At 74.9% G+C, this 97480-nt stretch carries 85 protein-coding genes and 5 pseudogenes; 45 read left to right on the forward strand and 45 right to left on the reverse strand.

Going from position 1 to position 97480, the window contains the following annotated elements; all coding sequences use genetic code 11:
- Positions 1 to 266, forward strand: a pseudogene (locus LPU43_RS25165) (TetR/AcrR family transcriptional regulator); the annotation flags it as partial.
- Between the two features lie 67 nt (positions 267 to 333).
- Positions 334 to 2544, forward strand: a complete 2211-nt coding sequence (locus LPU43_RS25170; RefSeq protein WP_229403002.1) for an MMPL family transporter — start codon at positions 334 to 336, stop codon at positions 2542 to 2544.
- Between the two features lie 91 nt (positions 2545 to 2635).
- On the opposite strand, the gene LPU43_RS25175 is transcribed toward LPU43_RS25170, so the two are convergent.
- Positions 2636 to 3892, reverse strand: a complete 1257-nt coding sequence (locus LPU43_RS25175) for an erythromycin esterase family protein (RefSeq protein ID WP_229403003.1) — start codon at positions 3890 to 3892, stop codon at positions 2636 to 2638.
- A gap of 68 nt (positions 3893 to 3960) precedes the next feature.
- Between LPU43_RS25175 and LPU43_RS25180 the strand changes: the two genes are divergently transcribed.
- On the forward strand, positions 3961 to 4152 hold the full coding sequence (locus LPU43_RS25180) for a DUF2795 domain-containing protein (RefSeq protein ID WP_229403004.1): 192 nt from the start codon (positions 3961 to 3963) through the stop codon (positions 4150 to 4152).
- A 135-nt stretch (positions 4153 to 4287) separates the two neighbouring features.
- The gene (locus LPU43_RS25185; protein WP_229403005.1) at positions 4288 to 4557 is read left to right on the forward strand and encodes a type II toxin-antitoxin system prevent-host-death family antitoxin; all 270 of its coding nucleotides are present in this window, start codon (positions 4288 to 4290) and stop codon (positions 4555 to 4557) included.
- Between the two features lie 143 nt (positions 4558 to 4700).
- Here the strand turns inward: LPU43_RS25185 and LPU43_RS25190 are convergent, their stop codons facing one another.
- A complete protein-coding gene (locus tag LPU43_RS25190) occupies positions 4701 to 5606 on the reverse strand; it encodes a Gfo/Idh/MocA family protein (protein WP_229403006.1) in 906 nt (301 codons plus the stop codon).
- Positions 5607 to 5772: 166 nt separating this feature from the next.
- Here LPU43_RS25190 and LPU43_RS25195 point away from each other — a divergent pair, with 166 nt between their 5' ends.
- From LPU43_RS25195 to LPU43_RS25210, 4 genes are all read left to right on the forward strand, one after another.
- A complete protein-coding gene (locus LPU43_RS25195) occupies positions 5773 to 6183 on the forward strand; it encodes a hypothetical protein (RefSeq protein WP_373321821.1) in 411 nt (136 codons plus the stop codon).
- Positions 6176 to 6592 (forward strand): hypothetical protein, encoded by a 417-nt coding sequence (locus LPU43_RS25200; RefSeq protein WP_229403008.1) that lies wholly within the window; start codon positions 6176 to 6178, stop codon positions 6590 to 6592. The genes LPU43_RS25195 and LPU43_RS25200 overlap by 8 nt, the downstream gene beginning before the upstream one ends.
- Before the next feature lie 231 nt (positions 6593 to 6823).
- Entirely contained in the window at positions 6824 to 7843 is a 1020-nt protein-coding gene (locus LPU43_RS25205) for a helix-turn-helix domain-containing protein (protein ID WP_229403009.1), read from the forward strand.
- A complete protein-coding gene (locus LPU43_RS25210; protein ID WP_229403010.1) occupies positions 7821 to 8645 on the forward strand; it encodes a GSU2403 family nucleotidyltransferase fold protein in 825 nt (274 codons plus the stop codon). The genes LPU43_RS25205 and LPU43_RS25210 overlap by 23 nt, the downstream gene beginning before the upstream one ends.
- A gap of 221 nt (positions 8646 to 8866) precedes the next feature.
- Here LPU43_RS25210 and fabG read toward each other — a convergent pair whose 3' ends face one another.
- Together fabG and LPU43_RS25220 are read right to left on the reverse strand one after the other, a co-directional pair.
- Positions 8867 to 9625: a 3-oxoacyl-ACP reductase FabG gene (gene fabG, locus LPU43_RS25215; RefSeq protein ID WP_229403011.1), complete on the reverse strand. Its 759-nt coding sequence runs from the start codon at positions 9623 to 9625 to the stop codon at positions 8867 to 8869.
- 118 nt (positions 9626 to 9743) lie between these two features.
- The gene (locus LPU43_RS25220) at positions 9744 to 11396 is read right to left on the reverse strand and encodes an alpha-amylase family protein (protein WP_229403012.1); all 1653 of its coding nucleotides are present in this window, start codon (positions 11394 to 11396) and stop codon (positions 9744 to 9746) included.
- 175 nt (positions 11397 to 11571) lie between these two features.
- Between LPU43_RS25220 and LPU43_RS25225 the strand changes: the two genes are divergently transcribed.
- Positions 11572 to 12234 carry a DedA family protein gene (locus tag LPU43_RS25225; RefSeq protein ID WP_229403013.1) on the forward strand — a complete coding sequence of 221 codons (663 nt, stop codon included), beginning with the start codon at positions 11572 to 11574 and terminating at the stop codon, positions 12232 to 12234.
- A gap of 76 nt (positions 12235 to 12310) precedes the next feature.
- Here the strand turns inward: LPU43_RS25225 and LPU43_RS25230 are convergent, their stop codons facing one another.
- From LPU43_RS25230 to LPU43_RS25245, 4 genes are all read right to left on the reverse strand, one after another.
- The gene (locus LPU43_RS25230; RefSeq protein WP_229403014.1) at positions 12311 to 13864 is read right to left on the reverse strand and encodes a cellulose binding domain-containing protein; all 1554 of its coding nucleotides are present in this window, start codon (positions 13862 to 13864) and stop codon (positions 12311 to 12313) included.
- Positions 13865 to 13984: 120 nt separating this feature from the next.
- Complete coding sequence (locus LPU43_RS25235) at positions 13985 to 15397, reverse strand: chitinase (RefSeq protein WP_229403015.1); 1413 nt, start codon at positions 15395 to 15397, stop codon at positions 13985 to 13987.
- Between the two features lie 193 nt (positions 15398 to 15590).
- Positions 15591 to 16325, reverse strand: coding sequence for a YidC/Oxa1 family membrane protein insertase (locus LPU43_RS25240; RefSeq protein ID WP_229403016.1), 735 nt, complete (start codon positions 16323 to 16325; stop codon positions 15591 to 15593).
- A gap of 265 nt (positions 16326 to 16590) precedes the next feature.
- Positions 16591 to 16890: a DUF6412 domain-containing protein gene (locus LPU43_RS25245; protein WP_306416173.1), complete on the reverse strand. Its 300-nt coding sequence runs from the start codon at positions 16888 to 16890 to the stop codon at positions 16591 to 16593.
- A 199-nt stretch (positions 16891 to 17089) separates the two neighbouring features.
- Here LPU43_RS25245 and LPU43_RS25250 point away from each other — a divergent pair, with 199 nt between their 5' ends.
- From LPU43_RS25250 to LPU43_RS25260, 3 genes are all read left to right on the forward strand, one after another.
- The gene (locus tag LPU43_RS25250; RefSeq protein WP_229403017.1) at positions 17090 to 18238 is read left to right on the forward strand and encodes a carboxylate-amine ligase; all 1149 of its coding nucleotides are present in this window, start codon (positions 17090 to 17092) and stop codon (positions 18236 to 18238) included.
- Between the two features lie 150 nt (positions 18239 to 18388).
- Positions 18389 to 19762, forward strand: a complete 1374-nt coding sequence (locus LPU43_RS25255) for an FAD-dependent oxidoreductase (protein WP_229403018.1) — start codon at positions 18389 to 18391, stop codon at positions 19760 to 19762.
- Positions 19763 to 19903: 141 nt separating this feature from the next.
- The gene (locus tag LPU43_RS25260) at positions 19904 to 21325 is read left to right on the forward strand and encodes a WGR domain-containing protein (RefSeq protein ID WP_229403019.1); all 1422 of its coding nucleotides are present in this window, start codon (positions 19904 to 19906) and stop codon (positions 21323 to 21325) included.
- Positions 21326 to 21535: 210 nt separating this feature from the next.
- Here the strand turns inward: LPU43_RS25260 and LPU43_RS25265 are convergent, their stop codons facing one another.
- Positions 21536 to 22753 carry a Cmx/CmrA family chloramphenicol efflux MFS transporter gene (locus LPU43_RS25265; protein ID WP_229403020.1) on the reverse strand — a complete coding sequence of 406 codons (1218 nt, stop codon included), beginning with the start codon at positions 22751 to 22753 and terminating at the stop codon, positions 21536 to 21538.
- Between the two features lie 253 nt (positions 22754 to 23006).
- Between LPU43_RS25265 and LPU43_RS25270 the strand changes: the two genes are divergently transcribed.
- A complete protein-coding gene (locus tag LPU43_RS25270) occupies positions 23007 to 23879 on the forward strand; it encodes an aminoglycoside phosphotransferase family protein (protein ID WP_229403021.1) in 873 nt (290 codons plus the stop codon).
- Positions 23880 to 24066: 187 nt separating this feature from the next.
- Here LPU43_RS25270 and LPU43_RS25275 read toward each other — a convergent pair whose 3' ends face one another.
- Positions 24067 to 24873, reverse strand: a complete 807-nt coding sequence (locus tag LPU43_RS25275; protein WP_229403022.1) for an Fpg/Nei family DNA glycosylase — start codon at positions 24871 to 24873, stop codon at positions 24067 to 24069.
- A gap of 145 nt (positions 24874 to 25018) precedes the next feature.
- Positions 25019 to 25753: pseudogene (locus LPU43_RS25280) on the reverse strand (class I SAM-dependent methyltransferase); the annotation flags it as partial.
- A gap of 252 nt (positions 25754 to 26005) precedes the next feature.
- Here LPU43_RS25280 and LPU43_RS25285 point away from each other — a divergent pair.
- The 3 genes from LPU43_RS25285 to rocD all read left to right on the forward strand — a co-directional run bounded on the left by LPU43_RS25285 (position 26006) and on the right by rocD (position 29335).
- Complete coding sequence (locus tag LPU43_RS25285; protein ID WP_229403023.1) at positions 26006 to 26779, forward strand: thrombospondin; 774 nt, start codon at positions 26006 to 26008, stop codon at positions 26777 to 26779.
- Between the two features lie 529 nt (positions 26780 to 27308).
- Positions 27309 to 28124 (forward strand): dimethylargininase, encoded by an 816-nt coding sequence (ddaH, locus tag LPU43_RS25290; RefSeq protein WP_229403083.1) that lies wholly within the window; start codon positions 27309 to 27311, stop codon positions 28122 to 28124.
- Positions 28121 to 29335 carry an ornithine--oxo-acid transaminase gene (rocD, locus tag LPU43_RS25295; protein ID WP_229403024.1) on the forward strand — a complete coding sequence of 405 codons (1215 nt, stop codon included), beginning with the start codon at positions 28121 to 28123 and terminating at the stop codon, positions 29333 to 29335. The genes ddaH and rocD overlap by 4 nt, the downstream gene beginning before the upstream one ends.
- Before the next feature lie 68 nt (positions 29336 to 29403).
- On the opposite strand, the gene LPU43_RS25300 is transcribed toward rocD, so the two are convergent.
- Positions 29404 to 30549, reverse strand: coding sequence for an FHA domain-containing protein (locus LPU43_RS25300; RefSeq protein ID WP_229403025.1), 1146 nt, complete (start codon positions 30547 to 30549; stop codon positions 29404 to 29406).
- Between the two features lie 205 nt (positions 30550 to 30754).
- On the opposite strand from LPU43_RS25300, the gene LPU43_RS25305 reads away from it, so the two are divergent.
- Complete coding sequence (locus LPU43_RS25305; protein ID WP_229403026.1) at positions 30755 to 31525, forward strand: hypothetical protein; 771 nt, start codon at positions 30755 to 30757, stop codon at positions 31523 to 31525.
- A 56-nt stretch (positions 31526 to 31581) separates the two neighbouring features.
- Here the strand turns inward: LPU43_RS25305 and LPU43_RS25310 are convergent, their stop codons facing one another.
- The 5 genes from LPU43_RS25310 to LPU43_RS25330 form a co-directional block, all read right to left on the reverse strand.
- Positions 31582 to 32631 (reverse strand): fatty acid desaturase family protein, encoded by a 1050-nt coding sequence (locus LPU43_RS25310; protein ID WP_229403027.1) that lies wholly within the window; start codon positions 32629 to 32631, stop codon positions 31582 to 31584.
- Positions 32632 to 32843: 212 nt separating this feature from the next.
- Positions 32844 to 36638 carry an SCO7613 C-terminal domain-containing membrane protein gene (locus tag LPU43_RS28730; protein WP_373321818.1) on the reverse strand — a complete coding sequence of 1265 codons (3795 nt, stop codon included), beginning with the start codon at positions 36636 to 36638 and terminating at the stop codon, positions 32844 to 32846.
- A gap of 47 nt (positions 36639 to 36685) precedes the next feature.
- Complete coding sequence (cutA, locus tag LPU43_RS25320) at positions 36686 to 37006, reverse strand: divalent-cation tolerance protein CutA (RefSeq protein ID WP_229403028.1); 321 nt, start codon at positions 37004 to 37006, stop codon at positions 36686 to 36688.
- Between the two features lie 9 nt (positions 37007 to 37015).
- Entirely contained in the window at positions 37016 to 38032 is a 1017-nt protein-coding gene (locus tag LPU43_RS25325) for a 1-acyl-sn-glycerol-3-phosphate acyltransferase (RefSeq protein WP_229403029.1), read from the reverse strand.
- Complete coding sequence (locus tag LPU43_RS25330) at positions 38032 to 38865, reverse strand: patatin-like phospholipase family protein (protein ID WP_229403030.1); 834 nt, start codon at positions 38863 to 38865, stop codon at positions 38032 to 38034. The genes LPU43_RS25325 and LPU43_RS25330 overlap by 1 nt, the downstream gene beginning before the upstream one ends.
- A gap of 156 nt (positions 38866 to 39021) precedes the next feature.
- Between LPU43_RS25330 and LPU43_RS25335 the strand changes: the two genes are divergently transcribed.
- Complete coding sequence (locus LPU43_RS25335) at positions 39022 to 40509, forward strand: serine/threonine-protein kinase (protein WP_229403031.1); 1488 nt, start codon at positions 39022 to 39024, stop codon at positions 40507 to 40509.
- Between the two features lie 24 nt (positions 40510 to 40533).
- Here the strand turns inward: LPU43_RS25335 and LPU43_RS25340 are convergent, their stop codons facing one another.
- From LPU43_RS25340 to LPU43_RS25360, 5 genes are all read right to left on the reverse strand, one after another.
- Positions 40534 to 41592 (reverse strand): glycosyltransferase family 4 protein, encoded by a 1059-nt coding sequence (locus LPU43_RS25340; RefSeq protein WP_229403084.1) that lies wholly within the window; start codon positions 41590 to 41592, stop codon positions 40534 to 40536.
- A gap of 188 nt (positions 41593 to 41780) precedes the next feature.
- Complete coding sequence (locus tag LPU43_RS25345) at positions 41781 to 42449, reverse strand: BON domain-containing protein (protein WP_229403032.1); 669 nt, start codon at positions 42447 to 42449, stop codon at positions 41781 to 41783.
- 254 nt (positions 42450 to 42703) lie between these two features.
- On the reverse strand, positions 42704 to 44260 hold the full coding sequence (locus LPU43_RS25350; protein WP_229403033.1) for a trypsin-like peptidase domain-containing protein: 1557 nt from the start codon (positions 44258 to 44260) through the stop codon (positions 42704 to 42706).
- A 62-nt stretch (positions 44261 to 44322) separates the two neighbouring features.
- A complete protein-coding gene (locus tag LPU43_RS25355; protein ID WP_229403034.1) occupies positions 44323 to 45873 on the reverse strand; it encodes a sensor histidine kinase in 1551 nt (516 codons plus the stop codon).
- A complete protein-coding gene (locus LPU43_RS25360; RefSeq protein ID WP_229403035.1) occupies positions 45870 to 46571 on the reverse strand; it encodes a response regulator transcription factor in 702 nt (233 codons plus the stop codon). The genes LPU43_RS25355 and LPU43_RS25360 overlap by 4 nt, the downstream gene beginning before the upstream one ends.
- A 123-nt stretch (positions 46572 to 46694) precedes the next feature.
- On the opposite strand from LPU43_RS25360, the gene LPU43_RS25365 reads away from it, so the two are divergent.
- The 7 genes from LPU43_RS25365 to LPU43_RS25395 all read left to right on the forward strand — a co-directional run bounded on the left by LPU43_RS25365 (position 46695) and on the right by LPU43_RS25395 (position 55324).
- Entirely contained in the window at positions 46695 to 47186 is a 492-nt protein-coding gene (locus tag LPU43_RS25365; protein ID WP_229403036.1) for an SRPBCC family protein, read from the forward strand.
- 106 nt (positions 47187 to 47292) lie between these two features.
- Positions 47293 to 47949, forward strand: coding sequence for a hotdog fold domain-containing protein (locus LPU43_RS25370; protein ID WP_229403037.1), 657 nt, complete (start codon positions 47293 to 47295; stop codon positions 47947 to 47949).
- Positions 47950 to 48145: 196 nt separating this feature from the next.
- On the forward strand, positions 48146 to 49081 hold the full coding sequence (locus LPU43_RS25375) for an ABC transporter ATP-binding protein (RefSeq protein ID WP_229403038.1): 936 nt from the start codon (positions 48146 to 48148) through the stop codon (positions 49079 to 49081).
- A complete protein-coding gene (locus tag LPU43_RS25380) occupies positions 49078 to 49902 on the forward strand; it encodes a DUF2705 family protein (RefSeq protein WP_229403039.1) in 825 nt (274 codons plus the stop codon). The genes LPU43_RS25375 and LPU43_RS25380 overlap by 4 nt, the downstream gene beginning before the upstream one ends.
- 364 nt (positions 49903 to 50266) lie before the next feature.
- Positions 50267 to 54016 (forward strand): multifunctional oxoglutarate decarboxylase/oxoglutarate dehydrogenase thiamine pyrophosphate-binding subunit/dihydrolipoyllysine-residue succinyltransferase subunit, encoded by a 3750-nt coding sequence (locus LPU43_RS25385; RefSeq protein WP_229403040.1) that lies wholly within the window; start codon positions 50267 to 50269, stop codon positions 54014 to 54016.
- Positions 54017 to 54134: 118 nt separating this feature from the next.
- Entirely contained in the window at positions 54135 to 54314 is a 180-nt protein-coding gene (locus LPU43_RS25390; RefSeq protein ID WP_229403041.1) for a DUF6104 family protein, read from the forward strand.
- 119 nt (positions 54315 to 54433) lie between these two features.
- Positions 54434 to 55324 (forward strand): glycoside hydrolase family 6 protein, encoded by an 891-nt coding sequence (locus LPU43_RS25395; RefSeq protein WP_229403085.1) that lies wholly within the window; start codon positions 54434 to 54436, stop codon positions 55322 to 55324.
- A gap of 3 nt (positions 55325 to 55327) precedes the next feature.
- Here the strand turns inward: LPU43_RS25395 and LPU43_RS25400 are convergent, their stop codons facing one another.
- On the reverse strand, positions 55328 to 57529 hold the full coding sequence (locus tag LPU43_RS25400) for a bifunctional polysaccharide deacetylase/glycosyltransferase family 2 protein (RefSeq protein WP_229403042.1): 2202 nt from the start codon (positions 57527 to 57529) through the stop codon (positions 55328 to 55330).
- 1 nt (position 57530) lies between these two features.
- Complete coding sequence (locus tag LPU43_RS25405; protein ID WP_229403043.1) at positions 57531 to 58202, reverse strand: hypothetical protein; 672 nt, start codon at positions 58200 to 58202, stop codon at positions 57531 to 57533.
- 124 nt (positions 58203 to 58326) lie between these two features.
- Here LPU43_RS25405 and pta point away from each other — a divergent pair, with 124 nt between their 5' ends.
- The 4 genes from pta (at position 58327) to LPU43_RS25425 (ending at position 63705) form a co-directional block, all read left to right on the forward strand.
- On the forward strand, positions 58327 to 60393 hold the full coding sequence (gene pta / locus LPU43_RS25410; protein ID WP_229403044.1) for a phosphate acetyltransferase: 2067 nt from the start codon (positions 58327 to 58329) through the stop codon (positions 60391 to 60393).
- Positions 60390 to 61508: an acetate/propionate family kinase gene (locus tag LPU43_RS25415; protein WP_229403045.1), complete on the forward strand. Its 1119-nt coding sequence runs from the start codon at positions 60390 to 60392 to the stop codon at positions 61506 to 61508. The genes pta and LPU43_RS25415 overlap by 4 nt, the downstream gene beginning before the upstream one ends.
- A 117-nt stretch (positions 61509 to 61625) precedes the next feature.
- A complete protein-coding gene (locus LPU43_RS25420) occupies positions 61626 to 62615 on the forward strand; it encodes an alpha/beta hydrolase family protein (protein WP_444543576.1) in 990 nt (329 codons plus the stop codon).
- A 91-nt stretch (positions 62616 to 62706) separates the two neighbouring features.
- Entirely contained in the window at positions 62707 to 63705 is a 999-nt protein-coding gene (locus LPU43_RS25425) for an alpha/beta hydrolase family protein (protein ID WP_229403047.1), read from the forward strand.
- A gap of 85 nt (positions 63706 to 63790) precedes the next feature.
- On the opposite strand, the gene LPU43_RS25430 is transcribed toward LPU43_RS25425, so the two are convergent.
- The 3 genes from LPU43_RS25430 to LPU43_RS25440 form a co-directional block, all read right to left on the reverse strand.
- Positions 63791 to 64753, reverse strand: coding sequence for a zinc-binding dehydrogenase (locus tag LPU43_RS25430; RefSeq protein WP_229403048.1), 963 nt, complete (start codon positions 64751 to 64753; stop codon positions 63791 to 63793).
- A gap of 76 nt (positions 64754 to 64829) precedes the next feature.
- On the reverse strand, positions 64830 to 66011 hold the full coding sequence (locus tag LPU43_RS25435) for an NAD(P)-dependent malic enzyme (RefSeq protein ID WP_229403049.1): 1182 nt from the start codon (positions 66009 to 66011) through the stop codon (positions 64830 to 64832).
- Between the two features lie 161 nt (positions 66012 to 66172).
- The gene (locus LPU43_RS25440; RefSeq protein WP_373321819.1) at positions 66173 to 66517 is read right to left on the reverse strand and encodes a S24/S26 family peptidase; all 345 of its coding nucleotides are present in this window, start codon (positions 66515 to 66517) and stop codon (positions 66173 to 66175) included.
- Between the two features lie 89 nt (positions 66518 to 66606).
- Between LPU43_RS25440 and sodN the strand changes: the two genes are divergently transcribed.
- Together sodN and LPU43_RS25450 are read left to right on the forward strand one after the other, a co-directional pair.
- Positions 66607 to 67011: a superoxide dismutase, Ni gene (sodN, locus tag LPU43_RS25445; protein WP_229403051.1), complete on the forward strand. Its 405-nt coding sequence runs from the start codon at positions 66607 to 66609 to the stop codon at positions 67009 to 67011.
- A 193-nt stretch (positions 67012 to 67204) separates the two neighbouring features.
- Positions 67205 to 67609: an ATP-binding protein gene (locus tag LPU43_RS25450; RefSeq protein WP_229403052.1), complete on the forward strand. Its 405-nt coding sequence runs from the start codon at positions 67205 to 67207 to the stop codon at positions 67607 to 67609.
- A 192-nt stretch (positions 67610 to 67801) separates the two neighbouring features.
- Here the strand turns inward: LPU43_RS25450 and LPU43_RS25455 are convergent, their stop codons facing one another.
- Positions 67802 to 68191 (reverse strand): hypothetical protein, encoded by a 390-nt coding sequence (locus LPU43_RS25455; protein WP_229403053.1) that lies wholly within the window; start codon positions 68189 to 68191, stop codon positions 67802 to 67804.
- Between the two features lie 43 nt (positions 68192 to 68234).
- Here LPU43_RS25455 and LPU43_RS25460 point away from each other — a divergent pair, with 43 nt between their 5' ends.
- The gene (locus LPU43_RS25460) at positions 68235 to 69185 is read left to right on the forward strand and encodes a diacylglycerol/lipid kinase family protein (RefSeq protein ID WP_229403054.1); all 951 of its coding nucleotides are present in this window, start codon (positions 68235 to 68237) and stop codon (positions 69183 to 69185) included.
- A gap of 451 nt (positions 69186 to 69636) precedes the next feature.
- Complete coding sequence (locus tag LPU43_RS25465; protein WP_007072794.1) at positions 69637 to 69894, forward strand: WhiB family transcriptional regulator; 258 nt, start codon at positions 69637 to 69639, stop codon at positions 69892 to 69894.
- A gap of 143 nt (positions 69895 to 70037) precedes the next feature.
- Here LPU43_RS25465 and LPU43_RS25470 read toward each other — a convergent pair whose 3' ends face one another.
- From LPU43_RS25470 to LPU43_RS25485, 4 genes are read right to left on the reverse strand one after another with little or no spacing between them, the layout of a single operon-like run.
- Positions 70038 to 70820 carry a sirohydrochlorin chelatase gene (locus LPU43_RS25470; RefSeq protein ID WP_229403055.1) on the reverse strand — a complete coding sequence of 261 codons (783 nt, stop codon included), beginning with the start codon at positions 70818 to 70820 and terminating at the stop codon, positions 70038 to 70040.
- Positions 70802 to 71641: a phosphoadenylyl-sulfate reductase gene (locus tag LPU43_RS25475; protein ID WP_229403056.1), complete on the reverse strand. Its 840-nt coding sequence runs from the start codon at positions 71639 to 71641 to the stop codon at positions 70802 to 70804. The genes LPU43_RS25470 and LPU43_RS25475 overlap by 19 nt, the downstream gene beginning before the upstream one ends.
- Positions 71638 to 71796, reverse strand: coding sequence for a hypothetical protein (locus LPU43_RS25480; RefSeq protein WP_229403057.1), 159 nt, complete (start codon positions 71794 to 71796; stop codon positions 71638 to 71640). The genes LPU43_RS25475 and LPU43_RS25480 overlap by 4 nt, the downstream gene beginning before the upstream one ends.
- Positions 71793 to 73505 carry a nitrite/sulfite reductase gene (locus tag LPU43_RS25485; RefSeq protein WP_229403058.1) on the reverse strand — a complete coding sequence of 571 codons (1713 nt, stop codon included), beginning with the start codon at positions 73503 to 73505 and terminating at the stop codon, positions 71793 to 71795. Before LPU43_RS25485 ends, LPU43_RS25480 begins: the two co-directional genes overlap by 4 nt.
- Positions 73506 to 73891: 386 nt before the next feature.
- Here LPU43_RS25485 and LPU43_RS25490 point away from each other — a divergent pair, with 386 nt between their 5' ends.
- Positions 73892 to 75544, forward strand: coding sequence for a glycosyltransferase family 39 protein (locus LPU43_RS25490; protein ID WP_373321820.1), 1653 nt, complete (start codon positions 73892 to 73894; stop codon positions 75542 to 75544).
- 181 nt (positions 75545 to 75725) lie between these two features.
- Here LPU43_RS25490 and LPU43_RS28995 read toward each other — a convergent pair.
- From LPU43_RS28995 to LPU43_RS25500, 3 genes and pseudogenes are all read right to left on the reverse strand, one after another.
- Positions 75726 to 75953: pseudogene (locus tag LPU43_RS28995) on the reverse strand (ATP-binding protein); the annotation flags it as partial.
- 144 nt (positions 75954 to 76097) lie between these two features.
- A pseudogene (locus LPU43_RS28845) lies at positions 76098 to 77414 on the reverse strand (histidine kinase N-terminal domain-containing protein); the annotation flags it as partial.
- Positions 77415 to 77497: 83 nt separating this feature from the next.
- Entirely contained in the window at positions 77498 to 78529 is a 1032-nt protein-coding gene (locus LPU43_RS25500; protein WP_229403086.1) for an SIS domain-containing protein, read from the reverse strand.
- Between the two features lie 223 nt (positions 78530 to 78752).
- Between LPU43_RS25500 and LPU43_RS25505 the strand changes: the two genes are divergently transcribed.
- On the forward strand, positions 78753 to 80579 hold the full coding sequence (locus LPU43_RS25505) for a tetratricopeptide repeat protein (RefSeq protein WP_229403061.1): 1827 nt from the start codon (positions 78753 to 78755) through the stop codon (positions 80577 to 80579).
- Between the two features lie 108 nt (positions 80580 to 80687).
- Here LPU43_RS25505 and LPU43_RS25510 read toward each other — a convergent pair whose 3' ends face one another.
- Entirely contained in the window at positions 80688 to 81203 is a 516-nt protein-coding gene (locus tag LPU43_RS25510; RefSeq protein ID WP_229403062.1) for a GNAT family N-acetyltransferase, read from the reverse strand.
- Positions 81200 to 81415 carry a biotin/lipoyl-binding carrier protein gene (locus tag LPU43_RS25515; protein ID WP_229403063.1) on the reverse strand — a complete coding sequence of 72 codons (216 nt, stop codon included), beginning with the start codon at positions 81413 to 81415 and terminating at the stop codon, positions 81200 to 81202. Before LPU43_RS25515 ends, LPU43_RS25510 begins: the two co-directional genes overlap by 4 nt.
- A gap of 227 nt (positions 81416 to 81642) precedes the next feature.
- Between LPU43_RS25515 and LPU43_RS29000 the strand changes: the two genes are divergently transcribed.
- Positions 81643 to 81717 (forward strand): 50S ribosomal protein bL37, encoded by a 75-nt coding sequence (locus LPU43_RS29000; RefSeq protein WP_369700219.1) that lies wholly within the window; start codon positions 81643 to 81645, stop codon positions 81715 to 81717.
- A gap of 127 nt (positions 81718 to 81844) precedes the next feature.
- Here LPU43_RS29000 and rsrA read toward each other — a convergent pair whose 3' ends face one another.
- The 5 genes from rsrA to LPU43_RS25540 all read right to left on the reverse strand — a co-directional run bounded on the left by rsrA (position 81845) and on the right by LPU43_RS25540 (position 85267).
- Complete coding sequence (gene rsrA, locus LPU43_RS25520; protein WP_229403064.1) at positions 81845 to 82132, reverse strand: mycothiol system anti-sigma-R factor; 288 nt, start codon at positions 82130 to 82132, stop codon at positions 81845 to 81847.
- Between the two features lies 1 nt (position 82133).
- Positions 82134 to 82946, reverse strand: coding sequence for a sigma-70 family RNA polymerase sigma factor (locus tag LPU43_RS25525; RefSeq protein WP_305075092.1), 813 nt, complete (start codon positions 82944 to 82946; stop codon positions 82134 to 82136).
- Positions 82947 to 83207: 261 nt separating this feature from the next.
- A complete protein-coding gene (locus LPU43_RS25530; protein WP_229403066.1) occupies positions 83208 to 83822 on the reverse strand; it encodes an alpha/beta hydrolase family protein in 615 nt (204 codons plus the stop codon).
- A gap of 141 nt (positions 83823 to 83963) precedes the next feature.
- Positions 83964 to 84356 (reverse strand): WhiB family transcriptional regulator, encoded by a 393-nt coding sequence (locus LPU43_RS25535; protein WP_229403067.1) that lies wholly within the window; start codon positions 84354 to 84356, stop codon positions 83964 to 83966.
- 200 nt (positions 84357 to 84556) lie between these two features.
- On the reverse strand, positions 84557 to 85267 hold the full coding sequence (locus LPU43_RS25540) for an SOS response-associated peptidase (RefSeq protein ID WP_229403068.1): 711 nt from the start codon (positions 85265 to 85267) through the stop codon (positions 84557 to 84559).
- A 102-nt stretch (positions 85268 to 85369) separates the two neighbouring features.
- On the opposite strand from LPU43_RS25540, the gene aroA reads away from it, so the two are divergent.
- From aroA to LPU43_RS25560, 4 genes and pseudogenes are all read left to right on the forward strand, one after another.
- A complete protein-coding gene (aroA, locus tag LPU43_RS25545; protein ID WP_229403069.1) occupies positions 85370 to 86671 on the forward strand; it encodes a 3-phosphoshikimate 1-carboxyvinyltransferase in 1302 nt (433 codons plus the stop codon).
- Entirely contained in the window at positions 86641 to 87774 is a 1134-nt protein-coding gene (gene rsgA, locus LPU43_RS25550; RefSeq protein WP_229403070.1) for a ribosome small subunit-dependent GTPase A, read from the forward strand. Before aroA ends, rsgA begins: the two co-directional genes overlap by 31 nt.
- Before the next feature lie 58 nt (positions 87775 to 87832).
- The gene (gene hisN / locus LPU43_RS25555) at positions 87833 to 88651 is read left to right on the forward strand and encodes a histidinol-phosphatase (RefSeq protein WP_229403071.1); all 819 of its coding nucleotides are present in this window, start codon (positions 87833 to 87835) and stop codon (positions 88649 to 88651) included.
- A gap of 59 nt (positions 88652 to 88710) precedes the next feature.
- Positions 88711 to 89646 (forward strand): annotated as a pseudogene (locus LPU43_RS25560) (hypothetical protein).
- Here LPU43_RS25560 and LPU43_RS25565 read toward each other — a convergent pair.
- Entirely contained in the window at positions 89601 to 90803 is a 1203-nt protein-coding gene (locus LPU43_RS25565) for a glycosyltransferase (RefSeq protein ID WP_229403072.1), read from the reverse strand. The pseudogene LPU43_RS25560 and the gene LPU43_RS25565 sit on opposite strands and share 46 nt — an antisense overlap.
- A 182-nt stretch (positions 90804 to 90985) precedes the next feature.
- Here LPU43_RS25565 and LPU43_RS25570 point away from each other — a divergent pair, with 182 nt between their 5' ends.
- Genes LPU43_RS25570 through LPU43_RS25580 form a run of 3 tightly spaced genes read left to right on the forward strand, consistent with a single transcriptional unit; the run spans position 90986 to position 93405 of the window.
- The gene (locus LPU43_RS25570) at positions 90986 to 91984 is read left to right on the forward strand and encodes an SDR family oxidoreductase (protein ID WP_229403073.1); all 999 of its coding nucleotides are present in this window, start codon (positions 90986 to 90988) and stop codon (positions 91982 to 91984) included.
- 59 nt (positions 91985 to 92043) lie between these two features.
- Entirely contained in the window at positions 92044 to 92775 is a 732-nt protein-coding gene (locus LPU43_RS25575) for an ATP-binding protein (protein ID WP_229403074.1), read from the forward strand.
- A gap of 57 nt (positions 92776 to 92832) precedes the next feature.
- Positions 92833 to 93405, forward strand: a complete 573-nt coding sequence (locus tag LPU43_RS25580; RefSeq protein WP_229403075.1) for a DUF5709 domain-containing protein — start codon at positions 92833 to 92835, stop codon at positions 93403 to 93405.
- A 70-nt stretch (positions 93406 to 93475) separates the two neighbouring features.
- Here LPU43_RS25580 and LPU43_RS25585 read toward each other — a convergent pair whose 3' ends face one another.
- Both LPU43_RS25585 and macS read right to left on the reverse strand, forming a co-directional pair.
- Positions 93476 to 94108, reverse strand: a complete 633-nt coding sequence (locus LPU43_RS25585; RefSeq protein ID WP_229403088.1) for a response regulator — start codon at positions 94106 to 94108, stop codon at positions 93476 to 93478.
- A 17-nt stretch (positions 94109 to 94125) separates the two neighbouring features.
- Positions 94126 to 95253, reverse strand: coding sequence for a MacS family sensor histidine kinase (gene macS, locus LPU43_RS25590; RefSeq protein ID WP_229403076.1), 1128 nt, complete (start codon positions 95251 to 95253; stop codon positions 94126 to 94128).
- A 120-nt stretch (positions 95254 to 95373) separates the two neighbouring features.
- Here macS and LPU43_RS25595 point away from each other — a divergent pair, with 120 nt between their 5' ends.
- Positions 95374 to 95820 (forward strand): ATP-binding protein, encoded by a 447-nt coding sequence (locus tag LPU43_RS25595; RefSeq protein WP_229403077.1) that lies wholly within the window; start codon positions 95374 to 95376, stop codon positions 95818 to 95820.
- Positions 95821 to 95869: 49 nt separating this feature from the next.
- Positions 95870 to 97354: a glycerol kinase GlpK gene (gene glpK, locus LPU43_RS25600; RefSeq protein WP_229403078.1), complete on the forward strand. Its 1485-nt coding sequence runs from the start codon at positions 95870 to 95872 to the stop codon at positions 97352 to 97354.
- Positions 97355 to 97480: the final 126 nt, after the last annotated feature.

Here is a 97480-nt window from a genome sequence, read left to right on the forward strand (position 1 = left end):
TGCGCTACCGCCGGGAGATCGCGCTGCTGCGTGGCGAGTTCGCGCACCTGCTCCAGCACCCGGCCTTCGCCCACGTGCAGCAGATCTCCGAACGGCTGGTCGCGGCGCTGGCCGCCCACTCGGCGCGCCCGGCGGCCCGGATCGCCGCGCTCGTCGTCCTCGCCGGGATCGCCGAGACGTGCGGCGAGTACGACGACGTCGCCGACGACGAGCTGCGCGAGGCGCTGCTCGGCCTCGTCCGCCGCGCCCTGGTCCCTCCCGACTGACCCACCACCACCGTCCAGCCCACCACCACCGTCCAGTTCAACCCACACGACCGAGGACAAGGATCTGATGGCGACCCTGTTGTACCGGCTCGGCCGAGCCTCGTTACGCCACCGGCGGCTCGTCGCCGTCGTCTGGCTCGTCGTGCTCGTCGGCCTCGGCATCGCCGCGTTGACGCTGCGCGGCCCGACGGCGAGCAACTTCACCATGCCCGGCACCGAGTCGCAGAAGGCGATCGACCTGCTCGCCGAGCGGTTCCCGGCGGCCAGCGGGGCCACCGGCACCATCGCCGTGAAGGCCCCAACGGACGGCCAACTCGCCACCCCGGAGGGGCAGGCCCTGGTCCGGCAGGTGACCCAGGAGGCGGCCACCCTGCCCGGCGTCATCGGCGCGGTCGACCCGTACCAGGCCCAGGCGATCTCCCCGAACGGCCGGTACGCGCTCATCCAGGTGCAGTTCGCCGGCCGGGCGGACGAGGTGACCTCCGAGCAGCGCGACGCGTACGAGAAGGTGGGCGAGCAGGCCGAGAAGGAGGGCTGGCAGTTCGCCCCGGGCGGCGAGGTGCTGAGCGGCGAGCCGGAGGTCGGCTCGACCGAGGCGCTGGGCGTCCTGGTGGCGGCGATCGTCCTGATCATCACGTTCGGCTCGCTGGTCGCGGCCGGGATGACCATGCTCAACGCACTGATCGGCGTCGGCGTCGGCATGGCCGGCCTGTTCGCGCTCAGCGGTGCGGTCGAGCTGACCAGCGTCACGCCGGTCCTGGCCCTGATGCTCGGCCTGGCGGTCGGCATCGACTACTCGCTGTTCATCACCTCCCGCTACCGGCAGAACCTGCTGGAGGGGCTGTCCCGTGAGGAGGCCGTCGGCCGGGCCGTCGGCACCGCCGGGTCGGCGGTCGTCTTCGCCGGCGCCACCGTGGTCATCGCGCTCGCCGGCCTCGCGGTGGTGCGGATCCCGTTCCTGAGCGTGATGGGCCTGGCCGCCGCCGGCACGGTGACCGTCGCCGTGCTGGTCGCGATCACCCTCGCCCCGGCCCTGCTCGGCTTCGCCGGCACCCGGGTGCTCCCGCGCAAGCTGCGCAAGACCGAGGCGGCGGCCAACGGCGCGGACCCGACCGACACCCCCGAGGCGGCGGCAGCGGCCGAGGACCGCTCCGGCTTCGGCTTCCGGTGGGGGCGGCTGACCACCCGGCTGCGCGTACCGGTGATCCTGGTCGCCCTCGTCGGCCTGGGCCTGCTCGCGCTGCCCGCGCCCGACATGCGGCTGGCCCTGCCGGACCCCAGCACCGCCGCCGCCGGCACCGCGCCCCGGGTCAACAGCGACCTGATCCGGGAGGGCTTCGGGCCCGGCTTCACCGGCCGCCTCGCCGTGGTCGTCACGTCCGACTCGCCGCAGTCCACGGCCGCCGCCGCGCCGCAGGTCGCGCAGCTCATCCAGGGCACGGACGGGGTGCTCGCGGTGGCCCCGCCGCAGACCGACCCGACCGGGCGGACCGCGCTGCTCGGGGTGATCCCGAAGTCGGGCCCGACCGACGAGGCCACCGAGGACCTGGTGCACGACATCCGCCGCCAGGTCTCCTCCGTCCAGGGCGCGGACGTGCTGCTGACCGGCGTGACCGCGGTCGGCATCGACGTGTCGGAGAAGCTCTCCGACGCGATGCCGATCTACCTGGTGCTGGTCGTCGGCCTGTCGATCCTGCTGCTGATGCTGGTGTTCCGGTCGATCCTGGTGCCGATCAAGGCCGCCCTGGGCTTCCTGCTCACGGTCGCCGCCACGTTCGGCATCACGGTGGCGATCTTCCAGCAGGGGCACCTGGCCGACCTGGTCGGCCTGGACACCCCGGGCCCGCTGGTCAGCTTCCTGCCGATCCTGCTCATCGGCATCCTCTTCGGCCTGGCCATGGACTACGAGGTCTTCCTGGTCTCCCGGATGCGGGAGGACTTCGTGCACGGCGACACCGCGCAGCAGGCCACCATCAACGGCATGGGGCACGGCGCGCGGGTGGTCACGGCCGCCGCGCTGATCATGATCTCGGTCTTCGGGGGCTTCGTCGTCTTCCTCGACGACCCGATCATCAAGTCGATGGGCTTCGCGCTCGCCGTCGGCGTGGCCATCGACGCCTTCGTGGTGCGGATGACCGTCGTCCCGGCGGTGATGTCGCTGCTCGGCAAGGCCGCCTGGTGGATTCCCCGCTGGCTCGACAGGATCCTGCCGAACGTGGACGTCGAGGGCGAGGGCCTGCGCGCCCACCTCGCCGAGAAGGAGCCGGCCGGCCGCTGAGACCGGCCGGCCCCACCGGCCCCGCCCCGCCGCGCACCCGGCGGGGCGGGGCCGGTCCCTCTTCCAGGCCCGCCGGCGGGCCGCGCCTTCCTCAGACCCCCGCCGGGTACGTCTCCAACTCGCCGAACGCGCTGAGCGCGGGCAGCGGGTGCAGCGCCGTCGTGTCGTCGCACCAGACGAAGGCGTCGTAGCGCTCGCCCAGCCGGGTCGGCACGTAGTTGCCCCACGACTCGAAGCTCGGGTCGTAGACGACGCCGATCGCCCGGTGGTCGTGCTCGTCGGTGACCCAGCCGGGCTGGTCCGGGCCGCCGAAGACCAGCACCGCCCGCTCCGGCAGCAGCTCGTGCAGCCGCCGTTCCACCGAGCCCGGCCGGGCCGCCGGCACCACCATCGACTCGGCCGGCGAACCCCAGCGCGGCGCCGCCACCACCGTCCCCCGGTAGCCGCCGAAGCCCACCAGCACCACGTCGTCCGCCCCGTGCCGCTCCCGCGCGAGCTGGCCGACGTTGACCATCCCGCCGGCCGCCATGTCGGTGGCCCGGGCGTCGCCGACGTGGGTGTTGTGCGCCCAGACGATCCCCCGCGAGCCCGGGCCGTGGAAGTCCAGCAGCCGGTCCAGGGTGTCCGCCATGTGGATGTCCCGCACATTCCACGACTCCGGGCCGCCGGCCACCATCGCCCGGTAGTAGCGCTCCGCGCCGGCCACCACCGCCGCGTTCTGCCAGGCCGAGAAGCGGTCCGCGTCGCCCCCGGCGGCCCGTTCCCGGGTACGCGCCAGCAGCGCCACCACCTCCTCCTCGCAGCGGGCCGAGACGAATCGGCTGGCCGCGCCGTACTCCTCGACCCGCCGGCCGTACGGCTCGAAGCAGCGGTACGCCTCCTGTGCCGCCTCCAGCGAGGTCGGATCCTCCTCGCCGAGGTAGTCGAAGATCGCCTGCATCGACTCCCACAGGCTGTAGACGTCCAGCCCGTGGAAGCCGGTCCGCCCCTGCGGCGGGTGTTCCAGGTTCCACGCCCGCAGCCAGCGGCAGAACCGGGCCACCTCCTCGTTGGCCCACATCCACGTCGGCCAGCGCTCGAAGCGTTGCAGGGCGGCCTGCGGGTCGGCGAGGCCGCCGGGGGCGGCGGTGACCGAGCGGTGCACCCGCTCGCAGTCCGGCCAGTCCCCCTCCACGGCGACGAAGGAGAAGCCCTGCTCGGCGACGAGCCGCCGGGTGAGCTGCTCACGCAGCCGGTAGTAGTCGTGGGTGCCGTGCGACGCCTCGCCGATCATGACGATCCGGGCGTCCCGCGCCCGCTCCAGCAACGGGTCGAAGTCGCTCGGCGCGCCGAGCCGCTGTACCAGCATGCGAGCGGCTACCCGACCCCCGCCGGCACAAACCGGCATGCTCCGCTCCGCCCCGGGTAGTCGGCGGCATGACCGTGGGCGGTGCGGAGTTGCTGGAGTACCTGGGCGGGCTCGACTACCCGGTCTCGCGGGAGGACCTGGTCCGCTGGGGCCAGGAGAACGGGGCCAGCACGGAGCTGCTGCGGATGCTGCGCTCGCTGCCGGCGGAGGAGTTCGACTCCCCCACCGAGCTGAGCACCGCCCTGAACACCCTCGCCTGAGCCAACAGCCACGGAAAGGTGCGGACAGCAGCCACCAGCCCGACCGGTGGGCCCGGCGCGAAAGCCGGCGGCGGGGCGGGGTGCGGTTTTCCGATGGCTCTGCCGTACGAGTCGTACGATTCGTACGCTGGGGGCATGAGCGAGCCCGCAGCCGAGCTGCCGATCTCCGATGCCCGGGACAGCCTCGCGGACGTGGTGTCCCGCGCGCACTACGCGGGGCGGATCACCTACGTGACCCGCCGTGGGCAGCGCCTGGCGGCGATCGTCCCGGCCGAGGTGGCCGAGGCGATCGAGCGGGCCGAGGAGGCCACCGACGTGGCTGCCGCGCGGGACGCCCTGGCCCGCATCGAAGCCGGCGACCGGCCGATCCCGCTGACCGAGCTACGCACGGATCTCGGCCTGTGACCGTCCCCGTATACACCGTCCAGGTCGACCGGGCCGCCGTCCACCTCGGCCACCGGAGCGACGCGTGTACGACGCCCTCTGACAGCGCGGGCATAAGGCCTCGTCCACTCCGCCGGCGGGCGGCCTGGCACTCGGCCGCGTGCTCAGTCAGGCAGGGTGACGGTGCGGGCCTCGGCGCGGGCGGTCTCGGCGGCGTCGAGGACGGCCACCACCTCCCGGCCGAACCGGACGTCGCAGCGGTGGTCCCGGGTGCCCGCCTCGATCTCCTCGGCGAGCTGGTCGATCGCGGTGCCGAAGGCGGTAAGCGCGTTGCCGTCCCCCGGCGGGACGGTCTCCACGCCGTTCTCGCCGAAGAAGACGAAGTCGCGGGTGACCGCCGCCGCAGGCGCGTCGAGGCTCAGCGACATCGTGCTGGTCGCCCCGCCGTCGTGGGTGAGCAGCAGGTTGACCAGCCCGCTCGGCCCGTCGGTCGCCGCGACCCGGGTCACCCGGCCGAGCACCGGCAGGATGAGCGACAGGGCGTGCGGGCCGATGTCCCACAGCGCGCCCCGGTCCCGCCGCCACTGCGACCCGCCGTACGGGTTGCCGGGCTGGAAGATCGACGCGAGCATCGTCGCGCGGGCGTGCTGCCAGCCGCCGGCCGCCGCCGTGGCCGCGAGGAAGCCGGTGACGTTCGGGTGGAACCGCTGGGTGAAGAAGACCACGGAGGCGACCCCGGATTCCTGGGCGGCGGCGACCACCCGGTCGGCGTCGGCGAGGGTGAGCGCGAGCGGCTTGTCCAGCAGCAGGTGCCGACCGGCGGTGGCGGCCTGTACGGCGATGTCCGCCTGGACGTCCGGTGGGAGCGCCACGGCGACCGCGTCGCAGGCGTCGAGCAGCGCGTCGACCTCGGTGAAGGCGGGCACCCCGTGCCGGCCGGCCAACTCGGCGGCCCGCTCGGGGTTGCGGCCCCAGACCCCGGCCAGTTCCGCGCCCGGGTGCGCGCCGATCGCCGCCGCGTGCGTCTCCGCCGCCCAGTGGCCGGTGCCGAACAAGCCGAACCGCAGCACGTTGCACTCCCCGCGTCGTCGCCGGCCCCGGCGGTCCCGTGGCCGTGAACCACGCTAGCCGTCCGGCCCGGCCGACGCAGCCGCCAGGCCCGGAACCGCTGGTCGGCGGGCGGGTCGGGGCGAGTACTACACCGGTTAGTAGGCTGTGCCGGTGACCGAGACTCCGATGCCGGTGGCGTCGATGACCAGCGCCGCCGCGGCCGGCTCGCCGGTGGACGGGGCCCTCGCCACGGCGACGATCGTGCTGTCGCTCGTACTCGCGGTGTGGGCGCTGGTCGCGGCCGTGCGCAACCGGCCGCCGGACCGGGTGCAGCTCGCCGGCCTGGCCGTGCTGGAGGCGGGCCTGCTCGCGCTGACGGCGCTGGCTCTGGTCGCCCTCGGCGGCGGGGAGCGGCCGGGCGAGCCCGGCGCGTTCTTCGGCTACCTGGTGACGCTGGTCTGCCTGCCGGCGCTGGCCTGGGTGCTGGCCCGGATGGAGCCCACCCGGTGGGGCTCGGGGATCATCTGCGCGATCTGCCTGGTCGTCCCGGTCGTGGTGGTCCGCCTCCAGCAGACCTGGGAGGTGCTCGGTGGTTGAGACCGAGACGCCCCGGAGGGTGACCAACGCCGGGCCGGGCCGGCTGCTGATCGCCGTCTACCTCCTGTTCGCCATCGCCGCGACCTCGCGGGCGGGGTTGCAGATCGCCACGAAGTTCGACGAGGCTCCGGTGGCGTACCTGCTCTCGGCGGTGGCCGCGCTGATCTACGTCGTGGCCGCGGTGGGGCTGGCCCGCGCCGGCCACGCGGGCCGGCGGGTGGCGCTGGCCTGCTGCACCGTGGAGCTGGTCGGGGTGGTGGGCGTGGGCGTGCTCAGCCTGGTCGACCCCGAGCTGTTCCCGGACGAGACGGTCTGGTCGGAGTTCGGCAGCGGGTACGGCTACATCCCGCTGGTGCTGCCGGTCCTCGGCCTGCTCTGGCTCTGGCGCACCCGCACCGTCACCCGTTAATCCCTCGCCGCGTCCATCCGTCGCCCATCCTCGCGGAAAAACACGACACGCCGGGTCACCGATTGGTCGTCCACCGTGACGGGTTCTGGATATAGGCTTATTCCGTTCCAAGCGGAAGTAGCCGGTTACCCGAACCGAGCGATGGGAGCGGGCGTGCGGTCCTCACATAAGCCTCACCCTGGCATGCCGCCAGAGCGCCAGGTCGACATTTTGCGCCACGCTGTGGCGCTCGTGAGGGAACGCCTGCCGCCTGGATGGTCCATCGAGCTGGACGAAAAAGTGGATCAGCACCGAATCGACGGCATAGCCGACCTGAAGGCACCGGATGGGACGAAAGCGGCCCTCATCATCGAGGCAAAGCGCTCCGTCGTCACCGGCGATCTTGCCGGGGCCCTTGACCGGCTTCGCTCGCACAGCCTTCCCCACGTCGACAACCCGGTGCTCATGATCGCCGCACGGTATCTCGGATCCTCGGCCCGCGCCTGGCTAGAGGAGCGCGGCGTCTCCTACGCGGACGCCACTGGCAACATGCACGTACTGCTTGAACGTCCCGCGATGTATCTGCATGACAGGGGCGCCGATCGAGACCCTTGGCGTGGACCGGGGAGGCCGCGCGGGACGCTACAGGGCCAACCCGCCGCCTGTGTGGTCCGCGCCCTGGTTGACACAGCCAGACCTATGACCGTTCCGGAGCTGATACGGGCGTCAGGGGCGTCCACAGGGGCGACCTACCGTGTCGTCGAGTTCCTTGAGCGCGAAGCGCTTGTCAGGCGCGACCCCGGGGGGCCGCTGGTGGATGTCGAGTGGCGCCGGATCCTGGAAAGATGGAGCGAGGATTACGGATTCCAGCGCAGCAATAGCGTGGCTGCCTACCTGAATCCACGAGGCCTGGCGGCGTTTCAGGAAAGTCTACGCTATACCCAGGGGATACGTTATGCCCTAACCGGCTCTTTGGCTGCACACCGGCTAGCGCCATACGCGCCCGCAAAACTGGCAATGGTCTACGTAGACGATCTCGACGAAGCTGCGGAAAGACTCGGGCTACGGCAGGTCGACAGCGGCGCGAATGTGCTCGTCGCTCACGGCAAATACGATGTGGTGTTCGATCGAGTGGTCCAGGACGACGGCTTGACTTATGTCGCCCCGAGTCAGGCCGCTGTCGATCTGCTGACAGGTCCCGGACGAAGCCCTGCCGAGGGGCATGAACTCCTTGACTGGATGGAGAAACATGAGCGGGTATGGCGACGCTGACCTGCTGGTAGCCGTACGCAGCGCGTTACTGGACGCGCTACAGGCCCTGCGGGAGCATTCCGATGCTGTGATCGTGGTGGGAGCACAAGCAATCTACCTGCACACCGGGGCCGCCCCCGTCGCCTTGGCCGAAACGACCAAGGACTGCGACCTTGCACTGGACACGCGCGCACTGCCACAGGAGCCACTGCTTGAGGCGGCCATGAGCGCAGCAGGCTTTCACCTGGATCTACAGGCGCGTCAGCCGGGAGCATGGCGGAACCCTAAAGGAATTCCGGTCGACCTGATGGTTCCGGAAGCGCTTGCCGGTGGCTCGAGCCGGCGCGCGGCAAGGATTCCACCACACTCCAGGAGTGCCGCCAGGAGGGCCGTGGGGCTGGAAGCTGCAGTCGTCGACCACGCCGCTACGGAGATACATGGGCTCGCTCCGGGGGACGGGCGAATCTACGTAGCCAACGTAGCTGGGCCCGCCGCTTTGCTTGTGGCCAAGTTACACAAGATCGGCGAACGGCAGGAGACACCCCGGCGTCTTGTGGACAAGGACGCCCATGACATCTACCGCTTGTTGGTAGCCGTGCCTACCGAGCGGTTCACCGCCATGCTGCCGCAGTTGCGGGCCGATGATCTCGCTGGCCAGGTTACCGATCGGGCCCTGGAATTCCTTGCGGGCCTGTTCGCGGCAGGCCCCGACGCGCCAGGATCGATAATGGCGGGAAGGGCAGAGGAGGGCATCGGAGACCCGCCGGTTGTCGCGGCCGCCGTTTCTGCTCTGGCCGAGGACATCCTGGCTTCAGTGAGTTGACCACCTCGGCGATGCGCTAACGGGGGTACTCGTACGCCGGCTTGCGGCAGCGAGCAACGCCCGAACGCTCCCGCGTCTGCCGTCGGGCCGGGCCCCACTGCCGTCTGCCGGACAGCGGGCTGCCCGGCGGCTACCGCTGCCTACACCTCCTCCACGAGCCGACGGGGTGAGAAGGGCCCCCTTCTCTACCGTGGGCGTTAACAAGGTGCCCTTCCTTGCACTCAGGCCCTGGGGCCCCCGGCGACGTAGACGACCTGGCCGGAGACGAAGGACGCGCCCTCGCTGGCCAGGAACGAGATGGTGTGGGCGACGTCCTCCGGGCGGCCGACGCGGCGGACCGCGATCTCGGCCTCGGCGTGCTTCTGGAGGGTCTCGAAGTCCATCTTCATCCGGGCGGCGGTGGCGGCGGTCATGTCGGTGACGATGAAGCCGGGCGCGACCGCGTTGACGGTCACCCCGAACGGGCCCAGCTCGATGGCGAGGGTCTTGGTGAAGCCCTGCATCCCGGCCTTCGCGGCGGCGTAGTTGGCCTGCCCCCGGTTGCCCAGCGCCGAGGTGCTGGAGAGGTTGACGATCCGGCCCCACTTCCGCTCGACCATGTGCCGCTGGACGGCCTGGCTGAACAGGAACGCGCCGCGCAGGTGGACGCCCAGCACCGTGTCCCAGTCGGCGTCGGTCATCTTGAACAGCAGGTTGTCGCGGAGCACGCCGGCGTTGTTGACCAGCACGGTGGGCGCGCCCAGCTCGGCGGCGACCCGCTCGACGGCGGCCTCCACCTGGGCGCGGTCGGCCACGTCGGCACCGACGCCGAGCGCCCGGCCGCCGGCCGCGACGACGGCGTCCACCGTGTCCCTGGTGGCCGACTCGTCGATGTCGACGACGGCGACGGCCAGGCCGTCGGCGGCGAGCCGGCGGGCGGTGGCCGCCCCGATCCCCCGCGCGGCCCCGGTGACGATCGCTACCCGCTGCTCCTCGGACATGCCTACCTCCCGGTAACCTACGGCGATCCCCGGAGCCTAGCCGACCCCGGCCCCCGACCGGCGGCCCCGTTTCGCCCGGCGGCGGGCGGCGGGCGGCTGCCGGTCGGGCGGGCGGCGGTCAGAAGCCGGACCCCCGGCACAGCCGGATCCAGCGGTAGCCGTACCCGGAGAGCTTCAGGGCGTCGAGCTTGCCCACCTCGCCGTAGTTGCGGTCGGCGAGCACGTCGAGCGGCAGGTCCGCCTCGGCGGCGAGCGTGCCGAGGTCGACCTCCACGTCCTCGGTGCCGAGGTTGTGCAGGAAGACCATCGTCCCGGTCGGGCCGTCGGCCCGGTGGGCGAGCACCCCGGCCGGCATCGGCACGTCGATGTGGGTGGTGGAGCCGGAGCCGATCTCCGGGGCCTCGCGCAGCGTCCGGATCATCCGCTCGAACCAGGACAGCAGCGAGCGGTGGTCGCCGCGCTGGGCGGTGACGTTGACCTTCTCGTACGAGTAGTCGCCGGAGTCGATGACCGGGCGGACCAGCTTCTCCGCGTCGGCCGTGGAGAAGCCGGCGTTGGGCTTGAAGGACCACTGCATGGGGGTACGGATCGCCTCCCGGCCGGGCAGCGACAGGTCCTCGCCCATGCCGATCTCCTCCCCGTACCGCAGCACCGGGGTGCCGCGCAGCGAGAACTGGAGCGCGTACGCCAGCTCGACGCGGCGCCGGTCGTTGCCGAGCATCGGGGCGAGCCGGCGGCGGATGCCCCGGTCGTAGATGCGCATCTCCTCGTCGGGGCCGAACTCGGCGTACACCTGGTTGCGCTGCTCGGCGGTGAGCCGCGACAGGTCGATCTCGTCGTGGTTGCGCAGGAACGTGGCCCACTGCCCGCCGGTGGGCAGGGTGGGGGTGTCCCGCAGGGCCTCGATCACCGGCTCCGGGTCGCGGCGGGCCAGGGCGAGCATGAGCCGGCCGTTGAGCATGAAGTCGAAGAGCATGTGGATGCGGTTGCCGGAGCCGCCGCCGTCGCCGAAGAACTCGGGGAGCTGGTCGGGCTCCACGTTGGCCTCGGCGAGCAGGACGGCGTCGCCCCGCCGCCACTGCACGTGCTGGCGCAGCTCGGAGAGGAACTCGAAGTCCTTCGGGGAGTTCGGGTTGCCCGGCTCGGTCAGCTCGATGATGAACGGCACGGCGTCCATGCGGAACCCGGAGACGCCGAGCTGGAGCCAGAAGGAGACGATCTTCTTGACCTCCTCGCGTACCTGGGGGTTCGCGAAGTTGAGGTCCGGTTGGTACTTGTAGAAGCGGTGGTAGTACCACGCTTTGGCGGCCCGGTCGTAGCTCCACGTCTCGTTCTGCTCGCCGGGGAAGACCATGCCCTGGTGCCGGTCGGCCGGCTCGTGCTCGGACCAGACGAACCAGTCGCGGTACGGCGAGTCGGGCGACGAGCGGGCGGACTGGAACCACGGGTGCTCGTCGGAGGTGTGGTTGACCACCAGGTCGATGATCACGCGGATGCCCCGGTTCTGCGCCTGGTGCAGCAGCTCGGCGAAGTCGCCGAGGGTGCCGAAGCGCGGGTCCACGTTGTAGAAGTCGGTGACGTCGTAGCCGTCGTCCTTGTTCGGCGACGGGTGGATGGGGTGCAGCCACAGGCAGGTCACCCCCAGCCGGGCCAGGTAGTCGAGGCGGCCGATCAGGCCGCGGATGTCGCCGACCCCGTCGCCGTCCGAGTCTGCGTACGTGTCGATGTCGAGGCAGTAGACGACGGCCTCGGAGTACCACCTGTCACCCATGCGGGGGAAACTTCTCCGCTTCCACCTTTCGGCAAACGTGAGCGCCTCCCGCATCGGCGTCCGGGTGGGTTGGTGGCGGTGCGCGGCCGTGAGACGCCCGTCATCGGCGGGTGTGATCGGTCCGGGGGTGGGTACCACCTTCCGATCCCCCCGGCGCAGCAGCGGAAGGAACCCGATGGCCAACGCCCAGGACGTCGACCCGTCGCAGTTCACCGGCCTGACCGGCTGGGTGGCCGACGTCATCGACTCGCTGGGCGCGGTCGGCGTGGCCGCGCTGGTGGCGCTGGAGAGCATCATCCCGCCCATCCCCAGCGAGATCGTGCTGGCGATGGCCGGCTACCTCTCGTCGCAGGGCCGGTTCAACGTCGTGCTCATCGTGGTCGCCGCGACGGTCGGCTCGCTGGTCGGCGCGCTCGTCCTCTACTGGCTCGGCGCGGCGGTCGGCGAGGACCGCCTGAAGCGCTGGCTCGACCACATCCCCCTGGTGGACACCGACGACCTGGAGAAGGCCGACCGCTGGTTCGAGCGGCACGGCCGGTGGGCCGTGCTGATCGGCCGGTTGGTGCCGGTGGTCCGGAGCCTGGTCTCCGTCCCGGCCGGGGCGAACCGGATGCCGCTGGGCGAGTTCGTCCTGCTCACCACGCTGGGCAGCGGGGTGTGGAACGGGTTGATCGTCGGAGCCGGCTACGCGCTCGGCTCGCGCTGGCAGGAGGTCGACCGGTTCAGCAGTTGGTTCAACTACGCGATCTTCGCCGTCTTCGGGCTCATGATCGTGAGCTGGGTGGTGAAGAAGGTGCGCCGCCGCCGCGACCGGCGGTCCGTGACCGCCGGTCGCTGACGTGGTGCCGCCCGCGGTGGAGAGGGGAACCCCTCCCCACCGCGGGCGTCGACGGGGTGTCTCTCCTCGCGCCGACTCAGAAGCCGACGCTGATGGAGGTGAACTCCCAGTTGTTCTGGGCGATGCCGGAGCAGTTCTCCATCACGCCCCCGCCCGGGCACGGCCGGTCGCGGTTGACCGACCAGAAGGTGAAGCGGGACAGGCCCCGGGCCTTCGCCCAGTCACGGATCTGCGTCCAGGTCGCCGGCGAGGTCAGCTCCTGCTGGTCGGAGAGGCCGTTCATGCCGGAGATGCCCATGCGCGAGTACGCGGTGGCGTCGGACCAGCCGAAGGCGCTCTTCAGCGCGTTCTTCAGACCCTCGGCCGCGTTGATCGTGCTCTGGTACATGTTCGCGCCGCCGTTGAAGTCGAACGGCATGATCGTGTACGTGTCGATGTCCACCCCGAGGGCCGCGGCCTGGTTGATCAGCCGGATGCCGTGGGACGTCGGCCCGGTGGTCGCGGTGCCGAAGGTGATGATGGTCTTGATCCCCGGGTTCTTCTGCTTGACGATCTTCAGCGCGCCGAGGATGCGGTCCTGCACGACCGCGTTCTCGAACTCGTCGCTGTTCTCGATGTCGACGTCGATCGCCTTCAGCCCGTACGCGTCGATCACCTTCTGGTACGCCCCGGCCAACTCGGCGGCGGAGGAGCAGTTCGGGCCGAGCTTGTTGCCGCTCCACCCGCCGATGGACGGGATGATGTCGCCGCCGGCCGCCCGGATCGCGGCGATGGCGTTGGCGTGCGCGCCGCTGGTGAGCGACCCGGTGCCGTCCCAGGCCGGCGTGCAGCCGCCGCCGGAGAGGATGAACGCCATGGTGAACCACTTGACGCCGGTCGCGCTCATCACCGTCGCGGGCGCGGGCGGGTTGCCCCAACCCGGGTAGTAGTACGGTGCGACGGCCATCGACCCGGTGCCGCCGGTGCAGCCGGTGGTGGTGCCCGAGACGGCGGGCGACTTCGCCGACTCGCCGGAGGCGTTGTACGCCGCCACGGTGTAGCTGTGCGCGGAGCAGGTGGCCAGCCCGGAGACGGTGGCGGAGGTGGCGGTGACGGTGGCCTTGACGGCGTCGCCCTCGTACACCCGGTAGCCGGTCACACCGGTGACCGCGTTCCAGGCCAGGGAGATCGACGACGTCGCGGTGCCGGTGACCCGCAGCCCGCCCGGGGTGGCCGGGCCGGTCGGGGTGCCGCCGCCGGTGCAGGAGGCGCCGTTGACGGTGCAGTTGGTCGGGTCGCCGGAGCCGGTGACGATGAAGCCGAACGAGGCGCTGGCTCCCGGGGCGAGGGAGCCGTTCCAGGACCTGTTGACGGCGGTGACGCGCTGGCCCGACGTGGTGATCGTGGTGTCCCAGAAGGAGCTGACCGAGCTGCCCGTAGGCAGGTCGAACTGGACGTTCCAGGAGCTGATGCTGGTCGAGGCGTCGTTGGTGACGGTGAACCGCGCCTCGTACCCGCTGCTCCAGTTCGCCGTGCGGACGAAGGCGGCGGTCGCCGCCGACGCGGCCGATGGGGCGATGAGGGTGGCCGCGACGACGGCGGCGGCGATCCCGGCGGCGAATATCGCCGCGCGGGGGGAACGGAGTTTCACGGTGGCCTCCAGGGACCGGTGGTGGGGGTTTCCGCCCGAGGGGGTGGGCGGTCCGCCGGCCCGCGCGGGGCGGGCCGGCGGTCACGCGGTGTGGTGCGGGTCAGGGCAGGGTGGGGCGGGTCACGGCAGGGTGGCGAGGTGCGGCTTGACGGTGCGGGCGAAGTTGTTGCCGTTGCTGACGTCCCAGTTGATCGACCAGGTCATCGCGCCCCGGATGCCCGGGTAGGTGCGCGGCGGGCGGAAGCTGCCGCAGTTGGTGCCCTTGGCCAGGCAGTCGAGGGCCGCGTTGACGACGCTCGGGGAGACGATGCCGCCGCCGGCCGCGCCGGGGCCGGCGGGCAGGCCGAGGCCGACCTGGTCGGGACGCAGCCCGTTCTCGAGCTGGATGCAGGCGAGGGCGACGATGAAGTTGACCGTGCCCTGGCCGTACGCGGCGTTCTGGTCGCAGCCGAGCATCGCCCCGGAGTTGTAGAACTGGGTGTTGACGACGGTGAGGATGTCCTTGATGTCCAGCGCGAGCTTGAAGTAGCTGGAGGCCGGGTTCTGCATGTCGATGGTCTGCGGCGCCATGGCGATGATCAGGCTCGGCCCGACCTTCGCCCGCAGGGAACGCAGCGCCTGGGCCATGTACGTCGGGTTGAGCCCGTTCTCCAGGTCGATGTCGACGCCGTCGAAGCCGTACCGCTGGATGAGGGCGTAGGCGCTGTCGGCGAACGCGGTGGCCGAGGAGGCGCTGTTCACCGCGACCCGGCCGGTCTCGCCGCCGACCGAGAGGATGACCTTCTTGCCGCGCGCCCGCAGCGTCCGCACGTCGGCGGAGAAGTCGGCGTCGGTGTAGCCGCCGAGGGAGGCGGAGAGGCCGGGGTCGACGGCGAAGGTGACCGCGCCGGGGGTCGAGGTGGCCTCGGCGAAGGAGACCGCCACCACGTCGTACTCGGCGGGGACGTCGCGCAGCCGCAGCTCGACGGCCGGGTTGTCGAAGTTGTGCCAGTAGCCGGTGAGCAGGCGCTTGGGCAGGTCGCTGCTCGGCGGCGGCGAGGTGGTCGGCGGCGCGCTGGTCGTGGGCGGCGGGGTGGTGGGCGGCGCGCTGGTCACCGGCGGCGCGCTGGTCGTGGCCGGCGGGGTGGTGGGCACGGCGCCGCCGCAGGGGGCGTCGTTCACCCGGCAGTTCGTCGGGCTGCCGGTGCCGGTGGCGAGGAAGCCGAACGTCGCGGACGCGCCGGGGGCGAGGCTGCCGTTCCAGGAGCGGTTGGTGAAGGTGAACCGCTGGCCGGAGGAGGTCAGCAGGGCGTCCCAGTAGCTGCCGACGGTGGTGCCGGCGGGCAGGTCGAAGGCGAGCGTCCAGCTGGAGATGGCGGTGGACCCGCCGTTGGTGATCGTGTACCGACCCTCCCAGCCGCCTCCCCAGTCGGAGGCCTTCACAAAGGTCGCGGTGGGGCCGGCGGCGTACGCCGGCAGCGCCACCCAGGCCGCCCCGACGGTCGCGGCTACCGCCGTGACCATGCCGAGGACAAGGGATCTAGAACGCTTCATGCAACCCTCCGAGGGTGGGGCTGTATCCAAGCCCGTCTAAGTAGGGCTTATTATTAGGAGTGTTAACTGATTCTGTCCAGACCGTAAAGAAGGGCAGCTTGTCGACGCCTCCGGTGGAGAGGGGCTCCCCTCTCACCCTGCCGAGACGTGGGCGAGCCGCGCTCCCGGCGTCGAGACGGAGCGGGACCCCCGCTCAGCCGGCCGGCATCGGCCGGGGACGACGCAGCACCGCCTGCTCGGCGGCGGTCCAGGCCGTCGTGGCGACCAGGTAGAGCACCGCCGCCAGCGGCACCATCAGCGCCGCCACCACGGTCAGGTACGGCACCAGCGGGACCAGCCGGGCCAGGACGGCCGCGCCCGACCCGCCGGTCGGCGTACCCGCCTCGGCGTCGACGGCCGCCACCGCGCGGGCCCGCCGGGACGACCACCAGGCCAGCGCCACCAGCGCCGCGAGCAGCGCCCCGAACAGCGGCCCGGCCGCCCCGCCGAGGCCGTCGGAGACGTGCCAGCCCAGCGGCACCCCGGCGAGCCGCTCGTCGAGCAGCCCGGTGCCGCCCTCGTCGGTGCTGAACAGCCGGTACATGACGATGAGGAACGGGGCCTGGAGCAGCGCCGGCAGGCAGCCCGCGACCGGGTTCGCCCCGGCCGACCGGTAGAGGGCGAACAGCTCACCCTGCAACCGGGCCGGGTCGTCGGCATACCGGCGTCGCAGGTCGCGGACCTGCGGGGCGAGGGCCGCGCGGCGCCGCTCCCCGCGCACCTGGGCCAGGGTGAGCGGCGAGATCAGCAGCCGGACGACGACGGTGAAGCCGACGATGGCGGCGGCCGTGGCGGCCCCGCCGGCCAGCGGGTGCAGCGCGTCGGCGAGCCAGGTGACGGCGGTGGCGGCGACGCCGACCGGGCCGTGCAGCGGTGCGAAGGTGAGCATGGGTGACCCCTCGATGGCGATTCCGGGTGCCCCGGCCGGCCTCGTGGATGGGACGGCGGCCGACCCCGGACGGGCGTCGGCGGCCGCCCCGTGAGCGGGGACGTGGCCGGCCCTGGACGGGCGTCGGCGGCCGGCCGCGGGCGGCGTCGGCGGGGCGGATGACGGCGGAACCGGCCGGGCGGCGACGGCGACGCGGCGGGCGGGAGCCGCCCGCCGCGCCCCGGGTGACCGGCCCCGGCGCAGGGCCGGGCCGGCCCGGGAAGCGCTACCCGGCCGAGGGGCGCGGGCCCGGCGCGCGGGGGCGGGGGCGACCGGCCGCGTCCGGGTCGACCTGCCGGGGCACCCCTCGGCGGCGAGCGCGTTCCCGCAGGCCGACGCCCCGCCCGGCGGACCGGCCCGGCGGGCCGGCGACCGCGCCGGGGCGGCCGGCGAGCAGCACGGTGAGCAGCACGGCGGCGGCCACGGCCGCCCCGGCGAGCAACTCGGCCGGGCGGTCCGCGAGCACCGTCAGGTGGGTGAGCGCGTACGCCCACGTCCCCGTCACCGCCACCAGCAACCCGGCCACGCCAGCGAGCCTAGGCGGCGCTGTCCACTCGCGAGGGAGGGGCATTTCGTCGAGGGGGAACGCCCAGTCCCGCCCGCTCGGAAGGTGAGCGGCGTGGCGGCCGGCGACACACCTCGGAAGGCGTTTCCGCCACCGGACACCCTGGGTAATGGCCGGTCGACGTCGCGGCGCGGGGCCGCGGGCGGCACGGAAACGGACGGTGAGGGCGATGAGCGGTTCAGTGGCGCAGCGGGAACGGGATGCGGCCCCGGGCGGCACCGGCCTGCTGACCGTCGGCGTCGAGGAGGAGTTCCTGCTCGTCGACCCGCACACCGGCGCCGCCGTACCCGCCGTGGACCTGGTGATGGAGCAGGTCCCGGCCGAGCTGCGCGGGCAGGTGGAGCGCGAGTTCCAGACCAGCCAGATCGAGATCGGCAGCCCGCCCGGGCTGGAGCTCTCCTCGATCCGGCACTCCCTCGGGGTGCTGCGCGGGGCGCTGTCCGAGGCCGCCGAGCGCGCCGGCGTACGGCTGCTGGCCATCGGCACCGGCCCGGTCGCCGGCCCCGTCCCCCCGGTGGTCGACAAGCCCCGCTTCGACCGGATGATCGAGCGGTACCGGCTGCTGGTCCCCGGCCCCGGCAACAACGGCATGCACGTGCACGTCGGGGTGCCGGACCCGGAGACCGGCGTGCAGGTGCTCAACCACGTCCGGCCGTGGCTGCCGATCCTGCACGCGGTGACGGTCAACTCCCCGTTCTCCGGCGGCGAGGACACCGGCTACGCGAGCTGGCGCACGATCGAGTGGGAGCGCTGGCCGTCGGTGGCGCCGACGCCGTACCTGGAGTCGCACGAGCACTACGAGCGGCTGATCCGGCAGCTCATCGCCAGCGGCATGATGCTCGACGAGGGGATGCTCTACTGGTACGCCCGGCTGTCGGCGAAGTACCCGACGGTGGAGCTGCGCATCGGCGACGTCTGCCCGTCGGTGGACGACGCGGTGCTGGTCGCCGCCCTGGTCCGGGCCCTGGTGGCCACCGCGATCGCCGACGTCGCCGCCGGCCGGCAGCCGATCCGCACCGACCACCACCTGCTCGTCGGCGCGCACTGGCGGGCCGCCCACGACGGGCTGGAGGGCGACGGCGTGGACGTGACCGACGGCGAGCTGCGCCCCGCGTGGCAACTGCTGGACCGGCTCGTCGAGCGGCTCGGCCCGGAGCTGGAGCGGCACGGCGACCTCGCCGAGGTGACCGACCTGCTCGGCGGCCTGCGCCGGCACGGCACGGGGGCGGCCCGGCAGCGGGCGGTCTTCGCGCGCACCGGCAACCTCGTCGACGTGGTGCAGGACGTGGCGCGGCAGACCCGTGGCTGACCGCGTCGCCGGGCCCGACCCGGCCGGCCCGCCCGGGGCCGGACGCGTCGGCGAACCCGGGCGCGGGCCCGAGCGCGCCGGGACGTCGGCAGGGCGGGCACCCGAGCACATCGAACCGTGGAGCGGGGGCGGCGTGACAGGATGGTCGGCGTGACGCAGCGGCTGATCGTGGTCGGCGGGGACGCCGCCGGAATGGCGGCGGCCTCCCAGGCCCGACGCCGCCGGGGCCGCGCCGACCTGGAGATCGTGGCGTTCGAGCGGGGGCACCACACGTCGTACTCGGCGTGCGGCATCCCGTACTGGATCAGCGGGGCCGTGGAGGACCGGGACGAGCTGATCGCCCGCGACCCCGCCACCTTCCGCTCCGACTTCGACATCGACGTGCGGCTGCGGCACGAGGTCACCGCCATCGACCTGGGCCGCCGCGAGGTGGTCGCCCGCGACCTCGACGGCGGCGGCGAGGTCCGCGAGCGCTTCGACGACCTGGTGTACGCCACCGGCGCGGTGCCGACGAAGCCCGACTGGGCCGAGGACGGGGTGGCCGGCGTCTTCGGCGTGCAGACCCTCGACGACGGCGCGGCCCTGCGCGACTGGCTGGACGCCGACCCCGCGCCCCGGCGCGCGGTGGTGGTCGGCGGCGGCTACATCGGGGTGGAGATGGCCGAGGCGCTGATCCGGCGCGGCCTGTCGGTCACCCTGGTCGAGCAGGCCGACCAGCCGATGTCGACGGTCGACGAGGACATGGCCGCCCTCGTCGCGGAGGCGATGCGGGGCATCGGCATCGACATCCGTACCGGCACGGAGGTGACCGGGCTCGACCAGCGCGACGGCCGGGTGTCCGCCGTGGTCACCGCCGCCGGGCCGATCCCGGCCGACGTCGTGGTCCTGGGCCTGGGGGTACGCCCCAACGTCGCCCTCGCGGAGACGGCCGGCATCCCCCTCGGCCCGTCCGGCGCGATCCGGGTGGACCGGCGGATGCGGGTGCCCGGGGCGCCCGGGGTGTGGGCGGCGGGCGACTGCGCGGAGAGCCTGCACCGGGTCAGCGGGCTGCCGGTGCACATCCCGCTCGGCACCCACGCCAACAAGCAGGGCCGCGTCGCGGGCATCAACCTCGGCGGCGGGTACGCGACGTTCCCCGGCGTGGTCGGCACGGCCGTGACGAAGGTCTGCGAGCTGGAGGTGGGCCGCACCGGGCTGCGGGAGCGGGATGCGGCGGCCAGCGGCTTCGAGTTCGTGTCCGTGGTGGCCGAGTCGACGAACCGGGCCGGGTACTACCCGGGCGCGCGGCCGATGACGGTGAAGCTGATCGCCGAGCGGTCCAGCGGGCGGCTGCTCGGCGCGCAGATCGTCGGCTGGTCGGAGGCGGCCAAGCGGATCGACGCCCTGGCCGTGGCGCTGTGGAACGGCATGACGGTGGACGAGATGACCGGCCTCGACCTCGGCTACGCCCCGCCGTACGCGCCGGTGTGGGACCCGGTGCTGATCGCGGCCCGCAAGGCCGTGGACGCCCTGGACCGCCGGTAAGGAAGGGCACCCTGTTAACGCTTTCTGCATAGGAAGGGCCCCCTCCCAACACGTCGGGTCGATCCTGTCGGGGGGCGCGGTTAGCGTGTGCGCGCTGGTGCGGTGCCGGGTCCCGCGCCCTTCCCCTCGAAAGGCGATCCCATGTCGCAGGAGACGACCTACCTCGAACTGTCCGAAGAGGGCGGTTCGGCGCACAAGTTCTACGAGGTGGTGGTGGACGACACCGCGCTGACCGTGCGCTACGGCCGGATCGGCGACCAGGGCCAGGTGAAGACCACGGCGTACCCGGACAACGCCCGCGCCCGCGCCGCCGCCGCGAAGAAGATCGGGGAGAAGGTCCGCAAGGGGTACGCCCCGGCGACTCCCGGCATCCGCCAGAAGCGACCCGTCTCCCGGCGGGAGATCGTCAGCACCCGCTCGACCGCTCGCACCGCGCCGGTGCTGTGGCGCTACGCCTCCGGCGCGCCCGCGTTCGGCATCTTCGTCGACGGGCAGCACTGCATGGTCGGCAACGAGCACGGGGTGATCACCACCCTCGACCACGACGCCCGCCTGCTCAACCAGGTCCGGCTCCCCGACGGGGTGAAGTGCATCGTCGCCGACGACGCCTGGATCTACGCGGGCTGCGACGACGGCAACGTCTACGACCTCTCGGGCAAGGTGCCCCGCGCGGCGTACGCGATCAGCCCGGACATCGACATCTACTGGCTCGACATCCACGACGGGGTGCTGGGCGTCTCCGACGCCGGCGGCGGGATCGCCGCGATCGACCACGAGGACGAGTTCCTCTGGCGGCGCCCGGGGCGCGGCCGGGCCGCGTGGATGGTCCGCTGCGACGCCGACGCGCTCTACCACGGCCACTCCCAGGGGGTGACCGGCTACGACTGGCGCACCGGGCGGGAGCTGTGGCACACCCGCACCGGCTCGGTGCTCTTCGGCTGGCAGGAGCGCGACGCCGTGTTCGCCGGCACCGCCACCCGCGAGGTGGTGCGGCTGCGCAAGGACGGGCGGGCCGAGCGGACGTACCGCTGCGACGCCCCCGTCTTCTCCTGCGCCACCGCCGAGGACGGCCGGTACGTCTTCGCCGGCGACAACCACTCCTCGATCTACTGCTTCGACGCGGCCGGCAACCGGCTGTGGAAGCTCGGCACCGGCTGCGGCTCGGCGTACTCGATGCAGTACCACGACGAGCGGCTCTACGTGGTCACCACCAGCGGCTACCTGGCCTGCGTCGACGCCAGCGAGCCGGCGATCCGGGCCGCCGAGGCGGGCAGCGTGCCGGAGGTGGTGGACGTCAAGGCCCCGGCCCGGATGCCCGAGCCGGCGGCCTGGACCACGGTGGAGGTCACCACCGACGAGCGGGGCGGCGTGGTGGTGCAGTGCGTCGACGAGGGCGGGCGGCTGCGGGTCCACGTCCTCTCCGACGGCTACCACCGCGACTGGTCGGTGCAGTTCCCCAAGGGCATTCGCGAGCCGGGGGCGCGCTACCTGGTCACCGACGTCCGCGAGGCGGGCCGGGGCGGCTTCTACCGCGCGTACGGCGACATCCGCCGCCTGCGCTGACCGCCAGGCCGACTCGGCCGCCTCCACTGACCGCCAGGCCGGCTCGGGCCGCCTGCGCTGACTGCCAGGCCGGCCCGGTCGGCCACCGCTGACCGCCGGCCGGTTCCTCCGGCCACCGCCCCCGTCCGCTCACGCGGGCGGGGGCGGTGCCGCCCGGTCGGGTCAGGCCTCCGCGTTCGGCCCCGACGCCCCGACGGGGCCTCGCCTGGGTCAGCGGCTCGCCCGGCCGTCCTGGGGTGCGATGACGCGCAGGAGCGGCAGGGCGACGAGCAGCGCGACCGCCACCAGGAAGCCACTGACCCACACCGGGCCGAGGTCACCGGCGTCGGCCCCGAGGGTCGCCGCCGCCACGACGGGGCCGCCGGCAGCGCCGATGTTCAGCGCCGCGGTCGCGTAGGCCCCTCCCATGGTGGGGGCGCCCGCCGCCTCGTAGAGCACCCGGGCGATCAGGGTGCTGCCCAGCGCGAAGGAGAGCATTCCCTGCACGAAGACGAGCGGCAGGAGGGCCACCGGCCGGGCGGCCAGGGTCGCCGACGCCACCCAGCCGAGCAGCAGCAACGGGCCCCCGATCGCGATCACGATGCCGGGACGCCGGTCGGAGAGCCGCCCCGCGAGGGTGACGCCGGAGAAGGCCCCCACGCCGAAGAGCACCAGCACCACCGGGACCCAGAGCTCGCCCAGACCGGCGGTGTCGGTCACGATCGGCGCGAGGAAGGTGAACGTGGCGAAGGTCGCCGCGTTGACCAGGGCACCGAGCAGCATGACCAGGGCCAGCCGGGGCCTGGCGAGCTGGGCGATCTCACCGCGAAGCGGCGAGCGGGCGGCAGTGCCCGCAGCGGGCGCGGTGCCCGCAGTGCCACCAGGGGCCGCAGGGGCCGTTCCGGCAGGGGCCGGGACGCCCCGCACGACGCCGTAGGCGGCCGGAAGGCAGAGCAGCGCGATGGCCCAGAAGGTCGCCCGCCAGCCCAGCAACGCGCCGAGTACCGCGCCACCGGGAACTCCGGCGATGGTGGCCACCGTCGTACCGGAGAGCAGCACCGCCAGCGCACGCCCCTTCCGGTCGGGTGCGACGAGCGCGGCTGCCGTGCTCAGCGCCACGGCCAGGAAGCCCGCGTTGGCCAGGGCGGCGACGACCCGGGTCGCGAGCAGGACGGCGAAACTCGTCGTGAGGGCACCCACGACGTGGGTCACGGCGAAGACCAGCACGAGGCCCAGCAGGGCGGCCCGGGCGGGCCACCGGCGGGCGAGCGCCGCCATCAGCGGCGCGCCGACGACCATTCCGACAGCGAACGCCGAGGTCAGGAGCCCGGCGACCCCGATCGACACGTCCAGGCCGGTGGCGATGTCCGGCACCAGGCCGGCGAGCATGAACTCCGAGGTGCCCATGGCGAAGACCGCCACGGCGAGCAGGTAGAGCGGCAGAGGCATCGAGAACTCCGAGGTGAGAGGAAACGAGGAGACGTCTCGTCACCGCGGCCAGCGCCCGAGGGTGCGCGCGAATGTCCCACGCGGCAGGAAGCCGCAGGGAAGCGGGTCAGGAACTCAGCGGTTCCGGGGGCTGGCGGCGTGACCGGCAGCCCCCGCCGTGGACGCCTCGGGGCTCGACATGGTGCCGATACTACTGTCCACGTTGGGTCACCCGGGCGGGCGCCTCGGCACCGGGCAGGGCGAGGATGGTGCGGTGACCGTGGACATCCCCGAGGGGCTGGGCTGGGTGCGGCGGGTGCCCGCCGGCCGCGAGTGGCTGGCGGCGCTGCCCGGCCTGCTGGCCGGGTGCGCCGAGGAATGGGGGCTGCGGGTGGGGCCGCCCTTCCCGTACGCCTTCGCCTCGCTGGCGCTGCCGGCCGAGCTGCCCGACGGCACCCGCGCGGTGCTGAAGCTCCAGTACCCGGACCCGGACAGCGCGCACGAGGCCACGGCCCTGTCGCGCTGGGCGGGCGAGGGAGCGGTCCGGCTCCTCGCCCACGACGCGGGTCGGCGGGCGCTGCTGGTGGAGCGCTGCGTCCCGGGCACGCCGCTGCACGCCCTGCCGGCGGATCAGGCGCTGGACGTGGTCGTCGGGCTGCTGCCTAGGCTGTGGCTACCGGCCGGCGCGCCGTTCACCCCGCTGGCCGAGGAGGCGGCCGGCTGGCGGGAGCGGATGCCGGCGAGCTGGGAGCGGGCCGGCCGGCCGTACGAGCGGCGACTGCTGGACCTTGCGCTGGACCGGCTCGCCGAGCTGGCCGGCACGCAGGGCGAGCAGGTGCTGGTCAACCAGGACCTGCACGCCGGCAACGTGCTGCGGGCCGCCCGGGAGCCGTGGCTGGTCATCGACCCGAAGCCGCTGGCCGGCGAGCGCGAGTTCGGGGTGGTGGCGATGGTCCGGGGCACCGAGCTGGGCCACTCCCCTGCGGCGGTACGGCACCGGCTGGGCCGGCTCAGCGCCGGGCTGGGGCTGGACGTCGAGCGGGTCCGGGGCTGGGCGATCGGGCAGACCCTCGCCTGGAGCATCGGCGGGGACACGGTCTTCACCCAGAACATCGAGACGGCTCGCTGGCTCGCCGGCCTGGACTAGGGTCTGCGCCGGCCCGGCCCGGCCCGGGGCGAGGCGAGGCGGGGCGGGGCGGGGCGGGGCGGGGCGCAACATCGTGCTCGATCAGGGAACCGGTGGCCTCGTCACGGCTGGGAAGCCACATCTTCCCGGATCGAGCACGATCTCGCGGCGTGGCCGCGCGTCTCCCGCGCCCCGACCCACGCCCGAGCTAGCGCTGGCAGGTGGGGCACCAGTAGAGGTTGCGGCCGGTCAGGGTGCCCCGGCGCACCTCGTCGGCGCAGACGTGGCAGGGCTGGCCGGGGCGGCGGTAGACGTACACCTCGCCGCCGTGCCGGTCCACCCGGGGCGCACGGCCGGTGACCTCCGGCAGGTGGGCGTCGCGGACGGTGTCGATCCGGCCGACCTCGACGGCCCGGGTCATCAGCGCCACCAGGTCGGCCCACAGCTCCCGCCAGCGGGCCGGGGTCAGTTCCCGGCCGGGCAGCAGCGGCGGCAGCCCGGCCCGGAACAGCGCCTCGGTCACGAAGATCAACCCCGTGCCGGCCACCACCGACTGGTCGAGCAGCAGCGCCGCGAGCGGGGTCGGGCTGCGGGAGATCCGGGCGTACGCGCGGTCGGGGTCGGCGTCGGCGCGCAGCGGATCGGGGCCGAGCCGATCGCGCAGCGCCGCCACCTCGGGCGGGGTGAGCAGCTCGCACGCGGTGGGGCCGCGCAGGTCGAGCCAGTGCCGATCGCTGGCCAGCCGCAGCCGTACCTGGCCCACGGGCGGGGGCGGCTCGCCCGGCCCGTCGGTGAACTTCCCGTACAGGCCGAGGTGCACGTGCAGGATCAGCTCGCCCGCGTAGTGGTGCAGCAGGTGCTTGCCGTACGCCTCGGTGTCCTCCAGGACGGTGCCGGAGAGCCGGGCCGCGCCCTCGGCGAAGCGGCCCTGCGGGCTGGCGGCGCGCACCCTGTCGCCGGCGAACAGCTCGGCGTGCCGGGTGGCGAGGCGGTGGATGGTGTGTCCCTCTGGCACGGGGGCCAAGGGTAGCCTCCGGGCTGCCCACCCACCCGACGACGTCAGGAGATCTTGGCGAGAAACGGCCCTCATGGGGGCCGTTTCTCGCCAGGATCTATCGAGGGCCACCCGCGCGGGGAGGCGGGGGCAGGATGGGGCGGTCTCAGGTGACGAGCAGGCGGAGGCCGAGTTCCGCTGCGTCGAGGGTCACGAGGTCACAGTTGCGTTCGGCCCACCGGCCCGAGGCAAGATCCGCACGGAGGCTGCGCACCGCCCGCTGCTCGGCCTCCGGGCCGACCCTGGCCCACACCGACACCGCGCGGCGCACCCGATCGTCCAGGTACGCCTCGGGGCGACGCCAGTACGCCTCGAACAGGCCGTCGGCGCAGTCCCACGGAATCGGCACCGGCTCCACGCGGGCCCCGATCGCGCGGGCCTGCTCGGCCAGCGACGGCCGGCCGACGAAGAGGTCTGTTGTCTCCGGCAGGTAGTCGCGGGTGAGCCAGAACCGGTCGTGCCATCCGGCGGCGCTGGAATCGTGCGTGAACACCACCACACGGCGGGCCACGCGTCGCATCTCGCGCAGCCCGGCGATCGGGTCCGACCAGTGGTGGACGGTGGAGACGGCCATCGCGGCGTCGAACGCCCGGTCGGCGAACGGGAGGCTCTCGGCGCGGGCGGCCACGCACGGTGCTGCGCCCGCCGGCCGTTGCGCCCGCATGAGCGCGGACGGTTCCACTGCGGTGACGTCGCGGTCGGTGGGCTCGTAGGAGCCGGTGCCGGCACCGACGTTCAGCACCGTCCGGGCAGCGCCGAGGGCGGCCCAGATCCTCGCGGCGATGCGGGGCTCCGTGCGCCGCGTCGTGGTGTAGGTGGCGCCGATGGTGTCGTACAACTGCCCGCTGGACATGTCGCCGCCCCCTGACCGCCGCCTCGGGCGGCGCATCGATATATCGGATCGATACATCGGAAAGATAGATTTCCCCCGAGCTGCCCCGCAAGTCCCCCCGCCACCCGAAATTCACTCCGTCGCCGCACGGGCGACGGGGCGTGTCGGCGGCGGGCCGGTTGGGTACCTCATGGGCGTTTACGCGTGGCTGCGGCTGGCGCTTCACCAGGGCCTCCACGCGTCCCTTCAGGAGGTGATGAGGTGAAGATTCCTTCGCTGTCGTCGCGCCGGAGCGAGCCGGCCACGACGACGTACGACAGCAACGGCGACGGCCGGGTCGACGCGCGCGACGGGGCCGTCGCGACCGACACCCGCAGCCGCCCGGCACCGACGCCCGTGGTCGCCGGCCGGGGCGAGGGGCGCACGACGTACCGGGGCAACACCACCGGCGGCGAGCCGACCCTCGACCTCGACCCGGACCGGACCGCCGACCGGCCGCTCCCGGCCGACCGCGCCCCCGGCCGGGCTGCGGGCCACGATCCGACCGCCGACCGGCCGCTGCCGGCCGACCGTGCCCCCGGTTCGGTCGCGGGCCGGGACCGGGCCGCCGTCGAGCCGGCCGACGCGGGCCGGGCCGGTGTGCGGCCGGTGCCCGTGGACCGTGCCGACGGTGAGACACGGCGGGAGCCGGAGCCCGTGCCGGTCGGGCCGAAGCCGCGCGCCAGCCTGCTCGCCACCCTCGGCCTGGTGGTCGCCGTCGCCGGGGCGCTCGCCGTGCTCACCGGCACCCTCGCCGGGTACGGCATCGCGGTCGGCGCGCTCGGCGCGGTGCTGGCCGCGTTCGGGCTGGTCGCCACGCGACGGCGGCACATCGCCGGCAAGACCGACGCCCTGCTCGGCATGGGCTTCGGCGTCGTCGCCGTGGTCCTCGGGGTGCTGGCGATGACCGGCCAGTTCGACTGGCCCACCACCGACGGCGACTGGGTGCAGCGGCTGCGGGAGTGGCTCGACTCGCAGCTTGTCGACCGGTTCTGACCGGCGCTCCGTCGTCGCCGGGCGGGGCCGCCCGGCCTCCCGGCCGGGCGGCCCCGCCCGCCGCACCGTAGTCGTCACCGGATCGACCCGAAGACACTACCGGAGGTGATGACGGACGGTGGTCATGAGATGATTGGGGGACGCCGACAAGGGCGACGACGACGGAAATGGCCCGCCTCACAGTTTGTGGACGTCCCCCGGCGGGCACTTGATCGGCACCGGCGGTTCGCCGGTCGGCACGGCCCGAGCAGCACTGGTGGTTCACCAGCGGGCGCATCCTCTTTTCGGGGGCGGCGATTTCGCCGCCCCCGACGTGCGTCCGGGGCGACATCCGAGGGCGGGCGCGTCTCCCTCCGTCGATGCGCAACGATTCGCCACCGCAGTCCCGCCATACGCAACGATCGGTCGGTCCACGCAAGTTCCACCAGTGGATGTCGTCGGTGTCGGCCGCATACCGTTGAGGCCAGGCGCCAGCCCGCGGGCCGAAGGTGGCCGGGCGCGCCCGACCCCGGGAGCAGCACTCATGACGATGGACGCCACCCGCCAGCGCTTCCTCATGTGCCGGCCGACGTACTTCGCCGTCGACTACGCGATCAACCCGTGGATGGACCCGACCGCCCCCGTCGACGCCGATCTGGCGATCCGCCAGTGGGAGCGGCTGCGCGGCGTCTACCGCGAACTGGGCCACACCGTCGAGGAGATCAGCCCCGTGCCCGGCCTGCCCGACATGGTCTTCGCCGCCAACGGCGGCACCGTGATCGACGGGCGGGCGATGGCCGTGCAGTTCCGCGACCCGCAGCGCGCCGACGAGGCCCCGGCGTACCGGTCCTGGTTCGAGGCCGCCGGCTTCGAGGTGCACGACCCGAAGCACGTCAACGAGGGCGAGGGCGACGTCCTGCTGGCCGGCGACGTGCTGCTGGCCGGCACCGGTTTCCGCACGGCTCACCCGGCGCACGCCGAGCTCCAGGAGGTCTTCGGCTACCCGGTCGTCACCATGCAGCTCGTCGACCCCCGCTTCTACCACCTGGACACCGCGCTCACGGTGCTGGACGAGCACACCGTGGCGTACCTGCCGGAGGCGTTCTCCCCCGGCAGCCGGGCCGTGCTGCGCCGGCTCTTCCCCGACGCGGTCCACGCCACCGAGGCCGACGCCGGGGTGCTGGGGCTCAACGCCGTCAGCGACGGCCGGCACGTCGTGCTGCCCGCGCAGGCCACCGACCTCGCCGCGAAGCTGCGCGACCGGGGCTACGAGACCATCGGCGTCGACCTGTCCGAGCTGCGCAAGGCCAGCGGCGGGCCGAAGTGCTGCACGTTGCGACTCCGTCAGGGAAGGGCGAGCAAGTGATCGAGGACATGGTGCGGACGCCGGACGCCGTCCGGGACGCGGAACAATTCACCGCGCACAACTACCACCCCCTGCCGGTGGTGATCACCGCAGCCGAGGGCGCCTGGCTCACCGACGTGGACGGCCGGCGCTACCTGGACTGCCTCGCCGGCTACTCGGCGCTCAACTTCGGCCACCGGCACCCCCAGCTCGTCGCCGCCGCGCACGCGCAGCTCGACAGGCTGACCCTCACCAGCCGGGCGTTCGTGCACGACCGGTTCGCCGACTTCTGCCGCGAGCTGGCCGAGCTGTGCGGCAAGGACCTGGTCCTGCCGATGAACACCGGCGCCGAGGCGGTGGAGGCCGGCATCAAGGTCGCCCGCAAGTGGGGCTACCAGGTCAAGGGGGTGCCGGCCGGGCGGGCGAACATCGTGGTGGCCGAGGGCAACTTCCACGGCCGTACGACCACAATCGTGAGCTTCTCCACCGACGAGGACGCGCGGGCGGACTTCGGGCCGTACACCCCGGGCTTCACGGTCGTGCCGTACGGCGACCTGGACGCGCTCGCCGCCGCGATCGACGACGACACCGTGGCCGTGCTGCTGGAGCCGATCCAGGGCGAGCAGGGCGTCGTGGTGCCGCCGGAGGGCTACCTGCCGGGCGTGCGCCGGCTCTGCACCGAGCGCAACGTCCTCTTCGTCGCCGACGAGATCCAGTCCGGGCTGGGCCGCACCGGCACCACGTTCGCCTGCGAGCAGGAGGGCGTCGTGCCCGACATGTACCTGCTCGGCAAGGCCCTCGGCGGCGGCATCGTGCCCGTCTCGGCGGTCGCCGCGAACGCCGACGTGCTCGGCGTGCTCAAGCCCGGGCAGCACGGCTCGACCTTCGGCGGCAACCCGCTGGCCTGCGCGGTCGCCACCGAGGTGGTCCGGCTGCTGGCCACCGGCGAGTTCCAGCGCCGCTCGGCCGAGCTGGGCGAGCGGCTGCACGCCGGCCTCCGCGCGCTCGTCGGCAAGGGCCTCGTCGCCGTCCGGGGCCGGGGGCTCTGGGCCGGCCTGGACATCGACCCCGCGCTGATGACCGGCCGGCAGGCGTGCGAGCGGCTGATGGAGCGGGGCGTCCTGGCCAAGGACACCCACGGCTCCACGATCCGGCTGGCCCCGCCGCTGGTGATCACCGCCGAGGAGATCGACCACGCGGTGGCCCAGCTCGCCGCCGTGCTGGCCGGCTGAACCCCCGCACGAAGTCGGCGGGCGTCGGGACCACGGTCCCGGCGCCCGCCGTCGCTTCGCCGCCCGCCTCAGGGCTTGGGCAGGCGCATCGCCATCGTGGGGGCCTCGGCCATCACCGAGGTGGGGGTGAACGGGGCGCCCGCCGGCAGCTCGTCGGCGCGGCCGATCTGCACCCCCGGGTACAGCTCGACCATGTCGTTGGTGGAGAGCACCCGGGACTGCTGCGGGGCCAGCGGGACGCGGTCCGGCTCGGCCATCGAGCCGCCCGGCCGGATGCCCGAGCCGTTGGTGCTGACGTCGGTGACGATCACCTCGCCGACGCGCAGCTCGAACCGGACGTGGCTGCGGCTGATCCAGCGCCGCGCCTCGTCGTTGAGCCACTGGCCGAGCACGATGCCGCCCTGCTGGTCCGGCGCGCGGCCGACCAGCACCGCCTGCCCCTCGGTGAGCACGAACCGGCGACGGATCAGCCCGCCGACGCGCACCGCCAGCACCTCCGTACGCGGTCGGGGCCCGGCGTCGCTCAGGCGCGCGCCGTGCCGGGGGCAGGTCGGCGCGCCGTGGCGCAGGGCGGGCGGGGGCTGCCCGGCCGGGGACCGCTCCGCCCGCAGGTCGGCGAACGCGCCGCCCCCGCCGCCGCCGAACAAGGCGCAGCCCGGCTCGGGGCAACGCCACTGCCGGGCGAGCAGCTTCGCGCCGGTGGCCGAGCGGGCACCGGCGACCGGCACGTTCCCGCCGCCGACGTGGGCGATGAAGACCGGGCCGCCCGCACCGGGCACCGGGGCGAGCACGCGGCCCGGCTGCTCGACCACCCACGGGAACCGGCCGCGCAGCCCGTCGAAGCGGGCGCGGCTGAGCACCGGCAGCCCGAGCAGGTCGGCGACCTCCAGCATCCGGTCGCCCGGGTTGTCGAGCACCTCCACCAGGCCGTCGTCGGCCCAGCGCCGGACCACCATCCGCTCGTTAGAGGTGAGGTCGGCGTCGGAGAGCAGGGCCCGGTGCACGATCGCGTAGACCGGGACGCTGTCCTCCTCCAGGTCGCGGGCGAGCGCGTCGATCACCATGCCGAGCCGGAGCAGGTTCGCCGGCCGGCCGCTGTCCAGGTCCTGGTAGCGGATCACCTCGGCCAGGTCGAGTACGGCCCGCGCCAGCGACGGGTCGGTGCACACCCGCCCCTCAATGGCGTCGAGCACCTTGCTGATCTCGAATCTCATCGGGCACTCCGGAGGACGTCCATGGCTCGACCCTACCGGCAGGGGCTTCGGGGCGACTCTCCCACCACCGCCCACCAGGGCGTACGTCCCCGGCCGGCGGTGCTCCGGGCGGCTGCTGGCCCGCTGCCGATACGCTGGCCCGCGGCCCGGCCGGGCCGGCCGCACCATCGCCGCCCGGCCCAACCTTCACGAGGAGTCATCCACCATGAACACTCGACGGCTGGCGACCACGGGGGTCGCGCTCGTCGCCGCGCTCGCGCTCGGCCTCACCGGCTGCGGCAGCAAGGACGACGCGGACGCCCCAGCCGCCAACGGCAGCGCCGGCGCGAGCGCGGCGGCCGCCACCAGCGCCCCGGCCGATCCGCGCGCCGAGCTGACCGCCGCTGCGCTGAAGCTCAACGAGAACAGCGTCCGGGTCGACATGAAGTCCTCCGTCATCAACGGCAGCGGCCTCATGGACCCGAAGACGAAGAACGCCGACATGACGCTGGACCTGGGCGCGCAGGGCGGCAAGGTGCGGGTGGTCACCATCGGCGACGACGCCTGGCTCAAGGTCAGCGGCATCTCCGACAAGTGGCTGCACATGGACGCCACCAAGCTCGGCGCGAACGGCCAGATGAACCTGATGCCCGACGGCGACCCGGGCGGCGCGAAGAAGATGATCGAGGGCGTCGTCGAGGTGCAGAAGACCGGCGAGCGGGCGTTCTCCGGCACGCTCGACTACACCAAGGCCAACCCGAACGACAAGGACATCAAGGCGCTCGGCGCGAAGGCGAAGGCCGTGCCGTTCACCGCGAAGACCGACACCGAGGGGCGGCTCGTCGAGCTGGTCGTCGACACCAGCGTGCTGCACCCGTCGCTGGGCACGATGACCACCACGTACTCCGACTTCGGGGCCACCGTGTCGCCGGAGAAGCCGGCGGCCAGCGAGACCAAGGAGGCACCGGAGTCGCTGGTCAAGTCGTTCGGCGGCTGACCTGCGCGCGACGTCGGGGCGGCACCGGTCGGTGCCGCCCCGACGCGTCTGCGGGCTCAGCCCCGCAGCGGGCGCCCCACCTCGTGCAGGTGGGCGAGCGCCTGCCGGTACGACTCGACCAGCCCCGTCTCCGCGTACGGCAGGTCCAGCTCGGCGCAGTACGCCCGCACCAGGGGCCGGGCCCGGCGCAGGTTGCCCCGGGGCATGTTCGGGAACAGGTGGTGCTCGATCTGGTAGTTCAGCCCGCCGAGCGCGACGTCGACGAACCGGCCGCCCCGCACGTTGCGTGCGGTGAGCACCTGCTTACGCAGGAAGTCGAGGTCGTCGTCGGCCGTCGGCATCGGCATGCCCTTGTGGTTCGGGGCGAACGCGCATCCCATGTAGAGCCCCCACAGGCCCTGGTGGACGGCGATGAAGGCGAGCGCCTTCCCCGGCGACATCGCCGCGAACAGCAGGCCGAGGTAGCCGACGGCGTGCGCCGCGAGCAGCAGCCCCTCGACCGCCCGGTGCCGCATCGGCGTCGCGTGCCGGCCGTCCGGGCCCCGGGCGACCAGCGCCCGCACGCTCGCCACGTGCAGGGCGAGCCCCTCCAGGAGCAGCATCGGGAAGAACAGCCACGCTTGCCGGCGGGCCAGCCGCCGGCCGAACCCCCGGGTCGCGTCGGCCTGCTCGTACGTCCAGACCAGCGCCCCGGCCCCGACGTCCGGGTCCTCGCCCTCGTGGTTGGGGTTGGCGTGGTGGCGGTTGTGCTTGTCGACCCACCAGCCGTAGCTGAGCCCGACCGCCAGGTTTCCCGCGAGCAGCCCGGCCACCTCGCTGGGGCCCCGGCGGCGGAACATCTGCCGGTGCCCGGCGTCGTGCCCGAGGAACGCCACCTGGGTGGTGGCCACCGCCAGCACGACCGCCACCGCGAGCTGCCACCACGAGTCGCCGACCAGCAGCACCGCCACCCAGCCGGCGACGAAGGCGGCCACGGTCAGCGCGATCCGGGCCACGTACCCGCCAGGCCGACGCTCCAGCAGGCCCGCCCGGCTGATCCGCCGGGACAACTCCGCGTAGTCGCTGCCCCGCCTCACCGGCCGGTCCACTGTCGCTGCACGCACCATCTGGACTCCCGCGTCTCCGCACCGGGTCACGCCGAACGCGTGCCCTACCGTCAATTCTGCGGGCAAACGGTTGCGGAGGGTAACCCGCAGCCCCCCGTCTCCTGGGTAGGGCGCGCCCTACCCCGGCCCGCCCGGGGCTCCCGCCGGACCCGCCTCCTTCATCCCGTATGGTCCCGCCCACCCGCGCCTGCCCGCACGGCGCCCCGGCGGGTTCACCCCATCCGGCCAACCGCCGCCCGGAGCCGGACCAGGTCGCGACGGCGACGCTCGTAGGTCGCGGCCAGCCCGATCAGGGCCAGACCGCCGACGGCCAGGAAGATCCAGCGGGGCAGCAGGTCCCAGCTCCGGGCCAGCTCGTGCAGCGCCAGCAGGGCCAGGGTGACCCCGCCGAGCAGCACCGGGGCCTGCCATCGGCGGGCCGCCCCGGCCAGCACCACGACCAGCGCGCCGGCCCCGAGAAGGAGCCGCCGCCAGGGCTGCGGGTCGGGCGCGAACAGCACCGACGCCAGGCCGGGCAGCAGCGCGGCGGCCAGCCCCGGCCCGAGCGCCAACCAACTGTTCAGGCCCGGCCGGGTGCGCAGGGCCACCGCCCCGGCCGCCAGGGCGAGCCCCGCCGCCGGCAGGGTGTACGCCTCCAGCAGCACCACCCCACCCGCGCCCAGCAGCAGCCAGGTGCCGAGCAGCTCGCTGCCCCCGGCGATGCCCGCGAACGCCCACCGGCGGCCCACCGGCTCGCCCCGACGCAGCAGCCGCAGCCCCACGGCGGCCCCCCAGAGCGCGCAGGCGGCGGCGGCACGCCGGGGCGACCCGGCGGCCAGCAGCACCGCGAGCACGGCGACGGCCTGGGCGGCGGCGTCCAGCACCGGCGCCCGGCTCGGCCCGTCGACCGGCGGCAGGGCGATGCCCGACGCCCGCGAACCGGGTGTCGCGCGGTTGCCGTGGCCGGACGCCCCGGGCAGGCCGAAAGCTGGCGATGACGCGGCCGCCGCCTCGGCCGGCGGCCGGCCGTCGGGCAGGGCGGCGGCGGCCAGCGTCAGCACGGCGACCGCCAGCACGGTGAGGGAGGCCGAGCGCAGCGGCAGCCCCGCCGCCAGCGTCGCGGTGATCGCGAAGCCGGTCGCCGACGCGACCGCCACCAGGGCGGCGGGCGGCCGGACCGCCCCCGGCCGACCGGCGACCGCGACCACCACCGCGACCACCACCAGCGCGCCGAGGGCGGCGAGGGTCGCGGCGCGGGTAGCGAGCAGCCCGGCCAGGCCGGACGCGGTGGCCACCAGCCCCACCGGCGCGGTGACCGCCACGAGCGACGGCGACCGGGGACCGGCCAGGCCGGCGGCGAGCAGAGCGACCAGCCCGACGAGCAGGAGCGCCCCCGGCACCACCGGCCACGGCGCGCCGGCCGCGGCGAGCAGCACCGGCACCGCCACGGCGGCGAACGGCAGCGCCGGCAGCAGGCCGGACAGCGCCGCGCCGCCCCGGGACGCCCCGGGCCGCTGCCCACCGGGCACCCCCGCCCAGGGCACTGCCGCGCCGGCCGTCGCCGCACCACGCGTTCCCGCACCGGGCGTCCGGCCGGCCAGCGCGGCGGCCACGGCCAGCAGGAGCAGGGCCGCGCCGGCCGGGGCGGCTCCCCGGACCGGCCCACCCGTGGGCGCGCCGGACCAGAACGGCGCCACCTCGCCGTACGGGGCGAGCAGAACCGTCACGACCGCCGGGGCGGCGGCCAGCAGCGCCACGGCGAGCAGCCCGAGGCCGGCGACTCGGGGCGCACCCGTCGGGCGGAGCCCCGGGCCGGCGAGCACGGTCGGCAGCACCGCCAGCGCGGCGTAGAGCGCCACCGGCTCGTCGGCCGGTACGACCAGCGGCGCCAGCCCGGCCAGCGCGGACGCGACGGCGAGGGCGACCGAGGCGTACCCGGTGAGGGCCGGCCACCGGCGGCGGACGGCGAGCAGCGCGACCAGCGGCAGCCCCACGGCGGCCAGCGCGGCCCGCGCCTGCCACCAGGGTGCCGCCCCGGCCGCGAAGAACGCGACGGCGACCCCGGCCGGGGCGGCCAGCAGCCCGGCGGCCAGGGCGACCCCGGCGACGCCCCGCCGCACGCCGGTGGCCCGCCGGCCCCGGGCCGCCACCACCAGCCCGATCACCAGGACCGCGCCGAGCAGGGCGGCCTCACCGGCCGGGGTGGCCAGGCCGACCAGGAGCGCGTGCCCGACCAGCGCCCCACCGGCGACCGCCGACGCCAGCGCCTGCCACCAGGGGCGGGCCTGGGCGACGGCGAACAGCAGCAGCCCCGCGCCGACGACCACGTCGGCGGCCGGCACCGCCGGCCAGGGCACCGGCCCGACGCCGCCGAGGGCGAGGGTGGCGAACCCGGCCGCGACCGTGCCGGCCACCGGCCGGACCACCCGGGGCAGCAGCGCCACGAGCGCCACGGCCGCCAGCGCGACGGCGGCCGGGACCTGCCACCCCCACGGCAGGTCCGGGCCCACGGCGACACCCCGCCAGGGCGGCAACGCCCGCCCCACCGCGACCGCGCCGAGCAGCACGGCGAGCAGACCGGCGAGCAGCGCGGCCCCGGCGGCCACGACCAGGGCCCCGACGCGCGGCCCGACACCGACCCGGCGGGGCAGCGCCCGGACCGCCCCGGCCAGCGCCACGGCGATCAGCGCCGTCGCCACCGTCACCAACCCCGCGCGCAGCTCCGCCACCGGCCGGAACAGCGCGAGGCCGAGCACCGGCACCAGCGCCCCGGCCGCGACCGCCCGGAACGCCCGACCGCCCGCGACCAGCGCCGCGCCGAGCAGCGCCAGGGCCACCAGCAGCAGCGGCGCGCCGGCCAGCAGCGCGGAGCCCGCCGCCCGGCCCAGGGCGAGCGGCACCAGGGCACACCCCGCCGCGCCGAGCAGCGCGGCACCGTGCCCGGTCCAGGCCAGCACCCGGCCGGCGACGAGGGCCGACCCCCCGGCGGCCCCCGCCCCGCCCGACGGAAGGGGCGGAGGCGTGGCCGGCGGGTGCGACGGCGTGGCCGGCGGGTGCGACGGCGTGGCCGGCGCGGCTAGTGCCTGTTCCCGGGCCGGGGCGCGACCGCGCAGGGCGGCGACGACGGCCAGGTCCAGCAGCGCCGCCCCGACGAGGACCACCGCCCAGCCGGCCGCCGACGGGTGCGTCGGGGCCGCCAGCAGCGGCAGCACCGGCTGCGCGACGAGCAGCGCCGCGAACCACGGCACCGTCAGCCGGGTCAGCCGGGCGTAGCCGGCCGCCAGCGCCGCGCTGGCCCCCCCGACCAGCGCGGCGTAGCGGGCCCCCGGCCAGCCGGCCACGCCGAACAGGTCCACCGACCAGGCGGCGTACCCGTCGAGCACCACCAGCAGCAGCCCCACCGCGGCGAACGTCTCCGCCGTGCCGCGCAGCCCGCGCCGCGCCACCAGCGGCGGGACGGCCAGGACCAGCGCGGTGACGGCCAGCAGGATCAGCGCCCGGCCGACGACCCCCACCGCGGCCCAGGCCACCGCCGTGAAGACCACCGCCGCCGTGCCGAGCAGCAGGCCGCCGAGCACGAAGAGCAGCCCCTGCACGGTCCGGGTGGAGGTCTCCGCCCCGCCGACGGTCGCAGCGGCGACCGGCACCGGCCGCCCGGCCGGCGAGGCCGGTGCCGGGGCCGGGAGGGCAGAGGCCAGGGCCGGATTCACGGACGTCGGAACACCCCGGGTCGGGGACGCCGGGACGCCCGGGGTCGGGGCTGCCGGGCGCGGGGCGGCGAGCGGGGTCGCCGCCCGTACCCGGGCCGCCAGCTCCGACCGCCGCACCTGCGCGGACCGGACCGCGCCGGTCAGTTCGAGGTACGCCCGGCGGGCCTGCTCCGCCCGCCCGGTGAGCGCGACGATCTCCCGGTCGAGCCGGATCACCTCGGCTGCGATCGGGTCGGGCACCCGGCCGCAGCGTCGGCAGCTGGCGCTCAGGTCGGCGGGCGCGCCGCACCGTGGGCAGGGGTAGCCGCTGGAGTCCACCCGGTCATCGTGGTAGCCGTGATCGGCACCGCCCAGAGTGCGCGTACTCAGGGTCGGGTCTGCTCGTGCACCCAGGCCGCGTAGTCGGGGTTGCCGCTCTCCACCCGGGTCACCAGGATCTCCGGCACCTCGTACGGATGACTGAGCCGGATGTGTTCGACCAGTGCCGCCACCCGGTCCGGCGCGGTCTTGAACAGCATCGACCACTCGGTGCTCGTCTCCACCGCGGACCGCCACCAGTAGGTGCTGTCCACCTGGCCGCCCACCTGCGCGCAGGCCGCCAGGCGGCCGGCCACGGCGGCGGCTGCGAGGAGGTCCGCGACCGAACGGCTGTCCACCACCGTCGTCACCACGCTGATCTGCTCCACCAGCGCAATCTACGCGGCCGTGTCCCGATTCGCCGCGATCCACTCGTCGATCCGCGCCCACCAGTCGAAGAGCCAGTCGATGCGCTCCTGCCGGCCGGCGGGGATCTCCTCCGGCGGCACGGACCAGAACCGCATCACGATCCGCTTGTCCATCGGCAGCTCCCGCCAGACGTCGGCGACGGTGAGCATCCGGTCCAGCCCGGTGTGCGCCACGAAGATCACCCCGGCGTCCGGGGCGGCGTCCAGGGCGGCGAGCAGCCCGCCGGGCTGCGGGGCGAGGACGTGCCGCATCCGTTCCGCCCGCAGCGCCATCCGCTCCAGCCCGAGCCCGCGCAGCCGGTCGATGGCCCGCAACCGGCGGTGCGGGGTGAAGTTGCCGCCCTCCGGGAAGATCACGAAGGCGTCGTTGTCGTCCAGGCCGGTGGCGAGGTGGCCGATCTGCTCGGTGACCGAGCCGTTCCGGTCCCCGGCCGGGGCCAGGAACCGGTTCGGCAGCCGGTTGAGCAGCACATCGATCGCCGGGTCCCACTGGAGGCTGTCCTTCAGCACGATCCGGGGCTCCCGGTGGAACCAGTTGACCAGCGCGTGGATGAGGATGAACGAGTCGCCGGGACCGGCGTGCCGGCAGAGCACCAGCTCCGGGCGGCCCGGCAGCGCCGTGTCGGGGTCGGTGCCGACCACGTCGATGTTCAGCCGCAGCGCCCAGCGGGCGTGCCAGAACAGCACCCGCAGGAAGCGCCCGGCGAGCACGTAGTGCGCCCGCTGGAAGGCCGGCCGCCCCTTCCACACCCCGAAGCCCGAGGCCACCCAGAGCGCGAAGAGGGCGAGCAGGGCCGCCGCGTCCCAGACCAGGTAGACGCAGCCGATCCAGAGCAGCCGCAGCGGGCGGAGCCGCCCCGGGACCAGCGGGGACAGCGCCAGCCCGGCGAACGCCCAGATCGGCAGGGTGGTCACCAGGGTCACCGCGAGCAGCACCACGCCGGGCGCCAGCAGCAGCCGGCGGACCCATCGCGGTGGCAGCGGCATCAGGGCTCCAGGTGGGTGGCGAGGTAGCGGCGGGAGGCGGTGTACGCGCGGCTGATCCGCCGCCCCACGGCGGCCATGTCCCGGTACGCCCACGGGCTGTCCTCGCGCGGGCCCGGCCCGCCGGTCGGCAGCACGTGCACCTCCACGCCCTCGGGCAGCGCCGCCATCTCCCGGGCGAAGCGGTGCCGGCGGGCGATCTCGAACGCGACCTGGGCGATCTCCCAGGGCCGGCGGGGCGGCGTCAGCTCCCGCTCGATCCGCCCGACCTGGAGCACGAAGACCCGCCGCGCCCCGGCGGCGACGGCCTCCCCGATGGGGATGGAGTTGACGATCCCCCCGTCGATGTAGTGCTGCCCGTCGATCTCGGTGGGTGGCAGCAGCCCCGGCACCGAGGCGGACGCGAGCACGGCCGGCACCAGCGGGCCGCTGTCGAACCAGTGCTCGGCGGCCCGCTCGATGTTCGCCGCGCAGCAGCGGAACGGCACCTTCAGGTCGGCGAAGGTGGTCCCCTCCCCCAGCTCGGCCTCCAGCAGCCGGCGCAGCGGCCGGGGCGAGTGCAGGTGGGTGCGGGCGGCGAAGCGGCGCAACTGCCGGGCCACCGAGTCGCCGTACACCTCGCTGGCCTCGGGGGAGGCCCAGAGCCGGACCAGCCGGTCGGTCACCGCCTCGGACGGGTCGGCGGCGACCAGCGCGCCGTTGACCGCGCCGATCGAGGTGCCGAGCACCAGGTCGGGCCGGAGGCCCACGCGGAACAGGGCGCGCAGCATGCCCACCTCGACCGCCCCGAGGACTCCCCCACCGCCGAGCACGAACGCCACCGGACCGCTGACCATCCGTCCATCCTGGCACGCGCCGTCACGCCGGCCGGCTGCCGGCCGAGCCGGGGCCGCCGAAACAGCGCGTGGGCGGGGCCGGACGGGGCGTTGACACGCCCGACACATTCGCGCAACCCTATACGGCCCCGACCCACCAGGCAGGTGCGATCCGTGATGGCAACGCTGCACGCCGGCAGGCTGCTCGCCCGCAGGTACCGGCTCATCGACCAGATCGGCGCCGGGGGGATGTCGGTCATCTGGCGGGCCCGCGACGAGGTGCTCGACCGGGTCGTCGCGCTGAAGGTGCTCGCGCCGTCGCTGGCGGCGGACGCCCGGTTTCGGGACCTGGTGCGCGAGGAGGCGCGTTCCGCCGCCCAACTCGTCCACCCGCACGTGACCTCGGTGCACGACTACGGCGAGGCGCTCGCACCGGACGGCAGCATCACCTCGTTCGTGGTGATGGAGCTGCTCGACGGGGAGGAGCTGGAGTACCGGCTGAGCGGGGGCCCGCTGCCCTGGCCGGAGGCGGTGGAGGTCACCGCCCAGGTGGCCGAGGCGCTCACGGCGGCGCACCGGCTCGGCATCGTCCACCGGGACATCACCCCGGCCAACGTGATGATGACCCGGGTCGGCGCGAAGGTGCTGGACTTCGGCATCGCCACCCACGTCGGCGCGCCGGACGACGACGAGGACGGCGGCACCTTCGGCACGCCCGCGTACGTCGCGCCGGAGCGGCTCGACGGGGCACCGGCGCAGCCCGCCACCGACGTCTACTCCCTCGGGGTGCTGCTCTACGAGACGCTGACCGGGCGGGTGCCGTACCCGGCGGACACCTGGGAGCAGCTCGGGGCGGCGCTCGGCACCGGCGGGCCGCCCCCGCCGCTGGACGTGCCGGACCTGCCGACCGGGGTGGCCCGAACCTGCCTGCGCTGCCTGTCGCGCGACCCCCGGGCCCGGCCCACCGCGCAGCAGGTGGCCCTCGCGCTGCGCGACCAGCTCCTGCCCGCCGACCCGCAGGCCGCGACCATGCTCGCCCCGACGGTGACCCTGCCGTCGGTCGTCGTACCGCCGCAGCCCGGCCCCACGCCCGAGCCGGCCCCCGCTGCGGCCGGGCGGCGGCGCGCCCCTGCCCGCCGGCCGGTGGCCGTGGTCGCCGGGGGTGTCGTGGTGGTGGCCGCCGGGCTGGCGCTGCTCGCGCCCACGGTGATCCGCGACGCCGACCCGCCGCCACCCCGGGCCCTGCCCACCGAGCCGCCGTCGACGCCCGCCGCCACGCCCGCCCCCACGCCCGCCCCCACCCGGTCGACGCGCCCGCCGGCGGCGACGAGCGGGGCGCCCGCAGCGCCGCCCCGCCCCACCCCCTCGGCGGCCGGGACGACCGCGCCGCCGACGCCGGGCGGCAACCTGACCGAGGCGGCCGACCGGGTCGACGCGCTCATCGGCGCGGGGGTGGCCGACGGCGGCATCCGGCCCGACGTCGGCACCGACCTGCGCAACCTGCTGGGCCACGTCACCGCCGCGAGCGGCCGGGGCGACCTGACCGTGGCGGTGCGGCGGGCCCGGGACAAGGTCGCCGACCGGCGGCGGGAGGGCAGCATCACCCCCGCGTACGCCGGCCGGCTCGACGCCGCGTTCCAGCAGCTCGCCGCGGCCCGGGTCTGACCCGCGTCGGCCTTCGGCGGCAGCTCAGCGGGCCGGGACGGGGACCGGGCGGGGGCGGGCGAGGGCCACGGGCCCGCGCAGGTAGTCGCGGTAGACCGCCTCGTAGCCGCGCGCCATGGCGGCGGTGGAGAAGTTCTCCCGCACGTGCGCCACGCACTCCGCCGGGTCCAGCCGGTCGGCGCGCCGCAGCGCGCCCGGCAGCTCCTCGGGGCGGTCGCAGAGCAGCCCGGTCACGTCGGGGCGGACCAGTTCCGGCACCGCCCCCCGGCGCAGCGCCACCACCGGCGTGCCGGTCGCCATCGCCTCCAGGATCACCATGCCGAACGGCTCGTCCCACTGGAGCGGCATGATCAGGCACCGGGCGTCGACCAACAGCCGCAGGGCCGTGTCGCGGTCGGCGTTCAGCACCACCGTCACGTCCTCGCCGAGCATCGGCTCGACCGTCTGCGCGTAGTACCGGTGCTCGGCGGGCTCGTTGCACTTGCCGGCGAGGAGCAGCGGCAGGCCGGCCGCCCGGCAGGCGCGGATCGCCAGGTCCGGGCCCTTGTCCGGGCTGAACCGGGCCAGCCAGAGCACGGGGCCCCGCCCGGGACGGTCCTTGCGCGGGACGTCCCCGGTGGCGAGGGCGTTGTGCACGGTGCCGACCCACGGCAGCCCCGGGTTCAGGGCGCGCTGGGCGTGCGAGATGGCCACCAGCCCCACCCCGGTGTCGGTGTTGTCGAGCACGGTGCCGTACTCGCCGACCGGGTTGCCGTGGACGGTGGCCACGGTGGGCACCGCCCGGCGGCCGGCGACCAGCGGCCCGATCGTGGTGTGGTCGTGCACGAGGTCGAAGTCGTCCGGCCCGACGAGGCGGTCGACGTGGGCCAGGTGGGCCAGCTCCGGCAGCGACTCGCCGAGCCGCTCGTACTGGAGGTCCGGGCAGGTGGGGACGTAGCCGGCCCGGGTGCCGTGGTGGGGGCCGGCCCCGAAGAGCGTCACGGCGTGCCCCCGGTCAGCCAGCGCGTCGACCAGCCCGGCGACCACCTGCTCCAGGCCGCCGTAGCCGGGCGGCGGCACGGAGAGCCACGGCGGGACCACCATCGCGATCCGCAGCGGGCGCTCCCGTGAGGAGCCGGACGGCGGGTGGTACGCGACCACGAGTCCTCCCCGTCGCTCTCCCAGTGGGCGTGGCCTGCGGCGCTTTCCCGGCCGCGACCGGGGTCAAACGAAGGCGCCGCAACAACCGCCGCGAGGCGGGGCGGCGCTCACGCCACCACGGGCCGGGGCGCTCACGCCACCACGAGCCGGTCGTCCACGACCCGTACGCCGGGGGCGGACCAGGCGATCCGTTCCGCCTCGTCCCTTTCCCACCAGGTGCCGACCGTGCCGGTGAGCACGACGGTGTCGCCGCGCACCAGCGCCACCACCCGGTCGGTGCGCAGCACGCGGGACAGGGCGCGCTGCACCTCGCGGCGGGCGCGCTCCCCCGAGGGCGAGCGCGCGGGCCGGACCTCGACGAGGTTGGTCACCCCGCGCGCGCCGCGCAGCCGCCGCAGCTCCCGCTCGGCGGTGCGCCGCTGCCAGCCGAACTCCACCTCGCCGCGCAGCACCAGCCATCCGTTGGCGGCGGTGACGTCGAGCCGCTCGGCGGGCACGAAGCTGTCCCACTCCAGCGCCCGCGCGGCGGCGAGGGCCAGGTCGGAGTCGGTCGGCCCGGGGACGTCGGCGGGGCGTACCTCGATGTCGTCGGCGACGGCCCGGACGCCCCGGACCCGCTGCGCGCACCGCACGGCCGCCCAGCGCTGGGCATAGCTGTCCACCCAGCCGGTGAGGGTGACCACGCCGTGCAGCACGCCCACCCCCACCACGGTCGACGGGACCTGCGGGTCCCAGGCCAGCTCGGCGAGCACGTCGCGCTGGATGCCCGGATCGGTCCGGGCGCTCGTCGCCGTTGTCATGGCACCCCTCCCCGTGGTGGCCGCTGCCGTGGTCGAGGGTGCCCGGCACGGGGGTGAGGGCGGCTCACCCGGGCCGGGCGAGCGCCCCGGCGGACGGCGGAGCGCGGGCAGATCGGCGGAGCGCGGGCAGATCGGCGGAGCGCGGAGCGGGGAGAAGCGGCGGGCCCGGAGCGGGAGAAAGGCGGCGGGCGACGAAGCCAACCCCCTTGGCTCCGCCACCCGCCGCCTTCGTGGGAGGCAGGTCTGTGTCGCGACTACGACGTCTCGGCGAGCGTCACGGTCGCCGTCGCCGGTGCGCCGTTGCGCTGGTACCGCACCTCGACGCGGTCGCCCACCTTGCCGGCCTGCACGGCGCCGACGAGGTCGTTGGAGTCGTTGACGACCGTGTCGCCGAACTTGGTGATCACGTCGCCGCGCTGGAGGCCGGCCTTCTCGGCGGCGCTGCCCGGGGTGACGGTCGCGACCACCGCGCCGCCGTCCTCGGCCGGGCTGACGCTCACCCCGAGGGACGGGTGGCTGACCTTCTCGCCGCGCTGGAGCTTGCCGGCCACGTCCTTGGCCTTGTTGCTCGGGATGGCGAACCCGACACCGATGTTGCCGGTGCTCTGCCCGGAGGTGGCGATGGCGGTGTTGATGCCGATCACCTCGCCCCGCGTGTTGACCAGCGCGCCGCCGGAGTTGCCCGGGTTGATCGGGGCGTCGGTCTGGAGCAGGCCGGCGATCGAGCTGACGCCCTGGTTCGGGTCGCGCTGCTGGTTCTGCCCGGCCTGGATGGTGCGGTCCCGGGCGCTGAGGATGCCGGCGGTGACCGAGCCCTGGAGACCGAGCGGGCTGCCCAGGGCGAGCACCTGGTCGCCGACCTGCATCGCGTCGCTGTCGCCGAACCTGGCCGCCTTCAGGCCGCTGACCCCGTCGGCCTTCACCACTGCCAGGTCGGTCTTCGGGTCGGTGCCAACGACCTTCGCCTGGGCGGACTTGCCGTCGGCGAAGATCACCCTGGTGGATCCCCCGTCGGCCGAGGCGACCACGTGGTTGTTGGTCAGCACGTAGCCGTCGGCGCTGAGGATGACCCCGGAGCCCTCGCCGCTGCCGGTGCTGATCGAGACCACGCTGTCCTGCACGGAGGCGGCGATCTTCGGCAGGTCGGCGCTGTTGATCACCGGCGCGGCCGAGTAGGTGCGGGTGACGCCGCCCGGACGGCCGTCGACGGCGAGCGCGAGCGCGCCGCCGGCCACGCCGGAGCCGAGCATCAGGGCGAACACGGCGACGCCCGCGCCGGCCAGCTTGGCGATGCGGCTCGGCTTCGGGGCGGCCTGCGCCCAGGCGGGCACCGGCTGGCCGGGGTACTGCGGCGGCGGCACCGGGCCGCCCGGGTAACCGGGCGCGCCGGCGTGCGGGGCGTACCCGGGGGTGCTGGTCGTGGTCGGCCCGTGCTGGCCCCCCGCGGCCCAGCCGGACTGGTGGCCGGGCTGCCAGGGGCTGTTCGGGTACTGCCCGGCCGGCTGCTGCTGCCCCGGGTACGGGTGGTGCGCGGCGGCGGGGGCGCCGTACGGCTGCTGTCCCGGCACGCCGGGCGCGGAGACGGGGGCGGCGGGCGCGGAGACGGGGGCGGCGGGGCCGGAAACCGGGGCGGGCTGGGCGGCGGGTTCACCGGCGGGGGCGACGGGGCCGCTCGGCGCGGCGGCGGTGGGCCCGCCGGACGGGGAGTCGGAGAGCCCGGGCGCCACGCCGGACGGCTCGGCGGTGGGATACGACGGCTCGGCGTCGGAGGGCGCCTGCCGCCGCTGCGGGTCGGTCTCGTGCTCGGTCATGCATCCACCTTCTCTCCGGCCACTGCGACCAGCCTGGATTCAACCTGGGCGTTTCCTGAAAGTCACTCCCCGGTGTCGTGGTCGGTGTCGGGGACCAGGGGCAGGCGCACCCGGAAGGTCGCTCCCCCGCCCGGGGTGTCGCCGACCTCCACGCTGCCGTGGTGCGCGGCGACCAGCGCGGCGACGATGGCCAGGCCCAGCCCCGTCCCGGTGACGCCGCCGGCCCGCCGGGTACGCGCGGCGTCGGCACGGTAGAAGCGCTCGAACACCCGCTCGGCCTGTTCCGGGGAGAGCCCGGGGCCGGTGTCGGCGACCTCGACCACCGCCAGGTTGCCCGGCTCGGTGCGCAGCCGCAGGGTCACGGAGGCGTCCGGCGGGGTGTGCGTGAGCGCGTTGGTCATCAGGTTGCCGATCACCTGGCGCAGCCGGGCGTCGTCGCCGAGCACCACCAGCGGCCCGGAGCCGGGCTCGATCTCCAGGTCGATCCGGCGCTCGGGGGCCACCACCCGGGCGGCCTGCACGGCGTCGCCGGCCAGCAGCGGCAGCTCCACCGGGGCGAGCGACAACGGCCGCTCCCGGTCCAGCCGCGCGAGCAGCAGCAGGTCCTCCACCAGCAGCCCCATCCGGGCGGCCTCGTCCTCGATGCGGCGCAGCAGGCCGGCGGTCTCCTCGGGGGCCCGGGCGGCGCCCTGCCGGTAGAGCTCGGCGAAGCCGCGGATCGTGGTCAGCGGGGTGCGCAGCTCGTGCGACGCGTCGGCGACGAACTGCCGCATCCGCTCCTCCGAGCGCCGGGCGCGGGCCTCGGACGCCTGGGCGGCGGCGGCCGCGTCCCGGGCGCCGGCCTCGGCCGAGCGGGCGGCGATCTCCGAGGCGGCGCGGGCGGTGAAGGCGGCCTCGATCTGGGCCAGCATCGTGTTCAGCGCCCGCGACAGCCGCCCCAGCTCCGAGGTGGGGCAGGCCCGTCCCCCCTCCGGATCGGGCACCCGCCGGGTCAGGTCGCCCCCGGCGATGGCGGCGGCGGTGCGCTCGATCTCCACCAGCGGTTTGAGGCTGGTCCGCACGATCGCCGCGCCGATGGAGGCGAGCAGGATCAGCACCGCCCCGCCGACCAGGAGGTCTATCCAGACCAACCGCTTGACGGCCGAGTCGACGTCGGTGAGGTTCTGCGCGATGGCGACCATCTGCCCGTTGGGCAGCTCGGCGTAGAGGATGCGCCAGCGCATCGCGCTGTCGCGGGCGCGGACCGTGCGGGGCTCGCCGGCCAGCTCGGCGAAGCCCTGCACGGTGTTGGGCCAGGGCGGCAGGTCCTGGACGTGGAACCGGGACCTGTCGTACACGTAGTAGATCCGGCCGGTGTTCACGTCGGGTATGACGACCAGATAGTCGGTCGGGATGGACGGATCGGTGGAGGTCACCACGAACGCATCGGTGTTGCTCACCGAGGAGCGCAGCTCGCCGTCGACCTGCGCGACCAGGTAGTTGCGCAGGAAGTACGTGGTCAGCGAGCTGATAACCAACAGCGCGACGGCGACCAGCGTGAGCACGGCCGCGACCAGCTTCACCCGCAGCGGTACGCTCCGTAGCCTCCCCTTCGCCTGGGCGACGGCGTTCACGCCACCGGCTTGCGCAGCACGTACCCGACGCCCCGCAGGGTGTGGATCAGCCGGGGCTGGGTGTTGTCGACCTTGCGGCGCAGGTACGAGATGTACGACTCGACGATGTTGTCGTCGCCGCGGAAGTCGTAGTTCCAGACGTGGTCGAGGATCTGCGCCTTGGACAGCACCCGGTTGGCGTTGAGCATCAGGTAGCGCAGCAGCTTGAACTCGGTCGGCGAGAGCTGCACCCGCTGCCCGGCCCGGTGCACCTCGTGGGTCTCCTCGTCCAGCTCCAGGTCCGCGAAGGTGAGGCGGGACGGGGCCTGCTCGCCGCTGGCCGTGCGGCGCAGCACGGCGCGGATTCGGGCGGTCAACTCCTCCAGGCTGAACGGCTTGGTGACGTAGTCGTCGCCGCCCAGGGTCAGCCCGCGGATCTTGTCGTCGGTGGCGTCCCGGGCGGTCAGGAAGACCACCGGGGTGCGGGTGCCGCCCTCGCGGAGCATCCGGATGACCTCGAACCCGTCGAGGTCGGGCAGCATCACGTCGAGCACCACCAGGTCGGGGCGGTGGTCCTTGGCGGCGCTCAGCGCGGCGCTCCCGCTGGTCGCGGTGGCCACGTCGAAGCCGGCGAAACGGAGGCTCGCGGAGAGCAGTTCGAGGATGTTGGGATCGTCCTCGACGACGAGCAGTCGCGCCTCGGTCTGGGTAGCGGCCATGCCGCCCATCATCCGCGACGCGGCTGCGTCCGTGCTGGGCACTCGCTGCAAGAATCCTGTGAGGCGACTGCTGGAAGGGACGACTACCCTCTGCTTCCACCAGCAGCGACCCAAGGGGATTCGATGGTCCGCAACATCCACGAGCGGCAGCTCGCGGCGCCGCCCGCAGCCGTGGGCGCGTTGATCGACTCCCTGGCCACGCCCGACGACCGGCTGTGGCCGCGTGGGCAGTGGCCGGCCATGCGCTTCGACCGCCCGCTCGGCGTCGGGGCCCGCGGCGGGCACGGGCCGATCGGTTACACCGTCGTCGCGTACGAGCCGGGGCGACGGGTCCGCTTCGAGTTCCGTGCGCCGGCGGGCTTCCACGGCTACCACGAGTACGAGGTGCTGCCGGGCGCCGACCAGGGCTGCCTGCTGCGGCACTCCCTCGTCATGACCACGGGGTGGCCGGCGTGGGTGAGCTGGCCGGCGGTCTACCGCCCGCTGCACGACGCCCTGATCGAGGACAGCCTGGACACGGCGGCCCACCATCTGGGGCTGGCGGCGGTCCCGTCGCACCGCTGGTCCCGGTGGGTCCGCGCCCTCCGGTCGCTGATCCGCCGACGGCGGCCCTGACGGCGGTGCCCGTGCACTGACGGCGGTGCCCGTGCCGGGCCGGCGGCGTGCGAGGCTGCCGGGGCGCGCCGGCCCCGGGGTCGGGCGTCGTCGCCGGAGGTGTCTGATGATCATCGAATCGCGTTTCCACGGGCCGCCCGGCTCGGGCAACGGCGGCTGGAGCGCGGGGCTCTTCGCCGCCGGGTCCGGCGCCCCGGGGCCGGTGGAGGTGACCCTGCGTCGCCCGCCCCCGCTGGAGACTCCGCTCACCCTCACCGACGGGGAGGTCCGCGACCCGCAGGGCCTCGTCGTCGCCCAGGTCCGCCCCACGGGGGACCTCGGGGCGGCGGTGCCGCCGGTCGGCCTGCCGGCCGCGCGGGCCGCCTCGGCGGCGTACCCCGGGCTGGTCGACCATCCCTTCCCCGGCTGTTACGTCTGCGGGCCGGACCGGGTCGACGGGCTGCGGATCTTCCCCGGCCCGCTGCCGGACGGTCGGACCGCCGCCCCGTTCACCGCCCCGGCCGGGGTGGGCACCGCCACGGTCTGGGCGGCGCTGGACTGCCCCGGCGGTTGGGCCGTGATCGGCCCGGGTCGCCCGTACGTGCTCGGCCGGATCGCCGTCGCGGTCGACGCCCTGCCGGCCCCCGGCGACGAGTGCGTGGTGACCGGGGTGGCGGACGGGGTCGAGGGGCGCAAGGCGCGGGTCCGCACCGCCCTCTACGGGCCCGACGGCCGGCTGCTGGGCCGGGCCGACGCGACCTGGATCGCCCTACCGAAGCCGTGATCACGCAATCACAGAAGGTAAGCAGAAGGGTGGCCCCTCGTACCTGGGGATGACCCCCTCCTGCCCGAGGCGGAGGCCCGTCTAGGTGCCCCGCCTGATTGACCTGGTTGCGCGGCCTTGCCACGCTGTGTGACGGCGCATCCGCAACGCGCCGCACACGTCGGCGCGCGCCTGCGCCGCGCACGGGAGGAGAACGATGTCTGACGGGCAGCGAAGCCCCACCAGCAACGGTCAGATCGTGGTGTCAGGTCTGACGAAGCAGTACAAGAGCGTGCGGGCGGTCGACAACCTGTCCTTCACCGTCGCGCCGGGGCGGGTGACGGGCTTCCTGGGCCCGAACGGCGCCGGCAAGACCACCACCCTGCGCATGTTGCTGAACCTGGTCACCCCGAGCGGGGGCAGCGCGACCATCGGCGGGCACCGGTACGCCGACCTGACCGACCCGCTGCGCCACGTCGGCGCGGTGCTGGAGGCGTCGAGCGCGCACAAGGGCCGCACCGGGATCAACCACCTGCGGGTGATCTGCGCCGCGGCCGGGCTGCCGAAGCAGCGGGCCGAGGAGGCGCTGGCCCTGGTCGGGCTGACCCCGGCGGCGAAGCGCAAGTTCAAGGGCTACTCGCTGGGCATGAAGCAGCGGCTCGGCATCGCCGCCGCGATGCTCGGCGACCCCCGGGTGCTGATCCTCGACGAGCCGGCCAACGGCCTCGACCCCGAGGGCATCCGGTGGATGCGCGGCTTCCTCAAGGGCCTGGCCCACGAGGGCCGCACGGTGCTGGTCTCCAGCCACCTGCTGTCGGAGATGCAGCTCCTCGCCGACGACGTGGTGATCATCGCGGCCGGCAAGCTGGTCCGGCAGGGGCCGGTGGACCAGGTGCTCGGCTCGATGGCGCAGAGCGGCCGGGTGCGGGTGCGCACCCCGCAGGCCGAGGAGCTGGTGGCGGTGCTGCGCGAGCAGTCGGCGACGGTGGAGACCGACGAGCACGGCGTGCTGCTGGTCAGCGGGGCGGACGCCTCGACCATCGGCCGGGCCGCCCTGGCCGCGAAGGTGGAACTGCACGAACTGACCCCGGAGCGACCCGACCTGGAACGGGTCTTCCTGGAGCTGACGGCCGGGAAGGCGGGCATCCGATGAACCTCGTCCGATCCGAGCTGCTCAAGATCCGCAGCACCAACACCTGGTGGGTCTTCGGGCTCATCTCGCTGCCGCTGTGGGTGCTCACCCTGCTGTTCAACTGGTTGCAGACCGACGCGATGTCCGGCCTCGAATCCGGGGACGTGCCGGCCGATCAGGCCGCCCAGTTCGAGGCCCTGCAGCAGGCGGACAGCCTGGCCGCCAACATCTACACCAACGGCCAGTTCTTCGGGCTGCTCATCGTGATGCTGCTCGGCATCATCGTGGTGACCAGCGAGTTCTTCCACCAGACCGTGACCACCACGTTCCTCACCGTGCCGCACCGCACCGCGGTGATGACGGCGAAGCTGATCGCCGCGGCCATCCTCGCGATGGTCTTCTGGCTGGTCACCACCGCGCTCAACCTGGTGTTCGGGCCGCTGGTCCTCAACGCCTCGGACGTCCCCCTCCAGCTCGACAGCGGCGGGGTCTGGCGGGCGATCGGGCTCAACGCGCTGGCGTACCTGCTCTGGTCGGTGCTGGGCGTGGGCATCGGCGTGCTGATCCGCAGCCAGATCGGCGCGACGGTGACCGGCATCCTGCTCTACCTGGGCGGGTCGATCGGGGCCGTCGCCGTGCTCAGCATCCTGGCGTCCCGCTACGGGGACTGGATCAACAACCTCCAGCTGGTGGTGCCGTCGCTGGCGTCGTCGCTGATGGTCAGCGGCACCGAGATCCCCGGCAGCCCGCCGCAGTGGGCGGGGGCGGCCGTGCTGATCGGGTACGCCGTGGTGGCCGGCGTGATCGGCACGCTCACCATCCGGCGGCGCGACATCTCCTGACCGGTCCCGGCCCGGCGTCCCGGCCCCGTGGCGGCGATCGTCGATCGCCCGCTGCGGGGCCGGCGCCGTTCCGTGCCCCGCCCGGCCGCCGTCTCCCGTGCCGGCCGGTGCCCGTCTCCCCGCCGGCCGGTGCCGCATGGTCGCCGCCGGGCCGGTGCCCCGGGCGCCACGCGGGGTGGACGGGGCGCGCGGTGCGCAGCGGATTCGTGGAATCTTTCTGTGAAACGGGCCACGCGCCGGAGGCGGAAATGCTTAGCGTATTCCTACGGCGTAGCCTGGGAGCCGTCTCCCGTCCACCCGCGCGTCGGGCGGCGGCGGACACCGCGTGACACACAAACCCGCGTGAAAGAGGCGATTACCGGCCGTGTCGACCCAGCAGACTTCGCAGGAGAACCCACTGGCGGGTTTCGGCCCGAACGAATGGATCGTCGAGGAGATGTACCAGCGGTACCTCGCCGACCCGAGCAGCGTCGATTCGGCATGGCACGACTTCTTCGCCGACTACCGCCCGGCGCCCGGCGCCGCCACGCCACGGCCGGACGGCAAGGCCGCCAAGGCCACCCCGGCCGCGCCGGAGCCGGCCGGGCAGCAGGAGGCCGCCGCCACCGTCGCGCCGGCCGCGAAGGCCGAGCCGGCCGCGGCGAAGAAGCCCACGCCGAAGGCGGAGCCCGCCCCCACGAAGCCCGCCGCGCCCGCCAAGGCCGCCCCGGCGAAGTCCGCGCCCGCCGCGAAGGCCGCCCCCGCGAAGCCGGCCGCCGCCGGCCCGCAGACCAGCCCGCTGCGCGGCGTCGCCGCGAAGATCGTCCAGAACATGGACGCCTCGCTGGCCGTGCCGACCGCGACGAGCGTGCGCGCCGTCCCGGCCAAGCTGCTGGTCGACAACCGCATCGTGATCAACAACCACCTCGCCCGGGGGCGGGGTGGCAAGGTCAGCTTCACCCACCTGATCGGGTACGCGATGGTCCGGGCGCTGGTCGAGCACCCGGAGATGAACAACTCCTTCGCGGTGACCGACGGCAAGCCGACCCTGGTCCGCCCCGAGCACGTCAACCTGGGCATCGCGATCGACCTGGCCAAGCCCGACGGCACCCGCAACCTGGTGGTCCCGTCCATCAAGGGCTGCGAGACGATGGACTTCCGGCAGTTCTGGCAGGCGTACGAGGACGTGGTCCGGCGCGCCCGCCGCAACGAGCTGACGATGGACGACTACTCCGGCACCACGATCTCGCTGACCAACCCGGGCGGCATCGGCACGGTGCACTCGATCCCGCGCCTGATGACCGGCCAGAGCGCCATCATCGGCGTCGGGGCGATGGAGTACCCGGCGCCGTACCAGGGGATGAGCGAGGCCACCCTCGCGGACCTGGCCGTCAGCAAGATCATCACCCTGACCAGCACGTACGACCACCGGATCATCCAGGGCGCGCAGTCCGGCGAGTTCCTCAAGGTCATGCACGAGCTGCTCCTGGGCGAGCGCGGCTTCTACGACCAGATCTTCACCTCCCTACGCATCCCGTACGAGCCGGTGCGCTGGATGCAGGACGTGGCCGTCAACTCCGAGGGCCAGATCAACAAGACCGCGCGGGTGCACGAGCTGATCCACGCCTACCGGGTGCGCGGGCACCTGATGGCCGACACCGACCCGCTCGAGTTCACCATCCGCAAGCACCCGGACCTGGACGTCCTCCAGCACGGGCTGACCCTGTGGGACCTCGACCGGGTCTTCCCGGTCAACGGCTTCGCCGGCAAGCAGCGGATGAAGCTGCGCCAGATCCTCGGCGTGCTGCGCGACTCGTACTGCCGCCGCGTCGGCGTGGAGTACATGCACATCCAGGACCCGGAGGAGCGGCGCTGGATCCAGGAGCGGATCGAGCGCAAGTACGAGAAGCCCAGCTCCGACGAGCAGAAGCACGTGCTCAACCGGCTCAACGCCGCCGAGGCGTTCGAGACCTTCCTGCAGACCAAGTACGTCGGCCAGAAGCGCTTCTCGCTGGAGGGCGGCGAGTCGCTGATCCCGCTGCTCGGCGAGGTGCTGGAGTCCTCCGCCGAGGCGGGGCTCGACGAGGTCGTCATCGGCATGGCCCACCGGGGCCGGCTCAACGTGCTCGCCAACATCGTCGGCAAGCCGTACGAGAAGATCTTCTCCGAGTTCGAGGGGCACCTCGACCCGCGCTCCACGCAGGGCTCGGGCGACGTGAAGTACCACCTCGGCCAGAACGGCAAGTTCACCACCCCGGACGGCGAGCACGCCGTCAAGGTGTCGGTGGTGGCGAACCCGTCGCACCTGGAGGCCGTCGACCCGGTGCTGGAGGGCATAGTCCGCGCCAAGCAGGACCGGATCGACCTCAAGCTCGAGGGGTACACGGTGCTGCCGCTGCTGGTGCACGGCGACGCCGCCTTCGCCGGCCAGGGCGTGGTCGCCGAGACGCTCAACCTGTCCCAGCTCCGCGGCTACCGCACCGGCGGCACGGTGCACGTGGTGATCAACAACCAGGTCGGCTTCACCACCGCCCCGGAGCACTCCCGGTCCAGCCTCTACAGCACCGACGTGGCCCGGATGATCCAGGCGCCGATCTTCCACGTCAACGGCGACGACCCCGAGGCCGTGGTCCGGGTCGCCCGGCTGGCGTTCGAGTACCGGCAGGCGTTCAACAAGGACGTCGTGATCGACATGGTCTGCTACCGCCGGCGCGGGCACAACGAGGGCGACGACCCGTCGATGTCCAACCCGCAGATGTACCAGATCATCGACTCGAAGCGCTCGGTCCGCAAGCTCTACACCGAGGAGCTGATCGGCCGGGGCGACATCACGGTGGAGGACGCGGAGGAGCTGCTGCGCGACTACCAGGCCCAGCTCGAACGGGTCTTCAAGGCCACCCGGGACGCCGCCTCCGCGCCGAAGCAGTCGGCCCGGCAGCGCCGCGAGGAGGAGCCGGAGCCGCAGGTCGAGACCGCCACCACCGCCGAGGTCGTCCGGGCCATCGGCGAGGCGCACACCGACCTGCCCGAGGGCTTCACCCCGCACAAGCGCATCCAGCAGCTCCTCGACCGGCGGGCCAGGATGTCCACCGAGGGCAACATCGACTGGGGCTACGGCGAGATCCTCGCCTTCGGCGCGCTGCTGCACGACGGGGTGACCGTCCGCCTCGCCGGGCAGGACTCCCGGCGCGGCACGTTCGTGCAGCGGCACGCCTCGGTGGTCGACGCCAAGACCGGCGACGACTTCCTGCCGCTTCAGTCGCTCACCGCCGACGGCGAGCGGTCGCGCTTCTTCGTGCACGACTCCCTGCTCAGCGAGTACGCGGCGATGGGCTTCGAGTACGGCTACTCGGTGGAGAACATCGACGCGCTGGTCTGCTGGGAGGCCCAGTTCGGCGACTTCGTCAACGGCTCCCAGTCGGTGATCGACGAGTTCATCTCCTCGGGCGAGGTGAAGTGGGGCCAGCGCTCGGCGGTGACGCTGCTGCTGCCGCACGGCCACGAGGGTCAGGGCCCGGACCACACGTCCGGCCGCCCGGAGCGGTTCCTCCAGCTCTGCGCCGAGGACAACATGCGGGTGGCCATCCCGACCACCCCGGCGAACTACTTCCACCTGCTGCGCCGCCAGGCCCTGTCGCCGAAGCGCAAGCCGCTGGTGGTGTTCACGCCGAAGTCTCTGCTGCGGCACAAGCTCTGCGTCTCCGACGTGGAGGACTTCACCACCGGCACCTTCTCCCCCGTGCTGGCCGACACCGGCGCTCCGGCCCCGGAGCAGGTCAAGCGGGTGCTGCTCTGCTCGGGCAAGGTCTACTACGACCTCTTCCAGGCCCGGGCCGAGCGGGGCGTCACCGACACCGCGATCCTCCGGGTGGAGCAGCTCTACCCGCTGCCGGTCGAGGAGATCCGGGCCGCCCTGGGGCGGTACCCGAACGCCGAGGACTACGCCTGGGTGCAGGAGGAGCCGGCCAACCAGGGCGCGTGGAGCTTCGTCGCGCTCAACCTGCTGGAGCACCTCAGCGAGATCCGGCTGCGTCGCATCTCCCGCCCGGCCGCCGCCGCCCCGGCGGTGGGCTCGGCGAAGATGCACGAGGCCGAGCAGAACGCGCTCATCGAGGCGGCCCTCCCCCGCCCGTGACCTGACCGCGCCGACGCGCACCGGGGCAGCGGCCGTCACCACGACGGCCGCTGCCCCGCTCGCGTCGGCGGGCCACCGCCCGGCCACCCCGGCCGGGCCGACGAATGAGGACGTACGGATGTACTTCACCGATCGCGGGATCGAGGAGCTGGTCCAGCGCCGGGGCGACGAGTCGGTCAGCGTGGAGTGGCTCGGCGAGCGGCTACGCGACTTCGTGGACCTGAACCCGGAGTTCGAGACGCCGATCGAGCGGTTCGCCACCTGGCTGGCCCGCCTCGACGACGAGGACGAGGACTGAGCCTCCGAAGGGCCTGGACGGCGGCCGGCATCGCCCTGGCGCTGCTGCTCGCCGGCTGCGACGCCGACCCCGCGCCCCGGGCCGGGCCGGTCGGCGACGACGGGGCCGCGCCGTCGGCCCTGCCGCCCGTCTTCTACGTCGATCCGGCGAACCCGGCCGGCGCGCAGGCGGACCGCTGGGCTGCGCAGGGGCGCACCGCCGACGCCGAGGCGCTGCGCGCGATCGCCGGTCGCCCGAGCGCGAAGTGGCTGACCGGCAACCCGGGGGTCCGCGCCGAGGTGGACGCCTTCCTCACCGCTGCGGCCGTCGCCGGGCAGACGCCGGTGCTGGTGGCGCACAACCTCCCGGGCCGCGACTGCGCCCGGCGTGGGGCCGGGGGTGCCGGGGACGCGGCGGACTACCAGCGCTGGATCCGGGACCTGGCGGCCGGGGTGGCCGGCCGGCCGGTCACCGTGGTCCTCGAACCCGGCGCGGTCGCGGACGCCGTCGCCGGCTGCGTGCCCGACGTCGCCGGCCGGCTCGCGCTGCTGCGGGACGCGGTGGCCGTGCTGGGCAGCACCGACGGCGCCCGGGTGTACCTCGACGCCGGGCATCCCGGCTGGATCACCGACGTCGACCGGCTCGCCGTGGCGCTGCGCCGGGCCGGGATCGCCGACGCGGCCGGCTTCGCCCTCAACGTGGCGAACTTCGTCGGCACCGAGGAGAACGTCCGCTACGGTCATCGACTCTCCGACGCGCTCGGCGGGGCGACCCGGTTCGTCGTCGACACCAGCCGCAACGGCAACGGCCCGCACCCGGGCCGCACCGTGGGCGGCGCGCCGAGCTGGTGCAACCCGCCGGGCCGGGCGCTCGGCGAGGAGCCCACGGCCGACCCCGGCCCGGACCGGGTGGACGCCCTGCTCTGGGTCAAGTTCCCCGGCGAGTCCGACGACGCCTGCCGGCCCGGCGAGCCGGACAGCGGCGTCTGGTGGCCCGAGTACGCCCTCGACCTGGCCCGCCGAGCCCGCTGACCGTCAGCCGTTCCCGGCGCGGACGGTCGGGCGCAGGCCGGTGCGGCGCAGCTTCTGCCAGCCCAGCCGGCCGCCGGTCAGCGCGGTGACCACCGACTGGATCATCACCAGGTACATCAGCTGCCGGTAGACGAACTGCTGCAACGGCAGCACCCAGAGCACACCCAGCTTCTCCCGGTCCAGCCGGAACGCCACTACCGCGCTGAGGAACTGCACCGTCAGCATGGCCAGCCAGGCCACCACCGTCGTGGTCCGGTCGAGGAAGAACAGGCCGTACAGGGCGAGCAGGTCGATCACCGGCGCCAGCAGCGGCAGCAACACCCCGAACAGGCTCAGGAACAGCAGGCATCGGCGGCTGAACCGGCCGGACGCGCCGTGGTCGAGCAGCGAGCGGCGGTGCTTCCACATCGCCTGCATGGTGCCGTAGCTCCACCGGTAGCGCTGCTTCCACAGCTGCCCCATCGTCGCCGGGGCCTCGGTCCACGCCCGGGCCCGCTCCTCGTACACCACCTTCCAGCCGGCCCGGCCCAGGGCCATGGTGATGTCGGTGTCCTCGGCCAGGGTGTCGTCGGTCATCCCGCCGGCGTACACGAGGGCCTGCCGCCGGAACCCGCCGATCGCGCCGGGCACCGTCGACATGCACCGCAGGGTCTCGTAGAGGCGGCGGTCGAGGTTGAACCCGATGACGTACTCGATGTGCTGCCACCTGGCGATCAGGCTGTCCCGATTTCCCACCTTGACGTTGCCGGCGACCGCGCCCACCTGCGGGTCGGCGAACGGCTGGACCAGCCGGCGCACGGCGTCCGGCTCGAAGACGGTGTCGCCGTCGACCAGCACCAGCAACTCGTGGCGGGCCAGCGCCACGCCGGTGTTCAACGCGCTCGGCTTGCCGCCGTTCGGCTTGCGCACGACCCGCACGTTCGGCAGGCCGAGCCCCTCGGCGATGTCGGCGGTCCCGTCCGTCGAGCCGTCGTCGACCACGACGACCTCGATGCCCCCGGGGTGGTCGCCGGTGGCCAGCGACCGGACCGCCGCGGCGATCCCCTCCTTCTCGTTGTACGCGGGGACGATCACCGATACCGGCTCGGTCACCGGCGGTCCCCAGGTCCAGTCCCGGGCCCGGCGGCGCCGGGCGTGCCGCCCGGCGAGCAGGAGCAGCAGGACGGTGCGGCCGACGGTGAGCACGCCGACGAGCACGAAGAGCGCGCCGAAGAGGATGAGCGTGCGGTCGGCGCCCTGCACCGCCCAGACCAGCATCCGGCCCTGCCACCGTTCCGCCCCGGACGCGACCGGGTTCCCGGTCACCTGATGGTCGACCCCGGTCGCGGCCAGTGTCAGGTTCAGCCCCTCGGTCGCGGTGGCGAAGCGGTAGCCGCGTTCCTTCATCAGCGGGATGAAACGGTCCAGGGCTGCGATGGTCTGGGCCCGGTCCCCGCCGGCGTCGTGCCACAGGCTGATCGCGCCCGAGTAGTCGGCCGGCGTGGCGTTGGCGACCGTGGCGTCCACCCCGGGCAGCTCCCAGTCCCGGCTGTCGGTGTCGTTGAGCACGGTGAGGTAGCCCAGCCCGCCGGCCTCGGTGACCAGCGGCCAGTCCCGGTCGTCGATCGCGTCGGCGTGCGAGGAGTACGGGAACCGCAGCAGCGAGGAGCGGACCCCGGCCGCGCCGGCGAGCGCGAGCTGGGTCTGGGCGTACTCCATCCGTCGACGCCAGCCGGGCAGCGTGGTCAGGTCGGGATGGGTGAAGGTGTGCACACCGACCTCGTGCCCGTCGGCGACCAGTTCCCGCACCAGTTCGGGGTGCCGGGCGGCCTGCGACCCGACCACGAAGAAGGTCCCCTTCACCTGGTGGGCGTCGAGGACCCGCAGCACCTCGCGGGTCCACTTCGGGTCGGGACCGTCGTCGAAGGTGAGCGCGACGGTGCGGGCGGGCAGCCGGTAGGAGCGGTTCTGGCCGTCGGCGGCGTTGATGATCGGGCCGCCGTTGACCACCTCGGCGGGCACCCGGTCCTGGCCGCCGTCGTGCTCCGCGCGGTCGGGGACGAAGGCGGCGTTCGCGTACGCCCCGACGAAGAGCACGCCGGCCAGGACGACGAGCAGGACGCCCAACAGGGCCCAGCTCGGCGGCGGCGCGGACCGGCGGACCCGCCGGCTGCGGCGGACCGGCGGCGGGGGGCGACCGGTGGACGGGTCAGCGGATGTCCGCACGCTACTCGGCCTGTTCCGGAGGGGCCGGTAGGTCGACCACCGGGGGCGGGACGGCCGTGGTTGGCTCGGTGCTGGGCGGCACGGTCGTCGGAGGCGCCGTGGTGGCCGGGGGCGGGACGGCGCTCTGGCTGGGACGCGCGCTGTCGGCCGCCGGGGACGACGGCCGGGGCGAGGACGTGGCGGCGGGCGCGCGCCGGGGAGCCGTGGCACGGGTCGGGCCGGGGGCCGGCGTGGTGGGCCTCGCGGTCGCCCGGGCGGCGGCCGGCGTGGTGGGCTTCGCGGTCGTCGGGGCGGGGGCCGGGGCGGCCGGCGGCGCGGGCGTCTCCCAGGGGCGCTGCGTCGACTCGACGAGGGGCAGCACGTTCTCCGGACGCACCGGCCCCCCGGCGAAGCTGACCCCGACCAGCGCGGTGTACGCCAGCCCGGCCAGCCCGGCGACGTACGCGATCCGCCGCAGCCGGGTCCCGCGCCGCCCGCTCGGGTCGACGAAGACCGGCGGCAGGTCGGGAACCGCGGCCAGGAGGACCGTCGGACCGTCGGTGACGGTCGACGCTACGACCGTCGGACCGTCCGTCACGGAGAGTGGGACCGCCGAACCGCCGGTCACGGGCCGCACGACGGCCGGCTGCTCGGGCGAGGACGAGGGCGGGGCGAGGGGCCGAGGGTCGGTCACGAGTGGCGAGTCTAGGAGCGAAGAAACCTGAAGTTCCTGGTCAGGGGCCTGAGTGAGACGAGGATCCCCCAAAGTCACGGAGGGGACGGCGGCGCTGCGTCCGGCGATCTTGTAGCGTGAGGGCGTGGCCCGGAGCGTGTATCTGACCAGCGTGGGTTCGGGCGGGGGGAAGTCGACCATCGCGCTCGGCCTCGCCGAACTCCTCTCCCGGCAGGTCGGTCGGATCGGCGCGTTCCGGCCGCTGGTCTCCGGCACCAACCCCGATCCCATCCTCGCCCTGCTCACCGACCGCTACCGCGTCGACCTGCCGCCGGCAGACCTCTCCGGCACGACGTACGCGGAGGCGACCGGCCTGGTCGCCGACGGCCGGCGCGAGGAGCTGATCTCCCGGATCGTCGCGCGGTACCGCGACGTCGAGCGGCGCTGCCCGGCCGTGGTCGTGGTGGGCAGCGACTTCGCCGACGGCGGGGACGGCGCGGGCCCCCGCGAGCTGGCCTTCAACGCCCGGCTGGCCACCGAGTTCGGCAGCGTGGTGGTGCCGGTGGTCGACGGCTTCGGGCAGGAGCCGGAGGCGATCGCGGCGGCGGCGCGCGGGGCGTACCACGACCTGGAGGACCTGGGCGCGACGGTGCTGGCGGTGATCGCCAACCGGGTGCCGGGGCCGATGAGCCTGCCCGAGCTGCCCGTGCCCGCGTACGCGATCCCGGAGGCGCCGGCCGTGTCCGCGCCGACGGTGGCCGAGGTCGCGGCGGCGCTCGGCGCCACCCTGCTGGCCGGCGACGACGCCGCGCTCGGCCGCGACGTGCTCGACTACGTGGTCGGCGCGGCCCACGTCCCGACGCTGCTGGACCACCTGACCGAGGGCGCGCTGGTGATCACCCCCGGCGACCGGGCGGACCTGCTGGTGGCCGCGAGCGCCGCCCACGTCGCCGGGCGGGTCTCCCTGGCCGGGGTGGTGCTCACCCTCGGCGAGCAGCCGGACCCCCGGGCGATGCGGCTGGTGAAGGGGCTGAACACCGGGTTCGCGGTGCTCTCGGTGCCCAGCGACAGCTACGACACGGTGGCCGCGTCCAGCCGGATCGAGGGGCGGCCCAGCGTCGCCAACCCCCGCAAGGTGGAGGCGGCGCTCGGCGCGTTCGAGGGATGCGTGGACACCGAGGACCTGTCCCGCCGGCTGCGGGTCAGCCGCTCCGAGCGGGTCACCCCGCTGATGTTCGAGTACGACCTGATCGACCGCGCCCGCGCCACCCGCCGCCACCTGGTGCTGCCCGAGGGGACCGAGGAGCGGATCCTGCGCGCGGCGGAGGTCCTGCTGCGCCGGGGCGTGGCGGAGCTGACCCTGCTCGGCCGCCCCGACGACGTCGCCCGGCGCACCCGCGAGCTGGGCATCGACATCGCCGGCGCGCACGTGGTCGACCCGGCGACCAGCGAGTGGCGCGACGAGTTCGCCGCCGGGTACGCGGAGCTGCGCGCCCGGCGCGGCGTCACCCTCGACCTGGCCCACGACGTGATGGCCCAACCGAACTACTTCGGCACGATGATGGTGCACACCGGGCGGGCCGACGGCATGGTCTCCGGGGCCACCCACACCACGGCGGCCACCATCCGCCCGGCGTTCGAGATCATCCGCACCGTGCCGGGGCTCTCCGTCGCCTCCAGCGTCTTCTTCATGCTGCTCGCCGACCGGGTGCTCGTCTACGGCGACTGCGCCGTCAACCCCGACCCCGACGCCGACCAGCTCGCCGACATCGCCCTCTCCTCCGCCGACACGGCCGCCCGGTTCGGCATCGAACCCCGGGTCGCCATGCTGTCGTACTCGACCGGCGACTCGGGGGCCGGCGCGGACGTGGAGAAGGTCGCGGCCGCCACCAAGCTGGTCCGCGAGCGCCGCCCCGGGCTGCTGGTCGAGGGGCCGATCCAGTACGACGCGGCGATCGACCCGGCGGTCGCGGCCACCAAGCTGCCCGACAGCCCGGTCGCCGGACGGGCCACGGTGTTCGTCTTCCCGGACCTCAACACGGGCAACAACACGTACAAGGCGGTGCAGCGCTCCGCCGGGGCGGTGGCCGTCGGCCCGGTGCTCCAGGGCCTACGCCGGCCGGTCAACGACCTGTCCCGGGGCGCCACCGTCGCCGACATCGTCAACACCGTCGCCATCACCGCCATCCAGGCCGCCGGGGAGGCGTCGTGAGTCGGGTACTCGTCCTCAACTGCGGGTCGTCGTCGGTCAAGTACCGGCTCTACGACGGCGACGAGATCGTCGACCGGGGCACCGTCGAGCGGATCGGCGAGCCCGGCGGCGGCCCGGCCGACCACGAGACGGCCGTGCGCCAGATCCTCGACCGGCTGGACCTCACCGGGCTGGCGGCCGTCGGGCACCGGGTGGTGCACGGCGGGCGGCGCTTCGCCGAACCGGTGCGCGTCGACGACGCGGTCCTCGCGGCGATCGAGGAGCTGGTCCCGCTCGCGCCGCTGCACAACCCGGCGAACCTGGCCGGCATCCGCGTCGCCCGCGAGGCCCTGCCGGGGGTGCCGCAGGTCGCCGTCTTCGACACCGCGTTCCACCACACGCTGCCCGAGGCCGCCGCCACCTACGCGATCGACAGGGACACCGCGACGCGGTACGGCGTGCGCCGGTACGGCTTCCACGGCACCTCCCACGCGTACGTCTCCCGTCGCACCGCCGAGCTGCTCGGTCGCCCGTACGCCGAGCTGAACACCATCACCCTGCACCTGGGCAACGGGGCGAGCGCCTGCGCGGTGGCCGGGGGGCGCAGCGTCGCCACCTCGATGGGGATGTCCCCGCTGGAGGGCCTGGTCATGGGCACCCGCAGCGGCGACCTCGACCCGACGATCATCTTCCACCTGCGCCGCGAGGGCGGGCTGGGCGTGGACGACATCGACGACCTGCTCAACCACCGCAGCGGCCTGCTCGGCCTGACCGGGGCCAACGACATGCGCGAGGTGCTGGCCCGCCGCGACGCCGGGGACCCCGACGCCGCCCTCGCCTTCGACGTCTACTGCCGCCGGATCACCGGGTACGTCGGGGCGTACTACGCCCTGCTCGGCCGGGTCGACGCGGTCACCTTCACCGCCGGGGTGGGCGAGCACGCCGCGCCGGTGCGGGCCGCCGCCCTGGCCGGCCTGGGCCGGCTCGGCATCGCCGTCGACCCGGGGCGCAACGCCGGACACGGCGACCGGGTGATCTCACCGGACGGCGCGGAGGTCGCCGTCTGCGTGGTCGCCACCGACGAGGAACGGGAGATCGCCCGGGAGACCCGCGCGGTCGCCGAGCGCACCCGCTGACCCGGGCCTCGGGCCCCCGACCGTCCCGCCCCGCCGCTCCGGCCGGATGGCCGCCCCGGCTGGTCCGGACGGTGGGGCCGCACCGGGCCGCCGGCCGCCTACCGTGGAGCCGTGGGGGTGAAAAGGCTGCTGCTCGCCGCGCTGGCGGCGGCGCTGCTGTCCGGCTGCGGCACGGCCACCGCCGCCGCCCCCGGCACCGCCCCGCCCGCCCGGCCCGCGCCCGCCGGGGCGTACCCGGTCGGGGTGCGGACGTTCACCCTCGACCCGGCGGGCGCGCGCCCGCTGCCGGTGACCGTCTGGTACCCGGCGGGCCCCGGCGGGGTGGCCCCGGGGCGGTTCCCGGTCGTCGTGTTCAGCCACGGGCTGGCCAGCCTGCCCGAGCTGCACGCGCCGCTGACCAGCCGGTGGGCCGCCGCCGGGTTCGTGGTGGCCGCGCCCGCGTACCCGCACACCCGGCGGGGGGCGGCCCGGTTCACCCGCGCGGACGTGCGCCACCAGCCCGCCGACGGTTGGCGGCTGATTCGGCACCTGGTCCGGCTCGACGCCCGCCGGAGCGACCCGCTCGCCGGTCACCTCGACGTCGCCCGGTTCGCCGCGGCCGGGCACTCGGCGGGCGGCTTCACCACCGCCGGGATGCTCACCGCCGGGCACTCACCCCGGCTCCGGGCGGGCATCGTGATCGCCGGGGGCGGGCTGGCGGGCGCGTTCGCCGGGCCGTCCGCGCCGGTGCTGTTCGTGCACGGCGGGGCCGACCCGATCGTGCCGCTGAGCGTCGGCCGGGCCGGTTACGCGCGGGCACCCGGGCCGGCCGCGTTCCTGACGCTGACCGGCCAGGACCACGGCGCGTACCTGGCCCCCGGGCATCCGGGTTTCGTCCAGGTGCTCGCCACCACCACGGACTTCCTCCGCTGGACCCTCTACGGCGACCCGGCCGCCCTGGCCCGCCTCCGGACCCACCCCACCCTCGAAAGGAAGGGCCCCCTGTTAACGCCTTCGGTAGAGCCGGGGCCCCTTCTTAACGCCCCGCTCCGCCCCACCGAACCCACCGAACCCGCCGGGCGGGACGGGCGGGGCGGGCGGGGCGGCGACGCGCCGGGCCGCGGCTAGGCACCGAGTCGCATCCCCGGCGCGGCTCCCGGCAGGCGGCCCGTCCGGGGTTTCCTCCGGTGACCGCCGGCCGCGCGGCACAATCACAGCCATGCGCCGTCGCCGTACCCGAGCCCCGCTGGCCGCCGCCCTCCTGGCCGCCTCCCTGGCCGCCGGCTGCTCCGGCGACACCGACCGCGCTGCGGCCCCGGCGGAGCCGCCGACGCCCGCGCCCACCGCCGCCGCGCCGACGCCGCCCGCGCCCGGCAGCGCCGCCCCGGGGGTGCCCGCCGGCACCGCGCCGAGCGAGGCGTTCGCGGTCGGCGTGCGCCAGCTCAGGCTCACCCGCGACGACCGGCCGCTGCCGGTGACCGTGTGGTACCCGGCGCGGGGCAGCGCCGGCGGGGCGGCCGAGCGGTCCGCGCCCCCCGCCGCGACCGGCCGGTTCCCGGTGGTGATGTTCAGCCACGGTCTGGGAAGCCGGCCCGACGAGTACGCCGCGCTGCTCACCCGCTGGGCGGCGGCCGGCTTCGTGGTGGCCGCGCCGACCTTCCCGCACACCGCCAAGGGTGGCGACGGCAGGATGCTGGACGTGCTCAACCAGCCGGCCGACGTGTCGTACGCGCTGACCCGGTTGCTCGCCCTCGACACGGTGGACGGCGACCCGCTGCGCGGCCGGCTCGCCGCCGACCGGGTGGCGGCGGCGGGGCACTCGGCCGGCGCGGTGACCACGATCGGGCTGTTCACCGGCGGGCGGGACGACCGGCTGAGGGCGGGGGTGGTCCTCGCGGGCACCGCCCTGGGCGTGGGCACCGCCTTCGCCGGGGCCGCCGCGCCGCAGCTCTTCGTGCACGGCGAGGCCGACGAGGTGGTGGCCTACGCGTCGGGGCGGGCGGCGTACGAGAAGGTGCCGTGGCCCAAGGCGATGCTGAGCCTGCCGAAGGGCGACCACGGGCGCGCGCTGCTCGCCGACGACGACTCGCTTCGCGTGGTGTCGGACACCACCGTCGAGTTCCTGCGCTGGACGCTGTACGGCGACGCGGCGGCCAAGCGCCGCCTCCCGACGGGCGCTACCCGGGGCAACCTGGCCACCCTCGACGACCGCTTGTAAGGAGGGGCCCCTTGTTAACGCTTTCGGTATAGGAAGGGTCCCTTCCTAACGCCGCCGCCACCGCCGCCACCGCCAGCGGCGGCCCTCAGGCCGTGTGGTCGATGACGATCTTGCCGAAGACCTCGCCGGAGTGCAGCCGCGCGAACGCCTCCTCGACCCGGCCGAACGGCACCACGCTGTCGATCACCGGGCGCACCCCGCGCTCGGCGCAGAACGCGAGCAGGGCGGTCAGCTCGCCCGGGGTGCCCATCGAGGTGCCGAGGATCTCCAACTGCATGGCGAAGACCCGCCGGAGGTTGACCTTCGGCTCGTGCCCGGCCGTCGCGCCGGAGACCACGATCCGGGCCATCGGCGCGGCGGACTTCAGCGAGTGGTCGAAGGTGGCCGCTCCCACCGTCTCGATCACCACGTCGACCCGCTCGGGCAGCCGGGCGCCGGGCTCCAGCGCGGTCGCCCCCAGCTCGGTGATCCGCTCGCGCTTGCCCGGGTCGCGGCTGGTCGCGTACACCCGCTTGCCGAGCGCCACGGCGAGCGCGACGGCCGCCGTGGCGACGCCGCCGCCCGCGCCCTGGACCAGCACCGACTCGGCGTCCTCCGCCCGGCCCTTGGTGGTGAGCATCCGCCAGGCCGTGAGCCACGCGGTGGGCAGGCAGGCCGCGTCCGTGGCCGACAGGCCGTCCGGCAGGGGCAGCAGGTTCGCCCTGGGTACGGCGACCAGCTCGGCCAGGGTGCCCTGGAAGTGCTCGGAGAGGATGGACGTCCCGCGCGGGTCGCCCGGGTCGGCGACCAGCGGGTAGACCACCACCTCGTTGCCGTCGGGGTCGGTGCCGACGGCGTCGCAGCCGAGGATCATCGGCAGCCGGTCCGCGCCGAGGCCGACTCCGCGCAGCGACCACAGGTCGTGGTGGTTGAGGGAGCTGGCCCGCACCCGCACCGTCATCCAGCCGTCCTCGGGGTGGGTCGGCTCGGGGCGCTCGCCCACGGCCAGCGCGGCGAGCGGGTTGTCGGCGTCGAAGCGGGTGGCATACGCGGCACGCATGGTCCGCACCGTAACAAGGACGGCCCTCGTTAAGAAGGGGCCCTTCCTCTACCGAATGCGTTAAGAAGGTGCCCCTCCTTACACCTCAGGCGCGGGCCACGCCGTCGCGGCGGGCGGCCTCGGCGACGGCCTCGGCCACGGCGGGGGCGACGCGCGGGTCCAGCGGTGACGGCACGATCGCGTCGGCGCTCAGCGTCTCGGCCACCACGCCCGCGATGGCGTCGGCGGCGGCCACCTTCATCCCGTCGGTGATGCGGGTGGCGCGGGCGTCCAGCGCGCCCCGGAACACCCCGGGGAAGGCCAGCACGTTGTTGATCTGGTTGGGGTGGTCGCTACGGCCGGTGGCCACGACCGCGACGTGCCGGGCGGCCACCTCCGGGTGCACCTCGGGGGTGGGGTTGGCCAGCGCGAAGACGATGCCGCCGGGCGCCATCCCGGCCACCGCGGCCTCGGGGATCTGCCCGCCGGAGACGCCGACGAGCACGTCCGCGCCGCGCAGCGCCTCGGTGATGTCGCCGTGGCGGCCCGAGGCGTTGGTGTCGGCGGCCAGGGCCGCCTTCGTGCCCGTGAGGTCGGTGCGGTGCCGGCCGATGATGCCCTTGGAGTCGCAGACCACCACCCGGGCAGGGTCGACGCCCCCGGCGATCAGCATCCGGGTGACCGCCACCCCGGCCGCGCCCGCCCCGCTGACCGTCACCCGCAGGTCGCCGAGCTTGCGGTTGAGCAGGGTCGCCGCGTTGCGCAGCGCGGCGAGCACCACGATGGCGGTGCCGTGCTGGTCGTCGTGGAAGACCGGGATGGGCAGCGCCTCGTCGAGCCGGCGCTCCACCTCGAAGCAGCGGGGCGCGCTGATGTCCTCCAGGTTGATCCCGCCGAACGAGGGGGCGAGGGCCTTCACCACAGCGACGATCTCGTCCACGTCCTGCGTGTCCAGGCAGACCGGCACCGCGTCCACGCCGCCGAACTGCTTGAACAGCACCGCCTTGCCCTCCATCACGGGCAGCGCCGCGCGGGGGCCGATGTTGCCCAGCCCGAGCACGGCCGAACCGTCGGTGACGACCGCGACGGCGCGCCCGGCCCAGGTGTAGTCGTCGACCAGGGCGGGGTCGGCGGCGATCGCCTCGCACACCCGGGCCACGCCGGGCGTGTACGCGAGGGAGAGGTCCTCCCGGCTGGCCAGCGGGACGGTGGCGGCGACGGCCATCTTGCCGCCGGCGTGCAGTCGGAAGACGGGATCAGCGGGGTCCACGGGGGACGACGAAGACATGGTGACTCCAGGGATCTGTCGATGCAGACGAGGCGGCCGGCGCGGTTGCGTGGTGAGGCGAACTGGCGGCGGTGACGCGGTGCGGGGGTCACCCGGGCACCTGCCGAGCATAGTGTCGGCGGTAGTACTGGGATGTGAGTAGGGTCATACTCACGGGTAGCTCAAGGACGGCGCAGTCGACCCGGTCGGGGCCAGTATCGGGCCAGCACGCGGCCCTGCACGTCGGCCACGCCGTACGCCCGGGAGTCGTCGGTGACCAGGTCGTTGTCGCCGCGTACCCACCATCCGCCGTCGGCGGGGCGGACCGCGCGCTTGACCACCAGCAGTTCCGGTCGGCTGCGGAAGACGGCGACCACCACGTCTCCGGGGCGAATCGGGCGGCCACCGCGCCGGACCAGCACGGCGTCCCCGTGGCGCAGGGTCGGCGCCATGGAGGGGCCGGTCACCAGTACGGCGGCCAGCGGCCCGCGCAGCCGGTCCGCGGCCCGGGTTTCGTCGGCGCGCATCGGGGGTTTCGCCTCCGGTGGACCGGGGAGCATCATCTCCAGGAGTAATGTCGTCTTGGATCATCGCAAACGTCCCATGGAGGAATCCGATGCGACTTCCGCGCATCCTCACGCCGCGCGTGACCGCCAGCGCCCACTGCGACCTGCCCTGCGGCGTCTACGACCCGGCCCAGGCCCGGATCGAGGCCGAGTCGGTCAAGGCGATCGCCGAGAAGTACCAGGCGAACACCGACCCCGAGTTCCGCACCCGGGCGCTGATCATCAAGGAGCAGCGCGCCGAGCTGGTCAAGCACCACCTGTGGGTGCTGTGGACGGACTACTTCAAGCCCGCCCACTTCGAGAAGTACCCGAACCTGCACACCCTGTTCAACGAGGCCACCAAGCTGGCGGGTGCCGGCGGCGCCAAGGGCACCGTCGACCCGGCCAAGGCCGACGAGCTGCTCCAGAAGATCGACGAGATCTCGAAGATCTTCTGGGAGACCAAGCAGGCGTGACCTCCGGGTCCGCATGACGCGCGGCCGGCACCCCCCCGAGGGCGTGCCGGCCGTCGTCACGTCGGGCCACGAACAACCCCCGGCGGTACGGGCGGACGCCGGCCCGCCGTGCCCCGCGTCCGTCGGCGTTCGCCCGGCGTGCCCACGCGCGCGTCGTCCGGACGGGGTAGAGTCCCCGCCGGGGGGATGAGGCGTGACTCAACTGACCGGCCTACCGGCCACCGACGACGACATCGTGCACCTCACGGTGCCCGCCGACGGTGGTTACCTCGGCGTGCTCCGCACCGCCACGGCTGGCCTCGCCGCCCGCCTCCAGTTCGCCCTCGACGAGATCGAGGACCTGCGGATCGCGGTGGACGAGGCGTGCGCCATGCTCCTCGCGATCGCCACCCGCGACGCCGAGCTGGAGTGCCGCTTCGCGGTCACCGAGGACGCGCTGACCGTCGAGGTGACCGTCCCGACCGTGCGGGGCGCGACGCTGCCGTCCGAGTCGTCGTTCGCCTGGAAGGTGCTGACGGCGCTCACCACCGCCGCGTCGGCGAACGCGGCGAACGGCCGGGCCACCATCTCCCTGCTGACCCGCCGCGCCGGCTACTGATCCCGCCGCCCCCGGGCGGCGGGCGCCGGCCGGGGGGCGAGGATCGGCCGGGGGGCGAGGATCGGCCGGGGGGCGAGGATCGGCCGGGGGGCGAGGATCGGCGCGCCGCCCGCCGGCCGGGGATCGGCCCGTCGACGCGCCGGCCGCCGGCCAGGGGGGTCGACCGCCGAAGCGCCGCGCGCCGGCCGGCGGTCAGTCGAAGCCGAGGGCCCGGTTCGTCGGCGTGCTCACCAGCAGCGCGCTGACGCCGAGGCCCAGCGCCATCAGCGGCACGCCGAGCCAGCCCATCCCGCCCTGGATCATGAACCAGCCGACCGGCAGCAGCATGAGCTGAAGGACGATCGCCGGGGCGCGGGCCCCGGCCCGGCGCCGGTTCAGCGCGCCGCCGAGCGCCCAGAGCGCGGCCGCGCCGCCGAGTGCGAACGCGGTCACCAGCAGCGCGGACGGCAGGTCGGTGGCGTCGGCGGTGAGGTCGGCCCAGATCAGCCAGGCGGCCACCAGCCCGAGGGCGACCGCCTCCCCCCGGAGCAACCGGACCGCCCAGCTCAGCGTGGTCGGGTGCCGGTCCGAGTCGATGGTCACGCGCGCCACGATACCCGTGGTGAATCGGGGTACAGTGCCGCCCATGCGGGCCGTCCTGCTGGTCAATCCGAAGGCCACCACCACCAGCGAGCGCAGCCGGGACGTCCTGGTCCGGGCGCTGCGCAGCCAGGTGGACCTGTCGGTGCGGTACACCCGCCGCCGGGGCCACGCCACCGACCTCGCCCGGGAGGCGACCGAGGAGGGCGTCGACCTGGTGGTGACGCTCGGCGGCGACGGCACGGTCAACGAGGTCGTCAACGGGCTGATGACGGCCGAGCCGCCGACGATCCGCACCGGGGGCACCCGCGCCGAGCGGCTCCCGGCGCTGGCCACCGTGCCGGGCGGCTCGACGAACGTCTTCGCCCGAGCGCTCGGCCTGCCCCGCGAGTGGCCCGAGGGCACCAGCATGATCCTGGAGGGGCTACGGCTGGGCCGGTCCCGGACGATCGGGCTGGGCCAGGCCGACGAACGCTACTTCACCTTCTGCGCCGGCTTCGGCATCGACGCGGCGGTGATCCACCGCGTGGAGCAGGCCCGCCGGCGCGGCCGGGTCTCCACCCCGGCGCTCTACCTCCGCTCGGCGGTCAGCCAGTACTTCGTCGGCTCGGACCGCCGCCACCCCGCGATCCGGCTGGAGCGGCCGGGCGAGGCGGCCGAGGACGAGCTGGGCACGGTCATCATCCAGAACACGGCGCCGTGGACGTACCTGGGCGAGCGGGAGGTCAACCCGAACCCGGAGGCGTCCTTCGATCTCGGGCTCGATGTGCTGGCGATGCGTCAGCTCCGCGTCGCGAGCACGACACGCACGGTGACGGAGTTTTTCTCCCGGACGCCCGACCCGCGGGGCCGTCAGGTGCTGCGCCTGCACGACGTGGGCGAGTTCACGCTGCTGGCGAGCCGGCCCCAGGCGTTCCAGCTCGACGGGGACTATCTCGGAGAGCGGGAGAAAGTTAGATTCGCATCCATTCCGGCCGCACTGAGAGTAATCTGCTAGGTCTCGGGTACAGCCCTTGGTCGAGAGCGGTCCCCCACCGCGGTCGATGCGATGGCCGCCACACCCGAGGGCGAGGTGCCGGAAATGTCAGCATTGTCCAGCAGACTGTACTATATTGATCTGCGACTGTGGTACGGCGGGTAAACCAGGCCATCCTGGAACCCGGACAAAAGGGTCGTGAGCTTGCTCACCGCTCGGATTTTTTCCGAGCGTCACCCTTGACATCGCGTGAGTTCGTGAAAGTATTCACAAGCGAACTTGAGTTACCGGGACATTGCCTGGATGTGCTCGCTCAGCCGAGCCGTTCGGGCAGGTCCCAAGGGCCGCAAGAGCCTGCTCACGCAACGCCGAATTGACGGACGCGAAACGTGACCATCGGCGTGCGGACGCATAAAGGAAAAGCACCAAAGCAATAATCTGCCACCCATCCAGAATGAGGAGTGTTGCCGCCATGGACTGGCGTCACCATGCTGTCTGCCGCGACGAGGACCCGGAGCTGTTCTTCCCGATCGGGACGTCCGGGCCGGCCCTCCTGCAGGTCGAGCAGGCCAAGGCCGTCTGCAGGCGCTGCTCCGTGACCGACCAGTGCCTCCAGTGGGCGCTCGAGTCCGGTCAGGACGCTGGCGTCTGGGGCGGGATGAGCGAGGAGGAACGGCGCGCCGTCAAGCGGCGCGGCGGCCTCCGGGTGCTGCGCGCTCACTCCGCCTGACTCCACCGCACCACAGCTCCACGCCCCGACAGGGCCGCCCCCTGTCGGGGCGTTCTGCTGTGCGGCCATGCCACGTTTCTACCCCACCCGTACGACAAACGATCATGGAGTGGTGGCGACGTGGCTCACCACCTCCGCGCCCGTCAGCCCGACGGCGCGGCGTCCACGCGGCGCAGCACCAGGTCGGCCAGCTCGGGGGCGTCCGCGAGCGGCCCGGCCACCGCCACGGCACCGGCGTGACCGGCCTGCGCCAGCACCGCGTCATGGAACAGCCCCGGGGCCAGGAAGTACGCCGACACGGCCACCCGCCGGGCACCCGCCGCCCGCAGCCGGGCCACGGCCGCGCCCGCGAGCGGCGGGGCGGCCGAGGCGTACGACACCTTGCAGGGCACCCCGAGTTCCGCGCCGAGCGCCGCCGCCACCCGGCCCACCGAGGCGCGCGCCCGCGCGTCCCGGGTGCCCGCCGCGGCGAGCACCAGCGCGTCGAACCGGCCGGGCCCCGCCTCGGCCAGCCGCCGCAGCAGCCCGGCCAGCAGAGCCTCGTCGGCCGCGCCGCCGGCAGGCCCGAGCACGTCGGCCACCCGTACGTCGATCGGCGGCCCCGACTCCCGCGCCGCCGCGACCGCCGCCGGGATGTCCACCCGACGGTGGTACGCGGCGGTGAGCAGCAGCGGCACCACCACCGCGCGGGGGTGGCCGGCCGCCGCCAGCGACCGCAGCACGGCCGCCGGGCCGGGGTCGGTGTGGTCCAGCCAGCTCGCCCACACGGCGAGCCCGGGGCGGGCGGCGCGGACAGCCCGGGCCAGCGCCCGGGTCGCCTCGGCCGCCCGCGGGTCCCGGCTGCCGTGCGCGACGAGGACCACCGGGTCGCCGGCGGCGAGCGCCGCCCCCGGCGACCCGGACCCGGTCAGACGTGCAGGCCGCACTCGGTCTTCTCGAACATCGCCCACCGGCCCGCCCGGGGGTCCTCCCCCGCCTTCGTCCGGCGGGTGCAGGGCCAGCAGCCGATCGAGCCGTAGCCGCGCTTGAAAAGCTCGTTGACCGGCACGTCGTACCGGGCGACGTAGGCATCCACGTCGGCCTGCCGCCAGGCGGCGATCGGGTTCACCTTCACCCTGCCCCGGCGGGCGTCGAAGGACACCACCGGCGTGTTCGCGCGGGTCGGCGACTCGTCGCGGCGCAGCCCGGCGGCCCAGGCGTCGTACCCGGTCAGCGCCCGCTCCAGCGGCTCGACCTTGCGCAGTTGGCAGCACTCGTCCGGGGACCGGTTGAACAGCCGGGGGCCGTACTCGCCGTCCTGCTGGCCCACGGTGAGCCGGGGGCGGATCGAGCGGACGTTCACCGGCAGCCGGCGGGCCACCTCGTCGCGGACCCTCAGGGTCTCCGGGAAGTGCAGGCCGGTGTCGAGGAAGACCACGTCGACGCCGGGCGCGACCCGGGAGACCAGGTGCGCCAGGACCCCGTCGGCCATCGAGCTGGTCACGCAGAACCGGTCGCCGAACGTCTCGGCCGCCCAGCGGGCGATCTCCAGCGCCGGCGCGCCCTCCAGCTCCCGCCCGGCCCGCTCGGCCAACTGCCGCAGTTCCTCCGGGTCGCGCCGCCCCGGCTCGCGGCCGGCGCGTGCGGGAGGCTCGGCGGCGGGGCGGGCGCGGCCGGCCTCGGCCGCCGGGCGCGCGTGCCCGGGAGCGGCGGACGGGCGGTTCGGGTCGACCAGCCTCAAGGCCGCCGCCGAGACCAGGGCGCTCATCGGGTCACCGCCCGGCTCAGCAGGCCGTTGAAGCGCACCGTGAACACCCGGGCGCAGCCGTGGCACTCCCACGCGCCGTGCCCGTCCTCGTGGGGCCTCAGGTCCTCCTCGCCGCAGTACGGGCAGTACAGCGGTGTCGACCGGATCTCGCTCATCGGAGTTCCTCCTCGTCTACCCTGATCACCCAGTTGGCGAAGGTCTCGCCCTCCGTCCGGCTGGCCAGGTACCGGCGGGCCAGCCGTTCCACGTACTCGGGAAGCTCGTCGGCGGTGGTCTTCAGGCCGCGCAGCTTGCGGCCGAACCCCGCGGTCTGCCCCTGCGCCATGCCGAGGCCGCCGCCCAGGTGCACCTGGAAGCCCTCGACCTGGCGGCCGTCCGGCCCCACCACGAGCTGCCCCTTGAGCCCGATGTCGGCGACCTGCGTGCGGGCGCAGGCGTTCGGGCAGCCGTTGAGGTGGATCGAGATGTCCGCGTCGAAGTCGCGCAGCCGCTCCTCCAGCCGGGTCACCAGCTCCTCGCCGCGCGCCTTGGTCTCGACGATCGCCAGCTTGCAGAACTCGATGCCCGTGCAGGCCATGGTGCCGCGCCGCCAGGCCGACGGCCGGGCCTCCAGGCCGATCCCGCGCAGCGCCCCGACCAGGGACTCCGTCCGCTCCGGGGCCACGTCCAGCACGAGCAGCTTCTGGTACGGGGTGAGCCGCACCCGGTCGCTGCCGTGCGCCTCGACCACGTCGGCGAGCCGGGCGAGCTGGCTGCCGGAGACCCGGCCCACCACCGGGGCGGCCCCGACGTAGTCGCGCCCGTCGCGCTGGCGGTGCACCCCGATGTGGTCGATCGGCCGGGCGGGCAGCTCCGGGGCGGGCCCGTCGAGCAGCGTGCGCCCCAGGTACTCCTTCTCCAGCACCTCGCGGAACCGCTCCACACCCCAGTCGGCCACCAGGAACTTCAGCCGGGCCCGGTTGCGCAGCCGGCGGTAGCCGTAGTCGCGGAAGATGCCCACCACGCCCGCCCAGACGTCCGGCACCTCGCCGAGCGGCACCCACACGCCCAGCCGCTTGGCCAGCATCGGGTTGGTGGAGAGGCCGCCGCCGACCCAGACGTCGAAGCCGGGGCCGTGCTCGGGGTGGTCCACGCCGAGGAAGGCGACGTCGTTGGCCTCGTACGGGGTGTCGACCAGCCAGGAGATGGACGTCTTGAACTTGCGGGGCAGGTTGGAGTACGCCTTGTCGCCCACGTACCGCCGGACGATGTCGTCGATCGCCGGGGTCGGGTCGACCAGCTCCGCCTCCGCCACCCCGGCGACCGGGCTGCCGAGCACGATGCGCGGGCAGTCGCCGCACGCCTCGGTGGTCTGCAGGCCGACCGACTCCAGTCGACGCCAGATCTCCGGCACGTCCTCGACCCTGATCCAGTGGTACTGGATGTTCTGCCGGTCGGTGATGTCGGCGGTGTCCCGGGCGAACTCCCGGGAGATGTCCGCGACGACCCGGAGCTGGGGCAGGGTGAGCTGCCCGCCGTCGACCCGGACGCGGAGCATGAAGAACTCGTCCTCCAGCTCGTGCGGCTCCAGCACGGCGGTGCGCCCGCCGTCGATGCCCGCCTTGCGCTGGGTGTAGAGGCCCCACCAGCGGAACCGGCCGCGCAGGTCCTGCGGGTCGATCGAGGCGAAGCCCCCATGGGCGTAGATGTTCTCGATCCGGGCCCGGACGTTGAGCGGGTCGTCGTCCTTCTTCATCCGCTCGTTGGCGTTGAGCGGCTCGCGGTGTCCGAGCGCCCACTGCCCCTCCCCACGGGGGCGGCGGGGTGCCCGCCCGGCGGGCGTCGCGGGGGTGTCGGGCCGGGCGGGGGTGCTGCTGACCGCCATCGCGGCGTCCTCCGTTGTCTGCTGTGCCTCGGAGCGCGGACGCGCGGCCGGCCCGTGGGGAGGGGCCGTGGACGGCGGTGTGGGACGGCCGGCGCGGGAGCGCGCCCGAGACGAATTGGTCGGGCGTCGTCAGTGGGCCGGACAGATGGCGCTGCGCACGCGGCCGTAGTCGACGTGGCGACGGGCCACGAAGCGACGGATGACGGCGGCAAGCATGTCGCTATGGTCGCACACCGACGGTGGGCCTTCCACCGGTCGCGGATGTGATCCCACATCACGGGCCGCCGATGCGTGCTCCGGCCCATACCGGCCCCGAGCAGCGCACCCTTCACCCGACGGGCGGTGGTGCGCTGCGGTCGACCGCCCGCCTGTGACACGCTCGACATGTGGGTAGTTCGTCCGTTACACGAGCTTTGACATGGCTGGTCCGTCCAGTCTGGGTGTGGCCGACGCTGGCCACGCTGGCGGTGACGGGCGTGGGGACGGGCTCCGCCCAGCCGTGGCGCGACGAGCTGGCGACCTGGAGCGCGGCCACCCGGCCGCTGCGCGACCTGGCCCGGATGGCCGGCACCGTCGACGCCGCCATCTGGCCGTACTACCTGCTCGCGCACGGCTGGGTGACGCTGTTCGGGGACTCGCCGGCCGCGCTGCGGCTGCCCTCGGTGCTGGCGGCGGCCGGCACCGCCGGGCTGACCGCCGTCCTCGGCGACCGGCTGGCCGGACGGCGGGCCGGGCTGCTCGCCGGGCTGCTCCTCGCGGTCCTCCCCGGCACCTCCCGGTACGCCCAGGAGGCCCGCCCGTACGCGTTCGTCGCCTTCTTCGCCGTGCTGGCGACGCTGCTCCTGGTCCGGGCGCTGGATCGGCCCGGCTGGCGGCGCTGGGCCGGGTACGCCGCCGCCGTCACCGCCCTCGGCCTCGCCCACCTGGTCGCCCTCACCCTGCTCGCCGCCCACGCGACGGCGGTGCTGGCCGCCCGCCCCGGCTCCGCCGCCCGCCCGCCGCTGGAGGGCCGGACCGCCCGCCCCGGGTCCGCCGGTCTGCGACCGCGCCGGCCGTTCTGGGGTTGGCTGCTCGCGCTCCTGCCGGCGGCGGTCGTGCTGGCCCCGCTGGCGCTGCTGGCCGCAAACCAGCGCGGCCGGCAGCTCGACTGGGTGGACCAGGCGCGCCCCGCCGACCTGACCGTCCTGCCGGGCGCGCTGGCACAGAGCAGCACGGTGGGCGGGCTGCTGCTCGGGCTCGCCGCGCTCGGGGTCGCCCGGGCGGGCCGGCGCGCCCTGCTCCCGGCCGCCTGCGTGGCGCTGCCGGTGCTGCTGCTGTTCCTGGCCGGCCTGGCCGTGCCGCTCTGGGTGCCGCGCTACCTGTTCTTCACCGTCCCCTTCGCCTGTCTCCTGGCCGGGGCGGCCCTGGCCGGCACGGACCCGACGCCCGGCCCGGCGGGCCGGGCGCAGACGGGCAGCGTGGCGGACCGCGCGACGACGGGCAGCCCGGCGGACCGGGCGCGGACGGACGGCCCGGCGGACCGCGCGCGGACGGACGGCCCGGCGGACCGCGCGCGGGCTGGCGGTGTGGCGCTGCCTGGAGCGCTGGCCGTGGTGCTCCTCGCCGGGCTGCTCGGCCTGCCGGACCAGGCGGCGCTGCGGAGCAGCCACGAGTGGCCGCGTGACGCGCTGGTCGACTACCGGGGAGCGGCCCGGGTCGTCCACGAGGGACGCCGGCCCGGCGACGTGATCGTCTTCTCGCCCCGGGACGGCTGGCTCTTCCCGGACATCGGGCTGCGCTACCACCTCGGCGACCGGCAACCTCGGGACGCGCTGGTCGTACGGGGGCGCGACGCGCGCGGCGACTACTGGGCCGACGAGTGCGGGGACCCGGCCGCCTGCCTGGCCGGGGCGCGGCGGGCCTGGCTGGTCGTCGCCGGGCGGAGGGCGGACCCGGTCGGCGCGGTGCCCGGCGCGAAGGGGGCCGCCCTGCGCGACGGTTTCGGCGTCGAGCGGGTCTGGCAGCGCCCCGGCCTGACCGTGGCGCTGCTCACCCGCTGAGTCGGCCCGGCGCGCACTGGTCGGCGACAGCCGGCCCCGGCGCGCACCGGGTCGGCGACATGGCGGTTTCCCAGCGGCGGGATGCCGCCATGTCGGCGGCATGGAGTCGATCAACCCGCGCGAGCCGCTCAAGCCGCACGAGCCGCACGAGCCGATCAAGCCGCGCGAGCCGCGCGACCGGTCAGGGCCGGGCGAGAGGGACGACCAGCAGCGCCTCGGTGCCGCCCTCGGCGCCGTTGCGCAGCTCGATGGTGCCGCGCAGCTCCCCGGTCACCAGCGCCCGGACGATCTGGAGCCCGAGCCGGCTGCCGCTCTCGGCGTCGAACCCGGCCGGCAGGCCCCGCCCGTTGTCGGCGACCGTGACGTGCAGTTGCTTGCGGAACCGGTGGGCCGACACCACCACCTCGGGCGGCGCCGCGCTCGCGGCCCCGGCGGCGACCGGCGGGAGGACTCCCCCCGCCCCACCGGCAACCCCGGAACCGCCACCCACCCCGGAACGACCGTTCGTCTCCGGCGCAGCCGAAGACCCGGGCTCGGCCGGAGACTCGGGCGCGACCGGAGACACCGGACCGGCCGAAGACGCCGGACCGGCCGGAGACTCCGGCTCGGCCGCCGGCGGAAAGCCGTGCTCGACCGCGTTGAGCAGCAGTTCGTTGAGGACCATCACCAGGGAGGTGGCGATCTCGGCGGGGAGCACCCCGAAGCTGCCCCGGCGGCGCATCCCGACGTGCTGCTCGGTCGCCGCGACCTCCGTCGCCGCGCTGGCCACCCGGTCGACGATGCCGTCGAACTCGACCGCCTCGTCGCTGGACATGGAGAGCGTCTCGTGCACCAGGGCGATGGAGGCGACCCGGCGTACCGACTCCTCCAGGGCGACCCGGGCCTCCGGCATGGCGACCCGGCGGGCCTGCAACCGCAGCAGCGCGGCGACGGTCTGGAGGTTGTTCTTCACCCGGTGGTGGATCTCCCGGATGGTGGCGTCCTTGGTGATCAGGGCGCGGTCGCGGCGGCGTACCTCGGTGATGTCGCGGACCAGGACCAGCGCGCCGATCGGCACCCCGGCGGGCATCAGCGGCAGGGCCCGGGTGAGCATGGTCGCGCCCCGGGCGTCGATCTCCCGCCGGGGCGGGGCCTCGCCGCGCAGCGCGGCGAGGATGCCGTTGGCGGCGTCGGTCCCCTCCAGGGGGTCGCCGGCCAGCCGGCGGTGCAGCTTGGCCAGGTCCTCGCCGACGAGGTGGGCGGCGTGGCCGAGCCGCCGGTACGCGGACTGGGCGTTCGGGCTGGCGTAGGTGACCTTGCCGTTGGCGTCGAGCCGGACCAGCCCGTCGCCGACGCGGGGCGCGGAGGTCGTCTCGCCCGGGTGCCGGGGCGGCGGGAACGTGCCGTCGGCGATCATCTGGGCCAGGTCGTCGGCCGTAGTGAGGTAGTTCAGTTCGAGCTGGCTGGGCGTGCGGGCGGTGGAGAGGTTGGTGTCCCGGCCGACCACGGCGATCACCTCGCCGGCCTCCCCGTCGGTGGTGCGCAGCCGGACGGGGATCGCCTCGTGCCGGGCCGGCACGTCGCCGTACCAGACCGGGTCGCCCTCCCGCCAGATCCGGCCCTGCCCATACGCGACGTCCAGGTGGGCCACGTCGGGGCCGCCGACGATCCGCCCCACCTGGTCGTCCTGGTACGCGGTGGGGGCGGTCGTCGGGCGGACCTGGGCCACGCAGAGGAAGGCGCCCTCGCAGTCGACCGGCACCCAGAGCAGCAGGTCGGCGAAGGACAGGTCGGAGAGCAGTTGCCAGTCCCCGGCGATCCGGTGCAGGTGGTCGATGTCGGCGGGGCGGAGCCGGGTGTGCTCCTCGGCGAGGTTGCGCAGCGTGGACACGCCGCCCAGCCTGCCACGCCGGGCGGGGTGCCGTCGCGGTGGCCGGCGGCCAGCGCGACGGCGTGCCCCGTCTCGGCCCCGCCTCACATCGTGGCGGTGACCTTCTTGAGGCCGCGCGGCGCGTCCGGGTTCTCGCCCCGGGCCAGCGCCAGCGCGAGCGCGAGGCGCTGCAGCGGCAGGATGTCCAGCAGCGGGGCGTACCGCTCGTCGACCTCGGGGACGGCCATCCGGGTGGCGCCGGCGACGTCGGCGGAGCCGACCACCACCACGTCGGCGCGGCGCTCGCCGAGCCGGGGCAGCACCTCGCCCATCGACCGGCCGCCGGGGCCGGAGCCGACCACGGCGAGCACCGGCACGTCGGGGTCGGTCATGGCCAGCGGGCCGTGCAGCAGGTCGGCGCCGGAGAAGGCGAGGGCCGGCAGGTACGACGTCTCCATCAGCTTCAGCGCCGCCTCCCGGGCGGTGGGGTACGCGTACCCCCGGCCGGTGGTGACGAGCTGGCCGGCGAACCGGTAGCGCGGGGCGAGCTGGGCCGGAGTGTCGTCGTCGAGGGTGCGGGCGGCCAGCTCGGGCAGGGCGGCCAGCGCGGCGCGCTCCTCGGCGGGCAGCGCGCCGTCGCCGGCGCGGACGCCCTCCACGAGCATCAGCAGGGCGAGCAGCTCGGCGGTGTACGTCTTCGTGGCGGCCACCGCCCGCTCGTGCTCGGCGGCGATGTCGACGCTCAGCTCGGCGACCCCGGCCAGGGTGGACTCGGGGTTGTTGGTGACCGCGAGGGTCAGCGCGCCGGAGGCGCGGGCGGTGCGCAGCACCTCGGCGAGGTCGGGCGAGCCGCCGCTCTGGCTGACCCCGACGACGAGCGCGTCGGACAGGTCGGGCCGGGCGCCGAAGAGGGTGATCGCGCTGGGCGAGGCGAGCCCGGCGGGCAGGCCGAGCCGGATCTCGGTCAGGTACGCCCCGTAGAGCGCGGCGTGGTCGGAGGTGCCCCGGGCGGTGAAGACCACGTGCCGGGGGCGGCGTTCCGCGATCACGGCGGCCACCCGGGCGATCGCCCCGGCGTGCTCGCTGGAGAGCAGCCGCTCGTAGCCAGCCGGCTGCTCGGAGATGTCGGCGGCCATCCCGGCCCCTGCACGCGTCACGAGTACCCCTTCCTCTGCGCGGTTCCCGCGCGTTTCCTGCTCAGTCTTGCATGTTCGGGAAACCGTGAGCAATATTGCGCGCAGCATTGCGCAGAGGATCACTACGGTGACCCAACATCACCTAGGCTTGCCCGGCCGTGACGACGCCGTGGGCGAGAAGCACCCGCTCCCGGGCGCCTACCCCTACGACCGAGAGGCCCACGTGTCCGAGGGAAGGGACGATCCCCCGCTGTCGGCGGGAGAGGAGCTGGCCCTGGCCCGGCTCGCGCTGGGCGAGGGCGACCTGCCGCACGCGGCCGGGCACGTGGCCGCCGCGCTGGCGAAGGCACCGACCCTGCCCGAGGCGCACGAGACGCTGGCCCGGATCGCCGCCACGGCGGGCGGCGGCGGGGTGGAGCTGTTCGCGCTGCACTCCCACGCCTTCGTCGGCGTCGTGGTGGCCCGCGCGCACCTGCTCGCCGCAGCGGGCCGGCCGGCCGAGGGGCTGGAGCTGCTGGCCGCCGCCACCGGCCACGAGCGGCGGGCGGACTGGGCCGGCGTGCCCTGGGTGACCGCCCCGGAGCTGCCGCAACGGCTCGACCCCGGGCTCGTCGCGAAGGTGCTCATGCAGGTCTGCGCCGGCGTGCCCGACCCGGTGCCGCGCGCCGAGCGGGCCCCGCTGTCGCCGTACCTGGCGCTGGCCCGCAACGCGGTCGCCGCCCACCCCGAGCACGGCCTGCTGCTCGGCGCGGCGTCCGCGCTGGCCCGACGCCTCGGCGAGGTCGCCGTCGCGATCCGCTGGGCCAGTCGCGGGGTACGCGCGCAGCCGTCCAAGCTCGGCGAGGTCTGGCTCGGGTACGCGTACCGCAGCGCCGGCCGGACCCGCGAGGCCCTGGCCGCGCTCGTCCGGGCCGTCGACCACGACCCGAACGACCTCGCCGTGTACGCCGACATCGCCGGCACCCTGGCCGACAACGGCCGGCTCGACGAGGCCCTGGAGTGGGTCGACCGGGCCCTGGCCCGCGACCCCGCCTTCGACTGTGCGGTGCACACCGCGCACCGGCTGCGCTTCCAGCGCGACGGCGACGTGGCGCACCTGGTGGCGCTGGCGGACTTCGTCCGCGACCACCCCGACGACTCGCACGAGCACGGCGACCTGGCCGAGTGCTGCCGCAGCCGGCCCTGGCTCGGGCAGCTCACCCCGGCCGCCGGCGCGGCCGTGGCCGCGCTGCGCCACGCCCTGACCGAGGACCCTCCGGGCCTCGGGACGACCGTGCGGTTGGAGACGCTGGAGCCGCCGAGCGCGCTGCGTACCGTGGCGGCGGCCGTGCCCGGGCTGCGGGTCGAGGTGGCCGCGGTGGCCGACCCGGACCCGCGCGAGCCCCGGCGGGCCACCGACCGGCCGCTGTGGCGCTGGGACGGCGCGGTCGCCGCCCCGACGGTGCCGGCGCCCTCGGCGGAGGCGGCCGACCGCGTCCGGCAGCTCGCCCACCCGGCGTGGCCGCACCCCCCGGCCGCGTACGACGCGGCGGTCGGCCTGGCCACCCTGGAGCTTTCCGACCTGCTCGGCCTGCTGGTGCACCCGCCGGAGGCCCCGCCCACCGGGATGGGCCGGGTGCTCGCCGGTCAGGACCCGTCGCTGTGGGTGCGCTGCGTGCAGGTCTGGGCATGCCTGGGCCTGCTGCACCACCGCACCGACGAGGCGTGGGCGTCCTCCACCCGCCGCCGGGTGCTCGTCGAGCTGGTCTGGGGCGTGGAGGACTGGATCACCGAGGCGGCCCTGTTCGCCCTGGTCACCGCCGCCTGGGTGGACCCTTCGGTGCGCCCCGATGTGGCCGCCGTGGTCGCCGAGCGGCTCGCCGACGCGGCGGTGGTGGCCCGGGAGCGGCCGGTGCCGATCGCGGTGTCGCTGGCGTACCTGGCGCTGGCCACCCCCGGCCTCGACCCGGCGACGGCGGCCCTGGCCGGCGAGCTGATCTCCGGCCCCGCGCCGGCGCCCCGCCCTGGCCCGCTGCGCCGCCTCTGGGCGCGGCTCACCCGCCGCCGCTGACCGGCCCGCCGCGTCGTCGCCTCCGGGCGCGGCTCACCCACCGCCGACCGGGCCGCGCCCCGCCTCCGGGCGCGGCTCACCCACCGCCGCTGATCCGCCCGCCCGTTCTCAGGGCGTCCCCGGCGACAGCTCCCGGCGCAGCCCGAGCAGCCGCAGCCCCGGCAGCGGGGACCAGTCCCGCTCCGGCGTGCGGACGAAGCCCAGCCGCGCGTAGAGCCGCTGGGCGGCCTCGGCCATGCCCTCCCGCACGCAGATCGCCACCGCCGAGCAGCCCAGCTCGGCCGCGCGGGACAGGCAGGCGCGGGCCAGCACCATCCCGACGCCCCGGCCCTGGGCCGCCGGGTCGACGGCGAGCATCCGGAACTCGGCCTCCCCGGGCCCGCACAGCTCCGCGTACGGGCTGCCGGGCAGCACGAACAGGACCGCTCCGAGCGGCACGCCGGTCGCCTCGTCCACGGCGACGAGCACGTCGCCGCTGGCCGCCCGGGTGGCCACGTCGGCGAGCACCGTGCCGTAGCCGGTGCCCCCCTTGAGCTGGCCGTCGGCCTCGTACGCGGCCACGGTCAGCCGGGCCACCGCCGGGTAGTCCGCCTCGACCGCCCGCCGGACCAGCACGCCACTCAATCGATCACCGCGATCAGGTCGCCGTCCTGCACGACGTCGCCCTCCGCGACCGCGAGCCGCTGCACGACACCGTCGGACTCGGCGACGACCGGGATCTCCATCTTCATCGACTCCAGGATCACCAGGGTGTCCCCCTCGGACACGGTGTCCCCGGCCGACGCGACGACCTTCCACACGTTCGCCACCATCTCGGCGCGGATCTCCTCGGCCATCTCGGCCCTCCCTCTCCACCGCAGTGTCTGCGATCGGTATCCAATCACGTACCGGCCCGCCGCGACGGGTGGCGGGCGTCGGCCCGTGAAGCCCGCCCCGGCGGACCACGGCGGACGCCGCCCGCACTAGCATCAGCGGGTCGGACCCCGGGCGACCGGGGCGCCGGTGACGCGACCACCGCCGCGGCTCTCGCGGGCGGACGTGACCAGCACATGAGGAGGTCAGCATGGCGAAGAAGGCCCGGAAGAAGAAGGCCCGGAAGAAGAGCGGCGCGAACCACGGCAAGCGCCCCAACTCCTGACCACGGCGCGGTCGCGCGCCGACCGCTCCGCGTTCCCCCGGCCGTGGCCGGGTACGACGATGGCCCGGGTCCGATCGGACCCGGGCCATCGTTTCGTCGTGCCGACCGCTCCGCGCCGGAGCGCCGGTCAGTCGGTCAGTTCGCGGGTGTCGCTCGTCTCGAAGACGACCAGCTCGGTGAGGCGCACCCGCAGCCGCTCGCGCAGTTGCTCGGGTGCGGTCTCGTTGCCGCAGCAGCGGGCGACGAGCGCCTTCACCTCCTGCTCCAGGCCGTACTCGCGCAGGCAGGGCCCGCACTCGTCGAGGTGACGGCGGATCAGCGTGCGGCGCTCCTCGGCGCACTCCAGGTCGAGGTAGAGGTAGACCTCCGCGAGCACCTCGCGGCAGTCCGTCTCGTGCGGCTCTCCACAGCTCACGTCACACCTCCCGGCCGGCAGCGGCGGTCGAGCCCTTCGACGACTGCGCGGCGGAGAAACCACGCTCCGCGGCGTAGCCCTCCAGCAGCTTGCGCAGATTACGACGGCCGCGGTGCAACCGCGACATCACCGTGCCGATGGGCGTGCCCATGATGTCGGCGACCTCCTTGTAGGAGAAGCCCTCGACGTCGGTGAGGTAGACGGCCAGGCGGAACTCCTCCGGCAACTGCTGGAGGGCCTCCTTCACGTCGCTGTCGGGCAGCCGGTCCAGCGCCTCGGTCTCGGCGGAGCGCAGCCCGCTGGAGGTGTGCGACTCGGCCTCGGCGAGCTGCCAGTCGGTGATCTCCTCGGTGGGCGCCTGGATCGGCTGCCGCTGCCGCTTGCGGTAGGAGTTGATGTAGGTGTTGGTCAGGATGCGGTACAGCCAGGCCTTCAGGTTGGTGCCCTGCTCGAACTGGTGGAAGGCCGCGTACGCCTTCAGGTACGTCTCCTGGACCAGGTCCTCGGCGTCCGCCGGATTGCGCGTCATGCGCAGCCCGGCGGCGTAGAGCTGGTCGACGAAGGGCATCGCGTCCCGCTCGAAGCGGGCCCTGCGCTCGTCCGTCTTCTCGGTGGTCAACCGCACATCCCCTCGCGTCGGATGCTTTCCCGCTGAGGATACGCGCCGGGCGGAGCCCGTAGATTCACTTCCGGCGGGTGTGCCCGTCCTCACCACCGGTGGCGACGTCGCGGGCCACTCCGGTCCCGCCAGCAGCCGTCTGAGCTGCCGCGCCTCCCGTTCGTCCCGTTCCCGGCTCCGTGTCTCGGTCGGCACCGGTCACACCCCCCTGAAGCAGAAGTCCCTGTCCGTGGGGGTAACGCGGAGCGCCGGTCCCGGCATTCCGCCCTGCCGACCCGCCGGCCCCGTTCCTGGTCCCGGCTCCGGCTCCGGCGGGTGCCGGCGCTGGGACCAGGAAGGGCCTGGGAGGGACGGCGCCGACCGCCCGACCGGGCACCCGACACCATCGGGGACAACGACGCTCGCCGCTGCCTGGTCACGCTCCCGGCCGCCCGGACCTCGCCGGAGGGCGGTGGATCAGGACGCCCAGCCCCGCCCGCGCAGCCAGTCGACCACCACGGCGGCGGTGCCGGCCGGGTCGCCGCGCAGGTCGTGCCGCTCGCCGGGGCGGAGCACCACCCGGACCGAGGGACCCGACGCGGGCACGCCGAACGGGTCGCGGTCGCCGTTGACCACCAGCGTCGGCAGCCCGGTGGCCAGCTCGCCCGCCCGGGAGCGCTCCGGCCGGCCCGGCGGGTGCAGCGGGAACGCCAGGGCCACCACCGCGTCCGCGCCGACGGCGGACGCCGTGCGGCAGGCCACCCGCGCGCCGCTGGAACGGCCACCGACGACGAGCCCGGGCACGCCGGGGTGCCGGCGGCGCAGCTCGGCCACGACGGCCGTCCACGCCTCGTCGAGGTGCCCGGCGGGGGCCGGCGCGCGCCGCCCGGCCACCCGGTAGGGCTGGGTCACCCGGACCACAGCCACCGACGCGGCGACGGCGGCGTCGCGCAGGGCGCGCAGGTCCGGCGCGTCGACGTCACCGCCCGCGCCGTGCCCGAGCACCAGCAGGGCGCCCGCCGGGCCGGCCGGCAGGTCGGTGTCGACCCGGGCCGGGCCGCGCGGTGTCGCGATGTCGTCCGTATGCCGCACCGGCCCATTCTGCGCCCCCGATCCGCGCCGCGCCGCCGCGAGGCACGCCGCAGCGGCGGCTCGGCGCGCGCGGCCGGGGACACACCTCGGCAGGGCGTCGACGGCCGTAGGGCGCGCCCATGCCCGGACGGCCGGGCCGGGTCAGCTCAGCGGGACCAGGGTGAGCAGCCGGTCGCGCACCGGCGGGCCGGCCTCGTCGGCCGCCTCCGGGTCGGGATCGACCTCGCTGCGCCAGGCGACGAGCATGGCCCGGCGCTCGCGGGGGGTGGTGCCGCCCCACACGCCGTGGCAGTCACCGACCTCCAGCGCCCAGGCCAGGCACGAGCCCTGGACGTCGCAACTGCGGCAGAGCGCCACCGCCGCGTCGGCCGGCTCGTTGGGCGCCGGAAAGAACGTCTCCGGGTCCACGCTCTGACATGTGCCCCTGGTGCGCCAGGCCTCGTCCTGCCGACGATCACGCAACGCCCGCAGCAGCCGCGGATCTCGTCGTGCGGCTGCCACCTCGTTCGGGCGTGGCATACGCGCCCGTGTCATCCACCCACCTCCCCCGTGGGACCGGAAAAATCGATGGGCGCCGTTCGCACCGTGCGAATCGTCGCCCACTACCGGCGCTGTGTTGTATCGCACTTCCGGACGGGGAGACAAGGGTTTCCGGAGAGAACACCGAAACGCACGGGAGACGATTCACCCGCAACTCTGGCAAATCAGCACGCGACAATGCGCCCAGCCGACTGTCAGAAAAGCGTCATTTCCTCGGCGGGCGCCGCCGGCCGGGGCACCCGGGCGGTCAGCGCGGGCCCGTTGTTCCGGACGTTGCCCACCGCCGGCCCCACCGGCCGGATCTCCAGGTCGGCCAGCCACCCCGGGTCTGGCGGGGCGAGCAGCCCGGCGGAGTCGTCGGCTGGGCCGCCCAGCCAGGACGCCCAGCGCGGTCGGGGCAGCAGCAGCGGCATCCGCTCGTGCACCCCGGCCAGCTCGCCGACCGCCGCCGTGGTCAGCACGCTGAAGGTGAGCAGCGGGCCGGCCGGGCCCTGCCACACCGACCAGATGCCGGCGAGGGCGAGCACCGAGGAGTCGGCCGGGGTCATGAAGTACGCCTGGCGACCGCCCTCGGGCAGCCGGACCCACTCGTACCAGCCGTCGGCGGGAACCAGGCAGCGGCGGCGGGCGAAGGCCGGGGCGTACGCCCGGCTGGTCGCCACCGTCTCGGCCCGCGCGTTGATCATGCGGGCGCCGTCGGCGGGCGAGCGCGACCACGGCGGCAGGAACCCCCAGCGGCCGGCGGAGAGGGCGCGGTGCCCCTCGGCGTCGAGCCGGACCAGCGGCACGGTGGTCGTGGGGGCCACGTTGTGGCTCGACCGGACGCGACCCTCGGTCTCGTCGTACGACTCGAAGAGCGCGCCCAGCTCGCCGGCGCCCCGGGTCGTCGCGTACCTCCCGCACATGGGGCACACGCTAACGCCCCTGGCCGCGTCCGGCTGTCCCGCCAACCGGGAGCACGCCCGGCGCACGCTCCCGTGGGGCCCACCGGGCGGCAGAATGTGAGCGTGGGGAATCTGACCGCGACCCGGCCGCCGCTGCCGTGGACCGCTCCGACCGCGTCCGACCCGGTGCAGGCCACGCTGCGGCTGCCGGGATCCAAGTCGATGACCGCCCGCGCCCTGGTGCTCAGCGCGCTGGCCAGCGGCCCCTCCACGCTGGCCGGGCCGCTGCGGGCCCGGGACACCGAGCTGATGGCCGGCGCGCTGCGCGCGCTGGGCGCGCACATGTCGATCACCGACGACGACCGATGGCTGGTCCGTCCCCACCCGCTGGCCGGGCCGGCGCACGTGGACGTGGGCCTGGCCGGCACCATCATGCGGTTCGTGCCGCCCGTCGCGGGCCTGGCCGACGGCCGGATCACGTTCGACGGCGACCCGCAGGCCCGCACCCGGCCGCTCGGCCCGCTGATCGGCGCGCTGCGCTCCCTCGGGGTCCGGGTGGAGTCCCCGGCGACCGGCAGCCTGCCGCTGACCGTGTTCGGGGCCGGGCGGGTGACCGGCGGCGAGGTGGTGATCGACGCCTCCGCCTCCAGCCAGCTCGTCTCCGGCCTGCTGCTGGCCGCGCCGCGCTTCGACCGGGGCGTGGTGGTCCGGCACGTCGGGCCGCCGGTGCCCTCCGCGCCGCACCTGCGGATGACCGCCCAGATGCTGCGCGCCGCCGGCGCGGCCGTCGACGACAGCACCCCCGACGTCTGGGTCGTCGAGCCGGGGCCGCTGGCCGGGCGGGGCTGGGAGATCGAGCCGGACCTCTCCGGCGCGGTGCCGTTCTTCGCCGCAGCGCTGGTCACCGGCGGCGAGGTGACGCTGCGGGGGTGGCCGCGCAGCAGCGCCCAGCCGGTCGAGCAGCTCCGCTCGCTGTTGCGGCGGATGGGCGGCGAGGTGACCCTCACCACCGCCGGCCTGACCGTGCGGGGCACCGGCGCGGTGCACGGCATCGACGCCGACCTCTCCGACGTCAGCGAGCTGACCCCGGCGCTGACCGCGCTGGCCATGCTCGCCGACTCGCCCTCCCGGTTCACCGGCGTCGCGCACATCCGGGGGCACGAGACCGACCGGATCGCCGCGCTCGCCCGGGAGTTCGCCGGCCTCGGCGCGGACCTCACCGAGTCGGCGGACGGGCTGGAGATCCGGCCCCGGCCGCTGCGGGGCGGGTCGTTCCGCACCTACCACGACCACCGGATGGCGCACGCCGCCGCCGTGACCGGGCTGGCCGTCCCCGGCATCGAACTCGACGACGTGTCGTGCACCTCGAAGACCATGCCGGAGTTCCCGGCACTATGGTCGGGGATGGTGACCGGAAAGAGCTGACCCGACGGAGGGGCGCCCTGGCGACGAAGAGGCGGGAGTACGACGAGGACGACGTGCGGGTGCGGCCCGGGAAGTCCTCGCGTCCGCGCACCCGGACCCGGCCCCGGCACGCCGACGCCGTCGACGGCTTCGTCATCGCCGTCGACCGGGGCCGCTACACCTGCGTGCCGCCCGACGCCGACCCCGACACCCCGCTGGTCACCGCGATGCGCGCCCGGGAGCTGGGCCGCAAGTCGGTGGTGGTGGGCGACCGGGTGGGCCTGGTCGGCGACACCTCCGGGGCGGCCGGCGCGCTCGCCCGGATCGTCCGCATCGCCGAGCGCCGCTCCGTGCTGCGGCGCACCGCCGACGACGACGAGACCACCGCCGAGGGGCGGCTGGAACGGGTAGTGGTCGCCAACGCCGACCAGCTCGTGATCGTCAGCGCGCTGGCCGACCCGCCGCCGCGCACCGGGTTCATCGACCGCTGCCTGGTGGCCGCGTACGACGCCGACATCGAGCCGCTGCTCTGCCTCACCAAGGCCGACCTGGCCGGCCCCGAGCAGGTGCTCGGCTACTACGCCGAGCTGGAGCTGCCGTACGTGCTGATCGAGCCGGACGCCGACCTCGACGCGCTGCGCGACCTGCTCGCCGGCCGGGTGTCGGTCATGGTCGGGCACTCCGGGGTCGGCAAGTCGACGCTGGTCAACCGCCTCGTCCCGGACGCCGACCGGGCGGTGGGCGTCGTCAGCGCGATCGGCCGGGGCCGGCACACCTCGACCAGCGCGGTGGCGCTGCGGCTGCCGCCCCGGCCCGGCGGCGGCGCGGACGCGGGCTGGATCGTCGACACCCCGGGGGTGCGCAGCTTCGGGCTGGCGCACGTCTCGGCCGACAGCCTGCTGCACGGCTTCCCCGACCTGGTCGAGGGGACGGTCGACTGCCCCGTCAACTGCCAGCACACCGCCGAGGAGGCCGACTGCGCGCTGGACGCCTGGGTGGCCGCCGGCCGGGCCGACGCCCGGCGGCTGGCCTCGTACCGCCGGTTGTTGGCCTCCCGCTCCGGCGAGGGCGACGCCCGTGAGCCCGACCAGCGCAATCCCGGCGACCCGCTGGAAGGCTCGTGACCCGCCGGGGGCCGATCCGCCGGCCGGGCGCGGCCCAGCCGGCGCTACCGTGTGCGGCATGACCGGGTACGCCGCCGACCTCGCCCTCGCCCACCTGCTCGCCGACCGGGCCGACGCCATCTCCGCGGCCCGGTTCCGCGCCCTCGACCTGCGGGTGGAGGCGAAGCCGGACCTGACGCCGGTCTCCGACGCGGACACCGCCGTCGAGCGGGAGATCCGCGCGGTGCTGACCGAGCGGCGACCCGGTGACGGCCTGCTCGGCGAGGAGTACGGCGAGCAACCCCCCGCCGGGCCGGGCGGGCGGCGCTGGGTGATCGACCCGATCGACGGGACCAAGAACTTCGTCCGGGGGGTGCCCGTCTGGGCCACCCTGATCGCCCTGCTGGAGGGCGACCGGCCGGTGCTCGGGCTGGTCTCCGCCCCGGCCCTGGGGCGGCGCTGGTGGGGCGCGCTCGGCGAGGGCGCGTACGCCGGCCCGGACGCCGCCAGCGGCGCCCCGATCCGGGTCTCCCGGGTGAACCGGCTCGCCGACGCCAGCCTCTGCTACTCCTCGCTCGACGGCTGGGAGGCCACCGGCCGGCTGGAGCCGATGCTCCAGCTCATGCGCGACACCTGGCGCAGCCGGGCGTACGGCGACTTCTACGGCTACATGCTGCTGGCCGAGGGGGCGCTGGACGTGATGGTCGAGCCGGAACTGTCGCTGTGGGACGTGGCCGCGCTCGTGCCGATCGTCACCGAGGCGGGCGGCACGTTCACCGATCTGGCCGGCGGGCCCACGCCCGGCGGCGACCCGTCCGTGGACGACAGCGCCGTGGCCAGCAACGGTCCGCTGCACGGCGAGGTCCTCGGAAGGCTGGGGCGGCCCCCCGCGCGCTGAGCGCCGGCAGCCTCTATCCTCGCCAGGTGGTGTCCTCCGGCTGGTGCTTCCTGGCGGCGATGATCGTCGCCTACGGCATCGCCAACCTCCTCCAGTCCGTCGCCGCGGCGCGGACCACCCTGCACCACACCTTCGATCCGGTGCTGCTGCTGCGGCTGGCCGGGCACCGCACGTACCTGGTCGGCCTCGGCTGCCAGGTGGCCGGCTTCGTGCTGGCCTTCCTGGCCCGGCGCGACCTGCCGCTGTTCCTGGTCCAGGCGAGCGTGGCGGCCGGGCTGGGGGTCACCGCGATCCTCGGCGTGCTGCTGCTGAAGTGGCGGCTGCCGGCCGCCGAGGTGGCGCTGCTGGTGCTGCTCTTCGCGGGGATCGCCGGGCTCGTGCTGTCGGCGCAGCCGGCCCAGTCCCGGCCGCTCGGGGCCGCCGCGGTGGTCGCGCTCGGCGCCGTCCTCGCGGTGATCGCCGTGGTCGGCTTCTTCGCGGTACGGCTGCACGGCGCGCCCGGCTCGGTGGCGCTCGGCTCGCTGGCCGGGCTGGCCTTCTCCGCCGCCGCGGTGGCCGCCCGCCCGCTGGCGGCGGTGACCACCGTGGAGGGCTTCGTCCGCGACCCGCTGCTCTACCTGCTGGTGGCCCACTCGGTGGTCGGCCAGTTGCTGCTCGGCATGGCCATGCAGCGGGGCTCGACCACGGCGGCGGTCGCCGCGATGGACGCGGCCGGGGCGGTGCCCGCCGCGATCGTGGGGCTGCTGCTGCTCAACGACAGGATCTGGCCCGGCCGGGAGTGGCTCGCCGCGCTCGGTTTCCTGACCACGCTGGCCGCGGTGATCGGGCTGACCCGGTACGCCGAGCCGCAGCACCACCACGGGGTGACACCGGAGCGCGAGCGGGGGATGCTGCCCGCCGCGACCCCGGCCCGCCCGCGCCGCTGACCGACCGGCGGCGACGGAAAGCGCTACGCGGCCTCGACGGGCTTGCGGCGGCGGACCACCCGCTCGTAGAGCCGCTCCAGCGCGCCCGCCGTGCGGTCCCAGGTGTAGCTGCACCGGACCCGGTCCACGGCGGCGTGCCCGTAGGCGAACCGGCCGGCGTTGTCGGCGAGCAGCCGGCGCAGGCCGACCCCCAGGGCGCGCACGTCGCCCGGCGGCACGAGCCGGCCGGTGACCTCGTCGACCACCGCGTCGGCAATGCCGCCCATGGCGTACCCGACGACCGGCACGCCGCAGGCCATCGCCTCCAGGGAGACCCGGCCGGCGGAGGAGTAGCGCGGGGTGCAGGCGACCACGTCGGCCGAGCGGTACCAGGTGGCCATCTGGTCGTGCGGCACCGCGCCGACCAGCTTCACCTGATCGCCCACGCCGACGCGCTCGGCCAGCTCGCGCAGGCGGCGGGCCTCGGCGTGCCCGGCCAGCCGGTCGGCCGGCGGACCGCCGGCGATCACCAGCTCGGCGTCCCCGACCAGCCGCATCGCCCGGATCAGGTCGTCCTGCCCGTGGCCGGGCGCCAGGCCGCCGACGGAGAGGATGCGGGCGCGCTGGTCGCGCGGGGCGGCCTCCCCGTCGGGTTGGAACCGCTCGACGTCCACGCCGGCCGGCACCATCGCCACCGAGCTGCGTTGCAGCCCCATCCGGGTCAGCTCGTCGACCTCGTCGTTGCACTGGGCGACCGCGACGTCCACCGCCCGGGTCAGCGCACGCTCCAGCGGGATGCGGGGGCCGGGGCCGTCGTAGCCGGGGCCGAGGTGGCGGAGCTGCTCGACGCCGAGGGAGTGGAAGGTCTGCACGACGGGAATGTCCGTTTCCCGCACGGCGTGCGCGGCGGCGAGCCCGCCCACCCAGTAGTGCCCGTGCACCACCTCGGGGGCCCACTCGCCGGCCCAGCGGTCGGCCAGCCAGCGGCCGAACTCGGAGACGTACGGGACCAGCTCGGCGGTGGGCGTCGGGGCGGCCGGGCCCACCGGCACCCGCTCCACCCGGTGCCCGTCGACCTCCGCCGTCTCCGGCAGCGCCGGGTCGTCGCGGCGCTCGTAGACGTGCACGTCGTGGCCGCGCCCGGCCAGCTCGGCGGCGACCCGCGCGATGTGCTCGCGCGTGCCGACGGCCGGACCGTCGGCGGGCCGCGACGGGCCGGAGTGCGCGCACACTAGGCCGACGCGCATGGGTCACCTCCATGCGTTCTCTCGAGCTGGTGGTCCTCCCGGTCAGAGCGTCCCATTAACCGCCCCCCGAGGAGCCGAAACCTGGCAATTCGGAGCAGGCCGGGGGCCCGGCCGGACGCGGGCGGCGGCGATCGACCGAAATCCGGCGGCATGAGGTCGCCCCGCTGGGGTACCGCCGAAGAATGGCCCTCACCCGAGCCCTCGACGACGCCACGGTCGTGCTCACCGGCGCCTCCAGCGGCATCGGCGCCGCGACCGCCTACGCCCTCGCCCACCGGGGAGCCGCAGTGGTGCTGGCGGCCCGCAGCGCGGAGGCGCTGGAACGGGTGGCGGCCCGCTGCCGCGAGCTGGGCGGCCGCGCCCTGGTCGTGCCCACGGACGTGACCGACCCGGCGGCGGTCGAGCGGCTCGCCGCCGAGGCGGCGGGCGAGTTCGGCCGGATCGACGCCTGGGTCAACAACGCGGCGGTCGGCGTCGCGGGGCTCTTCGACGAGATCCCGCTGCGCGAGTTCCGCCGGGTGCTGGAGGTCGACCTGCTCGGCTGCGTGTACGGGATGCGCGCGGCCCTGCCGTACCTCGACGCGGCCGGCGGCGGGGTGCTGGTCAACAACGCCTCGGTGCTCGCCGAGGTGGCGATGCCCTACCAGTCGCCGTACAACACGGCCAAGCACGCCGTCCGGGGGCTCGCCGACACGGTCCGGCAGGAGCTGCGCGTCACGGGGCGCGGGCACATCTCGGTCTGCACCGTCCTGCCGGCCAGCATCGACACCCCGTTCTTCCGGCACGCCGCCAACCACACCGGCCACGAGCTGGTGCCGCCCCCACCGGTGTACCCGCCGGAGGTGGCGGCCGAGACGATCGTCCGGGTGCTGCGCCGGCCGCGCCGGGAGGCGTACGCGGGGAGCGCCGCCCGGCTGCTCGGCGTGCAGTGGCGGCTCGCCCCGGCGCTGACCGAGCGGGCCCTCGGCTGGTACGCCCACCGCGCCCAGTTGGGGGCGCCGGGCCGCCGGGACAGCACCGGCAACGTCTTCGCCGCCGACGCGGCGGGCGAGCGGGAGGGCGGGTGGCACGGCCGGCGACGGCGGCTGGTGCGGATGACCGCCGCGCTCGGGCTCGCCGCCGCCGGCACCGCGATGGGGACGGCGGCGGCGAGGACCATACGGTCGCGGACGGATCGCTGATGGTCTCCCCCGGTTCGTCGGATGCGCGTCCCCTCGGCGGGATGCACAATAGGACGATCATGCCGACGGACGTGCGCTGCCTGGTGGAAACGGACGAGCCGTCCGGGGTGCTCCGACTGACCGGGGTGCTCGACCCCGCCGGCACCGCCACGGTGCGCGACGCCCTGCTCGTGCGGCTCTGCGACCGGCCCGGCCCCGTGGTGGTGGACGTGTCCCGGCTGCGGATGACCGACGCCGCCGCCCGGCGGGTCTTCGCCGACGTGCGCCACGAGATCGCCGACTGGCCGGCGGCGGACCTGCTGGTGTGCGACCCGAGCGGGGCGGCGGCCGGCGAGGGGTTGTCGGTCTGGCCGACCCTCGACGAGGCGACGGCGGCGCTGGCCCGGTCCCCGATGGCCGCGGCGATCACCACGCACCTGCCGCCGGTCGTCGCCGCGGCGCGGCAGGCCCGGGCGCTGGTGACCGAGGGCTGCGCCCGGTGGGGCATCGGCGGGCTGACCGAGGCGGGCTGCATCGCGGTGACCGAGATGGTCAACAACGTGGTGGCGCACGCGCGCACCCCGATGACGCTGCGGCTGGCCCCCGGGGGCAGCATGCTGCACATGGCCGTGCGCGACCGCAGCCGGCGGCAGCCGTCGTACTCGGGGCTCGCCCCGACGAACCTGGCCGGCGGGCGGGGCCTGCTGCTGATCGACACGGTGGCCCGCCGCTGGGGCAGCACGGCCCTGCCCGACGGCAAGCTCGTCTGGGCGGTCCTGCACCCCGACGACGAGCCCGCCGGGCGCGGCTGACCCCGCCCACCCCGCCCGGACCGGTTACTGGCGGTGGGCAGTGGGTAGTGATCAGCCATGCGCGACGACGAGTACCCGACCCCCGTCTCCGACACCGAGGCGGAGGGCCTGCCCGACACCGCCGACGACGACTCGACGGCCCACGACGACGTCGAGACCGGGCGGGAGGCGGACGGCCCGGATCCCGCCCAGCTTCCCGGCGACCGCACGCCGGTCGCCGTGGACCGGTTCGGCACCACGGCCGAGGAGCAGCTCGACGGCGAGTCGCTGGACTACAAGCTCCAGCGCGAGAGCTACGAGCGCCCCGCCGACGACCCGCTGGCCGCCCCGGTCGACCCGGCAATCGCGGCCGAGGCCGACAGCGAGGAGCAGGCCGCCCAGGCGCAGCTCGACGCCGACGTGATGGACCCGGGCCCCACCTCCGACCCGCACTCCCCCGTCTCCCTGTACGACCACGGCCAGCTCGGCACCACCGCCGACGGGGAGGTCGGCCGGCTGGTGGAGCCCGACGAGGGGTCGCACACGGACGTGGAGCCCGACAACGTCGCGTACGACGCCGGGTCGGCCGGCGGCGGGGCGACGGCCGAGGAGCTGGCGATCCACGAGACCCGCCCGCCCGAGGCGCACTGACCCGGGCGGCACCCGTACGGCGCCGGCCGGGCGCGCACCGGCCGGCGCCGCCGCGCGCCCGGCCCCGCCGTCAGTCGTCGAGCCCCCGCTCGATGGCGTAGCGGGTCAGCTCGACCCGGTTGTGGAGCTGGAGCTTGCCGAGGGTGTTCTGCACGTGGTTCTGCACCGTCCGGTGCGACAGCCCGAGCCGCTCGGCGATCTGCTTGTACGACATCCCCTTGGCGACGAGCCGCAGCACCTCGGTCTCGCGGTCGGTGAGCCGGGGCGCCGCCGCGTCCGGGGTCGCCGGGCCGGCCGCGAGCCGCCGGTACTCCCCCAGCACCAGCCCCGCCAGGCCGGGGGTGAAGACCGGCTCGCCCGCCGCCGTGCGGCGCACCGCGTCCAGGAACTCGGCCGGGGCCGCCGACTTGACCAGGTAGCCGGTGGCACCGGCCTTCACCGCGTCCAGGACGCTCTGCGGCTCGCCGCTGGCCGACAGCATCAGCACCCGCACCTCGGGCAGCGCGGCGCGCAGACCGCGGATCACCTCCACCCCGGAGACGTCGGGCAGTTGCAGGTCGAGCACGACCACGTCGGGTCGGGCGGCGGGGGCCACCCGGACGGCCTGCCGCCCCTCGCCGCTGGTGGCGACCACCAGGTGCCCGGCCTCGGTGAGGTCGCGGGCCACGCCCTCGCGCCACATCGGGTGGTCGTCGACCACCATCACCCGCACGCCGGCGCTCACCGCACGCTCCTCGGCACGCTCAGCTCGATCTCGGTGCCCGCGCCGGGGGCGCAGACGATCCGCACCTCGCCGCCCAGGTCGGCGACGCGTCCCCGGATGGACTGCGCCACCCCCAGTCGCCCCTGCGCCTCGGCCTCGGCGAGCCGCCCCGCCGCGATCCCCGGCCCCTCGTCGCGTACCGAGACGGTCACCGTCTCCCCCTCGTCCTCGATGAGCACCCAGGCCCGCCCACCGGCGTGCCGGGTCACGTTGTCCAGCGCCGCGCCGACGGCGGCCGTCAGCTCGGCGGCCACCCACCCGGGCAGCGGCACGCCGGTGGCCGGCGCGGAGACCGCGACCGTCGCCGAGGCGTACCGGTCGAGCATGGCCCGCAGGTCGCGGGTGTCGGCGTCGCCGGCCGGCGCGGCGGTGCCCGCCCGCCCGATCAGCGCCCGCAGCGCGGCCTCCTGCTCCCCGGCCAGGCGGGCGAGCTCGCCGGCCTCCCCGTCGAGGTGCGCGCCGCGCCGCTGCACCAGCGCGAGCACCTGGAGCACCGAGTCGTGGATGTCCCGCGCCAGCCGCTCCCGTTCCCGGGTGGCCGCCTCCAGCTCCACCGCCCGGTGCAGCCGCTGCTCGGCGGTGACGGCGAGCCGGGCGACGTGGCCGACCACCACGCCGGCCAGCAGCAGCAGGATCTCGCCGGTGACGGTGGACTGGCCGATCCGTTCCCGGGTCGCCAGGTCGGCCGCGGCGACCGCCAGCGCGGCCACCGCGCCGCGCCGCCGGCCGCCGGAGACGGCCCAGGCCAGCACCGGCCCGGCCAGCCAGACGACCGCGAGGCTGGGCGTGCCGGTGGCGAGCGCGTCCCGCCCGACCACCCACGGGCTGACCAGCAGCACCCCGGCGGTGACGGCGAGGTCGGCGGCCAGCAGGGGCCAGCGGCGGCGGGCCGGGCGGGCGTAGCCGAGGGCGGTGGTCACCGTCCAGGCGAGCATCGCCAGCAGGACGACCCCGGCGAACAGCGGATGCGCGTACCGGTCGGCGTCGCGGGCGACGAGCAGGCCGACGTACGCCAGGGCGGCGAACCGGAACACCGCGACGGCCCGCCAGAGCGGGACCTCGAATCCACCGGGCGGCGACGGCACGACCGACACGATGCCACAGCCGTCCACGTCCCCGGCAGGGGCCGCCGAGCGGCAAGCAGATTCCTGACGTACGGTGGAAATGCCGCAAACCTCGCCCAGACCGACCCCTCGGACCGGCCCATGACGAATGCAGAGCCACCCGCACCGCGTACGGTGGTGCCCATCAACACCTCCCTCCTGATCGCCGTGGCCTTCGAGCAGGCCCAGGTGACCGAGCTGCGGCACTCGGTCACCTCCTGCGCGCACGCCTCCGGCCTGGACGGGCAGCGGCTCGACGACTTCGTGCTGGCGGTCAACGAGCTGATCACCAACGCGGTCCGCCACGGCGGCGGGCGGGGCTGGCTGCGGCTGTGGCTGTGGCCGGAGCGGCTGGTCTGCGAGGTCGCCGACCACGGCCGGGGGATCAGCACGCTGCGGCTCGACGACCGCAGCCGCCCCGCGGCCGGGACCGTCGGCGGCTGGGGGCTCTGGCTGGCCCGGGAGCTGAGCGACGCGATGGAGGTCGAGACCGGCGCGGCCGGCACCGTCGTCCGGATCAGCGCCGTCCTCGCCGCCCGCCTGGACTGACCCCGCCGGGAGGCGAGCCGGACGGCGGCGGCCCGGGTACGGTGCTGCGGTGACCGGAGAGTACGTCGCCGCCATCGACCAGGGCACCACCTCGTCCCGGTGCATCGTCTTCGACCGGGCCGGGGAGATCGTCTCCGTCGCCCAGCGCGAGCACCGGCAGATCTTCCCCCGCCCCGGCTGGGTGGAGCACGACGCCGGGGAGATCTGGGACAACGTCCAGCTCGTGGTCCGCGAGGCGCTGGAGGCCGCCGGCACCGACCCGCGAGGGCTGGCCGCGGTCGGCATCACCAACCAGCGGGAGACCACCGTCGTCTGGGACCGGGCCACCGGCCGGCCGGTCGCGCCCGCCATCGTCTGGCAGGACACCCGCACCGGCCCGCTGCTGCGCGACCTGGCCGACACGTACGGCGAGCAGCGGCTGCGCGAGCGCACCGGGCTGACCCTGGCCACGTACTTCGCCGGGCCGAAGCTGCGCTGGCTGCTGGAGAACATCGACGGGCTGCGCGAGCGGGCCGAGCGGGGCGAGGTGCTGTTCGGCACGATGGACAGTTGGCTGATCTGGAAGCTGACCGGTCGGCACGTCACCGACGTGACCAACGCCAGCCGCACCATGCTGATGGACCTGGCGACCCTCGACTGGGCCCCGGAGCTGCTCGACGCGCTCGGCGTGCCGGCCGCGATGCTGCCGGAGATCCGCAGCTCGGCCGAGGTGTACGGCACCGCCGACGGGGTGCTCGCCGGGGTGCCCGTGGCCAGTGCCCTCGGCGACCAGCAGGCCGCCCTGTTCGGCCAGACCTGCTTCCAGCCCGGTGAGGCGAAGTGCACCTACGGCACCGGCAGCTTCCTGCTGCTCAACACCGGCACCGGCCCGGTCACCTCGACCCACGGCCTGCTGACCACGGTCGCGTACCGCATCGAGGGCCAGCCCGCCGTGTACGCCCTGGAGGGCGCCATCGCGGTCACCGGCTCGCTGGTGCAGTGGCTGCGGGACAACCTGGGGCTGATCTCCACCGCCGCCGAGGTGGAGGACCTCGCCCACACCGTCGACGACAACGGCGGCTGCTACGTCGTGCCGGCCTTCTCCGGGCTGTTCGCCCCGCACTGGCGCAGCGACGCCCGGGGGGTCATCGCCGGCCTCACCGGCTACATCACCAAGGGGCACCTGGCCCGGGCGGTGCTGGAGGCGTCCGCCTGGCAGACCCGCGAGGTGGTCGACGCGATGAACGCCGACTCCGACGTGGCGCTGCGCCGGCTCCGGGTCGACGGCGGGATGACCGCCAACGGCCTGCTGATGCAGTTCCTCGCCGACGTGCTGGACGTGCCGGTGGTCCGGTCCCGGATCACCGAGACCACCTGCCTCGGCGCGGCGTACGCGGCCGGGCTCGCCGTCGGCTTCTGGCCGGACCTGGCCACCCTGCGCGCCCAGTGGCGCTCCGACGCGCAGTGGACCTCCACGATGGACGCGGAGCACCGCGAGCGGGAGCTGCGCCGTTGGCGCAAGGCCGTCGAGCGCACCCTGAACTGGGTGGACTGACGCGGCAGCTCCGTTCCGCGCGGCCACCCGCTCGCTTTCGGCGGCGGCGGTCGCCTGGCGCCTGAGGCCGCTAGGGCGCGGTCAAGATCCGCACAACTTCAGGGAAAGTGGGGTCTACCGGCGCGG

The organism is Micromonospora okii, from assembly GCF_020884795.1.
Lineage (GTDB): Bacteria > Actinomycetota > Actinomycetes > Mycobacteriales > Micromonosporaceae > Micromonospora > Micromonospora okii.

Coding starts and splice junctions, on each gene's coding strand:
- LPU43_RS25170 (WP_229403002.1), top strand. CDS start 334: ATGGCGACCCTGTTGTACCGGCTCGGCCGAGCCTCGTTACGCCACCGG.
- LPU43_RS25175 (WP_229403003.1), bottom strand. CDS start 3,892: ATGCTGGTACAGCGGCTCGGCGCGCCGAGCGACTTCGACCCGTTGCTG.
- LPU43_RS25180 (WP_229403004.1), top strand. CDS start 3,961: ATGACCGTGGGCGGTGCGGAGTTGCTGGAGTACCTGGGCGGGCTCGAC.
- LPU43_RS25185 (WP_229403005.1), top strand. CDS start 4,288: ATGAGCGAGCCCGCAGCCGAGCTGCCGATCTCCGATGCCCGGGACAGC.
- LPU43_RS25195 (WP_373321821.1), top strand. CDS start 5,773: ATGCCGGTGGCGTCGATGACCAGCGCCGCCGCGGCCGGCTCGCCGGTG.
- LPU43_RS25210 (WP_229403010.1), top strand. CDS start 7,821: ATGAGCGGGTATGGCGACGCTGACCTGCTGGTAGCCGTACGCAGCGCG.
- fabG (WP_229403011.1), bottom strand. CDS start 9,625: ATGTCCGAGGAGCAGCGGGTAGCGATCGTCACCGGGGCCGCGCGGGGG.
- LPU43_RS25220 (WP_229403012.1), bottom strand. CDS start 11,396: ATGGGTGACAGGTGGTACTCCGAGGCCGTCGTCTACTGCCTCGACATC.
- LPU43_RS25225 (WP_229403013.1), top strand. CDS start 11,572: ATGGCCAACGCCCAGGACGTCGACCCGTCGCAGTTCACCGGCCTGACC.
- LPU43_RS25235 (WP_229403015.1), bottom strand. CDS start 15,397: ATGAAGCGTTCTAGATCCCTTGTCCTCGGCATGGTCACGGCGGTAGCC.
- LPU43_RS25240 (WP_229403016.1), bottom strand. CDS start 16,325: ATGCTCACCTTCGCACCGCTGCACGGCCCGGTCGGCGTCGCCGCCACC.
- LPU43_RS25260 (WP_229403019.1), top strand. CDS start 19,904: ATGTCGCAGGAGACGACCTACCTCGAACTGTCCGAAGAGGGCGGTTCG.
- LPU43_RS25265 (WP_229403020.1), bottom strand. CDS start 22,753: ATGCCTCTGCCGCTCTACCTGCTCGCCGTGGCGGTCTTCGCCATGGGC.
- ddaH (WP_229403083.1), top strand. CDS start 27,309: ATGGACGCCACCCGCCAGCGCTTCCTCATGTGCCGGCCGACGTACTTC.
- LPU43_RS25300 (WP_229403025.1), bottom strand. CDS start 30,549: ATGAGATTCGAGATCAGCAAGGTGCTCGACGCCATTGAGGGGCGGGTG.
- LPU43_RS25305 (WP_229403026.1), top strand. CDS start 30,755: ATGAACACTCGACGGCTGGCGACCACGGGGGTCGCGCTCGTCGCCGCG.
- LPU43_RS25310 (WP_229403027.1), bottom strand. CDS start 32,631: ATGGTGCGTGCAGCGACAGTGGACCGGCCGGTGAGGCGGGGCAGCGAC.
- LPU43_RS25325 (WP_229403029.1), bottom strand. CDS start 38,032: ATGCCGCTGCCACCGCGATGGGTCCGCCGGCTGCTGCTGGCGCCCGGC.
- LPU43_RS25330 (WP_229403030.1), bottom strand. CDS start 38,865: ATGGTCAGCGGTCCGGTGGCGTTCGTGCTCGGCGGTGGGGGAGTCCTC.
- LPU43_RS25335 (WP_229403031.1), top strand. CDS start 39,022: ATGGCAACGCTGCACGCCGGCAGGCTGCTCGCCCGCAGGTACCGGCTC.
- LPU43_RS25340 (WP_229403084.1), bottom strand. CDS start 41,592: ATGGTGGTCCCGCCGTGGCTCTCCGTGCCGCCGCCCGGCTACGGCGGC.
- LPU43_RS25345 (WP_229403032.1), bottom strand. CDS start 42,449: ATGACAACGGCGACGAGCGCCCGGACCGATCCGGGCATCCAGCGCGAC.
- LPU43_RS25350 (WP_229403033.1), bottom strand. CDS start 44,260: ATGACCGAGCACGAGACCGACCCGCAGCGGCGGCAGGCGCCCTCCGAC.
- LPU43_RS25360 (WP_229403035.1), bottom strand. CDS start 46,571: ATGGCCGCTACCCAGACCGAGGCGCGACTGCTCGTCGTCGAGGACGAT.
- LPU43_RS25365 (WP_229403036.1), top strand. CDS start 46,695: ATGGTCCGCAACATCCACGAGCGGCAGCTCGCGGCGCCGCCCGCAGCC.
- LPU43_RS25370 (WP_229403037.1), top strand. CDS start 47,293: ATGATCATCGAATCGCGTTTCCACGGGCCGCCCGGCTCGGGCAACGGC.
- LPU43_RS25375 (WP_229403038.1), top strand. CDS start 48,146: ATGTCTGACGGGCAGCGAAGCCCCACCAGCAACGGTCAGATCGTGGTG.
- LPU43_RS25380 (WP_229403039.1), top strand. CDS start 49,078: ATGAACCTCGTCCGATCCGAGCTGCTCAAGATCCGCAGCACCAACACC.
- LPU43_RS25390 (WP_229403041.1), top strand. CDS start 54,135: ATGTACTTCACCGATCGCGGGATCGAGGAGCTGGTCCAGCGCCGGGGC.
- LPU43_RS25425 (WP_229403047.1), top strand. CDS start 62,707: ATGCGCCGTCGCCGTACCCGAGCCCCGCTGGCCGCCGCCCTCCTGGCC.
- LPU43_RS25435 (WP_229403049.1), bottom strand. CDS start 66,011: ATGTCTTCGTCGTCCCCCGTGGACCCCGCTGATCCCGTCTTCCGACTG.
- LPU43_RS25440 (WP_373321819.1), bottom strand. CDS start 66,517: ATGCGCGCCGACGAAACCCGGGCCGCGGACCGGCTGCGCGGGCCGCTG.
- sodN (WP_229403051.1), top strand. CDS start 66,607: ATGCGACTTCCGCGCATCCTCACGCCGCGCGTGACCGCCAGCGCCCAC.
- LPU43_RS25460 (WP_229403054.1), top strand. CDS start 68,235: ATGCGGGCCGTCCTGCTGGTCAATCCGAAGGCCACCACCACCAGCGAG.
- LPU43_RS25465 (WP_007072794.1), top strand. CDS start 69,637: ATGGACTGGCGTCACCATGCTGTCTGCCGCGACGAGGACCCGGAGCTG.
- LPU43_RS25475 (WP_229403056.1), bottom strand. CDS start 71,641: ATGAGCGCCCTGGTCTCGGCGGCGGCCTTGAGGCTGGTCGACCCGAAC.
- LPU43_RS25480 (WP_229403057.1), bottom strand. CDS start 71,796: ATGAGCGAGATCCGGTCGACACCGCTGTACTGCCCGTACTGCGGCGAG.
- LPU43_RS25485 (WP_229403058.1), bottom strand. CDS start 73,505: ATGGCGGTCAGCAGCACCCCCGCCCGGCCCGACACCCCCGCGACGCCC.
- LPU43_RS25500 (WP_229403086.1), bottom strand. CDS start 78,529: ATGGCCGCCGACATCTCCGAGCAGCCGGCTGGCTACGAGCGGCTGCTC.
- LPU43_RS25515 (WP_229403063.1), bottom strand. CDS start 81,415: ATGGCCGAGGAGATCCGCGCCGAGATGGTGGCGAACGTGTGGAAGGTC.
- LPU43_RS25535 (WP_229403067.1), bottom strand. CDS start 84,356: ATGACACGGGCGCGTATGCCACGCCCGAACGAGGTGGCAGCCGCACGA.
- LPU43_RS25540 (WP_229403068.1), bottom strand. CDS start 85,267: ATGTGCGGGAGGTACGCGACGACCCGGGGCGCCGGCGAGCTGGGCGCG.
- rsgA (WP_229403070.1), top strand. CDS start 86,641: ATGGTCGGGGATGGTGACCGGAAAGAGCTGACCCGACGGAGGGGCGCC.
- hisN (WP_229403071.1), top strand. CDS start 87,833: ATGACCGGGTACGCCGCCGACCTCGCCCTCGCCCACCTGCTCGCCGAC.
- LPU43_RS25565 (WP_229403072.1), bottom strand. CDS start 90,803: ATGCGCGTCGGCCTAGTGTGCGCGCACTCCGGCCCGTCGCGGCCCGCC.
- LPU43_RS25570 (WP_229403073.1), top strand. CDS start 90,986: ATGGCCCTCACCCGAGCCCTCGACGACGCCACGGTCGTGCTCACCGGC.
- LPU43_RS25575 (WP_229403074.1), top strand. CDS start 92,044: ATGCCGACGGACGTGCGCTGCCTGGTGGAAACGGACGAGCCGTCCGGG.
- LPU43_RS25580 (WP_229403075.1), top strand. CDS start 92,833: ATGCGCGACGACGAGTACCCGACCCCCGTCTCCGACACCGAGGCGGAG.
- LPU43_RS25585 (WP_229403088.1), bottom strand. CDS start 94,108: ATGGTGGTCGACGACCACCCGATGTGGCGCGAGGGCGTGGCCCGCGAC.
- LPU43_RS25595 (WP_229403077.1), top strand. CDS start 95,374: ATGACGAATGCAGAGCCACCCGCACCGCGTACGGTGGTGCCCATCAAC.